This is a genomic window from Peribacillus folii (assembly GCF_030271255.1).
In the GTDB taxonomy this organism is placed as follows: domain Bacteria; phylum Bacillota; class Bacilli; order Bacillales; family DSM-1321; genus Peribacillus.
Window position 1 is genome coordinate 346,029 of record NZ_JASJOM010000003.1, and the last position, 108,121, is coordinate 454,149.

A 108,121-nucleotide genomic window follows, 5' to 3' on the forward strand; every position below is an offset into this window, starting at 1 on the left:
TGGCTGGAGCGATGGAGGGTCTGGGTACTTTTGGTTATGCAGCGATTAAAGGTGGATTTACGGGAATCGGGTTTGATGGGATTGCCGTTGCCTTGTTGGGAGCCAACTCGGCAATCGGGGTTGTCCTGGCAGCTTTCTTGTTCGGCGGCCTTAAAGCAGGCGCGATCAATATGCCATTACAGACAGGCATTCCAAGTGAAATTGTTGATATCGTCATTGCATTGATTATATTTTTTGTTGCCTCCAGCTATTTTATCCGCTGGATTGTGCAACGCTTTAAGAAGGGGGCGAAATAAGTGGACTTTTATCAGGTGCTACAAATCATCATTCCGTCCATGATTGCTTACGCTGCCCCGCTGATTTTCACTGCGCTTGGTGGTGTATTTTCTGAACGATCTGGTGTTATCAATATCGGGCTGGAAGGGCTAATGGTGATTGGGGCCTTCACCGGAATCGTCTTTAACTTAATGTATGCAGATGTATTGGGAGCCTGGACGCCATGGCTTTCCGTTTTAGTCGCCATGATTGCCGCTTTGCTATTTTCAACGCTTCATGCCGTCGCTTCCATAACATTCCGCGCCGATCAAACCGTTAGCGGGGTGGCTATAAACTTATTGGCGGTAGGGCTTACATTATTTCTTGTTAAGAAGATTTATGATAAAGGGCAAACGGATATCATTGCCGAAACTTTCCCGAGGATAGATATTCCATTGCTGAGCGATATCCCTTTCATAGGGCCAATCTTGTTTTCAAACGGCTACTATATTGCTTATCTGGCCATCATTGTGGCAATCATCGTTTGGTATATCATTTTTAAAACACCATTTGGGCTTCGCCTCCGTTCGGTGGGAGAGCACCCGATGGCTGCTGATACAATGGGTGTGAATGTGACTAAGATCCGATATCAAGCTGTGCTTCTATCTGGAGCATTTGCGGGAATCGGGGGAGCAATCCATGCGACTTTATTTGCGAATGACTTTAGTCATACGACCATCAATGGACAAGGTTTCATGGCCATTGCCGCGATGATTTTCGGTAAGTGGAACCCACTTGGAGCAATGGGTGCTGCGTTATTCTTTGGTTTGGCGCAAAGCTTAAGCATCGTGGGTTCCAGCCTTCCGTTCATTAAAGACATTCCGTCCGTATTTTTATTGATCATGCCATATATCTTGACAATCATTGCCCTAACAGGATTCATTGGCCGTGCAGATGCTCCAAAAGCATCGGGACAGCCGTATATCAAAGGGAAAAGATAATGATTGCTCCGGTCAGTCAACTGTGCTGACCGGTTTTTTCGTAGGATAAAGGCAAAGGGTTGGCGGGTGGATGAAAGCAAGGGTGAAAACCTAAAAAAAGTGCCTGTTACTTGCATGATTTTTCCTTTCACATGTATATTTTAAGTAGATGTTTAAAAGGGTTCCTAAATACAAACAATAAGCTACTAAAGGTGATTCATATAATGAGGAGGATTATTCATGTCTATCGCTTCCGATATAATAAAGGAAAAAAGCGGCTACAAACTTCATGTGGTCCGTACGGATAAATATAAAACGAATACACTCGTGCTGAAGCTGAAAGCTCCCTTGACGAAGGAAAAGGTTACATATCGCGCATTGGTGCCGTATGTGCTGCAGAGCAATACGAGTAAATATCCTACAACGCCTGAGCTTCGATCATATCTTGATGAATTATACGGGGCGAGTTTCTATGTGGATGTCGCAAAAAAGGGAGAATATCAAATCGTTAGTTTCACCATTGATATCGTCAATGAAAAATTTCTTAGTGATTCCGCACCGCTTCTTGAAAAAGCTTTCGATTTATTATCGGAGGTGATCTTTCACCCGAAAAAGAATGGCGAAGCATTTGATCCTAAAACGGTTTCCAATGAAATCCGTTCCTTGAAACAGCGCCTTCAATCCATTTCCGATGATAAGATGCGCTATTCAGCGACCAGGCTTGTCGAAGAAATGTGCAAAGCCGAACCTTATGCCCTTGAAGCGAGTGGCAATCTAGAGGACTTGGAAACGATAACGCCAGAATCCCTTTTCTCTTATTATCAAAAAATGCTGGCTGAAGATGAAATCGACTTATATGTAATAGGTGACATCGTTGAATCAGAGGTGGAGGCTTTAGCTGAGAAGTATGTATCATTGAAGGATCGGGAACCGGTACGTTTGCCAAGGAATACCGGCAAGGAAGTAGGGAAAGAAAAGGAAGTCATCGAAAACTCGGATGTCAAACAAGGTAAATTGAATATCGGCTACCGGACCCATGTTGCCTATGGCGACCCTGATTATTATGCATTGCAGCTTTTCAATGGAATTTTTGGCGGTTTTTCACATTCAAAACTATTCATCAATGTCAGGGAAAAAGCCAGTCTAGCGTATTATGCCGCTTCAAGGCTCGAAAGCCATAAAGGGCTATTGATGGTCATGGCGGGAATTGAAAATGTGAATTACAAGCAAGCACTCGAAATCATTCATGCGCAAATGAATGAAATGAAGCAGGGGAATTTCTCCGAGGCTGAACTGGAACAGACGAAGGCGGTCGTAAAGAATCAGCTTCTTGAAACGATCGACGTTTCCAGGGGTCTGGTGGAAATTTTGTACCATAATGTGATATCCGGGCAAAACATTTCACTCGACGATTGGTTTGCCGAAACGGAACGGACGACGAAGGAAGAAATCGTTGCCGTAGGCAAGAAAATTCAGCTCGATACAATTTATTTCCTAACAGAAGCGGGGGTGCAAGAGTAATGGAGAAAATAGCATTCACTCAATTGAAGGAAGAACTTTTTCATGAAAAAATGGACAATGGCCTTGAGGTCTATATCCTTCCGAAAGCAGGATTCAATAAATCATTTGCGACGTTCACGACGAATTATGGCTCCGTGGACAATCATTTCAAGCCTTTGAAAGAAACGGAATTTTCTAAGGTTCCTGATGGAATTGCCCATTTTCTTGAGCATAAGCTTTTTGAAAAGGAAGATGGCGATGTTTTTCAGCAATTCTCAAAGCAGGGCGCCTCGGCAAATGCTTTCACTTCTTTTACCCGTACGGCCTACCTGTTTTCAAGCACGTCCGATTTCAATAAGAATTTAACGACCTTAATCGATTTTGTCCAAGATCCCTACTTCTCGGAAAAGACGGTAGAGAAGGAAAAGGGAATCATTGGGCAGGAAATCAAAATGTATGATGATAATGCTGACTGGCGGCTATATTTCGGGACGATTGCCAACATGTTTCATCATCATCCCGTAAAAATCGATATTGCCGGTACTGTGGAATCGATTGCCGATATTACGAAAGATATGCTGTATGAATGCTATAACACGTTTTACCATCCGAGTAACATGCTTCTGTTCGTTGTAGGACCTGTTGATGTGGAGAGTACCATGAAGTTAATCCGCGATAATCAAACTAACAAAGGCTATAATGAACAGCCTGATGTGGAGCGTAAATTTGAAGATGAGCCAAACACCGTTGCTAAGAAAAAGGAAATCTTGAAAATGAATGTCCAGACTCCGAAGGTCATGATTGGAATCAAGGCCACAGATGTTCATCTATCAGGTGTACAGCTTTTGAAAAGGGAACTGGCGACCAATATTTATTTGGAAATGCTGTTTGGCAAGAGCTCGCCTTTGCATGAGGAACTTTACGGGGAGGGGCTGATCGATCAAAGCTTTTCATATGACTATACACAAGAGCGGGGCTTTGGATTTGCATTGGTAGGCGGCGACAGTGCCAAGCCGGAAGAACTGACTAAGTCCATATTTTCGATTTTGGAAAAATCGAAAGCGGGAACGGGTCTAAATGAAGAAAGCCTGCATAGGACGATCAAGAAAAAAATCGGTTCATTCCTCCGTTCGTTGAATTCACCGGAATATATCGCCAATCAGTTCACCCGATATGCATTCAATGATATGAACTTGTTTGATGTGGTATCGGTGCTTGAAAAACTTACGATAGAAGATATCAGGAAGGTCGCGGCAGATTTAATCGCAGAGGAACGGATGACCGTCTGCGAGGTACTTCCTAAATAATAGTAGAGGGGGCTGGAATGTGGGGAAACGTTTTGCCCTTATAACTGGTGCCAGTGGAGGAATCGGCAGGGAAATTGCCATCAAGCTTGCAGAAGAGAATTATTCACTTTATTTACATTATAATAGTAATGAAGAGGCGATCATCGACTTGATAGAAGAACTGAAGCCTCACCAAGTAGAACTCATTCCCATACAAGCGGATTTGTCTACACCGGATGGGTACAAAATATTGGCGGAAAATATTTTCTCCCTTCATGCCATTGTCCTCAATAGCGGCAATAGCTATTATGGGCTCATATCAGACATGGATGACAGGGTTGTCAATGAAATGGTCCAATTGCATGTAACAAGTCCTTTCCAATTAACGAAAGCACTGCTTCCCAAGTTGATGTACCAGGAACGGGCTGCCATTGTGGCCGTCACATCCATATGGGGCCAAACAGGGGCTTCTTGTGAGGTATTATATTCAATGGTCAAGGGTGGGCAAAATGCTTTCATTAAAGCATTGAGCAAGGAAGTCTCACTCAATGGAATCCGGGTGAATGCAGTTGCTCCCGGTGCAATTTCAACATCCATGCTTGAATCTTTCAGTGCTGACGATCTGGAAATCATCAAGGGGGATATTCCAATGGGCAGGATGGGGAACGCAAATGAAGTCGCCGAGGCTGTTTTCTATTTACTTTCCGACAAGGCATCTTATATTACAGGACAAATTTTAGGTGTCAATGGTGGATGGTACACATGATTTTTTTGTATGGCATGTATAATTTTCTCCGTTCCTTCACAAAATATCTTTGTACCATTTTGAAGGAAAGGGTGACCATTCATGTCTGTATTAGACAATTGGGATCAATGGAAAAATTTCTTAGGCGACAGATTAAATCAAGGTGAGCAACAGGGATTATCCGAAGGTGCTGTCAACAACTTGGCTTTCGAAATCGGTGATTATTTGGCTAAGCAGGTTGAGCCTCAAAATGATCAAGAAAAAGTCCTTGCTGATCTTTGGTCAGTCGCCAGCGAACAAGAAAAACATGCCATGGCAAGCGTTATGGTAAAGTTAGTCGAGAACAACGGAACTAAGTAAATACCTCAAGCCAAAAGGCCCTGTTATTTATTAACAGGGCCTTTGGCTTGAGGATATGCCGATAATTATCCTCGAATATAAAAATGAAGCTTTTATGGGGTTTTTCCTTTTAACTTCTCACGAAATGCTATATTATAGAAGCTAGACAATAATTAATGCGTACAAACCTTGAAATTTACGATGGATAAGTTTTGCTCGGATGTATGGGTAAAAGCTGTTAGGCTTAAGGAGTGTTATCGTGGAGAATAAAGAATGGTATTTTGAATATGAAATCCAAGTCAACCGCCCTGGTTTATTAGGGGATATTTCATCCTTGCTGGGCATGCTGTCCATCAACATCATTACGATAAACGGTGTAGATGAAGGCAGGCGCGGTTTACTTTTAAAAGCGGAAGATAGCCGTAATATAGAAAGATTTGAATCAATCCTCCATACGATGGATACGATAAAGGTCATTAAGCTTAGGGAGCCAAAATTACGCGACCGGCTGGCAGTCAGGCATGGCCGTTATATCCAGCGCGATGCGGATGAGAAGAACACCTTTAGGTTCGTTCGTGATGAGCTAGGCTTGCTTGTCGATTTCCTGGCCGAGCTATTCAAGCAGGAAGGGCATAAATTAATCGGGATACGAGGTATGCCGCGTGTCGGCAAAACCGAATCGATCGTAGCCTCGAGCGTATGTGCAAACAAAAGATGGTTATTTGTGTCGTCCACCCTTTTAAAGCAGACCATTCGCAGCCAGCTTATCGAGGATGAATACAATAATGATAATTTGTTCATTTTAGACGGAATTGTTTCCACTCGCCGAGCAAATGAGCGGCATTGGCAGTTGATTCGTGAAATCATGAGGCTTGATGCGGTCAAGGTCATTGAACATCCTGATGTATTTGTCCAAAATACGGAATATACTCTCGAAGACTTTGATTATATTATAGAGCTGCGAAACAATCCAGACGAAGAAATAACATATGAAGTTGTCGACCAAAAAGACCAGTTTTCGGGGTCCGATTTTGGTTCCTTTGACTTTTAAAATGGCAGGTGTTTTGATTTGACTGAGTTAGGTAATCGATTAAAGGAAGCTAGGGAAGCCAAGGGCCTTAGCTTAGAAGATTTACAGGAGTTAACGAAGATCCAAAAACGTTACCTTGTTGGCATTGAAGAAGGAAATTATAGCATGATGCCTGGAAAGTTTTATGTACGGGCATTCATCAAGCAATACTGTGAAGCGGTCGGCCTTGATTCGGAAGAGATTTTTGAACAATATAAGAGCGAGGTCCCTTCCGTATACAGCGAGGAAATACCGGAACAGCTTTCAAGGGTCCAATCTCGTAAAACACTGCCTGCAGGAGATTCCAAGGTTGTTGAAATGCTACCGAAGATTTTGGCCGTCGTTTTGGTCATTGGTGCCGCCATCTTAATATATGTGCTGGTATCGAGCTACATGAGTAAACCGGATACCGCTGATAAAAAGGACGAGAAACAAAGTGAGTCCGTGGACTACGGCAAGAGTGAAGAGTTTGACAAGGAAGAAAAGAATGCAAGCAAGAAACAGGACGAAGAAAAGCAGCCAGCTTCTTCCGATGAAAAGGATAAAGTTGACCCTGATGCTAAAAAAGATGATGAAAAGAAAGAACAAAAGCTCGCGGTCATCAGTTCTAGCGGTAAAAATAGCACCTATGAATTGAAAGACACGGATACGTTCAAATTAAAAGTGACATCCACTGGCTCACCTTGGGTTGGCATTAAAAATGGTGAAGGCAAATTGCTTTACCAGGGCACCATCGACAAGGGAAAGAGTGAGGAAATTGATTTCACCAATGAAAAGGAAGCTGTCATCAATATAGGCAGGGCCTATGAAACTGATATTTATGTGAATGATGAGAAGCTGGAGTATTCCATTTCACCAACTGAAGTGAATACGCAATTGGTCACGATACAATTTACGAAAGCCGAATAGTCATCTTATAGATGACTATTTTTTCTCTAAAGATATAAAGCACGGTTTAGGCACAGCCGGCATATAAGGCTGGGTTTTGAGTTAAAGTATACATATATGCATCAAGATGGCCCATCGCCATATTTTTAGATATATAACGCATTGACCTGCCCCGAGGGGCAGGCGTGAATTTTGGAGGTAAATGTTTTGAATCTGCCTAATAAGATTACAGTAGCAAGAATTTGCTTAATACCGGTTTTTTTAATCATCATGCTCGTACCTTTCTCATGGGGGACGCTGACATGGGGGGGGCATAGCTTGCCAATTGCACATTTGGCTGGAGCACTTCTCTTCATAATCGCTTCCACGACGGATTGGATCGATGGACATTTTGCAAGGAAATATAATCTGATTACCGACTTAGGGAAGTTCCTGGATCCTTTGGCCGATAAGCTTCTTGTTTCGGCTGCCCTGATTGTTTTGGTCGACTTGGATTTGATGTACGGACAATCTTGGATTGCCATCGTCATCATAAGCCGTGAGTTCGCTGTGACGGGACTGCGTCTGGTACTTGCCGGCACGGGAGAAGTCGTAGCGGCGAACCAGCTTGGAAAAATTAAAACGTGGGCGCAAATTGTTGCGATTTCAGCATTATTGCTGCATAACCTTCCATTTGCCCTCCTTTCACTTCCGTTTGCCAATCTTGCATTATGGATTGCATTAATCTTCACGATATGGTCCGGCTTGGATTATTTCGTCAAGAACAAACAAGTATTTGTTAATTCTAAGTAAAACGGATGGGTGGTCATGTAAAGATGGATGCAGAAATCATTGCAGTAGGTTCCGAGCTACTTTTAGGACAAATCAATAACACTAATGGGAGGTTTCTATCACAGCAGTTTGCCCAAATGGGAATCAATGTTTTTTACCATACGGTGGTAGGTGATAATGACCGTCGTTTGCAGCAAGCAATCGAGATTGCGGAATCAAGGGCGAATCTGATTGTCTTTACTGGTGGGCTGGGACCCACCAAGGATGATTTAACGAAGGAAACGATTGCTCGGCATATTGGCAAGAAGCTCGTTTTTAACGATGATGCCCTTAAATCCATCGAAGCTTACTTTCAAAAACGGGAGCGGCCAATGACGGAAAATAACAAAAAGCAGGCCCTCGTTTTAGAAGGCAGTGAGGTGTTGGCAAACGATCATGGCATGGCACCGGGAATGGTCTTGTCCAAATCCGGGATTACATATATGCTTCTCCCCGGACCTCCTAGTGAAATGGAACCGATGTTTTTAAGTTATGGCTATGAATCGATCATGAATAAATTGGATAAGCATGAACGAATCGATTCGAAAGTACTCCGGTTTTTTGGCATCGGTGAAGCGGAATTGGAAACGGTGATAGAGGATCTTCTTGTCAATCAAACGAATCCGACGATTGCACCGCTTGCTGCCGAAGGTGAAGTGACGTTAAGGATTACTGCGAAGGACTCGTCCAAACAAAAATGCGAAGAGCTCATTTTAGCCGCGGAAAAAGAAATCCTGGACAGGGTCGGACGGTTTCATTACGGAAATGACAATACTTCGCTCATCAAGGAACTTGTAAAAGAATTAACGGTCCGCAAACTTTCGATCGCGGCTGCAGAAAGCCTGACCGGCGGGATGTTTCAGGAACAGCTGACAACCATTCCGGGTGCCGGTAAAGTCTTTAAGGGCGGCATCGTCAGTTATACGAATGAGGCGAAGTCGACTGTACTTGGCGTCAGCGAAGCGCTCATTTCCGAGCATGGTGTTGTCAGCGGTGAATGTTCAAAGGAGATGGCTTCCAATGTCCGGAAAATGCATGATGCGGACATAGGCATAAGCTTTACGGGTGTTGCAGGTCCTGATGAACAAGAAGGAAAGCCTGTTGGCACCGTATTCATTGGCATCTCATATCGGGATGGAAAAACTGATTGCAAAGAGCTGAATCTCTCAGGCAGCAGGGAGCAGAATCGCATTAGAAGTGTGAAATACGGCTGCCATTACTTGCTGAAGGATTTGTGAATGAGGAACCAGGGCTATAAAATCCCTGCTCATTTTGAGACAAAGGGGGTCCGGAATATTCCGGACCCCCTTTGAAATTCAACTTTTTGCCTAACTTCCTATCAAGGATGTGATGAGGCGTCGCTCATTGGGCGTCCTGTCTTTGAATACCCAGTTCAAGGTGTTTGCTTCATGAAAAAATGGGGAAAAAGAAAATAGTTAATTCCATGATTTAGCATTACTATGCCCGAACAGGAATGAAAAAGAATTTTCCCCTAAGGGAAAATGCATGTTTACGAAGAATATTGGAAAAGAAAAAAACGAATGAATGTTCGACTTTTTGCTTGGCAAAATAGAAAAAAGAGTATATAGTAAAGATAGGTTTTGAGACAAGATACAAACATCGGTCTCAAAGAAATTTGCTATCGTAAGAGCATCATTAATCGGATCAGCCGATTATTTGAATATAGAGGAGGAAACAGAGTGAGTGATCGTCAAGCGGCTTTAGATATGGCTTTAAAACAAATTGAAAAACAGTTTGGTAAAGGTTCCATCATGAAACTTGGAGAACAGTCTGATCGAAGGATTTCAACGGTTTCAAGCGGTTCATTGGCATTGGATGTTGCGTTGGGAGTGGGCGGATATCCAAGGGGACGGGTCATTGAGATATACGGACCTGAAAGTTCAGGTAAAACGACTGTTGCATTGCATGCCATCGCAGAAGTACAAAAGACCGGGGGTACTGCTGCATTCATCGATGCCGAGCATGCATTGGATCCAGCATATTCAGAGAAACTTGGTGTGAACATCGATGAGTTACTGCTTTCACAGCCTGATACAGGTGAACAAGCCTTGGAAATCGCTGAAGCGTTAGTTCGCAGTGGAGCGGTTGACATCCTTGTCATTGACTCAGTTGCAGCTCTTGTTCCGAAAGCTGAAATCGAAGGTGAAATGGGGGATTCCCATATGGGTCTGCAAGCCCGTATGATGTCCCAGGCATTAAGGAAACTATCCGGTGCCATTAATAAATCAAATACCATCGCCATTTTCATTAACCAGGTCCGTGAAAAAATCGGGGTTATGTTCGGGAATCCGGAAACGACTCCTGGAGGCCGGGCATTGAAGTTCTATTCGACTGTACGTCTGGAAGTGCGCCGTGCGGAACAATTAAAACAAGGCAATGAGATCGTCGGTAACAAAACCAAAATCAAAGTTGTGAAAAACAAAGTTGCACCGCCATTCCGTCAAGCGGAAGTTGATATCATGTATGGCCAAGGCATTTCGCAGGAAGGTGAAATCATTGATATGGGTGCAGAACTTGACATCGTCCTTAAAAGCGGTTCATGGTATTCTTACAATGATGAACGCGTTGGCCAAGGGCGGGAAAATGCGAAATTGTTCTTGAAGGAAAATCAAGACATAGCTCAGGAGATTTCCCAGAAAATCAGGGATCATTATAATCTTGATGGAGAGCATGAGCTGCCAGCAGAGGATGCGGACGAGGAACAGTTTGAACTACTTGATTGATGCTAGGAAAAGGCCTGAGCTTATATGCTTGGGCCTTTTCTATAAAATCCTGAATTGGAAGGTGCGGAATTTTCAGCGAATTCAGTGTCTATAAAGTGCATTTCCGTCTCCTTCCATAAAGGATGCTGCGCTTTCCTGGGGTGTATATTTAAGAAAACTTGAATAATCATTGATACATAAGGGACAAACGCTTGACAATAAAAATTCTCAACTATACAATTAATATGTATATTTTACAATTTTTCAAACTAAAATTTTGAAAATTAAGTGCTGTATATTGAATTTATGTGCAATGTACTTGCCGACAGTTCAACATTTTATGTAAAAAGTTCATAGCAAGGGGAGGTGAAACGATGGAACCCATGACAATCATCTTCACTTTGCTTGGCCTAATCGTCGGTGCAGTTGTTGGTTATTTTATTCACAAATCAAAATTTGAGAGTAAAATAGCAGGGGCAAAGGGCTCTGCAGAACACATCCTTGAGGATGCAAAACGTGAAGCGGAAGCACTTAAGAAAGAAGCTCTATTGGAAGCAAAAGATGAAATTCATAAGGTTCGTTCAGAATCTGATCGGGAATCCCGTGAAAGAAGGAATGAATTACAAAAACAAGAAAATCGGTTATTGCAAAGAGAAGAGAATCTTGACCGTAAGGATGATACGTTGAATAAACGTGAAAGCCTTTTGGAGAAAAAGGAAGATTCTCTAAACCAAAGACAACAGCATATTGAAGAGATGGAAAGCAAAGTGGACGAGACGGTTCGTAAGCAGCAAACAGAGCTTGAACGTGTTTCAGGTTTAACTCGTGAAGAAGCTAAAGCAATCATTATAGACCGAATGGAAAACGAGCTGGCTCATGATGTAGCGCTTATGATCAAAGAAAGTGATACCCGTGCCAAAGAAGAAGCTGATAAAAAAGCAAAAGAAGTTCTTTCTCTTGCGATTCAGCGTTGTGCGGCTGATCATGTTGCAGAGACCACCGTTTCTGTAGTGAATCTTCCAAACGATGAAATGAAAGGACGGATAATCGGACGTGAAGGACGCAATATCCGGACGCTAGAAACGCTAACAGGTATTGACCTTATTATTGATGATACTCCTGAAGCTGTCATTTTATCTGGATTTGATCCAATTAGACGTGAGACGGCACGCTTGGCTCTTGAAAAACTGGTTCAGGATGGACGGATCCATCCGGCTCGAATTGAAGAAATGGTTGACAAAGCAAGACGTGAGGTGGATGAACATATCCGTGAAATTGGTGAACAAACAACTTTCGAAGTTGGCGTTCACGGTCTCCATCCAGACCTTATCAAGATACTTGGACGTTTGAAGTTCCGTACCAGTTACGGGCAAAATGTGCTCAAGCACTCCATCGAAGTGGCACAGCTATCAGGATTGCTGGCTGCTGAGCTTGGAGAGGATGAAGTTCTTGCCCGCCGTGCCGGTTTATTGCATGATATTGGTAAAGCGATCGATCACGAGGTGGAAGGCAGTCACGTTGAAATCGGCGTGGAATTGGCAACTAAGTATAAAGAGCATCCTACTGTCATTAACAGCATCGCTTCACATCATGGCGATACGGAGCCAACCTCCATTATTTCCGTGCTTGTTGCAGCCGCTGATGCATTATCAGCTGCAAGGCCTGGCGCCAGAAGTGAAACGCTTGAGAATTACATTAGAAGACTTGAAAAGCTTGAGGAGATTTCCGAATCATATGATGGAGTGGAAAAATCATTTGCGATTCAAGCCGGACGTGAAGTGCGGATTCTAGTGAAGCCGGAGCAAATAGATGATCTCTCGGCCCATCGACTCGCACGTGATATCCGGAAACGGATTGAAGAAGAGCTCGATTATCCAGGACATATAAAAGTAACGGTCATCCGTGAAACAAGAGCGGTCGAATACGCTAAATAAATGTATCGAAGAAAAAGCGAAGAGGTGCAAACCACTTCGCTTTTTTTTAGTTTCTATAGGATGCAGGTCCGGTAATCACGTGATGGTATGTTACAATACATACGTGAATATTGTAATCATGAGAAATGTGAATTCAGAAAGGGTTTTACAATGAAACTGCTATTTATTGGAGATGTCGTAGGGTCTCCAGGTCGTGAAATGGTCCAAGAATACCTTCCAAAACTGAAGGAAAAGCATCGGCCGCATATTACGGTCATCAATGGGGAAAATGCGGCAAGTGGCCGAGGGATTACGGAAAAGATTTACCGGAATTTTTTGGAGTGGGGAGCACAGGCAGTGACAATGGGCAACCATACTTGGGATAATCGCGATATATTCAATTTCATTGATGATGCGAAATACCTCGTCCGTCCTGCAAACTTTCCAGAAGGTGTACCAGGAGAAGGAATTAAATTTTTAAGATTTAACCAGCAAGAAATAGCGGTCATCAATTTACAAGCAAGAACGTTCATGCCGGATTTGGATTGTCCGTTCAAAAAAGCGGAAGAACTCGTTTCGATGGCCCTCAAAAGGACATCGATCATCTTTGTCGATTTTCATGGTGAAGCCACAAGCGAAAAACAGGCCATGGGTTGGTTCCTTGACGGCAAGGTAACAGCCGTTGTAGGGACGCATACACATGTTCAAACAGCCGATAACCGCATATTGCCCGCCGGCACAGCATACATATCGGATGTGGGTATGACAGGGCCGTATGATGGCATCCTTGGCATGGAAAGAAGCGCAGTCATCCACCGGTTCCTTACAAGCCTGCCGGTTCGTTTTGAAGTGCCTAAGGAAGGCAGGGCCCTTTTAAGCGCGGTCCTCCTGGATATTGACGATAAGACAGGAAAGGCAAAAAAAATAGATAGGATCCTCATTAATGAAGATCATCCCTATAATTAATAATTAACTGAAATGGATGGACAGCAAATGCTGTCCATCCATTTTTTTAATCAAAATGAATCTTGATGGACAATCCCGGTTTTCTTTGTCATACAAGTTTTACTTAATGAATATAGTAGCAGTGGAAAGTGTTCTAACTATTGAGCCATAAATCATAATCGGCAGGGAAGACAAGGAGGACTAGGAATGGAAATATTAAAGGTTTCAGCAAAATCTAATCCTAATTCTGTAGCAGGCGCACTAGCGGGAGTGCTCAGGGAAAGAGGAGCAGCCGAAATTCAAGCTATCGGTGCAGGTGCGTTAAATCAAGCCGTCAAGGCAGTAGCAATCGCAAGAGGATTCGTCGCACCTAGTGGAGTCGACTTGATTTGTATTCCTGCCTTTACAGATATACTTATTGATGGCGAAGAACGAACGGCTATAAAATTGATCATTGAACCAAGATAACTTCATGAAGAGGTGTCCTGTTTGTCCATTGGCGAGCAGGCTCTTTTTTGTCCTTAATGACGGGAAGCACGGTTGGTTATATAATGGGGAATATAGGAAATGTAAGAATGAAGGGGGATTACGTTGGCAATTTTTGACGCACATTGTGATGTATTGATGAAGATGTTCATCGATCCAGATCTATCTTTTTTAGATAGTGACAAATTGCATATAACCAAGCGGGGATTATTGGATGAAGGGGGGAAGGTCCAATGCTTTGCGATCTATATTCCTGAAAAGGTCCATCCTGATATGAGATTTCAGGCAGCGTTGGCGATGGTTGATATTTTTCATGAAAAGATAATAACTGAGCCGGAAATGAAATTCATAAAGACGAAGTCAGACATTGAATCTCTTGGAGAAACGGAAATCGGTGCAATGCTGACGCTGGAGGGATGCGATTGCATCGGTAATGATTTACTGAAATTGAAGACCCTTCTTCACCTGGGGGTTTCCTCTGTAGGGCTTACTTGGAATCATGCAAACCTGGTAGCTGATGGGGCATTGGAAACAAGAAGGGCGGGCTTGACTGATTTTGGAGCAGAGGTAGTGACCCTGTTGAATGAGAAAGCCATTTGGTGTGATGTATCTCATCTATCGGAAGCTGGATTTTGGGACACAATAAAGAGAGCGGAATTTCCCATTGCCTCCCATTCGAATGCACATTCTCTTTGCGCCCATCCGCGAAATTTAAAAGACAGCCAAATAAAAGCCCTTTTACAAAAAAATGGAGTGATGGGGGTAACCTTTGTCCCGCAATTTTTATCCAATGGCGACTCCGCTTCAATTAAGGATATTGTTGGGCATATAGATCACATATGCAGTTTAGGCGGAGAGCGGCAAATTGGATTGGGATCGGACTTCGATGGCATCGATCATATGGTAGAAAATTTAACCTCATACAGAGATTATCATAATTTGATCGATGAATTGTACAGGCTTTACTCAAGCGAGTTTGTTGAAGGGCTCCTTTTTGGGAATTTCGCACGTCATTTTCCTGCTAAGAAGGGCAGCCATTAGAAGATTTTTAATTCATACTATATAGATATGAATAAATATTCTGAAAATATAAAAAATAGAATCAAAAAGGTTGCAATTTAATGATTTAACCGATAGAATTGAAAGCGTTTAGTACACCTTTCCTAAATTAGAACGATTTAATATACATAAACGAATGTTCTGAAGAGAGGTGCATTTAAATGCATTTATATACGAACGTTCTAAAGGAGTGTAAGACATGATCAATCAACTTTCATGGAAAGTTGGCGGACAACAAGGTGAAGGTATTGAAAGTACAGGAGAGATTTTCTGTATTGCCCTCAATCGCTTAGGATATTACTTGTATGGCTACCGTCATTTCTCATCCCGAATCAAGGGTGGACACACGAATAATAAAATTCGTGTAAGTACCACGGAAACTCGTGCTATCTCTGATGATTTAGACATCTTAGTTGCTTTTGACCAAGAAACGATTGACGTCAATTATAAAGAATTACATGAGGGTGGCATCATAATCGCGGATGCAAAATTCAAACCTGTCTGCCCGGAAGATACGGAGGCAGAATTATATATTGTTCCATTTACGGAAATTGCAACAGAACTAGGCACGTCCTTGATGAAAAACATGGTTGCCATCGGTGCGACATGTGCCGTTCTTGGAATGGAAATTTCCGTTTTCAACGATGTCGTTGATGAAATTTTTGGCCGTAAAGGTGAAGAAATTGTCAAGAAGAACATGGACGCCATTACTGCTGGCTACAAGGCAATGGAAGTCCTGCTAGGAGAAAAACTCGGTGCAATGGAGCTGGAAAAGGCAGATGGCCAAAAACGATTGTTCATGATCGGTAACGATGCCATCGCTTTGGGTGCAGTTGCTGGCGGTTGCCGCTTCATGGCAGCCTACCCAATTACACCGGCTTCGGAAATCATGGAATACCTGATTAAAAAACTTCCGCAATTGGGAGGTACGGTCATCCAGACTGAAGATGAAATTGCGGCAGCCACAATGGCCATAGGGGCAAACTATGGCGGTGTTCGTGCCATCACGGCTTCAGCTGGCCCTGGTCTATCCTTGAAAATGGAAGCGATAGGGTTGGCGGGCATTACCGAAACGCCGATCGTCATTGTCGATACACAACGTGGCGGTCCGTCCACCGGGCTTCCGACAAAGCAGGAGCAATCCGATTTAATGGCCATGATTTATGGAACACACGGCGAAATCCCTAAAATTGTCATGGCTCCAAGTACAGTCGAGGAAGCTTTCTATGATACGGCGGAAGCGTTCAATCTCGCCGAGGAATATCAGTGTCCAGTCATCGTATTATCGGACTTGCAGCTTTCTTTAGGTAAACAGACGGTTCAGCCGCTTGATTACAGCAAAGTGGAGATAAGACGCGGCAAATTGGTGGACTTTGAAATTGAAGAGTCTGAAAACAAGTCGTACTTCAAGCGTTATGAAGTTACGGAAGATGGTGTTTCACCTCGGGTCGTGCCTGGCATGAAAAACGGTATCCACCATGTCACAGGTGTAGAGCATGATGAAACCGGAAGACCTTCCGAAACCGCTTTGAATCGTAAGGCGCAAATGGATAAACGGATGCGTAAGCTGGATAATTTAACAAATACATTCAATACACCGGTATACAAAAAAACTCCGCATGAAGAGGCGGATTTATTAATACTTGGTTTTAATTCAACACGCGGGACGATCGATGAAGCGATTGGCCGATTAGAAACGGATGGCATGAAAGTGAATCATGCACAAATCCGCTTGATTCACCCATTCCCTGCTGATGAAGTCCTTGCTTTAGTGCAAGCGGCGAAGAAGGTAGTGGTTATCGAAAATAATGCGACTGGACAATTGGCTAATATCATCAAGATGAATGTCGGACATGTTAATAAAATCAAAAGCATCCTAAAATATGATGGCAATCCTTTCCTCCCGCATGAAATTCACACACAATGCAAGGAGATGTTCGAATATGGCAACGTTTAAAGAGTTTCGGAATGATGTAAAACCTAACTGGTGTCCTGGATGCGGGGATTTCTCCGTCCAGGCTGCCATGCAGCGCGCGGCGGCTAATGTAGGGTTGGAGCCAGAGAATTTGGCTGTCGTTTCCGGTATTGGCTGTTCAGGCCGCATATCAGGTTACATCAAGTCATATGGTTTCCATGGCATCCATGGCCGATCGCTTCCAATCGCACAAGGGGTGAAAATGGCCAACCGTGAGTTGACCGTCATAGCTTCTGGAGGTGACGGAGATGGCTTTGCAATCGGGATGGGCCATACCATTCATGCGATCCGCCGTAATATTGACATTACGTATATCGTCATGGATAACCAAATTTATGGACTGACAAAAGGCCAGACTTCTCCCCGTTCAGCTGCTGGGTTCAAAACGAAGTCCACACCGGAAGGGTCGATTGAGCAGGCTGTTTCGCCAATGGAATTGGCATTATCAGCTGGTGCCACCTTTGTTGCCCAAAGCTTTTCCACTGACCTGAAGGACTTGACGGCGATCATTGAAGCGGGGATTAATCACAAAGGTTTCTCCTTCATCAATGTGTTCTCTCCTTGTGTGACCTATAATAAAATCAATACGTATGATTGGTTTAAACAGAACTTAACCAAGTTGAACACGATCGAAGGGTATGATTCTTCAAATAAAGAACAGGCCATGCAGACGTTGATGAAGCATGACAGCCTTGTGACAGGAATCATTTATCAAGACTCTTCACGCCCTTCATACCAGGATTTAGTGCCAGGGTATGCTGAAGAAGCTCTGAATAAATCAGACCTGACCCTAGATCAAGCACATTTTGATAAGCTTGTTGCAGAATTTATGTAAAAAATGAAAAGGTTCACCCCTTAAGATGGGGTGAACCCTTTTTGTATCTTATTGAAAAGCTGTTACAAGAGGAATTTTTCATCCTCTCGGTTGGAGCTTACCAAAAGTTACGATTGCATCCGCAGCCGAATGAGAAGAAATTGCAACAACGATTCCTTCTGCAACAACAGTGGTGATGGTTGTTGTTGTTGTTGTTGTTGTTGTTGTTGTTGTTGTTATTGCGGTCACAATCCCGATCCCGATCACGATCGTTGTCGCGTCTTTGACAACCTTTTACAGCACGGCAAAAATCGTCTGCGATCCTATCGTTAATATTGTTGTTATTGTTGTTATTATGATGGTGATTATTGTTACATGACATATAAGTCACTCCTTGGTTTTTTTTTGTTGTACAAGATATCTTATTCAGGAGCGGACAAGATGCTATAGGAACATGTCCGGTTTTTCAAAAATGTACGAATCCCCAAAAAGTACAATCATGCGAATCGGCTGTCCCGAAACCGATTAAGGCATTTTTGGGATTGGTCTATCATATCTTTACATATTAAGGTGAATGAAATGATCAGCCCTATTCCAGGGGGAATGCATATGTTGAATGGGAAGATGAAAGCAATCGTCAAACATCACCGTGGCTATGGGGCACAAATGCAGGTTGTCGATATCCCGGAGTTTCGTGAGGACGAGGTTTTGATAAAAGTGAACATGGCTTCAATCTGCGGTACAGATATTCATATTTATACTTGGGATAAGTGGTCGCAAGGTAGAGTGAATCCGCCATATGTATTTGGACATGAATTTTCTGGAGAAGTAGTGGCAAAGGGGGCAAATGTAGTCAATGTTTCAGTGGGGGATTTTGTATCTGCAGAAACTCATATCGTTTGCGGTAGTTGCCGGCAATGTTTAACGGGACAGTTTCATGTTTGCAAACATACAAGCATCATCGGTCTTGATACACAGGGATGCTTTGCGGAATTTATAGCCCTGCCCGCCAAGAACCTTTGGAAAAATTCAAGCGTTATGACACCTGACATTGCTACGATCCAAGAACCGATGGGGAATGCCGTCCATTCCGTGCTTGCTGGCGATGTGCTTGGCAAAACCGTAGCCATCATTGGTTGTGGACCGATTGGGCTGATGGCCGTGGCCGTGGCAATGGCAGCGGGGGCCGACAAAGTGATCGCACTCGATATAAATGATTATCGCCTGCAGCTTGCAAAAAAGCTGGGAGCCACGCACTTCATTCAATCAAATAAGGAAGATCCCTTGGAAATCATCCAACGCCTTACAAATGCGGATGGAGTGGATGTCGTATGCGAAATGAGCGGCAATCCAGCAGCAATCGATCAAGGGTTCAAGATGGCAGCGAATGGAGGTAGGATATCGATCCTAAGTTTGCCAGCGCAGCCCGTCATGCTTAATATAACCGAGGATATTGTATTCAAGGGCCTGACTGTGCAAGGAATCACCGGCAGGAAAATGTTTTCAACCTGGCAGCAGGTATCAAGTTTACTAGGAAGCGGAAAGGTCGATTTAAGACCGATGATTACACACCGCTTCTCATTAAGCGACTTCGAGAAGGGCTTTGATCTAATGATAAAAGGTCAATGTGGCAAGGTGCTTCTCATACCTTGAAGAATTAGAAAGCACGAGAAAAGTCGGGATTTCACGAGTGAAGTAAAGCGCAAACTGGCGAGTAAAGTGCTCGAGCGAGCCGCCACTCATGAGTACAATGCTGGAGATGTCGGTGTGGAAATACCGTGATCGTCTTGTTTAATAAGAGTGGCTTTGGTTCGCAGCATATTCTACGGACCAGGCCTCTTTTTAATTTCCTTAATTGTGAAATATTTCATACAATTGCTTATGACATGACAGAATGATTGTTTCTTATTCTTAAAAGCTTTATACTAAGTTAATGTGGGTATATCACACTAAAAAAAGAACCATTACTGGTCATTATAAAAATGAAAGCGGCATAAAAGCAATTAGAACAAGATAGGTCTTGAAATAGTTGGTGATGGAAATAGACTAACTATTTTGAAAGGGGATTAACTATGAACGAGAAACAACGATTAGAATCACAGCAAGTGAAGGCTGATAATTCAGCGGACAAAAAATCCGAAAAGGATTACAGCAAATACTTTCAATCCGTTTATATTCCGCCTTCCTTAAAAGATGCGAAAAAGCGAGGCAAAGAGGAAGTGGAATATCATGATGATTTTGCAATTCCGGAAGTTTTCCGCGGAATGGGTGAAGGCAAGAAATTCTACATCCGTACATACGGCTGTCAAATGAATGAACATGACACAGAGGTCATGGCGGGCATTTTCACTGCTCTTGGCTATCAGCCGACAAACACGGTAGATGACGCTAATGTCATTTTACTTAACACTTGTGCTATCAGGGAAAATGCAGAGAATAAGGTGTTTGGTGAATTGGGTCATTTAAAATCATTGAAGTTGGAAAAACCGGATTTATTGCTGGGTGTATGCGGATGTATGTCGCAGGAAGAATCCGTCGTAAAACGAATTCTTGAGAAGCACCATTTTGTGGATATGATCTTTGGTACGCATAATATCCACCGCCTGCCGCAAATTCTTAATGAAGCGTATCTTTCCAAGGAAATGGTCATCGAGGTTTGGTCCAAAGAAGGAGATGTAATCGAAAACCTTCCAAAGGTGCGTAAAGGCAAGACGAAGGCATGGGTCAATATCATGTATGGCTGTGACAAATTTTGTACATACTGCATCGTGCCTTATACGAGAGGGAAGGAAAGAAGCCGCCGGCCGGAAGATATCATCCAGGAAGTGCGTCATCTGGCCGCTCAGGGTTACAAAGAAATAACCTTGCTCGGACAGAATGTTAATGCATATGGCAAAGATTTCACGGATATCGAATATCGTTTCGGCGATCTGATGGATGAGATCCGTAAAATCGATATACCGCGAATTCGTTTCACGACAAGTCATCCCCGTGACTTTGATGATCACTTGATTGAAGTTCTCGCTAAAGGCGGCAATCTTGTTGATCATATTCACCTTCCTGTCCAATCGGGAAGTTCCGATACATTAAAAATCATGGCTCGCAAATATACACGCGAACAGTATTTGGAGCTGGTACGGAAGATCAAGAGAGCCATTCCAAGTGCGTCGTTAACGACTGATATCATTGTAGGTTACCCGAATGAAACGGAAGAGCATTTTGAAGAGACGATGTCTTTATACCGTGAAGTCGGTTTTGATGCAGCATATACGTACATTTACTCGCCACGTGAAGGCACACCGGCTGCCAAAATGCAGGATAATGTACCGATGGAAGTGAAAAAGGAACGCCTGCAGCGTTTGAACGCCCTCGTTAATGAAACGTGCGCCTTGAAAATGAAAGAATATGGCGGGCAGGTCGTTGAAGTGCTAGTAGAGGGTGAAAGCAAGAAAAATTCGGAAGTATTAGCAGGTTATACAACGAAAAATAAGCTCGTGAACTTCAAAGGACCAAAATCAGCCATCGGTCAAATCGTGAAGGTGAAAATCACTGGAACGAAAACATGGTCATTAAATGGCGATATGGTTGAAGAAGCAGCGGCGATCGAGGTGGAGTAATATGACGAAGTATACGAAGGAAGACATTCTGACAAAAGCGGCGGAGCTTGCTGAAATGATTGCCAGCACGGAAGAAGTCGATTTCTTTAAACGGGCAGAAGCTCACATCAATGAAAACCAAAAAATCCGCGAAATGATCGCCAGTATCAAAAGTTTGCAAAAACAGGCGGTCAATTTCCAACATTATGGAAAAGATAAGGCGTATAACCAAGTTCAGGACAAAATCGAAGCACTGGAAAAACAACTGGATGAGCTTCCGATCGTTCAACAGTTCAAACAATCTCAAGTTGACGTGAATGATCTATTGCAGATGGTTTCGTCACAAGTATCGAATAAGGTGACGGACCTGATCATCGAAGCAACCGAAGGTGACATCCTTCGCGGCGAAACAGGTTCGCAGGTACAAGCTGGCGGCGGAAGCTGTTCATGAATATCAAGCAGCCCTTCTGATAAATAGAAGGGCTTTTTTAATACCCGCAAATCCTTATACAGCGCCCATTCGTGACACATATCCCAAAACATGCGCATAAAATAACCTAGGTTTAAAACATTACAGCAGTTTTCAAACAAAAAAAATTCTACGCACACTAGACTTTTACCACGCATAGGATGAATGGAAACTGTATGAGGAGGGTTCGCTAGCATGTCACAATATAGAGAGATAATTACAAAAGCGGTGGTGGCAAAGGGACGTAAGTTCACAAAGTCCTCTCACACCATTTGCCCGGCTCATCATCCTTCTAGCATTCTAGGTTGTTGGATCATCAACCATAAATACGATGCCAAGAAAGTCGGCAAAAAGGTAGAAATTCACGGCAGCTACGAAATCAACGTTTGGTATTCCTATAACCACAATTCAAAAACGGAAGTTGTCACTGAAAAGGTGCAATATACCGACGTGATTTCGCTTAAATACCGTGATCCCGATTGCCTTGATGACCATGAAATCGTTGCAAAAGCTGTCCAACAGCCGAATTGCTTAGAAGCTTGCATCTCGCCATGCGGACAAAAGATAATTGTCCATGTGGAAAGGGAATTCTTTGTGGAGGTCGTCGGCGAAACGAAAATTTGTGTCGCCGTTAGTCCAGATGGCCGCTGTGAGGATGACTGGGGCTGTGATTTCGATGATGATGAATTCGAAGATTTAGATCCGGATTTCCTAGATGAATTCGAAGACGAATAGAATATAGACAATAACTACCGGATGACAGGTTATCATCCGGTTTTATTTATTTCTGATGTGGACGAGTCACTGCGGGTTTTTGCAGGCAGGCACCAATTTTTGACTGCGTATTGATTTTCCATGCAATTTTGAATACAGGCAATGTTGCTTTCTCGTATGTTATAATGGGGGATATGACTGAGAAAATAGATTATAGTTTGGAAAGGTTTTGAAGGAATGGCTGGATATACTCCGATGATACAGCAATATTTAAAAATTAAGGCAGAGTATCAAGATGCCTTTTTATTTTTTCGTTTAGGCGATTTTTATGAGATGTTCTTTGACGATGCATTGAATGCCTCCCAGGAGCTTGAAATAACTTTGACGAGTCGGGAAGGTGGAAGTGAAGAGCGAATTCCGATGTGCGGCATTCCATATCACTCGGCTGCTAATTATATTGATATATTGATAGAAAAAGGGTTTAAGGTAGCTATCTGTGAACAGACGGAAGACCCTAAACAAGCAAAAGGTGTCGTGCGCAGGGAAGTGGTCCAGCTGATTACACCGGGAACGAAAATGGATAGCAAAGGCCTCCGTGAAAAGGAAAATAACTATATCGCCACCATCACGGCTTTTCCCGATGGTCAATTCGGCTTCGGATACAATGATCTTTCGACTGGGGAAAATAAAGTCACGTTAATTGAGAGTTTCGATGAGGTTGTCAATGAATTTGCGATACTTGGTGCGAGCGAAGTGGTCATTGCAGATGATTTCGCTGAAGATTGGAAAAAAAAGCTCCAGGAACGGGGAGCTGCTGCCCTATCAATCGAGAATAATTTGATTGAAAGCGAGTCGTTCCTGTCCTTGCTGCAGCAATTGAAGGATGCAAAACAAGCTACAACCACCTCTCGTTTATTGAATTATCTATACCGTACACAAAAGCGCAGCCTCGATCATTTACAGCCAGTGCTGGCATATGAAACGTCACACTATATGAAAATCGATTATTATAGTAAACGGAATCTGGAATTGACGGAAACGATCCGTTCCAAAGGAAAGAAAGGGTCGTTATTATGGCTGCTTGATGAGACGAAAACAGCGATGGGCGCTAGGATGCTGAAACAATGGATTGATAGGCCGCTCATTAACAAAAAACAGATCGAGCGGAGACAAAGCCTTGTTGAAACTTTGAAAAATCAATACTTTGAACGGCAGGACTTACGTGAACGCCTGAAGGAAGTATATGATTTGGAGCGGCTTGCTGGAAGGGTGGCCTTCGGAAATGTGAACGCAAGGGACCTGATTCAGTTGAAACGCTCCTTGCAACAAGTGCCGATCATCCGTGAAATCGTCAAGTCGATGGATTCCAATCAGGACATCACCATTCTTGCCGATAAATTGGATCCATGTGAAGAAGTGACGGACCTGCTCGAAACGGCTCTGGTGGAAAATCCCCCGTTGTCCGTCAAGGAAGGGAATATCATTCAGGACGGTTTCCATAAGGAGCTGGATACTTACAGGGATGCCAGCCGAAACGGGAAAACGTGGATTGCCCAGCTGGAACGGCAAGAGCGTGAACGCACAGGCATCAAATCCTTGAAAATCGGTTATAACCGTGTGTTTGGCTATTATATTGAAGTCACTAGGGCCAATTTACATTTGCTTGAAGAAGGGCGCTATGAACGCAAGCAAACCTTGACGAATGCTGAACGCTATATTACGCCCGAATTAAAAGAAAAAGAAGCTTTGATACTGCAAGCGGAAGAAAAAAGCATCGGTTTGGAATACGACTTATTCCTTAATCTGCGTGAAGAAGTCAAAAGTTATATCCCACGTTTGCAGGATTTAGCCAAAGGTGTCAGTGAATTGGATGTCCTGCAATGCTTTGCGACGATCAGTGAGGAACGTCATTACGTGAAGCCCATTTTTTCGGATAACCGGAGAATCGTTTTGAAGGAAGGCCGACATCCAGTTGTGGAGAAAGTCCTCCAATCACAGGAGTATGTCCCAAATGACTGCTTGATGGATGTTGAGCGGGAGCTGCTTCTGATAACAGGACCCAATATGTCAGGGAAAAGCACCTATATGCGCCAGGTGGCACTGACATCGATATTGGCGCAAATTGGCTGCTTCGTGTCGGCAAGCACTGCCGAATTACCGATTTTCGATAAAGTATTTACCCGGATTGGCGCGGCAGATGACTTGATTTCAGGTCAGAGCACATTCATGGTCGAGATGCTTGAAGCCAGGAATGCGATCATGAATGCTACCGAAAATAGCTTGATATTATTTGATGAAATCGGACGGGGAACATCCACTTATGATGGAATGGCTCTTGCTCAAGCCATCATTGAATATATACATGGGGAAATAGGGGCGAAGACCTTATTTTCAACGCATTATCATGAATTGACGGTGTTGGCATCGGATTTGCCTAAGTTAAGCAATATCCATGTCAGTGCCATCGAACAAAATGGAAATGTCGTTTTCCTTCATAAAATCAAAGAAGGCCCGGCGGATAAAAGCTACGGAATCCATGTCGCCAAGCTAGCTGACTTACCAAAGCCGTTAATTGAACGGGCGGCGGCGATATTAACCCATTTAGAGAAAGAAAATGGACAAGCAAAGGCCATGCCTGAACAACCGGTCGATCTGGTAAAAGCTCCTCTTGCCGAAGCAGTTCCGGAATCCTCCAATGAGGCCCAGCTTTCCTTCTTTGGCGAAGAGGCTCCAAAAGGGAAGACGACTTCCTCACCTAAGGAAAAAAAGGTGCTCGATGATATTAAATCTCTTGATATTCTGGAAATGACGCCGCTTGAGGCGATGAATATCCTCTACAAACTACAGAAGAAGCTGAAATGAGAAAATAAAGCGAGGCGATACAAATGGGAAAAATCATCCAGCTGGACGAGTCTTTATCAAATAAAATCGCAGCCGGCGAAGTTGTAGAACGCCCTGCCTCAGTCGTAAAGGAACTTGTTGAAAACGCCATTGACGCAAACAGCTCCGTCATTGAAATCGAATTGGTCGAAGCAGGGCTCGGCTCGATTCGGATTGTTGATAATGGCGATGGGATATTGGCTGATGATGTAGAGGCGGCGTTCAAGCGTCACGCCACAAGTAAAATAAAAGATGAAAATGACTTGTTCCGAATCCGGACGCTAGGTTTCCGCGGTGAAGCGATGCCAAGTATCGCTTCCGTTTCCCGCTTCGAGATGAAAACGAGCACAGGTGATGGGGCAGGGACCCGTATCCTTCTTGAAGGCGGAATGGTTAGGGAACTTGAGGCTTCGTCGAGCCGTAAAGGGACGGATATCCTGGTTTCCGATTTATTTTACAATACACCCGCAAGGTTGAAATATATGAAGACCATTCATACCGAGCTTGGAAATATTACGGATGTTGCCAATAGGCTCGCCCTTTCGCACCCGGATGTTTCGATACGCTTATCGCACAATGAGAAGCGCATCCTGCATACGAACGGTAACGGTGATGTCAGGCAGGTGCTGGCTGCCATCTATGGTACGAATATCGCCAAAAAGATGATCCCGGTACATGCAAGCTCCCTGGACTTCACCATCTCTGGCTATATCGTGATGCCTGAGATTACCCGGGCTTCACGGAATTATATTTCAACCATGATAAACGGCCGTTTCATCAAAAACTATGCACTTGTGAAGGCAATTCTCGATGGATATCATACGCTGCTGCCGATTGGCCGCTTTCCAATTGCTTTGCTGAATATTGAAATGGATCCGATACTTGTCGATGTCAACGTCCATCCATCAAAAATGGAGGTAAGGCTCAGCAAGGAGCAGGAATTGTTCAGCCTAGTATCGGAAACGATCAAATCTGAGTTTAAAAAGCTGTCACTCATTCCAAGCGGGTATGCGCCGCCTGCACCTAAGCCGGAACAGGCGAAGAGTGAGCAAACAACGCTGGATTTGGACCATGTCGTGGAGAGCGGAAAGCGTGTCCTTGAAGAAGCGAAGAAAGAAGCGTCACTTTTGAAGGATACATTGATCCGTGAAAAGCAGGAACAAAAGAATCATGAGGATTTCATTTCTGATTTCAATCTCGAACCAATCAAGGAACTGATTTACAGCAATGAAGATCAGCAGCGTATGGCGGACGTCTATATTCCGGTATTGCCGGAGGAAGAAAGTAAACCATATTACGAATCGGCTGAAAGGTATACCACCTACACAGTAGAGCAAGAGGAAGAAGTCGAGGAGGCTGAATCGGCAAGCCGAGTCCCGCCTATGTATCCAATCGGGCAAATGCATGGAACGTATATTTTCGCCCAAAACGAAAATGGCTTATATATCATCGACCAACATGCCGCCCAGGAACGGATCAAATACGAATATTTTAAAGAAAAAGTCGGACAAGTCGAAAATGAGCTGCAAGATATGCTCGTCCCGATCACGCTTGAATTTTCGACAGACCAGTGCATCAGGATCAATGAATATCAGCATGAGCTGGAAAAAGTCGGCGTCTACTTAGAGGAGTTTGGCTACAACGCCTATATTGTCCGGTCCCATCCGCAATGGTTCCCAAAAGGGATCGAGCAGGAAATCCTGGAAGAAATGATCGAACAATTGCTATCGATGAAAAAGGTGGACATCAAGAAACTGCGTGAAGAAGCAGCCATCATGATGAGCTGCAAAGCCTCCATCAAGGCAAACCGTCATTTGCGCAATGACGAAATACAAGCACTGCTCGATGAACTAAGGAGGACGACCGACCCCTTCACATGCCCGCACGGAAGGCCCATCATCATCTCCTATTCCATTTATGAAATGGAGAAAATGTTCAAACGGGTCATGTAATTAAAAGCAATGGAAAACCCTGATGAAAAGGGGTTTTTCATTGCTTTTTTCCGGTAAATGACCACAAAATGGCTTATGTCTATATTCTTTAATTTTAACCCCAGTAATTCTCCTCGCCACATTCCTGTATAAATAGCCAAATAATATAAGATGAAAATATGATCCTCTTGCTCTCACATTCCGGTAAGGAATATATTGCATTCTTCATGAACCAAGTCTCACCATTACCAATTATTTTTCTATCACCTTATGTCAGTAGGCAGCGAGAAGCTATGGTTTCTTGTAAGGAGCCGTGATAAAAAGGGTTGAGTGATGAGGAAGGGTTCAATAGCAAAAATCACTCATTCACACATTGAACGTAAAGAGTAGAAGGTTAGAAGCTTAACTTAGCTAGATAATCGAGAACGTCTCTTCTTTCATTCTTTTTTATAGCCTCTTTTAAACCAAGTATGGGTGAGTTATATGCTGTTGCTTTCCCATAGGCGGCTAAATACAACACTAGTTTTTGATCAGCAATGGCTTCTGGGGAGTCTCCATAAACAACTGTGGATTTCATTACATTCATAGCAAATTCGTTTGCATTGATTTTTTGATAGGCATTTGTCATTTTTTTCACCTCCTTTATAGGATAATTATACCAAATTAAAGCAGGTAAGTTGTGAATAAATATGAAAATTTAGTTAGCAATAACTAGGTTAGGCTGTAACATGAAAATTTATCGTGCTTATGTGTGAAGTCTAAATAATGGGAGGTGAATACATTGCCATTCGTCATTCGTGGAAGTTTCGGGAAGCAGCAGAAAAAGAAATGACAGACCATCAAGCATTCTACTTAAATGAAACGTTATCTGTTATGGAAGTTAAGAGTGTGGCTGACATTTGAAGGAGGCAAGTTAGACCTAAAAAGATGTTGCTTTAGTCAAGACGATAAGTTCGACGTGATTGAAGCAAAACATGGTGTAACAAGATTCGGGGTTACGCTGAAACTCCTCTTGAAAATTTACAAAGAGGGAAACTACTCTTTTCAAGCCGAATAAATGTCAACATAAACATAAATAGTTTTGACGTCAAAAAAGGGTTCAAACGCGTTATTTACATGACCCGGAAAAGCCGAATCATATCACCTCATAATATCTAACAATAGTGGCGAGTCTTATTTATTTGAATTTACCCATCCCCTGAATTCGTGATATTTTGTTTCTTGTGTCATTTTGGCGGACAATCCAATAGTTTATTAAGCGACCATTGAGAAATTGGCATGACGATGATTTAAATAAGAAAAGAACTTGAAGCAAAATTGATATCCTTTCACTTATACCACTACTTTTACAGGGGTATCTTTATATAAGGCAAGCAAAATGTTATTGCAAGGTTGTTTTTTCTTACATAAAGGCCAGAGAGTAGGAGAAGCCACTATTAAAAAACTCGTGTTGTTTGAATTTAGGCGTGGTAAATTTATATAACAAGCAATTAATAAAAACCAATGAGGTAAATTTAGATATGAATATATTTCAAACCCATACAGAATTAAATAGAGAAGAATGGGCTGAATTACGTAATAAAACACCGCTGTTGTTATCAAAAAAAGAATGAGAGGATGTTAAAGGAACAAATGATGTAATTTCTCTTCAAGAAGTGGAGAAGATTTACCTACCCTTATCACGTTTAATGAACCTAAAAGCGGAAGCAGCTAGACAATGGAAGGGAGTTATCTGCTCATTTTTAAGTAAAAACCCTAAAAGAGTACCTTTTATTATTGGAGTGGCGGGAAGTGTTGCAGTTGGGAAAAGTACGACTGCTAGAGTGTTGAGAACCCTTTTATCAAAATGGGAAAGCCATAGAAAAGTGGATCTGGTTACAACAGACGGTTTCTTATACTCTACGGATACCTTGGAAAAAAAAGGACTGTTGAGCAGGAAGGATTTTCCAGAAAGCTATGACACCCAAAAATTAATTGATTTTATGGTTAGAGTAAAATCCGGAGTGGATAAAGCGGAAGCACCAGTACACTCCCATCTAACCTACGACATAGTACCCGAGTAACAAAAATTATAAGAAATCCAGATATCCTTATTGTAGAGGGAATTAATGTTCTTCAAGTCAAAAATTCCAATCCTTTATTTGCAAGTGACTTTTTTGACTTTTCTATCTATCTTGACGCTGAAGAAAGTGATATAAAGCAATGGTATATTGAAAGGTTCTTTCTCCTTCAAAAGACAGCTTTCGAGGATAAACAATCTTACTTTCATCGGTATAAGGATATTTCCCAGAAAGAAGCAATGGAAAAAGCTAGTGAAATTTGGGTAGACATTAATGGTGAAAATTTAAAAGAAAATATACTTCCTACGATGAGAAGGGCTGATCTAATACTTAGAAAAATCACGATCATCAAATTGAAAAAGTATATTGAAAGAAATTTTAGCTGCCAGATGGCGGCTTCTTTTTGGTTTATTTTTTAATCCCGATTGGAGGTAGGGTTATCCTAAGTATTCAAGCGAATATTTTTCAGCCATGGCACCGGGTAAGTGCCTATACTGTTTAAAAAATTCAAAAAAACCTTGACTATATATATTAAAGTTATCCGGAAAGAACGCCATGTATTTTACCTGCTTTGTAAGCTGCATATGAGTTGTTTTAGGGCGGGATGTTACGACAGAAACGCTTAGAAACCCTTATCTGTGCACACAGCCGGGGGGTATAATGGAAAAGTGATAACAAAAATATCAAGCAGTAGAAGGGAACAAAATAATGAAATACGAATGGAGAAAAAAAGAGAAGGAATTATATATTCCAAAGCGAAAACCTGAACTTGTCACGATCCCAGAGCAAAAATTTTTTATGATAAAGGGAAAAGGGAATCCAAATGAGCAGGAATTTGCTGAAAAGATAGGCGTTCTTTATTCATTAGCGTATGCGGTGAGAATGATGCCGAAGCAGGGGTACACTCCCGATGGATATTTCGAATATACGGTATTTCCATTAGAAGGTGTATGGGATTTAACAGAAGCGGGCAGGCAATTAACTACATTGGTTAAAGAAGAATTATTATATACGATCATGATTAGACAACCAGATTTCGTCACAAAAGAAGTAGTAGAGAGAGCATTTGATCATGTAGAGAAAAAGAAACCTCATCCATTTCTAAAGGAAGTAAAGTTCGGTACAGTTGAAGATGGTTTATCTGTCCAGATGCTTCATGTCGGACCATATGATGACGAACCTCAAAGTTTCCAACTCATGAAAGAATTCACCGAACATAATAATCTTGAAAGAACTTCATTACAACATAGAGAAATATATCTTTCGGATTTCAGGAAAGTCGAACCTGCAAAATTAAAAACTGTGTTGCGATATAGGGTTAAGATGATCGACTGATTTTTTAACGGCCCATTAAATAGAATGCAAGTAAGGAGACCAGATCAACCTGGTCTTTTTTGTTTGTTTAGATACACATTTATTACGTTATTCTTTGGTGAGTAAAATACTATTTCAATATATCCAGTTGTTTCAACTTATGTAAATATAATGGATTAAAACCCTTTGGTAAAGCACTTACATTTCCTGTTTTCTGTGTATAATTACCTGAATATAAAGAATTAACTTTTAATTTATATAATTCAGTGATATTATTTTATGAGAATTTTCAAACTATTATACAGAAGGTGAGGCACTCAAATGTCACAGATGTTGGCTTTGGTAATTGTAATTTTGATTTTATTTGTAGGGGACATAGTGGCGGTTCGAACGAAAGCCTGGGTACCTTCCGTTTTTATTTCAGCGATTTTGTTTCTAGCTGGTTATTGGACGTTTTTCCCGCAGGATATCGTTTCAATTGCAGGTGTTCCGCCCGTAGTGGCAACCATGATGATGTACCTTTTGATCACGAATATGGGAACGCTGCTTTCGATACGGGAATTGATGAATCAATGGAAAACGATTGTCATCTCCCTGGCAGGCATCCTTGGTATAGTGGCATTATTATTTGGAATTGGCATATTTATCTTTGATTTGCAAACGGTGCTTGTCGCGATTCCTCCTCTAGTCGGCGGCATGGTATCTTCGATAATCATGTCGGAAGGAGCGGCAGATGCAGGTCTTACGAGCTTATCCGTCTTTGCCATCGTAATTTATGTGATGCAAGGCTTCGCTGGCTATCCTTTGACATCCATTGTGTTGAAGAAAGAAGGCAAGAAGCTTCTTGGGCAATATCGAAATGGACAATTGGCTGTCAAAAAGAGTGCTTCGGCATCTGATGCGGGAGGCATGGCGGAACTTAAGCTGTTTAAAAAGCTTCCGGAAAAATATAATACGGAATATTTTAAATTTTTCAGGCTCGCGGTTGTTGCTTTTCTCGCTTATCTAGTTTCAACTGGTTTGGCTCCGATTATTTCCATCAATGCTTTTGTTCTTTGCTTGCTTTTTGGGGTCATTGCAAAAAGTATCGGTTTCCTGGAAAGACAGGCTTTGCAAAAAGCGAATGGGTTTGGTTTTGCGATCATGGCCCTCATGCTTTTCGTTTTTGACGGATTAAAAAGTGCAACACCAAGCATGATGATGGAAATCCTTTATCCTCTTGTCGTTTGCATTATCTTGGCTGTGCTGGGGATGTATATATTCTCGTTCATAGCAGGGAAGTTATTAAAAGTCAGCAAGGAAATGGCCTTTGCTGTATCCTTGACGGCATTATACGGTTTTCCAGCCGATTACATCATCACCAATGAAGTGGTCAATTCCTTGACAAAGGATGAAAAAGAAAAAGAAGCATTGCTAAGTCATATGCTGCCGCCGATGCTTGTTGGCGGATTCATATCAGTAACGATCGTTTCGGTCATTTTAGCAGGAATATTCGTGCAATTTTTGTAAGATGGGAGGAATTATAGGTGAGTCTTGTTGAACGTATAGAAAAACAAATAAATGATTTGAGCAGATATACAGCAACACCAGGAAAAGGGACTACCCGGCTAACGTATAGCAAGGAAGACTTGCTTACTCGGAATTATATGAAAGATAAAATGATGGAGTATGGATTAACGGTTCGGGAAGATGGCTTGGGGAATATTTTTGGAAAGCTTGACGGCACTATAAAGGATGGACCGAGTGTGCTGCTCGGTTCACATTTTGATTCCGTCCCGAATGGCGGTGCGTATGACGGGCCAGCTGGCGTGATTGTCGCTCTTGAGGTGGCAGGCCTTTTTACCGAAAATCGATTGAGACCTAAATATCCATTGGAAATCGTTGCGCTCATTGAAGAAGAAGGTTCTCGTTTTGGCGGGGGACTAATGGGGTCGAGAGGGATGATCGGCTCGCTTAGTGAGGAAGGTTTTAAAAACCTGAAGGATAAGGAAGGAATCACAACAATAGAAGCGATGGCAAAAATCGGACTCGATAGTTCCCTTCCGAAAAAGCGAGAATCGGACACCATCAAGTCCTTCCTCGAATTGCATATAGAACAAGGGCCCATTCTTGAAGAGAAGAATATCCCCATTGGGGTTGTAGAAGCCATCGTTGGGATAACCCAACTGGAAGTAACGGTGGAAGGGAAGGCGGGACATGCAGGTACAACTCCAATGGATCGCCGTACCGATGCATTGGTTACGGCTGCCCAAATCATTTCCCGCTTACCGGACTTAGCAGTCAAGGAGGGAGAAGGTACGGTCATTACCACGGGCCGCCTTCATGTTTTTCCAAATGGGGCAAACGTCATTCCCGATAAAGTGGTATTTTCGGTGGACATTCGATCTGGCAAGGAAGAACATATTACCCGTATCATCAGCAAAATACATGAACTAATTGATTCCTTTCATGAACAGGGCTTCCACACAACTGCTGAACAGCTGTTATATATGCCGCCTAAAATCTTGAATGAAGGGATTAGCGTTTTATTAAAAGAGAAATGTGCCGATTTAGGGATTCCATACTGCTCGATTAACAGCGGAGCAGGCCACGATGCGATGGTTTTTTCCGATGTGACTGATGTCGGCATGCTGTTTGTTCCTAGTAAAGCAGGATTAAGTCATTGTCCAGAGGAATGGTCTGATGCACGTCATTTGGCGAATGGTGTGCAAATATTTTATGAAGTGGCCAAACGATTAACGGAGGTAGAATGAAGATGATCAATCAAACGATAAAAGCAGCTATTCAAGACCACGGTGCTGAATTGACGGAAATACGCAGAAAACTTCATAGCGAACCTGAGTTATCTTGGGAGGAAGTAAATACGACTGCATATGTTTGCGAATACCTTGAAAAATTAGGAATCACTTACCGGAAAGCGGAACCAACAGGCGTTATTGCGGAAATTAAAGGAGGCAGGCCTGGAAAAACGGTAGCATTACGAGCGGATATGGATGCACTTTCTGTTGAGCAATTAAATAAAGATTTGCCATATGCTTCAAAAGAAGCGGGGAAAATGCATGCATGCGGTCATGATGCACACACAGCCATGTTATTGATTGCAGCAAAGGCCTTGAATGCCGTTAAAGAGGATGTACCAGGGAATGTTCGTTTGATCTTTCAGCCAGCTGAAGAAGTGGCAGCAGGTGCAAAGGAAATGGTCAAGCAAGGGGCAGTCGAAGGAGTCGATAATGTTTTTGGCATACATATTTGGTCGCAAATGCCAACAAGCAAGGTCGCTTGCACGCAAGGTCCTTCCTTCGCTTCAGCAGATATCTTTACCGTAAAGTTTAAAGGAAGAGGGGGGCATGGTGCAATGCCACAGGATTGTATTGATGCAACCATCGTTGCTTCTTCCTTCGTCATGAATGTTCAAACTGTCGTATCAAGGACGGTCGACCCGCAACTTCCAGCTGTTTTGACTGTTGGGAAAATGGACGTTGGCACCCGATTCAATGTCATTGCAGAAAATGCCGTCATTGAAGGGACCGTCCGCTGTTTTGATCCCAAAACACGTGACCATATTGAACAGCAGCTCCAGGTTTATGCTGAAAATGTTGCCAATATCTATGGGGCCACTGCTGAGGTTGCGTATAAACGCGGCACACAGGCTGTCATCAATGATGCCTCCAGTGCAAAGCTAGTGCAAAAAACGGCAGTGGCTGCGTTTGGAGAAGCCGTCTTATATAATGAAAAGCCCACAATGGGCGGGGAAGACTTTAGCTTCTTTTTAGATGAAGTACCTGGAAGCTTCGCATTGGTTGGTGCTGGGAACGCTGAAAAAGATACGCAATGGGCCCACCATCACGGGAATTTCAATATCGATGAGGATGCGCTTGCTACAGGTGCAGAGCTTTATGCTCAATATGCATGGACATATTTGACCGAAGGAACTGAAAATATAGGCTAACGTGATGAATATCATAAAAGAAAGAGGGGCAGCTGATTGGCTGCCTTCTTTCTTTGTAGACAATCCCGATGAAAATTGAGTTTGTCTACAATTTTTTTGTTTATGTGTTTTGGTTCTTAAAGATAGTGAAAGCGGCTCGACTGTAAAATCCCTCGATGCTTCAGTAAGAGAGGAAGAACACGTGGGATATCTTACACGGTAAAAAAACATACAGAAAAGATTAATCAACCCCTAACACAAAGCCCAAAAACTAGAAAAATAATAAAGGTGAAATATGTATTTAAAATTACACCTCGATAGAATATATTTAACATTGGTTTTCCTGAATATAGCTAAAAATTTGATTTTTAAATTTAAATTTCGCTATACTGATTTATAGTAGTTTTTTCATCATCATAAATTGAACGCTAAATGCTTTGCTTATTACGGGAATACTAGCTGTATGTTATTATTGGTAAATATAAACTTAATATAGGAAAAAATTTAATTGTAAGTGTAATTGTAACGGCCTTTTATAAAGTACCGCTCGATTACCCTTTTGTGTTTCCGGTTACTAGAGCAATTGGCATCACTTTTCAATAAGAATGGAAACCAATGTGGAATTGAGGTAGTAAACGTATAACGAAGGAGGAAAATTGAACAGAAATGGCAAAAGGATCATTAAAGGATGACGTAAGGCATGTATTGAGAGAAGACATAATTTCCAATAAACTCAAGCCAGGTCAAAGAATAGTAGAAACGGAAATAGCAAAGAACATGGGTATCAGTCAAGTTCCCGTCCGAGAAGCTTTAAGAGGTTTAGAGGAAGAAGGTCTTGTTAAGTCAATAAAATACAGAGGACCATTCGTAACCGAGATTAATGTGTCGGAGATGTATCATATATTTTTGCTGCGTTCAGAAGTTGAAGAAAATGCTTTATCGCATATATTACCGAACATAACCAAACGAAATATAGGCGAACTATACGATATTATAGATAAAATGGCATTAATAAATAAAATGGATAACTACTCTGCCCAGTCGGCTTTAGATTTAGAATTTCATTATACAATTATTAAATGGTCAAATATCGATATTTATAGGAGAATATGGAAAACTCTTGATGGACATATCCGGAGATTTATTATGTTCATGCATCCCATGATTGAAAATAAACAGAAAGAAGTTTACAATGATCACCTTAATCTTGTAAAAGTTTTAGAGTCTAAAAACATAGAGAAGGCAAGAACAGCCTTTAAAAATCATATCATGGAATATTTTCTTGAAAACAAGGAACTGATAGAACAAATATCCAATGATAAATGAAGGGGTGTCCCAAAGTAATCTTTGAGGACACCCCTTTTAATATTGCGCATAATAAATATTTTATTTCGGCAGAAGCGTACCTTCCCTTTAGGACTATAAAAATGGTAAATAAGTGAAATGAAGCCAGAGTTGTAAACCGATATTTAGTAAAATAGGCTTTTCTTTCGTCAAGGTTGACTGAAGCAACGCCCCCTCCCCAGGGAACATGAGTATTTCAATAACTAATTAAACAATATAAGTACGTACCTTAAAATTATATATAATTTTAAATATTATATATAATTCGTTGACGAAAGTGTCCTTATTAAATATAATACTGTTAATAAAGTATAATATTGTTAATTATATATAACTTTATTGTCCTTCAAATATTGAAAAAGTGGAAGGGGGTATCCTTGAAGCTTCCATACGAGTAAAAAGCCCATCAACAAATGCCATCTGCTTATATTACCAATTTTCACGAATGAGTGTAGTTAAAAAGGAGAGATATGATGAAGATTATTGATGTTCGTACAGCTGTAGTAGAAGCTAACTTTGATTGGACTTATGTACGCGTTTACACTGATAAAGGTACATTTGGTACTGGCGAGTGTTTTTTTGCTCCTGGACTAACCAATATCATTGAAGATCTTAAACAAGTTATTATCGGGAAAGACCCACGCAATATCGAGCGCTTGTTCGTAGAGTTACAACATGCTACTTCTGGAGCAGGATCTATTGCCGGATTTGCCATTAATGCTATCACTGGTATTGAATCCGCGTTATGGGATTTGAAAGGAAAAGAGTTAGGTGTACCTATTTATCAATTATTAGGCGGAAAATACCGTGATAAAATCCGGATCTATTGCGACGCTCATGGTGGAGATGACCTTGAATCTTTGAATAATGTGTTACGACCGAGACAAACAAAATGGATGACAGAACTAGGAGTTCGAATGGAACATGAAAACCCTGATAACGCTATTCGTTTCTTTGGAAGTGATAATTTGGACAACTATACCCCGGAAGCCTATGCGAAACAAGCTCGTGAAACCGTTGCTAAAGGATTTAATGTAATGAAATTCGACGTTGATGTCCCATCAAAATTTACAATGGATGATTACAACCGTGCACTTCATAATATGGAGATTAAACAAATGGTTGGCTTTGTAGAAGCAATCCGCAAAGAAGTAGGTTGGGACATTGATATTGCAATCGATTGCCATTGGCGTTATAACCCAAATGATGCGTTGCGTTTAGCATGGGAATTAGAACCATACGGCTTATTGTGGCTAGAAGATCCAACTCCTCCAGAAAATTTAAAGGCACTGTGTCAAGTTACTAAAAATACGAAAACGCCTATAGCTAGTGGTGAAAACCTGTATTTACGCCATGCTTTCCGTGAAGTGCTGGAATCCGGGGCAATGAACATCATAGCTCCTGATTTTCAAAAAGTCGGTGGAATTTGGGAAGCCAAAAGAATTTCAGATATGGCAGAAAATCACTTTGTCGGTGTTGTGCCACATAACATTGCCAGTCCCATCGGTACATTGGCCTCTGTTCACGTAGCTGCTGCAAGTTTAGGATTCATCGCCTTGGAGTATCATGCTGATAGTGTGCCATTCTGGAACGATTTACTTATGCATGAAGGAGAACCCCTTATTCAAAATGGTTATATCAAGGTTCCGGAAGGTCCGGGGCTTGGGTACGAATTAAATGAAATCGTTGCAAAGAAATACGCAAAAGAAGGAGAACTTTTCTTTGGCGAGGTCTTAGAGAAAGTTAAGAACAAATAAAAGAAAGGGGCTCAGAGTGAGTGGTTAAAAATACAAATTAGGTATTTTATCAGGAACTCCAATTTGTATCTACTTATGGAGGAAGAAGCATGTTTACATCAGATTGGCTGTGCGTATAAGTGATGTTTTATCTCATTTGGGCTATTCTTTATCCATGTAACCAGCTAATACCGTGCTGCAGGTGGATAGGCACATGTTCTTAAAAGGTGAATTTACACTTATCAGAAGTGCTCACAAGGCAATACCTGCATGACGTTGAGAAATTCAAATGTTTTTTTTAGTATTTTTCTTTTTTCTGTTTCAGAAGCTTTTAACTGGATTCATGGTCATTTTATTTACTGCTGATGGAGTTTGGCTTGGGAACTGAGTTTACTTGAAGACGTTTCTGAAAGGGTGAGTTTGTTATGAATCGAGTGAATGGTAAAACGATATGGGAAATTAACTGTAAGTCAGATCAAAGGGTGAGATCATGATGGAGCCATTAAAAGATCCGAATCCAGATCAAAGTCAAAAGCCTACTAGATTTAGATTTTTTATCCTGATATTACTTTTCTTGGCGACAGCCATCAACTATATGGATAGAGCTAATTTGTCAGTAGCAGGCTCAAGCCTTCAAGAGGAACTTGGACTTACTTCATCACAATTGGGCTTTTTATTTTCTGCTTTCACCTGGGCATATGTATTTGCTCAAATCCCTGTCGGATGGTTGCTGGATCGTATAGGTCCACGGCGTCTTTATGGATGGGCAATCATTTTATGGAGCTTTTTCACATTGATGATGGGATTCAGTACCCATCAAATATTCACAACCACCACTGCTTCCTTCATGATGCTACTAATCTGTAGAATGCTGATTGGAATTGCGGAAGCACCTGGATATCCAAGTAACGCAAAAATAGCTACGCTATGGTTCCCTAATAATGAACGTGCACGAGCAACCAGTATATATTCTTCTGGACAATATATCGGATTGGCAATTTTCACACCTTTACTTAGTCTGATGGTAGCAAAAATAAACTGGGAATCTGTATTTTTTGTAACGGGTGCTGTAGGAATTATGTTCGGAGTTATTTGGCTCATGTTTTATAGAAACCCCCAAGAAAGCAAGCTTGTGAACAAAAGCGAACTAGACTATATTAAGGCGAATGGGGGGTACGACTCTGGGCATCAGCTAAATATTAGCCGAAAAATCACATTACAAGAGGTCATTTATGTTGTCAAGCAGAGAAGAGTATGGGGAATCTTCTTTGCTCAGTTTGCTGCTGCCTCCACGCTATATTTCTTTTTGACATGGTTTATTGTTTATCTAGAACAAGGGCTCCATCTACCGATAGCTAAAGCAGGATTCATTGCTTCATTGCCTTATTTAATGGCGATGGCGGGGGTATTATTTGGTGGTTTCCTAAGCGATAGCCTATTAAAAAAAGGGGTTTCTCTTACTGCTGCCCGTAAAATACCAATTGTTTCAGGTTTAATCATATCATCGACCATTTGCTTGGCAAACTTTTTTGAAGGGTCACCCATAATAGCGGTTATCATTCTGTCGATTGCCTTCTTTGCAAACGCTTACGCTAATATGGGCTGGGTCGCATTGGGGGATGTATTACCCAAAAAAATGGTGGGTACGGTGGGAGGGATTCTTAATGTCGCAGGAAATCTAGCGGGTATCATCAGTCCTATCATTTTTGGTACTTTACTAGATAAAACTCAAAGTTTTCATTGGGCAATGTATTACACTAGTGCAGTCGCGTTATTAGGCGGAATAAGCTTCCTTCTCATTATTGATAAACTAGAAGTGATTGATTTAAGTAAGGTGGAGCAAATTCGTAAATAAACAATGATAAATTTTTATGGAATCACTCCTACCGCTAACCAATATCTTGCGTTTTGTTTGTAATGCAGCAAAAAAGATAATTAAAGGAGAGGTTGAATGAAAATGAACATTCAAGCGTATTTAAATGAACTACAGGAAAATCTATATACAGCAGTCATATCGGATATTTTAGATAGCCTTGGTTGGAAAAACCAAGCGCTTCCCCTCCATATTCGTCCTCTAGATCCGGATATGGTTATCTGCGGTTATGCTAAAACGGTTCAAGTGGCAGATGTATCACGTGAACCTGAAAAACCATATAAAAAACAAATCGAAGTACTTGACAGTATTCGACCAGGGGAAGTTTTCGTTGGTGATGTTGGCGGTTCAGAGCGTTCAGCATTTTTTGGTGAACTAATGTCGACAGCTACTAAAGTCGCTGGTGGTCGTGGAGCTGTCATTGATGGATTATGTCGTGATATAAAAAAAATTAAAGAGCTAGGATTTCCTGTATTCGCAAAAGGTATGAGACCAACGGATTCATATGCTCGTAATGAAGTAATCGATTATGACGTAACAATTAAAGTGGGAAATGTCATGATTGAGCCTGGAGATTTAATTTTTGGTGATATCGATGGCATTGTAGTAGTACCAAAGGCAATTGAAGAAGAGGTTGTTAATAAAGCTTTTGAAAAAGTTAAGGGCGAGAATATGGTTCGCGATCATATCTTGAAAGGTATGAAAGTATCTGAAGCTTTCGCAAAATTCGGTATTTTGTAAGTGGATCCTTTATAAACATTGAACAAGAATTATGAATTGAAGATTGTGGCGAACCAAACCTTCATTTGGGAAATAAGCGACTTCTAAATATGGTAAAGATTACTTGCTAGCTTTAAAGGCGTTTGCTCTTAAGTTCAAGTAAGCTTACATCTGTATCATCCGTTCATCTTGTTTAACCTACTGATCTTTACTAAAGATATTTAAATTAAACAGAGTAGCCAAGCGCTTTTTTTAAAGCCTTGGCTTTTTCTTTAGATAAGGACTACTTTTCCCTGATTGATACACAACAGAATTGAAGCATTTAGATTAATATAGATTAAGAGAGTGAGAAAACTCTGTAGGAACCGTCGTGCCATTAGTTAAATAAGGAAATGCCCAGTTAATTAATGTTGACATTTCCCTTCTTTTCATAGTAATTCTTATTTAGTAGCCAATCTTGAAGCCGCTTCTTCAGCTTCTTTGTATGTTTCATTCAGTACTTCATTGGGCTCCAGAAAGGCAGTGCCTTGTGCCCGGATCATTTGATAATCTTCGATGCCAAGGAAATTGAACATGGACTTCAAATATTTATGGGAATATTCAATTTCTGTATACCAATCATCATTAGTATAAATGGAGCCGCTTGCTTGGATAACAAGCATCCTTCTGCCGTCTTTAAGCAGGCCGACTGAGCCGTTTTCCGTGTATTTAAACGTTTCACGTGCAATTAATATATTATCCATATAATCTTTTAGCTTTGATGGAATGTTAAAATTATGCAATGGTAAAACGATGACATACGTATTTGCACGTTTAAATTGTTGCAGGATGCCGGACATCCGCTCCATAACTTTTCGTTCTTGGCTTGTTAGCTCTTGTTCTTTTTGTTGTTTTTCCCATGCACTTAAAACCGTTTGATCGATCATTGGCACCGCATCACGGTATAGATTGATCTGTTCGATTGTTTCGCTATCAGGAATTAATTGTTTATATGCCTTCAAAAAATGATTAAAAACTTGTACGCTATATGAAGAAGGGGCATCTACTTTTGGATGTGCATTTATAATAAGGGTCGTGTTCATTTGTATTTCTCCTTTGAGTTATTTTCCCATTCTATTACAGATAAATATAATCGACGATCGAGACTGTCCTTAATATAATCACAATAAGGATATTTGTCAAATTCAATAATTCATCGACTGTCTAGCATTTTGCCTTTGTGACAAACACCCTGCATCCTCCTAAGATACTAGCGATAATCATTAAAACCAAAGCTGTTGAGCATTTAGGAAATATAGTGTCGGGGCTGAATATGCTTTACATGGCCTTGTTTATTTGAGCGATATGGACTCAAAGGATAGTGTCGGCATTAAAGATTAGCGAAATTCCAAGCACTTCGGAGACGTTTCTTTCAGAGGTTTTCGGTAAGGTAACCATAGCTGGAATCGTTAGTTCCGTCTCAGTCGTAAAGGGAGGATATAGGCTAGTTAAGTCACTCGAAGAACATTCCTTGTGGGATGTGATAGAAACTGGAAGGAGTAAAACCAAACTGCCGATGTAAAAATATAGTGAAGGTAGAACTGCTATATGAAGAAAAGGGTCCTTCAATTCTTCTGATACAAATAACTTGGTGATGCCTTGGGGCAGAAGAAAACATGCGTGTTTTTCTCCGTTATAAAAACATTGCCTGGTTGGATAAGGAGCTCATCCTCGTTTTACCTAAGAAAATAAGAACAGGTACTTTTGAGTATTTCAAAAATTAAGTTCTAACTAAATTGCCTTGAATGGTTAGTTAGGGATTTTTTGTTTTTCTAGAACTTATAATTTCTTCGGAAGCTCTCCTATAATGAATATGTTATATAATAATAATTGAATTCCGCTTCCATCATGCATCAGGTAATATGTGAGACGTTCATCCAGGTTGCTTTTGCAGTAGAAGCGAAGAAAAATAATGTGCCTAAGCTGATGGCGGAGCAATACTCGTTGATATGAATTCGGATGACGGAATATTTCGTTTAATTAAAGGGAGTTTTATGGAAATCTGTGAATAAACTTACTTTTATCATGGGGGAAAAATAATGAGCCACTTAAAAGGGAAAATTGCGATCATTACTGGTGTAAGCCGACTGAAAGGGATTGGAGCTGCCATTTGTCAGGAGTTAGCTGAATCGGGTTACCATATATTTTTCACTTATTGGACCGAATATGATTATAAAATGCCTTGGGGTATTGAATCCGGTGAGCCCATGAAATTACAAGAAGCGTTATTGAAAAAAGGTATAAAGGTATCATCCATGGAGCTGGATTTAACTCAGACTCATGCGCCTGAGCTGCTTTTAAACGAAGTCTCCCATCAACTCGGTCATCCGGATATCTTGATTAATAACGCAGCATACTCGACCAACAACGATTATTCCAATATTACCGCCGAAGAATTGGATCGACATTATATGGTGAATGTTCGTGCAACAGCATTATTAAGCAGTAAATTCGCTCAAAGGTTTGAGAAGAAATCGGGCGGAAGGATAGTCAATCTCACTTCTGGACAATTTAAAGGCCCGATGCCAGGAGAATTGGCCTATGCAACGACAAAAGGAGCAGTCGATGCTTTGACCATTACATTGTCAGCTGAACTAGCCCCCTTAGGAATTACGGTTAATGCAGTAAATCCTGGTCCAACTGATACAGGGTGGATGACAGAGGAAATAAAAAATGCACTTAAACCGATGTTTCCCTTCGGAAGAATAGGAAAGCCAAGAGATATTGCAAACACGATTAAATTTCTCGTAAGCGAGGAAGCAGACTGGATCACGGGTCAGATCATTCATTCAGAGGGCGGTTTCAGAAGGTGAGTAAAACCGTTTTTTTGTGTTAGGCAGACAAAAACAGCCTCGTGTGGTGGAAACCCTAAACATAGAGGGATAAGCCACGAACAAGTATGTGTTCTTGTTGCAAGAGACATTACCAAAACAACAGTTTCCCAGGTTGCTTGTATGGGGCGGGTTGTGAAAACAAAGGTCGATAATATGATTGGTTCTAAACTGACAGCCGATAATGTACTTGTTACAGATGCTTGGAGCCTTTAAAACATATGGGAAAGGTAAGGAATAGATCATTATCGCATTAAATTAAACGATGGAAAACACGTTATCAAGGGTTTGTATCACATTCAAAATGTAAATGGTCTCCATTTTCAAATGAAAGAGTGGTTAGACCGTTATAAAGGATTGACAACAAAGTATCTTGATAATTATCTTGCGTGGTACCTGTTTGTAGATAGACGTAGCAACGAAAGAACTAATCACAATATTAAAGAGTCCCATTATCATCATTTGTATTTGAAATGACGGATACTGCTTGTCCAAGTTCAATATAATGTCCAACAAATAATACAATGCAATTGTAAAAGGGGTGGAGATATGGCTGCATTTATATTTTTAGCGTCATCCAAATCTTTTATAATACCTGATGAAATACAAAAATATAATAATTGTACTGTCTTTGGACAATGGAAGATTTTACAGGTTTGTGGGTGAGAATAGTCGATGCCGATGGATGGGGAAAATTGGTCAAATGGCTTTTTATCTTGCCTTACATTTATGAAATCTCCGGTGCTGATAATCAATTATTTTTATTGTATCTTGAAAAAAATTACAATTTCCAAATCAACACGCCTTTGAGAATTATCAAAGAAGATGAATGGATGACCCTGAACCAATTGTGATTAATGCTGGGAGTTTAACGTATCAAAATAAATATGGAACTTATCAGGTGAATCCCCAAAAATGGGTAGAAGAGTTAAGTCATAAGTATTTTTTACAGAATAAGGTATTTCAACAATCGTAAAGTATTAATAACCATTTTTAATGTATGAAAAATAAAAATTGAACTTTAACTGAGCCTATAGATATGGAGGATGTATGGATAAGGAAGCAATTGTTAAACAAATAAAAACAGGTCAAATCTTTGAAATTTTTCTCGATGATATACAAAAGTATACATATGGTGCGGTTATCAGAGGGGACTTAGTCCTTAATAAATATGATAATATTAGCATTGGATATTTAGATGTTTTCTCAGACAACCCTTTAGAGGTAGAAGAAATATATTCATGTATTAGGGAGCATAAATTTTTAATGATAGCTAATTCTGGATAGGCATCAATAATGAGTTATGATTGGAAGTTGACTAGTCAGTATACTGAGGATATATTTTCTGATGAAGAATTACAAAACATTGATTATGTGGCTTGTATGGAAGGAAAATATTACAGAAGCAAAGGAAGTAGTGACAGGGAAATATTTGATTGTGAAATAATAGAGGAGAAAGAGGCTAAAAAAATACCAAACCCATTGGGGATAGTTGGGGATATGGCCATTATAGAGATCTTAATAGAGAGATTTCAGGAAAAGCATATTTAATTTATCATATAGTTGAGAGACTTCCGGTTTTCCGAAGTCTCTCTATTTATGAAAATTTTTATACTAATGCATTTCCTAGCTATTTCTAAATATTTGTAAACCTTCATGATTGGATGGACACTGTATATGCGCCCCATAATTAACCCCTATGTAATAGTAACAAGATTTTAATTTCTCTCCTATCCTAATCTATTAGTAATATAGGATATAAGGATAAAGGAATCTTTGTCGTACGCCATTTATAATTTTTATGAATATATTCTATAAAAAATATATATTTTTATTATATTTATTCTATCAATATAATAAAGCAGGTAACAAATTATAAAGTTAAATGCTTTAAATGAGAAAAATATAATGGAAGCTGTTTCGTTTATTTAGGTATGTCTTATGGGGAAAGCTACGATGGAACCATGGGGCAAGCTTACTTTTATGTAGGTGACAAAGTGAATGGGAAGCAGTCTACAGCTATATCATTTAAAGAGGCAACGATCATTCATTTAAATCATCTATCAGAGAATAAGGGGAATGATAGGGGTATGATTCCGCTTATTTTATCATTAAATTCATCCAGGTATAGCTTTTGTTGAATTGAATCAATGTAGTACTTAATGTGCGTTGATATATAAAGGCCAAAGCCTGTTTGAAGGGTTAATGTTGAGGGGAGAACATTATGGAAATTATTCAAGTGGTAGGTATAGTATTAGCGATTGCATTTATTATATATGCGGCAATGAAAGGGTTTAGCATATTGATTGTCGCTCCTGTTGCTAGTGTTATCGTCATTTTAACGAATCAGATGGATTTGTTTCCTGCCTTGATAGGAAAAGAGAATTCGTATATGACGGGTCTTACAAGTTTCGTGATTAATTTTTTTGCCATATTCATCTTAGGTTCCATTTTGGCGAAGTATATCGATGTGAGTGGGGCGGCGCAATCAATCGCCGAAAAGGTTTTAGAAAAAACAGGCACGGAAAAGCCGTTTCCAGTATTGGTAGCCATTTTCTTTATTAGCGCCCTTTTAACATATGGCGGAATTAGTTTATTTGTGGTGATCTTTGTACTCATTCCGCTTGCAAAACCATTATTCAAGCAATTAAATATTGCATGGAACCTAGTTTTGATTCCGGTTACACTCGGATTTGGTTCATTTACGATGACGATGCTGCCTGGTACTCCATCCATACAAAATGTTGTTCCTACTGCCTATCTGGGTACTTCATTAACGGCAGCACCGCTTTTAGGCATTATCGGAACGGTAGTGGCCATTGCGTTTACACTGTGGTATATGAATTCCATGTTAAAGAAAAGCATGGCTAAGGGAGAAACGTTTGCTGATTTTGATGTTTCCGGTTCGGAGGAAGATGTGAAAAAAGAGCTTCCCAGCGTTTTCATCAGTATCCTTCCTATATTATTATTGATTGCCATCATTTTGGTGGGCAGTACATTAAAAGTGGGCAATATTCTTATAATAGGATTAGTCGTTGCGATCATCGTTTCAGCATTTGTCTTTAACAAATTCATTCCAAGTCAAAAAGCGTTGATAAATGAAGGAGCAAGCGGTTCCATCATGCCCGTTTTCTTAACTTCATCAGCTGTGGCTTTTGGTGTAATCATAACGCTCGCACCTGGATTTAAATATATTTCCGATACGATCTTGGGGATTCCAGGTAATCCGCTAATCAGTTTATCGGTCGCTTCGGCAGTTTTTGGTGCCATAACAGGTTCTTCTTCAGGCGCATTAGGGATTGTCATGCAAGCCTTTGGCCAAAGTTATTTGGATATGGGAATCAACGCCGATGTGATCCATAGGGTCTCAGCGATTGCATCCTCTGTCTTGACAATCATGCCGCACACTGGGGTTGTGCTGACATTATTCGCATTAACGGGACTTAATCACAAAAACGGCTTTACGTATCAATTCATAGGAATGACCTGTGCGAATTTACTTGCACTAGTTGCGGTAATTTTAGCAGCAATCATCATTTATTGACTTCGATGAGAACGTAACTGAAAGGTTCAAGCAACACAAACGGAAATGAACATCTTACGTTACGAAAGATGGACTGCTGGCGGGAACGTCGTAAAACCTTTGGTGAAGGATGCCAAAGGTTTTTATGTATAATTCTCAAGAAAGGCATGGATGCAGGAAGATTTTACTTGAGCCGAGCCAATTTTGTGAACGATTACATTAAAAAACGGAAATCTTAGGAGACCAACATTATATACCATTTAGATCGCCATTCCTTATTTTTTTTGCAATATGCCATTGAGGGCCACGTCGGCCAAGAAGCTTGGTGTTTGTTCTAACGGGATGATTTCAGCTATTTGTTTGACCATTTGCGGATTTATCATATTTTGGAGAATGATTTCATATAACCTTGGGTCTCCCTCCCTAAAGATGTTTTCTTTTTGCCCATTTGTGATAACCTCAGCATAAAGTTTCTTTAAGCCTAATAAAAAAGATTCTTTAAGGTTCTCCTCTCCTTTCTCCGAGACTAATAAATCAACGATCATTTGATGGATTTCTCCATATTTTATAGTGATTTTTGCATAGCAAGCAAACACATTCCTAACCTTTTCGATCGTGGATAGATTCGATTGCAGAATGCCTGCCTGTTCTTCGTATATTTCTGCTATAACCTCATAGGCGACTGCATTCGCTAATTGGTTTTTATTAGTGAATCGTCTATATATTGTACCTACCCCAACCTTGGCTTCTAACGCTACTTCTTCGATCGTTGTTTCGTGACCCTTCTGGGCAAATACTTTCTTAGCCGCTTCAAGGATTTTGGCAGCATTTTTATTGGCATCTTTTCTCTTGGAAGCGGTGATAAATTCAAGATCCATAATTTTGATTTAGTTCCTTTCTTCAATGAATAGTAAGCAGACCTTACGACTTATTATAGAGTATTTTAAGGAAAAATGGATCGACGATGAAAAATAGTGATTGACTATCTTCCAGATAATCAATAAACTGGTAGTAATCAAAACGGAATGTATATTCCGTTTTGGGGATTTGTAGGAATACTAACAAGAGCAATAACTTTATAAGGGATAAGGAGGTAAATACGGCAGTATAAAATACCTTTTTTTAAAAAAAGAGAACGCTTACATCAAGATGACTTGAAAAGGGGAATTCATCAAAAAAATACTTTGCAAAATATGTTGATTGGAACACTTTAACATCCTCCCAGGTAAACGAATTAAGAAGGCCTTTGATGGGGAAATTCGGAGTCTTGATTCTGAATATTCATAATAATTAAAGCTCCAGCATCTTTCTAAATGGCTTGCAATACAAGATGTCGAGAAACAAGGTTCATGAAATTGATTTCATTAGATATGTTTACCCTTAGCAAATTTTAATTAAAACGCTTGAATAAAGGAAATCAAGGGGGAAAATCAATGGCTAAGAATTTGCAATTTGTAGATACAACTCTTAGGGATGGAACGCAAAGTCTTTGGGCAGCTGAATCCAGAACGGGCATGGTTGAAGCCGTTGCGGAAGATCTTGATCGATCGGGATTTCAAGTGGTAGAGGTTCCATTAATGCCTTACAATTTCAAAAAAATTATCCGTGAATTAAAAGAAGATCCATGGTCGTTAGCAGAAATGGTTGGGAAAAAAATGCCGAATGCGAAAAAAGCATTTATGGGTGAACCGGGACTAGTTCTTTTTGAACTATTAGAAACTCCTCCATCCGTTGCCAAGTTATTTTACGATTTATTAATTGAACGGGGTGCCATTAATCGAGTACAAACAATGGCAAATATTTTTGGTAATTTAAAAACGGATTTTCCATGGTTCATACCTTATTTACGTAGTAAAGGAATGGAAATTGCCCATGCCATTGCTTATAGTATCTCTCCTAGACATACAGATGAGTACTTTCTGAAGAAAACGCAAGAAGTGGTGAAAAATGAGCCCGATATCATTTATTTTAAGGACGCAGCTGGTTTGTTGACGGTTGAGCGGCTTCGGACCCTATTACCGATTATTATTGAAAATGCAAATGGGATTCCTGTAGAGTTCCATACTCATTGTACGACAGGGCTGGCAGATGAGCTTTATGTTGAAGCGATGAAAATGGGAATCCGGACGCTGCATACAGGGATTCCGCCATTGGCGAATGGATCAGGTCAACCGTCGGTGTTTACAACTGTTGCCAATGCACGCTATTTTCATTTATCGCATGACTTGGATTTAGAGCGGATAAAAAGAATTTCAGATCGTTTGATGAAGATTGCTAAGCAAGAAAATTTACCAATTGGTGAGCCTCTTGAGTATGATTACTCGCAATATATCCATCAAGTGCCTGGCGGGGTTATTTCTAATTTGCGTCACCAGTTACAATCTTTGAATCTTCAAAATCGAGTCGATGAGGTTATTGAAGAATCGATACGAGTTCGTGAAGAACTAGGTTATCCAGTAATGATTACCCCATATTCCCAATTCATGGTGACACAAGCAGCCATCAATATTGCGACTGGTGAACGTTACAACGTTGTAATTGACGAATTGATTCAATTAGCAGCAGGTGTATATAGCGAAGATTCAGGTTATTTAATGATGGATCAAAATTTAAAGGATAAATTCCTGAACCTTCCCCGTGCAAAAGAATTGCGCTATAAGCCAGTTGAAGATGTTCCAATCAAGAAATTAAAAGAGCAATTTGGCGGGCCAACCCTTTCAGATGAAGAGTTTATGCTTCGATATATCATGAAGGGGACAAATGATATTGAAGAGATGCGGAAAGCGGGACCGCATAAAAAATATTTCTCAGCTTCAACTCCTTTAGTCGATCTAATAGATCGTTTCAGCAAGCAATCTGATATTACCCATGTTCAAGTGCAAGGCCTAAAGGGATCGCTACTTTTAACAAATAAATAGAATATGTCCATTCCATAATGAATAGAGGAGGAAGGAAAATGAGCAAAAACGGATTAGGGGTTATTAATAATGAGGATGTGGAGAGCTTATCTATTCTTATCGAGAAATTAGAGGAATCTCCCTTCAATTATTTAAAGCTGGAGAATCAAGATTTTAAAATTGTGATCGGAAAAAATGGTGTAACAGAAACGGCTGAAGAAAGTACAAAAAATAAGGAAGTTTCAGTAATAAAGCCCGAAAAGCCTGAATCATTACAAAAAAACCAGAATGAAGCAGCGGCAGCAGCTGAACCATTGACTCAAAAACTGGTGCCTGAACAACTGAATTCAGAAAAAGAAGAACAGGAAGCGGGAATTGTTGCCATTAAGGCAACGACAGCAGGTATATTCTATGCCCAGCCTGAACCAGGTGCAGAGCCTTATGTAAAAGTAGGCAACCGTGTTGAGGAAAACCATACGGTTGGCTTAATCGAGATTATGAAAGTGTACAGTGCTATATCCGCAGGTGTAGCAGGGGAGATCGTTAAAATACATGTTAAAGATACTCAACTTGTTGAATATGGTCAGCCTTTATACTCTGTAAAAGTGGAATGAAAATCAATTCATTACTTATTGATCTTCAACCATTAAAGGCAGAGTGGAAACGAGGAGGAAATCAAGATGAGTATTTCAAGAATATTTATTATTAACCGTGGCGAAATCGCAGTCCGAATAATACGGACATGCAAGGTGATGGGAATCGAAACGATCCTTGCGGTTTCAGAGGCAGATCAAGATAGCTTAGGGGCCCAATTGGCGGATAGAACAGTTGTTATCGGTCCGGCACATGCTGCGAAAAGTTATTTGAACATTCCGATCATTGTTACGACCGCTTTAGCAGTTGGAGCGGATGCCATCCATCCAGGATACGGATTTCTGTCAGAAGTACCGGAATTGGCTGAAGCATGTGCTGAAAATAATCTTCTATATGTGGGACCAAAGCCAGACCATATCTTTAAGATGGGGAATAAATTAGTGGCTCGATCTATTGCTCAAGAAAGTGGTGTCCCAGTACTCCCTGGTTCAGAGAAAGTGTCCGATTATGAAGAAGTGATCCGAATGACAGAAAAAATAGGATTACCGGTCATGTTAAAAGCTGCAGCCGGAGGCGGTGGCCGCGGAATGAAAATCGTTACCGATAAACAAGAGGTGAAAACGGCTTTTGAGTCCGCATCCGCCGAAGCAAAGGCCGCTTTTGGGGATAGCACAATGTATATTGAAAAATATATTGCTAATGCACGGCATATTGAAGTACAAGTCCTTGGAGATGAATATGGAAATGTGATCCATCTAGGGGAGCGGGATTGTTCCACGCAGCGCCGTCATCAAAAACTGGTGGAAGAGGCGATGGCACCGGAAATTCCGGAAAAGCTTCGTCAGGATATTCGCACTGCGGCAGTCAAACTTGCTGAAAATATTTCCTATCAAAATGCAGGTACGGTTGAGTTTATCGTCGATCAAGACGAAGCAAAGTTTTATTTTCTTGAAATGAATACTCGTATTCAAGTGGAACACCCCGTTACTGAAGCCGTCACCGGAGTGGATTTAATTCAAGAACAAATAAACGTGGCCAACGGTGAAAGATTACGATTTTCCCAATCCGACATTGCCTTCTCAGGACATGCGATCGAATGTCGGATAAATGCTGAAGCGCCGATGGAAGGGTTCCGTCCAACTCCAGGACGCATTACAAAATGGCACATGCCTCAAGGACCGGGTATACGAGTGGATACCCATTGTTATCAGGGGTATGCCGTACCAGTTTTTTATGACTCGATGATTGCAAAGGTTATTGTTCATGGCAGTGATAGAACGCATGCCATTCGAAGGATGTTAGTTGCCTTGGATGAGTTTTCAGTTGAGGGGATCAGTACGACCATTCCATTTTTAAAACAAGTTCTGCAGGATGAAGAATTTGTAAATGGGCAGGTAAATACGAGATTATTGGAACAAATCATGGCGAATCGCCTAGAACATGTATAAAGGTCATTGTGGCAATCAATCTGAGTGCAGGAAGATTAACTTATTATTGGTATATCCTGTAATAAAATGCGGGCAGGGAGACATCCTCCTTCCTTACGTAATAAAAAGCAGCACTGATGATCTTTTTTGAGTTGAATTCACTCATTGCCCTGGTTGATAACAGGGGATTATTAACAAATGAAAAGGTGGAGATTATATGGAAAAACTGATTATTACAGTAGCTACAACAGGGGATTTCGCAACTAAGGATCATACGCCATACTTACCGACAACACCACAGGAAATAGCTGATTCAATATATGATTCATGGCAGGCTGGTGCCGCCATTGCTCATGTTCATGTTAGGGATGATGAAGGAAAGCCAACCCTGGACACAGCAAAATATCTTCAAGTAGTGAAACTTCTTGAGGAGAGAAATTGTGATATCATCATCAACTTCACCACCGCTGGGGGAGAACTGAAAGATGTTACAAAACGTTTTCCGGTTGTTGAATTGAAGCCTGAAGTTGCTTCTTTTGATGCAGGCTCTTTTAATATCGGACCTAATGTATTCATTCACACGCCTGCTATGTTGGAGCAATTGGCGGAAAAGATGCTGGAAAACAACGTGAAACCGGAACTGGAAGTATTCGATGTTGGAATGATTCATAATGCCCTGCGCGTTGCCCAAAAGGGGCTAATCAAACCACCATTCTTCTTCCAATTCGTATTGGGTGCACAGGGAGGTATACCAGCTTCGCCAGAAAATCTGATGTTCATGAGAAATAGCATTCCCGAAGGTGCAATCTGGTCAGCTATCGGGGCGAGTAAGGATCAGTTAATGATCAATACAATGACGATCCTGCTTGGCGGGCATGTTCGCGTCGGCATGGAAGACGCGGTTTACTTCCGCAAGGGAGAACTTGCCAAGACGAATGCTCAATTCGTGGAAAGAATTGTGGAATTGGCAAAAACATTAGGCAGAGAAGTGGCAACACCAGATGAAGCAAGAGCGATAATAGGATTAAAAGTAAAGAATACTGCCCATGCATAAAAGAGAAAAACTACACCAGAAATATGGTGATTCATAAAAGAGGAGGTTGTTAGAAAATGATCGCAGAATACCCGTTCCGAGTAAGGTGGGGAGATACGGATGCAGCAGGAATTGTATTTTATCCCAACTTTTATAAATGGATGGATGAATCAACACATGAGTTTCTATCTGCGATAGGGTATCCAACTTCAACTTTGTACGCTGAACAACAAGTCAATGTTCCGCTGCTCGAAGCGAGTTGCCAGTTTAAGAGTCCGCTATTTTTTGAAGATCGTGTGACCGTTCGCAGTACAGTCGTGGAATTACACCAAAAAGTTTTTAAAATAAATCATAAATTCTTCAAGGATGAAAAACTGGTAGCGGAAGGATTCGAGATTCGAGCATGGACATCATTTAAAGAAAAGCCAAAGGCTTACCCAATTCCGTGTGAGGTAAGGGGAAAAATGATGCAAGCAAATCCCAAGGCGGTAAAAGGATGAAGTATCCGGCGGATTTTTTGATTGATTATATATAGAAAAGGGTGAAATAAAAGGATGTCCAACATGACCTATGGACATCCTTTTATTTTGGTGTAACAAAAAGAAGGATAAAAGAAAAAGCGGTTTCCTTTACCTGCTTTTTCTATGCTCCGGAATATCCAAAGACTTTCGAGATTTCCAAACAACTCTTTCTTAAATAATGAGTCAAAGGATCTTCGTAATGATCAGGAATGCTTTCAGTGAATCCAACGGCAGTGATTGCGCCCAATAATTCTGCATTGTAATTGAAAACCGGAATGGATATGGAGGAAACGGAGGGTACAAGAGGCTCCTTGGCAAATGCGATTTTGTTTTTGTGAATTTCATGATACTCCTCCGTTTCTCTAAGAAAATCCCCAGTAACATTGCGATCTTTTTCAATCCAATCCGCTGTCAAGGAAGGATCCTGGAATACAGTGAATACTTTCCCGGACGAAGAGGAAGGAGGTAAACGCGTACCTAGCTGGGCACCGATATTCAGATTTTGATTGGAATTCCATATTTTGGCCGTTGTAGGTCCATCGTAAGTCCAAACAGAGAAAAGGACTGTGCAGGAGGTATGGTGACTGATTTCCTGTAAATATGGAGTTATTCGGCTTGTGATGTCCTCATTCCCTATGGCTGCCATGCCATATTGAATCAGTTTGCTGCCAAGGTGATACATACCTGTTGCCTTATCACGATATAGCAGCTCGAGTTGCGTCAACGTATTTAAATACTTATAGAGGTTACTTTTCGTTATTTCCGTCGATTCCTGAATATCCGAGAATCTTAGAGGTTTTCTTTGGGAAGCAAGCAAGTCTATAATGCTCATTCCTATTTGCAATGATTGAATCGTCGAACCAGATTTTACGATTTCCATGAGTTAATCTCCTGCCCAGTTTTGATTTTAAGACTAGTATATCAGAATCCTAAAATATTTAATGATTGTAGCCAGCAAAAGCTATAAAGGCATCGCATTCCGTAAATTCCCCAGTTGGAACAAAAAGACCCATTATGGGGTAGATGATACCATTTTATTAAAATGTTGGCGATAATTCTTGACAGTTTTCTGAAAAATAAGTTATTATTTATATAAATAGTGAACTAAGTTATCTATTTGTATAATAAATGAAAATTAAAGACGCAAAGGAGAAGGCAAAATGAAATTAGTAACTTTCAGCAATGAGGGATTTAAACGTATTGGAGCCCTTTATCCGAATAACGAAATAGTTGATTTGAACTACGCCTATCAAGCCCTGCTCGAGAGCGAAGGAAAACTTCGGAGTGAACAAATTGCCGAAGCTTATGTTCCTGCAACAATGGAAGCGTTTTTACAGGGCGGGAATGAAAGTCTTTCCATCGCCGAAAAGGCTGCGGATTATGCAATCCATAATCGTGGCTCTTTCAGGCATAAGTTGATCCATGCGGTTGAAAAGATCAAACTTGAGGCTCCTGTCCAAAATCCAGGGAAGATCATTTGCGTCGGTCATAACTACCGTGAACACATCGCTGAGATGGGACGTGAAATGCCGCCATACCCAGTGGTTTTTGCAAAGTTCGCCAATACGGTGATCGGTCCCCAGGATGACATTCCGTTCTTCCCCATTTCTGAACAGCTGGATTATGAAGCGGAATTCGCTTTTGTCGTCGGACAAAGGGCACGAAATGTTACGCAAGAGGAAGCACTTGATTATGTAGCGGGTTATACGATTGCCAATGATGTTACCTATCGTGATATCCAACGCCGCACGCTTGAATGGCTTCAAGGAAAAACCGTTGAAGGAAGTGCTCCGATGGGGCCTTGGTTAGTCACTTCCGGTGAACTGCCCGATCCATCGGGTTTAAATGTTCGATTGACAGTCAATGGTGAAGAACGACAAAAAACGAACACAGCCAACTTCGTATTCGACGTGAAATATTTAGTCGAATTCCTATCAAACTTGATGACTCTTGAACCTGGAGATATTGTTCTAACAGGAACACCGGGCGGGGTAGGGGTTGCCCGTGATCCTCAAGCATTCTTAAAAGATGGTGATGTAGTCAAAATTGAAATCGACAAAATAGGCTATCTTGAAAACCGTGTGAGTCGTGCCGGGGAGGGGGATTGATCATGGCTTTTCAAGACATTGAAAAATCGATTGAATCAATTCAGCTATCATTAGATCATATTCTGGAGACAACCGAAAACCTACCGGAAGAAACGGTCCGTTTTAACCCGACAGAAGATGAATGGTCAATTATGCAGATACTTTCCCATTTAACGGAAGCCATTCCTTATTGGTTAGGTGAAGTGCAAGCGGTAGTGGCGATGCCAGGTTCCAAATGGGGCCGCGGAATGCAGGATCCCGTCCGATTGGCAGCCGTCACCGATACGGAACGGCTTTCTGTGGACAAGGTTATAACTCAAGTGAAGGAACTTAAAGATAAAGTGGAGAACGTGCTCGGGAAATTAGATGAAGAAACGCTATCTAAAGAATCTCCACACCGGAACTTTGCTAAATTCGGAAATAAACCCGTTTCTTATATCATTGATCACTTCATCGATGAACACATTTCAGGGCACTATGGACAGATCAAGCGAAATCTTTCAAAAATTAAATGAGGATAGATAATAATAGAAGGTAGGGATTAGTGTGGCTGAAAAACTAGAATACATGAATAGTGCAATCGTAAAAGATTTTACTAAGGATATCCAGCAGTACAATCTAGGCCCTCTGTGGGAAGCCATTCCCGCTCTGATGGACCATGAGCCCAAACCTCATGCCGAGGCTTATTTATGGAAAGAGGAGTTATTGACAAAAAAATTGTTGGAAGCCGCTGAAATCTTTACACCCGATCGCGGCGGGGAGCGAAGGGCCATCTATTTCCAAAACCCAGGCTTAACTTATCGCAAGCCATGGGGATGGGCTTCAACCACACAAACGCTTTATGCAGCAGTTCAATTATTACTGCCTGGTGAAGTGGCTCCTTCCCACCGACATTCCCAAAGTGCCCTCCGTTTCATAACGAACGGGGAGGGTGCCTACACCATCGTCCAGGGGGAAAGGATCTTCATGGAAGAGGGAGATTTCTTGATTACACCTAAAAATTTATGGCATGGTCATGGACATATTGGAGATAAACCGATGATTTGGATGGATGCCCTTGATATCCCGACCATTTATTCCATAGGCGGCACTTTTTTTGAACCATATCCTGATCGAATTGAAACACCTATACGTCCGGATAATTTTTCAGAACTGCGTTATCATGGCGGAATGGTCCGCCCTGTATCCGATCGTTATTCACAAGTGGCTCCACTTGCCAATTACAAGTGGGAAGGCACCAATTCTGCGATTGAAGGATTGATGAATTTCGATCCAGACCCATATGAAGGTTTTGCCGTTGAATATATCAACCCTTCAAATGGGCAAACCGCCAACCCTACAATGGGGGCCTGGATGCAAAAGCTACCGCAGGGCTTTCATACGAAAGCCCATCGCCATACTCATTCCACTATCTATCAAGTACATCAAGGTACTGGATATACAGTCATTAATGGCGTCCGTTTCGATTGGTCTAAGGGAGATTATTTCGTCGTTCCGAATTGGGCTTGGCATGAGCACGTTGCAGAAGTGGATTCCTACCTATTCTCGGTCAATGATCTTCCAATCATGGAGAGATTCGACTTGGAACAGCAACAGGCATTTGAAAGTAATAATGGGTACCAAAAGGTTGAACGTGAATTTAAACCTGTGCTGGTATAAAACCAGTCTAGAGGAAGGGAATCCAGTCCTTGGGCAAGAGGTCGAATGAAAGCGTTTACCGTTAAGCGGTGCAGCATCTTATGTTAATTCAGCTAATTAAGGGGGAATGAATGATGAACAGAGAAAACAAACCATTCATCGTTATCGGCGGTGGAATCGGCGGGCTGGCAACGGCTCTAGGTATTGCAGAAACGAAACAATATGTAAAAGTTTTGGAACAGGCGCCTGAATTTGGAGAAATCGGTGCAGGAATTCAACTGGCTTCGAACGCAACCAATGTGTTGCAGCGGCTGGGAGTGATGGATAAAATTAACGAAATTGCAGTATTTCCGAAAAGGTTGGTTCTGATGGATGCTTTCTCGGGCAAGGAGCTTTCTGCCTTGGATTTAGGTGATGTTTATAAAGAAAGATATGGAGCGCCATATGTTGTTTTGCATCGTTCCGATCTGCATAAAGTACTGGCAGAAGCCTGTGAAAGCAATCCATTCATCGAGTTGGTAACCAACCAAACCATCATTGAAGCAGTGGAAAGCGAGGGTGAAGTTGCCGTTATTGCATCAGATGGCTCCCAACATTCAGGAACGGCCGTAATCGGTGCTGATGGTTTATGGTCGAATGCGCGCAAGCTTTTTGTGGAAGATCAACCGGTCTGCTCGCAATATGTGGCGTATAGAGGAGCGATTCCGATGGATGAGGTAACAAGCCATGGAGATTTGGATGATGTGTATATGTGGATCGGGCCAAATCTTCATCTTGTTCAATATCCGGTTAGAAGGGGAGAACTGTACAATCAAGTAGTGGTCTTCAAAAGCTCTCAATACACAAAAGAAAATGAACAAACCAATCACTGGGGAACACCGGATGAAATGGATCGTGTTTTTGCAGGTACTTGCGAGCTTGTCCAAAATGCAATTTCATTCATTCAACGTCAACGACGCTGGCCGATGTATGACCGCCTGCCCATTGATAATTGGACAAATGGCAGGATTACGCTTATGGGGGATGCTGCTCATCCGATGCTTCAATACTTGGCGCAAGGGGCCTGCCAGGCTTTAGAGGATGCCGCTTATTTGACGGATATGCTTCACAAGCATGGTCAGGACATTGAACAAGCATTCATGGAATATCAAGAAGAACGCATTCCTCGCACGGCAAATGTTCAGAACAGTGCAAGAATGTGGGGGGAAATCATCCACAATACGACCGACGCGGGCATTCTTCTCCGGGATACCCTCTTAACAAGTCGTACGGATAAGGATTTCAAATTCATTGATGAATTCCACGGATATAATAAACAGGCTCGTGAACGCATTATTTGATTTGTCTCTTTTGAGATTGGGAAGTTAGACATTTTACAAAGAATTTTGCCTTTTTTCCTTTTGGAAAAAAGGCTTTTTTGCTGGTTATCAAATCATACTTCCTATTTGGTACGACTGAAAAAGGGATATAAGCCGACCTTTTCTTGAAAGTAGAAAGAAGATTAAATTAATATAATGAAATAGTAAGTGGTATGAAAATATTACGCTGACCAATATTCAAATGAAACATTATGGACAAAGGCGTTCTCCCCGTTTGATGTATATCTCATTCTCCCTAAATGAATTTTTTTACAATAGTATTTTATTTTAATCACCTATAACCGTCATTTTATAGTTTTATTCTTTTTATTCAGAAAATTAAGATTGTTGTTTGACTTTGGTATAACAATATTATAATATGATATTAAGAAGTTGAGAGATGTTTTTATTTTATGGGAAAGAAAGCGGTTCCATTTGGGTTTCCAGAGAAAAGGAAGCATTGATTTCCATTATTGTTGTAAATGAAAGTCTTTGTTTCTATGAATCTTTAGAACGGAAAGAATCTGGATTTTTTACAAAATGGTCTTCTCCAGTTACACAGCACCTTTTATGAAATAAAGGAGGTTTAACAATGGTAGAACATGTAGAACATCGTTCGGGCTTGGTTCGGACGGTACTGGGATTGGTGCCAGCTCAAGAACTAGGCGTTGTGCTTATTCATGAATCACTTCTTTCTGTTATGCCCGGAGCGGAATATGCTCCGGAAATTGATATGGACAAGAGTAAGATTTTTGATATCTTACATCGTAAATTAACGGGATTCCGTCGGAGTGGCGGAAATACGATTGTAGATCATCGCGGGATGTTCCATGGCCGTGACGTCAAGCTTTATGAAACGCTTTCCAAGACGACAGGGGTACATATCATAGCTTCAACAGGCTTAGGGCCAGAACGGATGCTAAGTGGATATTTCACTACCCCGCAAACTCATCCGCCAACACCTTGGCCAGCTGAACAATTTGCTGGTTTGTTCATAAAAGAGGTGATGGAAGGAATTGTCGTTCCGCGTGTGGAACGATCAGGTCCGGCAGGGATCGTGACATCAATTGCAACTCAAAGTGGGATTGTCCAAATTGAAGAGAATCTTTTCCGCGGCTGTGCACAAACTGGTATGGCAACAGGAGTGCCGGTATCCTTGCAATATGGTGCAAATGCCCTGAAAGATTTGGAAATGGTATTAAGCGAAGGCATTGAACCGCACCGCGTCATCATCGGGGGACTTGACCGTTTGGATGCAGTTAAACGTAAAGAAGCGTTTGCTGTGGCGGAACGTGGTGCGTATGTTGCTTTAGACCATGTTGGCTGGTCTACACGAGAAGGCTATATAGATGATAGGGAGCGTGCTCGGTTAATTGCAGAACTATTCGAAAAAGGCCTAGGTGAACGTGTCTTGATTTCAACGAATGCCGTTGGCTGTGCAAAAGGTCATGAAACAAAGGATATTGACTTCAATTACCTACTAGTACAATTCGTTCCGATCCTGCTTCAAGCAGGAGTATTGAATGAAGAAATCCGTATATTGTTAGAAGAAAATCCGCAGCGTGTACTGGCTGTTGATGCCCCCGCAACTGTCAAAAGGGAAACTGCCGCGGGATCAAAGCAAAAATAAATGCGAGGAGGGAATCTGTTATGGGGAAGGTAAATACGGTTTTAGGTCCGATCGCGTCAGAAGATCTAGGAATCACTGCAATGCATGAACATATTGGTTTTGGTCTTCCTGGATGTGACTTGGATACTCAGTGGTGGAAAAAGCCTGAAGAAGCATTTGACGTTACCATTCAAAAGTTGCGGCGCTTTCGTGAACATGACGGTAAAACATTCGTTGATTGTACAGGCATCGGAAATGGGCGTGACATCGAATATTTCCAGGTGCTTTCTCGCAGAACTGGCGTCAATATCGTGGCCGTTACAGGTTTTGTAGCAGGGGATTCAGCGTTGCCCTATTTCCGTAACAAAACAGTTGAGTATTTGACAAACTTATTCATACATGAAATCACGGTGGGGATCGATGGTACAAGCGCAAAAGCTGGCGCTGTTAAAGTAGGCGTCAGCCGAGAAGGCTTAAGTGAACTGGATCAACGCATCTATCGGGCAGCTGCACGTGCTGCAGTGAAAACAGGTGTCCCAATCATTACACACTTATCAACAGAACCGGAACTGGCGATTGACATTTTTGAATCCGAAGGGTTGCCTCTAAATCGTGTACTAATGGGCCATGCAGATGTTGGTCAAGATGCCGATGAAGAGCGTGATAAAATGATCGCAAGCCGAGGCGGATATGTAGGTTTCGACACGATTGGTTACGACAAGGAGATGGAAAATGCGCCATATTGGTCACGTCCCCGTCAAGACCGTGTTAAGCATTTTCTTTCTTTCCTCGAAAAAGGCTTTCTTGAACGGGCTGTGATTTCAGCCGATGCTAACTGCTGTGCACTAGGCTGGCCAGGGTTAAAGGGACACTCTGTAAACTACTTGTTTGAAGAATTCATCCCCGACCTTCGGAAAGCCGGTGTCGCTGAAGATGTATTTGAACAATTATTAGTACGTACTCCTGCAAATTTCCTTACCATGCAAGAACCTAGTTTGAAAGCAAATCCGTTATCAAATAACGATATTGGATGTGTTCCTATTATCAAAAGCTGACGCGATTATTATTGAGAGCTGAACATGTGATTTAACTAGACTAACAGGGGGGGAGCAAAGATGACTATAAAAGGAAGGGCCTATATCGCGGGAGCATTCGAACATCCAATGCGTAAAGCCCCTGATAAGTCGGTTTCAGCCATACATGCTGAATGTGCCAAAGGCGCATTGGCTGACGCTGGACTCTCATTTGCAGATGTCGATGGCTATTTCTGTGCGGGTGACGCACCTGGAGGCGTCCACTCCATGGTCGATTACCTAGGCCTTGATGTCCGGCATGCAGATGGGACAGATACAGGGGGTTCTTCATATATTGCGCACGTTTCACATGCCGCCCAGGCGATAATATCTGGAAAATGCAATGTTGCCTTGATCACGATGGGGGGCCGTCCCCGCTCAGAAGGAAGAAGCGGTGTAAAACAAAAGATTGTCGGAGCAAATGTCCCTGAAGCACCTTTTGAACTAACTTATGGTCCGACAGCTGTAAATGAGTATGCAATGGCTACCATGCGTCATATGCACGAATATGGTACAACAAGTGAACAGCTTGCATGGGTAAAAGTTGCAGCTTCCCATCATGCCAAGCATAACCCAAATGCGATGCTGCGTGATGTAGTAACCGTAGAAGATGTGCTCTCTTCCCCCATGATTGCCGATCCATTGCATCGTTTGGATTGCTGTGTGGTCAGTGATGGCGGCGGTGCTATTATTGTCGTAAGCCCTGAAATTGCCAAAAGCCTCAATCGTCCCCTTATCAGGGTGTTAGGTGCAGGAGAATCATCCAAGGGGCTTTTGGGAGGCAAGGCTGATCTTACTTATAGTGGTGCAGTACGGTCGGGGGCATCAGCTTTTGCCGAAGCCGGGGTAAATTCACAAGATATTAAGTATGCATCAATCTATGATAGCTTTACAATCACGGTGTTGATGCAGCTTGAGGATTTAGGTTTCTGCAAAAAGGGCGAAGGCGGAAAATTCGTTGCCGATGGAAACCTGATTTCTGGTGTTGGCAAACTTCCCATCAATACAGATGGCGGCGGGCTGAATAACAACCATCCTTCGGGCCGAGGCGGCATGATTAAACTGATAGAGGCTGTGCGGCAACTCCGTGGAGAGTCACATCCAAAGGTCCAGGTGAACAATTGTGATCTTGCACTGGTTCATGGTACTGGTGGCGGCCTCGCAAGTCGACATGGCAGTGCAACATTGATCTTGGAAAGGGTGTAGCTTATGGCAGCCAATGAATCCAGAATAATGGCAATACCTGAAACCCATCCAGAACATGAAGAATATTGGAAGGCAGCTGCAGAAGGTAAATTAATCATTAAACACTGTGAATCTTGTGGTGAATATCATCATTATCCACGTGTGCTATGCCCGTTTTGCAAAAGTGAAAAAACGACATGGAAAGAAGCGAAAGGAACGGGGACAATATACACATATAGTGTTATGCGAAAAGGGAGCCCATATGTGATCGCCTTCGTCACGCTAGATGAAGGTCCTAGGATGATGACGAATATTATCGACTGTGATTGGGACGAACTTCACATTGATCAACGAGTGAAAGTGGCATTCATGCAAAGTGGCAATCAAAATAACCCTGGTCCGTGTGTACCGTGCTTCACTCCCTCTATGACTGAAAATAGCTAGTAGACTTTCATACTTAGGTTATTCAGCAATGATTTTCATATCAAGATTCATAACATATTCGGAAGGATTCAGGAGAGGAGTGAATTAAGATGATCATCACTAAGGATGCACGCATTCTTATGCGTGACGGCTTGCATATCGCCGCAGATATATACCGTCCTGAAGGAACGGGTAAAGTACCAGCATTGCTTGCGCTTAGTCCATACGGCAAAGAATTGCAAGCACAAGCTTTAACTTTGCCTCCACAAGCTCGCCCAAGTCATCTTTGGAACGGAGCGATTGAAGCGGGTGATATTCGTGAAGTGGTATCACGAGGGTATGCCCATATCATTGCCGACGTACGTGGTACAGGTGCCTCGGAAGGTCAGATGTGCGGGAACTATAACTCTGGCGGTCATGGCGATGGCAAAGACATTTACGACCTCGTTGAATGGTTGGCAGAGCAAGACTGGTGCGACGGCAACATCGGTATGATCGGTATTTCGTACTTTGCATCGGTGCAAATATTAGGTGCAGCCGAACACCCTCCGCACTTAAAGGCAATCTTTGCGAATGGAGGGCACTTCGACCTTTATGAACTTTGCTATCACGGAGGGATTATGTGGTTAATGCCGCGTGCCTCTCGTGAAGGGCGCGGTGGTGATAGCGGTAATGCATTCACCAATGTAGCGAGCAAGAGCTCAAAAATATTCACTAAGGAAGAGCTTAAACAAAAAACGCAAGATCGTTTACGTGATCCTGATATCGCACATTGGTCTGATTTTGTTCACCTGCTTCATTATCAAGATCGTCATGAACTATGGATGGATTATTTATTAAATCCACTTGATGGCGAGTTCTGGAAAGCGGATTCTGCTATAGAAGTCGCCCATAAAATAACGATTCCCACTTACTTTCAAGCGAAATGGGGCCGGGGCTGGAACGTCGAAGGTACAATCGAATGCTTCGAACAAGTATCTGGCATAAAAAAGCTCGATATTCAGGCACTGCCCCCAATGCTGGAGCGGCCCTTCCACGAATGCCACGACGAAATGTTCCGGTGGTATGATTACTGGTTAAAAGGAATCGATACAGGTATTATGGAGGAGCCGGCAGTTCAGTTTTCAGTAGAAGGCTCTAATAAATGGCGCGGTGAAGACCACTGGCCATTGCCATTTGAAGAGAAGAAAGAGTTCTTCTTACGTCCACGTCACAAAATTAGTGATAATCCTGAGCCATTGGATTCTGAATATGCCCATCCGGATGGGTTCTATCAAGCGCCATTAACGGTAACGACAACATCTGAGAAAATTAAATGGACAAGTGATAGATTCCTCGAACCTGTTGAAATGACAGGAACAGGTGCCTTATATGTACATGTTGAAATCGATACGGATGATACGAACCTTATCGCAAAGCTTTATGATGTAAACCCAAGCGGAACACGTACCTTGATGACTTCTGGCTATTTGAAAGCATCCCATCGGGAATTGGATGTTGAAAAAACGAAATTTGGCGAGCCATGGCACCCGCATGACCGGGCGGTACAAGTAACGCCAGGTGAAATCATCGAGTACGCGATCCGTTTATATCCATTCTCCTTCTTGATTAAATCTGGTCATCGAATTGAATTGGAACTTGCATGTAACGAACGGCTGGATGGAGAGGATGCCAAGATGTTGCCCCCGGATAGCTATCATTTACCTAGTGGCCGTGCAACAATGCATAAAATCTATCGAGATAAAGATCATCATTCCCGTTTAGTGTTGCCAGTCATTCCAAAGGAGTTCAATGTTTTGAACAACCCTACTGATGTTGTATATGGGAAAGCAAAAAAGTGAATCCTTCGGCTGCGACCCGTTCTTAGCATGAAAGGGACGTGATTATAAATTCAATAGAGGAGTGATCAACATGGATTTGGTACGCATCATTCCGATCGAATGTAAATTTGGACCGACCTCTGCTTATGTCTATTATCTCGACGCACCCGAGCCAGCACTTATCGATACCGGCATTGCCTCTTCGGCTTCCTGTGAAATCGAAACAGTCCTTGCTGAGCATGGCTTTAGAATCGACGATATCCGCTGGATACTCCTAACCCACGGCCATGTTGACCATTTAGGAGGTGCTAGCAAGGTATGGGAGAAAACTGGTGGCCGTGCAAAAGTTGTCATTTCAAAAAAGGAAGCCTATTTACTGCGAGATCGGACAAAACATATCACTGATTATAATCGTCTTCAAGGAAAATACCTGGACCCTGAAATCCAGGAGAAGCATGCGGCGATTCTAATGAATGATATCGGCGGGAATTTGGAACCAACGGTAGAGGTAGTTGATGCCGATATGATTTCACTTGGCGGAGACGTATCGATCACGGTAGTGGAAACACCAGGACACTCAATCGGATCTGTGACTTACGTGCTTGATGGCTTGGGATGGGCATTTGCAGCTGATGCTGTGCAAATATATGGAGGGGCACAGAGTGGGATTCCTACGATTGAACACCCCGCTTTATATCGACAAAGCATACGGCATCTTCTTGAGGAGGTCCGCCCGAAACGACTTTACTTAGGTCATCACTTCCTTGACGGTAAGGGAAAGGTTCTCAGTCAGCAAATTGTCGGAGACGAGGTTACCGCGGTTCTTAAAGAGAGTCTTGAGATGGACGCGAAGTTAGCTCATGCTGTCCGTCGGCATGTGAACGGAAGTGCCCCAACCAATAACGATATTGGGATGTATGGGCCCTTCCGATCAATTGCAGCTGAATTGAATTATACAGGCAATCCAAGTCACCTGCCTTGTGCTTTCTTTGTTACACTGAATGGATATGAAGAAGAACTGATTGGTACCCATAATACATGAAAGGAGGAAAACGGGGATGATCCAAAAGAAATATGAAAGCGCAGCAAAAGCTATTGCTGATTTGCAAGATGGAGCAACCCTGCTTGTGGGCGGATTTGGCGGAAGTGGGCTGCCATCACACCTTGTTGGAGCCCTTACAAAGCAAGGGGCAAAGGATTTGACTGTCGTATCCAATAATATTGGCGCAGTTCGTGATGGCGTTGCGGCCCTTATCAGCAATGACCAAGTCCGCAAGATCATTTGCTCTTTCCCTGTCGGCCCCCACGCCAACGAATTGATTCAGCGAATCAAGAATGGAAGCATCAAACTGGAAATAGTTCCTCAAGGTACATTGGCGGAGCGTATCCGTGCTGGCGGAGCAGGCGTCCCTGCTTTTTATACCCCGACGGCAGCGCACACCGAACTAGGGGAAGGCAAGGAAACGCGTATGTTCAAAGAGGGGCTGCATCTCTTGGAACATGCAATAAAAGGTGACTACGCTTTTATAAAGGCACAACGGGCAGATCGCTGGGGAAATCTTGTTTACCATAAAACACAGCGCAACTTCAATCCGGTAATGGCGACGGCTGCACAAATTACAATCGCTGAGGTAGATGAAATCGTGGAAGTTGGGGAAATCGATCCAGAGACAATCGTAACTCCAAGCGTATACGTGCATCGATTAGTTAAACTGGAAGCAAAATGCGATAGGAGGGTTTTAGTGAATGAGTGAAGACAAGCACAAGCGGGAGATTGGTTGGACCAAGCTCGAACTGGCATCCCGAGTAGCATTGGACTTGGAAGATGGATGGTTCGTAAACCTTGGCATCGGGCTGCCGACCCTTGTGGCTGATGTGATCCCGGAAGGTCGTGAAATCATCCTCCATAGCGAGAATGGACTTCTGGGGCTGGGTCCAAAGCCAGAACCAGGTGAAGAAGACATGGATTTAGTGAATGCCGGCAAGGAACCAATTACATTAAAACCTGGCGGCAGCTTTTTCTCACAATCAGAATCTTTTGCCATGATACGCGGAGGACACCTTGATGCAGCCGTGCTTGGGGCATTCCAAGTGTCGATGCATGGTGATCTTGCCAGTTGGAAATTACCTGACGCACCCTTGGGGCGTGTTGGCGGTGCGATGGATTTGACTGTTGGCAGTAAGCGTGTCTTCCTTTGTATGCAGCATATGAGTAAGGGCGTGCCAAAAATCGTTGAGGAATGTTCGTATCCACTGACGGCTCCGCGCTGTGTAAACCGCATTTATACAAACCTGGCGGTGATCGACGTGACGAAGGATGGTCTTTTCGTTCATGAACTCGCCCCAGGCGTTACGTTCGATTATGTCCAGGACTGTACGGCCGCTCCCCTCAAGATCCGTGCATCAAGTCATGTAAAAGCAGAGACTTTGGAGGTAAAGAAATGATAAAAAAATATACGATTGATCGTAGTTCATCTGTGCCCATTTATAAACAAATCAAGGAAATCCTCATTAAAGAGCTTCAGGCTGCAGAAGGAGTGACAGGGCGTCCGTTCAGCACCGAGCAAGAGCTTGTCCAACGTTTTCATGTGAGCCGGGCTCCTGTACGCCAAGCACTGAAGGAATTGGCCAATGAGGGTTACGTGTACCGGGAGCGGGCGAAAGGCACCTTCCCTGTTCAGGCACTTCCTGTTCGTCCTCAAGGACTGGAGTTAGGGGGATTGGTTAGTTTCCTTCGCGATCAAGGATTGGAATGCACTTCAAAAATATTAAGTGTGGATCGTGTGTTGCCTACTGAGAAACTGTGCGCAATCCTTGGACTCGAGCCGAGTGATAATGTTTTGAGAACATCTCGATTAATCTTGCTTAAAGGGAAGCCGCTAGTATGGACTCAAACCTACCTTGCCGTCTCGGAGGACTTCCTGCCAAATGCACAGGAACTTGAGGAAGCTGAAAGTGTTTTCGTGCTTCTTGAGAGAGAACAGGGGATTTTCATTTCCCGTGGTGACCACCTGATCTGCGCGTCAGGTGCGAATGCTATGGAGGCGGAGATTCTCGGCATCAACAGCGGCGACCCAGCTCTCATTATAGAGACGAAGCTGTATTCCAGAAATGATCGCCTCATCGGGTGGAGAAGGGCAGTTCATATAGCGGACGATTATAAGTTTTCTTTCACCGTAAACCGTTAAGCGACACAATAGTTTGCTGAAAAGTCAGGAAGGTATCCAACATCATACGGCCCATGATGTTGGAAAACATCTTTAAAGGCAAATTGCCATCATGGCTGAGGACAAGCTCCATGATTTCAATGGGGAGTTTTGGAGTTTGTCACTGTTTCATAATAGGATAAACATGATGTCAAATCATTAGCCTGTACTTTTTACGACAGGGGGATCTGGGGTGTCTCGAATGAACATTACCGACATTGTGAATGAAGCGGAATTTAACCGTTTTCATTTTAGGATATTGATAGGCTGCTGCTTGATCATTACTTTTGATATGTTCGATCTAGTTATATATAGCTCCGTCTTGCCTGTCCTGATGGAGGAATGGAAGCTATCGCCTGTACAAGCAGGAGCCATTGGCAGTTACGGATTCCTTGGGATGATGCTGGGAGCTATCATCTTCGGCATTTTGGCTGATAATTTTGGAAGGAAAAATATCCTTATCTTATGTGTGTTCCTATTTAGCATCTTTACGGTTTTCTGTGCATTTGCAAACGGCCCAACTGTGTTTTCTGTTTTCAGGTTTGTTGCCGGAGTGGGCATAGGCGGTGTCTTGCCGAATGTGATCGCCTTATTGACGGAATATACACCGAAAAACAAGCATAACATGTTGGTCTCGATCGTGATGTGCTGCTTTTCAATAGGCGGTATTTTTGCCGCCCTGATTGGAATATACGTTATGCCTCTAATAGGGTGGAAAAGTGTATTTTTGGTAGCGGCAATTCCCCTTATACTTATTCCGTTCATGGTCAAGCATTTTCATGATTCACCAGCAATACTCCTGATGAAAGGGCGAGTGGACGAGCTCCGTTCAGTTCTTTCAAAGGTGAATAACAAGTCCTTACTTATCGCCGATTTCCAATTTGAAGTCACAAGCAATCGAAAAGGTTCCGGCTCCCCGGTCATTGGGTTGTTTAAAGATGGTCGGGCATTAGGGACGGTGATGATCTGGATTGCATTCTTCATGTGTTTGTTAATGATTAATGGATTAACTATTTGGCTGCCTAATTTGATGTTCAGTGCCGGTTATGCTCTAACTTCCTCTTTAAGCTTTATGATTGTATTGAATATCGGGGCCATCATCGGAACGCTAATCCTTGGTAGTCTAGCAGATAAATATGGAGTTAGAAAAGTAATCGTTCCGATGTTTGTAATGGCTTCCATTTGCTTGATGCTTCTCGGTTTTAAAAATAACATGTTTATATTATATGTGCTGGTGGCGATTACTGGCGCATGTACAATGGGGGCTCAAAACATATCATACTCCTTTGTTTCTCACTATTATCCTCCATTAATGCGATCAACAGCCGTGGGCCTTGCTTCTGGAATTGGTAGGATCGGGGGAATCATTGGCCCAACATTTGGGGGTATCCTTTTATCTCTTGATTTATCAGTTCAAATGAATTTCATTTCATTTGCGATTCCAGGCATTATTGCGGCTATTGCATTTTCATTTGTTCCTATAAATTATGCTTCTTACAAAAAAAAGAATAAAAGAAATGGCTTGGGAGGGGAATATTTATGAAAACTAAATCAGAATTGAGGATTGCCATAATCGGAGGCGGCATTGGTGGTTCTTCAGCTGCCGTAGCATTAAAAGCTAAGGGAATTCGGGCGGATGTATATGAGCAGGCACCAGCTCTGGGAGAGGTTGGTGCGGGGATTGGTATCCGTCCGCCGACCGTGAATTGCTTCAAAAAATGGGGTTTATATGAGGACATAGAACAATTAACTTCACGAAGTGACTTCATGGAAATCATAGCCGGAGATGACCAAGTATTCATTAAAGAAGCATGGCCGGTTTTAACGGATGATAAATCAGAGGCATATGCCCGGTTGATTCATCGTGCAGATTTATTGGATACGTTAATTGCTCATATTCCAGCGAATCAACTTCATTTAAACCACCGTTTAACGGAAGTGATTGATCACGGTGAATATGCGGAAGTGAAATTTGCCAATGGCAAAACAATTGAAGCGGATATCGTCGTCGCGGCGGATGGGATCCGTTCCCCCATTCGTGCACAAGTATTGGGCCAACATGATCCAATATTTTCTGGATATCTAGCACACCGTGCCTTGATTTCTAATGATGCAGTACTTGGCATGTCTTCGGAAGAAAACATCTTGCGTATTTATGTTGATGGTAAGAATTCAGTTTATTTATTGCCACTAGAGCGCCGAAAGCAAGTCTCTGTTGATATTACAGTTCCGGGTAAGTTCGCATGGCGTCCGGAAATGACGAAGGAACTAATCATGGAGAGTGTTAAAGGCTTTGGCCCTACCATTCAAAAAATCATTGAAAATATTAAATTGGAAGATATCGTAACTCGTCCGTTATGTGACATTGAACCAATGGATAAGTGGAGCACCAAATGTGTAACATTGATAGGTGATGCTGCTCACGCCATGCTGCACAATCAGGGACAAGGGGCGAACATGGCCATCCAAGACGCGGATGCATTAGCAGAAGCGATTGCTAAAGCTGAAACAGCTGAAGAAGCATTACAAAATTACGAAGAGCAACGTAAACCAATTACGAAGCTATACCAGAATTTATCCCGTCTGTTTCCAACTGATGAAGCGGAGACAGCATTCCCGGAAAAAGCGCATTTCTAAAAGTCAAGGTATTGTCCATCCTAATTCGAAGCGAATGTCTGTGATGAACAGCTAGAATAAATATAGATGATGAACTTAATTAACTGAATATTCAAACATTACTTAAAGGGGGTCTCAGATTTGCCTGTACATCCCGAAATAAAAAAAATATTGGATATGATTCCGGAATCCGATGCCAACCATAAGATCAATCCGGAAGAACATAGAAAAGCGTTCAATACACCCATTCTACCTGTTGAAAAACGTGAGCAAGTCTATTCTGTTGAAGAGGTGTCGATTCCTACTTCGGTAACCACTATTCCGATAAGAATTTACACGCCGTATAAAAGCGAATCTTATTCATTGTTAATCTACTTTCATGGAGGAGCATTTTTCTCAGGGAATTTAGAAAGCCATGATGAAATCGTTCGATCGATATGTATGGAGTCCGGCTATAAAGTCATATCCGTGGATTATCGACTGGCCCCAGAATATCCCTTTCCTGCTGCTTTAGAGGATTGTTATCATGTCACAAAATGGGCAACGGAACACATGGATGAATTGAAATGGGACAGTCAGAACCTGGCTCTTGCGGGGGATAGCTCTGGCGGGAATTTGGTTGCTGCGGTTTCTCTGAAGGCCCGTGACAAGAAGGATTTCACCGTTACTAAGCAAGTGTTGTATTATCCATCTTTAGATCTTGACTTCAGTGAATTCCGGTATCCCTCCCTAGTTGAAAATGGTCAAGGGTATTTCGTGGAAAGTGAGCGACTAGCAGAACTCAATTCCTTTTATCTGATGGGGAATGCAGATGTTAATCATCCGTATGTATCACCCATACGAGCAGATAATTTAGATGATCTTCCGAATGCACTGGTCATCACTGCAGAATATGATCCATTCCGCGATGAAGGGGAGCTATTTGCCGAGAAATTAAAAAAATGTGGTGTACATGTAGAAACGAAAAGGTATGAAGGTGCCACTCATGGTTTTTTAGGCAGATTCACGCACTTAGATGAATATAAAGACGTGTATAAACGGACAGCTCAATTTTTAAATTCCAAGTAAGAATTTTGAAAAATATCGCAACTTGAAACCGAAGGTACCAACGATCGTTAAACAGACTTTACCAAAGAAGTGCTTTCGCATCATAAACTTTCATTGTTGTGAAAGCCCTTCCTTTATATTGAATCTACTGGAATATTCTCTGGGCTTTATAGCAGGAATTAAAAATGACGGCTGTGCACCCTAACGGATTAGTAATTCAGCTCAATTCCCTAATAACTTATCGCTTTAATAATAGATGTTTGTCAGGAAGGGTGTGTTTATTAATGGAAAAAAGAAAGTTTTGGAGCTATGAGAATAAATTAACCGCAATCTTTTTCTTCTCTATCGGGTTTGTATTTTTTGATCGATTGGCTATTAATTATCTTATTCCATTCATGCAAGAAGATTTTAGCCTGACAAATACTCAAATCGGAATGCTCTCTTCAGCATTAGCGATTACATGGGCCCTTTCGGGTCCAATCTTGGGGTATATTTCCGACAGGGTCAAAAGTAAAGTAGCTGTCTTGGTCTCAATGGTCCTGTTGTTTTCCTTCTTATCATTGGCACATGGACTAGCGGCGTCTTTTGCCATCCTGATTGTTTTACGTTTGATTATGGGTATTGCTGAAGGACCAATAATCCCAATTTCTTCATCTATATTATCAGTGGAATCTACCCCTGAGCGCAGAGGGTTCAACCTAGGCTTTACGGCTGGGACTTCATATGGTGTTTTTGGGGGATTCTTGGCACCTCTGGTCATTGTTGCATTGGCAAATGCAACTGATTGGCGGACCGCATTTTATTTAACGATCCTACCGGGTCTGGTTATTGCCCTTTTCATTTTGAAGGTCGTGAAAAATCCTAAGAAAAATTATGATACATCCAATTCTCCCGCAATTCCGAAAGAAAAAGTAAGCATTAAACAAATAATCAAAGATCGGAATATTTGGCTATGTGTCATCGTTTCTTGTAGTTTTTGGGTATTCCTTCTACCCTTCTCCATTTATGCACCTCTATATCTGATTCAAGTGAAACAATTGTCTCTAAGTACTATGAGTATGGTAATGGCAGCCTTTGGTGCCGGAAATGCAGTCTGGGGATTTATCGTTCCAGCCATTTCAGATCGTGTGGGACGAAAACCGACATCTCTAATATTTGGGGTCCTAACCTTATTCGTACCGCTTACACTAATGTACGTTGACAACGTAGTAGCACTATCCGTGCTGATTTTCGTTTTTGTTTCTGGGATTGGAAATTTAACCATGTTTACGACTACAATTCCGGCAGAAACGGTTCCAATCCAATATGCCGCTGCTACGATTGGGTTTATACTTGCAGCAACGGAAATTGTCGGAGGCGTCCTTAGCCCTTTGTATAGTGGGATGGCCGCCGATGCTTGGGGCCTTACAGCACCGCTTTGGATCAGTGCTGGAGGCGGGCTTCTTGCTTTTGTTTTCTCACTATTTCTTAAAGAATCGGCGCCAGTAAAGGTTCGGAGCAACAAGGAGATGGAAAGTGCCATATAAAATCAATGGTGAACGTTGATTGTCGTTTCAAGATTTCATCCGAGTGAAAAATTCCTAATTATTTATATAAAGTGAAAGTGTTGAACATCGGAGGCGGAAGATCCAGCTTAAGACATTCTTCTTGCCTTCCTTTCGTATGATTTGTGATTGGGATTTCCGCAAAGCTTGCGTTTGATTAAAAAGGCTGGTATTTGGAAGCGCTTTAAGGATAACGGTATCCTGGAGGGAGAAGTATTGTATAAAAAAACCACTATGGAAGTATTTCCGATAATTGTTCCATTTTGTAATAAGCTGAAGAGTATCAACTTTTACTTAGTAAGATATAAGGATTCCTTGATATTGATTGATGCTGGGATGGACACCGAAGACTGCTGGCGGTCCCTGCAAAAAATTCTAGAGGAAAATCATTATAAATTGATTGATATTTCAGCGATATTACTAACCCATCATCACACAGACCATATTGGCCTGGTTAACAGAATTGTGTGTGCCAATCCCATTCCCGTATACGCACATCCTCGTGCCATCCCTATACTGAAAAGAGACAGCGAATACATGAAACGGAGGAAAGAATTTTTCAGAAATCTGTACCGACAAATGGGGTGCGGAAAATTCGGTGATCGACAAGTAGTCGATTTACATAATCCAATTCTTCTAACAGAAGATAAAAAAATCGAATGTGATATTAAAGTGGCTCAAGACCTGTTTTTTGACTTTGATATTTTGGATATTCCTGGACATGCTCCCGACCAGATCGCCTTCTATAATAGGAATTGTAAATGGTTATTTTCAGGGGATTTATTAATTGCACATATGGCCAGCAATGCCTTCATAGAACCAAATCTAGATGGGGTGCGTACAAATTCCTTGATTCAGCAAAAGCGTTCATTGGAAAAGTGCTTATCATTGGATGTAGAGGTCATCTTTTCAGGTCACGGTGATATCTTGCAAAATCCTGTAGATATTATAAAAGAAAGAATAATAGAGTTGGATAAGAAAGCCAATATTTACTTGGACATCATCAAATCAGGGATTTCAACTGGACATGACATTGCCCGATTCCGTTTTAATGAAAGATACGAAAAGCAGTTTTTCAATATCATCTCTGAAATTATTGGTTACCTTGATTATCTGGAATTACAAGGGGAAATTCATAAAGAAATGGAAAATGGAATTTGGCAGTATTATTAATGAGGCACAAATCCGTGTTGGTAATGCGCTGCTTCTGATAACAGCGATTATCTGAATGATATCTATATTCTTCTGTTTTATTGGAAGCATACTAGCTAGTTACTTCATTTTCATAAGGATAATTATTCGAATAATAATCGAGAATGGATAAAAAGGTGATGGTTTGTTTCATTATGGAATAAGCTGTCGTCTTTTTTTGTTGTTTAAAAGCAAAGGACTTGAAAGGTTAAAAAATCATTTGTAAAGGGGATATAATTTTGCAAGTGAAGGTTCATGATCACAGACCTCCCATGCAGTTCGTTCAATGCGGCACCCTGATATGCACAGTTCCATCATTTCTCCCGTTGACTTTATGAATCTTTATCAGCTGTGTTCGAGTTCTTTTTGCGCTGCATGAAGACGAATAAACTCTATTCCAGATGGTCACATTAACTATACATGAATAGCCGAGCATTGGAGTGCGAATAAGTGCTAATTAACAAGAACATAATCAAGTGGTTTGCCTAAGCAATCGTAAAACCATCAAAGATATATTTAGGAGTAAATGTAATCCGGTCGATAATCGAGTGAATCATTCCAAGAATCAAAGAACAAAGCTAATTACTCCTTTTGCTGGATTCAGGTGAAATGAATTACTGAAAAAGAGGTTGTGCTAATGAATGTGAAAAGTAATAAACAAGCGAGAATTGGTATGGGCCTAGGGGCAACTTCTGCTGTTGCTTGGGGTGTAGATACGGTGATCATCGGCATTATAATCGCAAGTACACCTTTTAAACAGTCGATATTGCTTGCACCAATTATAGCAGCATTCATGCATGATCTTTTCTCGGCGTTATGGGTTACCTTACTTATGATCATAAAAGGTGAGTTTATTAGTGTATTGAAGTTACTTAAAACGAAAAGCGGTGCAATTTTAGTTATAGGAGCTTTATCTGGCGGACCTTTGGCAATGACCTTTTATTTTTTGGGCATTCAATATGTGGGAGTAACTTATGCCGCGAGCATTTCTTCTATATTTCCTGGCATAGGCGCGGTGCTTGCTTTTACTTTTTTGAAGGAAAAAATGAACGGGAGAACTTGGCTTGGGATAATAATGAGTATCTCCGGAGTAATCATATTGGCCTATATGCCATCAAGATTGGACATGGATAGTCACTTTTTCATTGGAATATTATTTTCATTAGGAGCCGCTGTATTTTGGGGACTCGAAGGGGTGATAGGTGCTTGGGGAATGAAAGGGGACGATGTCGTTCCGTTGTATGCGATTAATATAAGGCAGATGACCTCTGCTTTATGTTATGGGCTATTTATTGTGTCATTTATCCATGGCTATCCTCTCGTTCTTGAAGCGGTGTCCTCTAAGATCGTATGGGTAATAGCCGTGGCAGGTTTATTGGGATCTGCTAATTATTCTTTATACTACATGTCAATCAATTTAATAGGTGCTGCCAGAGGACAATCGCTCAACAATACCTATGTTTTTTGGGCGATCGTTACCGAAATCCTCTTTATAGGCACCCCTGTCAGCTTACAATTCGTTATAGGCGCAGCAATAGTATTGATAGGTTCCATTCTCGTTTCTGGCAGTGCAAAAGAATAGATGTTAAATACAACTAGCTGCCTGCGGACGGATGAGAAATACCGGAAACAATTACTACTTGATATTAAAAACTGCCGATGGAGGACCTCCATACACCTAAAATGGCAGCAATTGTACCCTTATTTTGCGAGGGGGCAATTGATAATACATAGTTTTAATAAAGTGCTCGACCAATGGAAGCCGGGTTTTTTTGCATGGTTTCCATCTGATTGCCTTCCCCACACAACTATAGGTTCAGCATTTCAAGTTTTATGAATCATGCCTGGGCCATTTCTGCTCTTATGCTTTGATTATTAGGTATCACCTTCGCTAATTAAATAGGTGGAAAGCCTGCCATTAACTTTGGGAGATTCACAAGGGAGGGAAGTGAAGGTAAAAAGAGGACATGGAAGTTAATTCCGTAATAGCGGTTTGTAAAATCTTCGATTCAAAGATGTCATCTGCTTGTAACTGGAAATTATTAGCTTGTATAACCGTAAATTCTTCAACAAGAAGATGGCAATAATAGTAAACGATATGGGCTATTGAAATCCAGGAGGTTCTAGTTATGGAATCAAGTTATAAAGGTACAGATAAAATGATTACAGGTATCGTGTTTGGGGTTATTACATTCTGGTTATTTGCACAAGCAATGGTCAATGTGGTTCCCGCTGTTCAAAAGGATTTGAGTATTTCACTTGGAACGGTGAACATTGCCATTAGTTTAACGGCTTTGTTCTCAGGACTGTTCATCGTTGCTGCTGGCGGGCTTGCCGATAAAATTGGCCGTAAAAAAATTGCCATCATAGGGTTCATTTTAAGTATAGTGGGTTCACTTTGCCTCGTTTTAACTCAAGGATCCTTATTGCTTATTATAGGACGTATCATTCAAGGGCTCTCAGCTGCATGTATTATGCCCTCAACCATTGCATTAATGAAAGCTTATTTCGAAGGGAAGGCTCGTCAGCGCGCCCTTAGCTTTTGGTCAATCGGTTCCTGGGGCGAATCCGGGGTTGCCTCTTTCGCCGGCGGTGCAATTGCGGCATATTTAGGTTGGAGATGGATTTTCATTTTTTCTATCTTCTTTGCCCTTATTGGTATGTTTTTACTGAAAGACACGCCAGAAAGCAAACAGGAATCTTCAGATTCTTTTACATTCGATTACACTGGTTTGGTTATCTTCATCATTACTATGATTTCTTTAAACGTATTTATTAATTACGGTGCAGATTTAGGATGGACAAGTCCGCTTACCATTGGATTACTGGTTGTCACAATCATAGGTCTGATTGTTTTCATTAAAATCGAAAAGGGTAAAGATATCGTATTGATTGATTTTGCCGTATTTAGCAATAAGCCTTATACTGGTGCTGCTATTTCCAATTTCTTGCTGAATGCAATTGCTGGTACACTAGTTGTAGCCAATACGTATGTTCAAGTAGGTCGTGGATTCAATTCCTTCCAATCAGGTATGTTGTCACTTGGTTATTTAGTGGCCGTCCTTGCGATGATTCGTGTCGGAGAGAAAATATTACAAAAGGTAGGAGCCAAGTCACCAATGATTTGGGGTGCCTTGATCACGACTATCGGGGTGGCCATGATGGGTTTAACCTTCTTACCAGATCTTACTTATACAATCATGGTTTTCATTGGTTTTGCACTATTTGGACTTGGACTTGGATTATATGCAACCCCATCGACAGATACCTCTGTATCAAATGCACCGGTGGGTAAAATTGGTGAAGCGGCTGGAGTTTATAAAATGGCAAGCTCACTTGGCAGTGCATTCGGTGTAGCGATTTCTGCAATTGTTTATGGAGCAATATCAGCGAATGGGAATCTTGAAACAGCGGCATCGCTCGGTATTATCGTAAACGTAATATTCGGGATACTTTCCATACTATCTATTATCTTTATGGTGCCTAAAGATACCGGTAAAACATCTAATGCCTCTATCAAATCCCCAGATGTCCCCAAACGGCAGCCAATTACAGAATGATTTGCCACATTAGTGGCGTTTCGAAAACGAATGAAGGGAAGATGAAATGAGAATGAGAAATACATTAATGGAAATGCTGGAATCCCGTAAGGATGAAATGATTGAAATCCGTAGACACCTGCATGAAAACCCAGAGCTTTCTTTTAAAGAAGAAAAGACAGCTCAATATATTATTGATTTTTATAAAGGAAAAGAAGTGGATGTTCAATCAAATGTAGGGAATGGGTATGGAATAATCGTCACGATTAAAGGGGGGAAGCCAGGAAAAAACATCGGGCTCCGAGCCGATTTTGATGCACTTCCGATTGTCGAGGAAACGGATGTACCCTTTAAATCAAAAAATGAGGGTGTTATGCATGCGTGCGGCCATGATGGACATACTGCCTATATGTTAATTTTGGCGGATTGCCTCATCCAATTAAAAGCGGAAATTCCAGGTACGATAAAAATCATTCATCAACATGCAGAAGAAGTCCCTCCAGGCGGTGCAAAGAGTATCGTAGAATCGGGCATGATTGATGATCTCGATAATATATTTGGAATTCATCTGCTGCCAATGGATGCAGCAGGAGTCGTTGGTTATCACTCGGGATATTCTTTTAACGGAAGAGCTTATATGAAATTGAACGTGCAAGGCAGAGGCGGACATGGGTCGTCTCCACATCTAGCAAATGATGCCATTGTCGCTGGTGCTCATTTCGTGACAGCTGCCCAAACGATCATTAGCCGCCGATTGAGTCCTTTTGATATCGGTGTGATTACGATCGGCTCTTTTGATGGAAAAGGGACATTCAATGTCATTAAAGACAGCGTAGAACTTGAAGGCGATATCCGTTATATGACTGTAGAAACTAAAGCAACCATTGAAAAAGAAGTGAAGCGTCTTGTAAAGGGACTGGAAGAAGAATTCGGTGTAACATGTGAGCTGACGTATACGAATGATTATCCGCCTCTATATAATGATCCCGCAATTACGGATAAGGTTGCTAAGTTACTTAACTCTGCAAATGATAAAGATATTAAAGAAGTGAAGGAATTTCCCGCGCTTCCACCTTCTGAAGACTTTGCTTATTATGCGGAAAAATTCCCATCCTGCTTCTTTTACATAGGTTGTACGCCTAAAGGAGTTACGAAACCTTATTTTAATCATCATCCTAAATTTGATATTGATGAAGATGCCCTTCTGGTGGCAGCCAAAGCAGTAGGATATGTCGTTTGCGGTTATTATGAGTTGGATTAGGAGCACTCGGCAAAATGAATGAAGCAAGAAGTAGGGGGTTGAAACGGATAGTTCGGCCCCTTTCACTGTTAATAAAGTTTATCCTCATTTGATTCCACGGCATTCACTGTGGTTTTTGCGAGCGAGATGGCATGGGGAGAGGGGGAGTAACATTGACATGGGACATTCTTAATATCATAGGTACGATAGCTTTTGCAATAAGCGGTGCCTTCATTGCCAGGGAAGTGAATTATGATTTATTAGGAGGGTACGTTTTAGGGTTTACGACAGCCTTCGGGGGCGGCCTTGTTCGCAATCTATTAATTGAAATACCCATTGATCTTATTTGGTCGCAAGGCTTTTTGTTTGGAATTGCCTTTTTAGGCATTACCATCGCATTTTTCTTGCCGGATAACTGGATTGGCCATTTGAAAAAGTGGGTGATATTTTTCGATGCCATCGGTTTAGCGGCATTCGCCATTCAGGGTGCAAACTATGCCGTTTCGATTCAGGCTCCATTGATAGCCGTTATTGTAGCAGCTGTCATGACAGGAGCAGGTGGCGGGATGATACGAGATGTATTTGCAGGGCGAAAACCAATGATCTTTCACTCGGAGATATATGCCTTGTGGGCTGCATTTGCAGGTTTTACAATTGGTTTGGATGTAATACGCGGGCCATATGCAACCTCATTTCTTTTAATCTTAATCGTTGTTTTTAGAATGATATCAGTCCACCTTAAATGGAATCTGCCCCACAAAGAATGATAATCAACTATTCAAAAATACAACGCTTGAATATATGAACCTCTATAAAATTTCTTTCTTAAAAACGGGTTTATACCATGTACTCGGATTTTATCCCCTCGATTTCTTTTTTCCGCAATAACGTACTATAGGCTTTGACAGTTAGAAGATACAATGGATGAGGATAGCTTGAAAGGAGCATACCTCATGAATATGACATCTTTTATCTTTTACTGTTTTATCGTTACGTTTACACCAGGACCGACCAATATCGTCATATTGACCACCGTGCATAACTCCGGCACTAAAAAGGCGATGGAATATACGTATGGAGCGACGATTGCTTTTGGTATCTTGCTCGCCATTTCTGCTATATTGAACACCTTTCTTGTAGCGGTGTTACCAAAGGTTTTGTTTGTCATGCAGATAATCGGTAGTTTTTATATGTTGTATCTTGCTTATCAAGTATATAATATGGATACAACCAAACCGAATGTAAACCAAATAGGAAGTTTCATGTCTGGATTTTTTACACAGTTTTTAAACCCAAAGGTACTGCTATTTACAATGACCGTAATTCCCACCTATATTATGCCCTATTATGTCTCAATGGCTCCAGTTACAATAAGCGTCGTCGCGATCACGATAATTGGGTTCCTCGCATTCATGGCGTGGGTGCTTTTCGGAGCTGTTTTCAAGGGGTTTTTACAGAAGTATAAAAGGATCGTAAATATATTGATGGCTTTATTTTTAGTTTACGCTGCAATCATGATCTGGATATAGGCAGGCTGCTTAAGAGGTGAGATATATGGAAAAGTTCATCTATAAAAAATCGGCAGGCATAACGGCCTTGTCAGCAAGCATCACTGATTTTACGTATAAAAAGCACGCCCATCAAGAATATGCCATAGGAGTCACCTTGCGCGGGATTCAGCACTATAACCTGGATGGTCATTTACACTTGTCCTACGAAAATGGCATCATGTTCTTTAATCCGGAACAGGCACATGACGGAATGGCCCATGATGAGACAGGTCTTGACTATGTGATGCTGTATATCGATCCACAAATGCTTCTGGAGGTTATGGAGAAAAAGGATATCATCCTCTTTTCCAAACCCAATGTGTATGATGATAAGCTTAAACAAGGAATATTACGGCTTTCCCATGCCATATTAAATGAAAAAGATGAGACATTGTGCAATGAATTACTTATAGCCCTTACCGATAGCCTAATCGAAACGGATCTTAAAACGTATAAGAAAGACCATAAGCTAATTAAAACAGCAAAAGATATGCTTCACTCCAACTTACAAAGCGTGCTTAAACTTGATCAGTTGTGTAAAGAGCTAGATTTATCTAAGTTTCAGTTCATTAGATTATTCAAGGCCCATACTGGAATCACACCGTATCAATACTTCCTCAACTGCAGGTTAGAGCATGCAAAGCAGCTATTAGAAAAAAAACGAGATATTTATTCAGCAGTAGCCGAGTGTGGTTTTGTTGATTTAACCCACTTAAACAGACACTTTAAAAGCGTATACGGAACAACCGCCTATGAATATATGTCATCTATGAATTGAAAAGAAGCATCAAGCAGCTATTTGGAATTCCGAAAATGCATGCCAACCTTGCTGGATGAAACAAAGCAGTGAGAAGACAACCCATCTGGATCGGCAAATCCCGTATGTTGGAACTTTCAGGGAGGGAGTAATCACCATGCCATTAAAAGCAGGAGATATCATTATGTTTGCGCGGACTTTTACGCTAAGGGATGTTGAATTATTTACAGCTATTTCGGGTGATGAAGGGATTCACCATATCTCCCCGGACGAACAAGGAAGACTTGTCGTACAAGGGTTATTAACGGCAACGCTGCCAACAAAAATTGGCGGGGAGCATAACGTATTGGCCCGAACCATGAACTTTGAATTTTTGAGACCTGTATTTACAGGGGATACAATCAATTGTGTAGTTAAAATCGAGGAATTCGAAAAGCAAGAAAATGATAGGAGTGCTATCCATGCATCCTTCCTATGTAAAAACCAGAATGAAAAAGAAGTACTAAAAGGCAATTTCAAAGGAATAATTCTTTAAAACCTCCCATATACCTCATGTGTGCTTCAGTGAAATTGTTGAATGCCGCTAATCGTACATATACAAGCCTTGGGCAGCTGTATACAATATAAATTTCATTTATATGTTCATGTACTTGTTTTAAAGACTAGGCCAATTTCTTCCGTATAACCTGAAGCGATTTTTTAAAGATAAACTTATAATTTGAGCGACTATGCGCGAATTTTGTACTAATCCTTATGAACAGGCCTGTTAACTCGCGATTTGACATGCTTACTCGTCCATTTGCTCCTTAATATCTTATCCAAAAGCATCTATCATATCGGATAGGTGCTTTTTGCCATTCTTCAGCTTTTCATTAACATATTTAGCTAAGGAATTCTATCATGAATCATTGAAGAGTTTCTTACATATTCCTTCATTAATTAATCATCCTACACACCCTTTGCGATATTCGCTCTCCCTGCTGGAGGGAATTCTTTTTTGAACAAAATGCAAAATGCATACCAATATAAGAAAAGTTGCCAAAACAAGATTGACAATGATAATCATTATCATATAAAATGATAAATGAAATTGATAATCATTTTCATTTATTCCTCTGACAAATTCTTTTGGCTGTTAGTAAAAAGAACTTTGAAAAACTGAAGGGGAGACATGTGATAAACAGAAATGAATCAAGATAGATAAATTATGAAAATAACCTAAACAGAAAAAGAACGGCAATTGTAGAAAAAAATAAATATATGCGGGGGATTAAACCAATGGATAAAAATCATGTAATTTTAGAGCCATTTCAACATCAAGTAAGCTGTTGCTGTCCGGGGCAAAAGCATCTACATATGATCGACTTCTTTCCAGGGGATGTATGGACGATTACCGATGAGCGGAAATATGTCGATTGTCTAGGATGGCACTTTTTGATTGTGGTCAACGAAGAGTATCAGTTTTTTATGCAAGTGGCAGACATTGAGGAGCTGTATTCCAATGGCAGCATCTGCTCCATATTAGATTTGGATCTAAAATTAAACCATTTGAGCTTTAAAATCAACGAAGCCCTCGATGCACATGATCGGGAGTCATTTCTTTCATTTGCTGATCAATTGAGCAACGTACAGGAAATAAAGAATAAAATGAACACGGAAGATGTGCATGCTTATTAAGAAAACAGGCCGCACTTGCTAAGCTGAAGTGTAGGCTGTGATGCCGTTTTTTCTCCTGAAGCTACGAATGAAAGGATAAGCGGACACATAATAAGGGATTGTTGGAAGGGGAAAATAGCATGTCTAAAATCATTTTGATTTTTGCCAGTATGAGCGGTAATACAGAAGAAATGGCGGACGCCATTGCAGCAGGAATCAAGGAGAACGATGTGGATATAGAAATGATAGATATAATGGATAGTCCAGAAGCAACCATGCTTGCAGAATATGATGGTATCATATTAGGTGCATACACGTGGGGAGATGGAGATCTGCCGGATGATTTTTTAGATTTTTATGATGAAATGGATGATGTGGATTTAACCGGAAAGAAAGCTGCCGTGTTTGGATCCGGTGATACTTACTATACACACTATTGTGCAGCTGTAGATATTTTGAGTGAAAAATTAAAGGAACGGGGTGCTGATATCGTCATGGAAGGGTTAAAAGTCGAGTTGACCCCAGAAGATGAGGATATCGAAAATTGCCAGGAGTTTGGTAGGGAGTTCATTAAGAAAAGTGTTGTTTCTTCCATGTAAAACAAGACAGCATATGAGCAAAGAGGAGTGAAGGTGATTGATGGGGAAGGAATATCGGGTTTCGATTGCCACATTGACTGATTACCATTTACAAGATTTCATAAGATGTCCTTATCAATTTTACTTTCATCACATTGAAGGAAAAAGCGCTGCCCACCAAAATTGGCGAAAAATGATTCAATTTGTGATCAATCAAGTTGTAAGTCGGTATTATAAGCTTCCTCCTGAGAGCCAGACGAACGAAAAAGTAAAGGAGCTCATAGACGAGTATTGGAGAGTCATTGATGTACGACAGTTCGAGTCAAAGATTCAGTATTATATGACCCTTGCCAATATCACGGAACATTTAAGTCAATTTCTAACCGCTGGTAAAAATGAATATCCTCCTCTGTTTTTATATGAAAAGCTCAACATGAATATTGATGAGCTTGGGACCGACCTTTCTTTAACTCTTGAAGTGGCAGAATGGTCAAGCAACTCATTCATCATCAAGAAATATTTGGTCGATACTACGGAAGATATGAACGTTTTATTTATTCATTTGATTTCAGTATTTTGTCAAATGGCATTTGGTCAATTACCGGATCGAATCGAAATCATCTCGCTTATGGACGGTAACCTGAAAACGCACATTCCAACCGAGAAAGACGTTTCCAACGGCTTGAAGTACCTTAACATCATTAAAAATCTTTTGAAAGAACCTAAAAATTACATAAAAACGGATTGCGCAACGGTTTGCAATAGTTGTTCTTATCAAAAAAGGTGCTTTGAAGGCATTCATATGAATCATGAAAGTATTATAATGCAATGATATGTTCGCGGTTGCGTCCATGTTAGTATTATATGGGCACCAGCTGATGAAGGAAGAGAAAAATGACTTGAAAACGGGTAATTACATAATTTTTAAAGGCGGATCATTCCATAACGGGATAATCCGCCTTATGGTTTATATTACGTAAAACATCACCTGATATCCTCTAACCCTCAACTAAGAACATGGAAAAGGCGCTTATCGGTTCTTTCTCAAAATTGCTGATCATTCATACCCGGTTACTATTACTCCATCGATATTGTTGCCCGAAATCTCGTAATGGTTATTTTGTGGTACTTTAATTGTCATGCGCTCAGAAACAAGGTAATAAGAAATCGTATATTGCACCCCGTTAACATTTGCAGAAGCGGACTTTTCTTTTTTGAGGAATTCTAAATATTCCTCCAAGACGAAATTTTTTTTATGCATGATCGCGCTGTGTGGCAAACCTACAAATCGGATATGCCAAGGTTCATATTGAATGCCTGTAACATCAATTTTATCCTTTGGATAGCGTAAAATAAAGCCGTATTTCCAAGCATTTCTTTCTATCCATTTTCCTTCCGCCGCTTCACTCATTTTCATCTGTGAAGAACCTACATCAAGGGATAAACCCAAATTGTGTTCACTATAGCCGGCAGGCAAGGCATAGTCGGGTCCCATTTCCCGGTAAAGTTCACGTTGCTTATTCATACCCCGGTATCCACTATTTATCAAGAAATGATGAACCCCTTCTTTTTTGGCAGCCGTTATCATCTTCGAAAATGCAAGTGCGACATCCCTTGATAACTCAATATTGCCATCAAGCAATCCGTAGCCCTCTGTCAATTCCTTGTTTGCAAATAAATTTACGATATCCGACTTTTCACTCTCTGGATGAACAGGGAAGTCACTGTTGACCAAGAGCAGATTTCCTTGGTATACCTGTTCTTTGGAAATCTCTTTCCGCTGAATGTTTTTAGGAATGCCTATATCGGCTAATTTAACTTTTTCATATTGATCATATGTTTGAATCTTCACTTTCTCTTGAAAAGCCGGTGCTATATAAATGAAACCAAAACCGATACTCAATCCAAAAAACAATAAATACCCCAACTTTTTCAATGTAAGCTTCCTCCTTGATCTTATCTTCTTATAAGATAGGACAAACTTTTTAAAAAAAGAGTGGGGTAATTCTTAAATTTTTCTTAAATCATTCTTTGGGAATTTAAGCTTCATCATTTTATCCAATTTCTTGGGGTAATCGAACTTCAAAAACGGTATGCCTAAAACTACTTTCGGCATGGATTGTCCCGTTATGCTGCTCCACGATATTTTTGGCAATGAACAGGCCGAGCCCTGTGCTGTCTCCTTGATGAGTTCGAGCTTTGTCACCGGTATAGAACATATCAAAAAGATGCGGCAGTTCATGTTGAGGAATGGGATCACCATAATTCACGACTTGGACAACCAATTCTCCGGAATGCATAAAGCCGTTAATGTCTACAAACTGACCATCTCTTCCATAACGATTTGCATTGGTTAAAAGGTTTTCAAAAACACGGGCCAAGAGGGCTCCATCAGCAACAATGGGTAATTGGGGAGGAATATTCATTCGCGTGATTATTTGGTTTTTTTCAAAAACAGGATATAATTCCTCGATTAATTGATTGAGCAAGTCAGCTGCATTAATTTGCTTTTTATACACTGGCAGCATGCCATAGTTCATTTTTGTGATTTCGAATAATTCATCGATAAGCCGTTCCAAACGCTGAGATTTGGTAAATGCAATCGTTAGGAAATGTGTGACCTGCTCCTTAGTCAATTTTTCATCTTTAAGAATTAAATCGATATAACCTAAAACAGACGTAAGTGGCGTACGCAAATCGTGTGCCAAATTGACAATTAACTGATCCTTGCTGCTTTCCGAAAAATCGCCTCTCTCGATAGCTTCTTTCAACTTCTCGCTTGCCAAATTGATATCTTGGGCAATTTCCCTGAATTCATCATTTGATTTGATATGTACCTCATATGAGAAGTCTCCCCGGGCTAGATGGTGGATTCCTGTTGAAATCCTCTTGAAATAGGCCGAATAGGGCTTGGTCAGTACATAAAAAAACAATATCGAAAGCGGGATGAATAGTAGCAAAAAGAAGTTAATGTCACCAATTTCATTCATCATTTGACGATAAAAAGTCAGTCTGTCCCCAAACTGGACATAGTTATGATAATAGATTTGAAGTCCCTTAAAGATTGAATAAGTGATGATTCCAGCCATAAGCATGCTTAAACCGAACAATAGCACCATCTTCGAACGAAAGCCTCGCACAGCCCTAGCCATTGAATGCATACCCGACACCCCAGACGGTTTTAATCCATACATTCTTCCGTGCATCTTTTTCGAGCTTTTTTCGCAATGTGCGAATATGTACCATAACAGTATTTCCACTTTCAAAATAAGCTTCATCCCAGACGTGCTGGAAAATATTTTCGACACTATACACCTTCTTTGGGTGACTGGCCAATAAATGCAAGATATCAAACTCTTTTGGGGTTAGTTCGATGTTATCACCATATAAAGTAACGGTGCGCTGTTCAGGAGCAATAATGAGCCCGCCAAATTCCAAGGTCATTTTCTCATTTGTTATGGGGTGATTAAGCTTCGTGAAGCGTCGCAGCTGAGCATTTACACGAGCAACCAATTCCATGGGGATGAATGGTTTGGTCATATAATCGTCCGCTCCGATCACAAGTCCATGTACCTTATCGAAGTCGGAGGTTTTCGCGCTCAAAAAAATGACAGGCATATTATGCCGTTCGCGAATGTGACGAATCACTTCATAACCATCCATTTTCGGCATCATTATATCCAAAATGAGCAAATCGATCGTTTGTGTCTCGGTCACCTCCAGGGCTTCTTGTCCATTCGACACTTTCATTACATGGTACCCCTCTTTTTCCAAAAGGATGGAAATAAGATCTGCGATTTCCTTTTCGTCATCCGCTATTAAAATTGATATACGTTTCATTCTTTTCCACTCCTATAGAAATTCCAATCAAATTGATTCAACGCTCATCGCTGCGGATCTCATTAGCAAGATCTTTCCAGCATGATCTTTCTTCCTTATTCTTTTCCATTATATCTTTATCTACTTCAAGGATCTGCCCGTTTTATCTCCATTCCAATACTATTAATAATCAGCTGCATAAGCAACCTTCCATTACGCCTAGAGAAATGATACGGATGGAGGGACAGAAGAAGTCAGTAATAAAGATAGAAAAGGAAGGCCGTATATTTGCCTTTATTTTGATTTGTAATGTGGAAAGACACAAATTCCGGACCAAAAAATGGTGGGAAAACGTCGTTGATTATTCAAACATAATCCTACAAAAAGAGAGATGCAATAATAAAGCGATGGAATAGTGGGAATCCATCGCTATTAGTTTTTCAATAATAATAATATTGGGGATTTGCTGGTATTTGATAGTTATATGCCGGAGCAGGGTACACTTGGTTATCATATTGATTGATATATTGCGGATAATGCTGATGCGGAAGCTGTGCTTGCTGCTCAGGTTGTTTTTCTTCTTCAGAACCGCGGTGGCAGTTGGATGTAGGACCGATGAATGTCGCTGGCTGTACGGGGGCAACTGCTTTTTTCCATTGGTTTTCATCCATGCAATACGTGTGCGCCATGATATTTGCTGGCGTCAATTTGAGGATATCTGAACCAAGTACAACTTCGGGGGTTGGTGCATCGAAAATGGCCAGCAGGTGAGTATTATCAGATGCTGCGACTTCATAGTGCCACCAGCCTTGTGGGACGTTGGCCACTTGACCTGGCTTAAGGGGATAATTCTGGATTTGTTTCGTGAAAGGATTTAGCAATGAAACGGTTGCGGCACCGGAAATGCAGTAAACCAGTTCAGCGGCATTTTGGTGATAATGTGGTTCCACGACATTGTTTGAGCTCAGGTAGATATCTAGCAATGAAATATTTTCAAGTGTGTTCAATTGTTTGATACCTACTACATTGATATAGTTTTGATTATCTTTTTTAAAGAGATTGCTATTATTAACATCAAAGAAAAATTGTGTGGATGGGGATGTATAGTCCATATAAGAAACCATGAAATCATCATTCCTTTTCTAAGTACTTGATTCTGCAGGATATGTTAGTGGTTATTTTAATGTGCAAATGCCTAGGTCATTTTTTTGTTAATGTATTTGCTGCCATCCATAATCAATCCGAAAGTGAAGACATGGCTCGTATACACGTGATTGCGGCAGCAGGGCATTAAAAAAGAATAGGGGAAAGTTTAGCTTGATTTTTTGCAACCTGTAAGAGTTAATCCGAATGTTTTGTATAATCGGAAATTTAATAAGCAGAATTTTTCCCATTGCGTGTAATTAAATTACAGTGATATAATGTTCGCTGTGATTTTAAAGTTTAACATAGGAAGTGGCTAAATTGTCGAACAATTCAAAAGAGAGTAAATTCGTCCCGTACGTTTCTGCATCTAAATCTTTACCGGAATTAACTGTAACGGCAATAATTCTAGGGATTATACTTGCAATCGTCTTCGGGGCAGCTAACGCGTACTTAGGCCTACTTATTGGTTTGACTGTCTCTGCATCAATACCCGCGGCGGTCATTTCAATGGCCATTTTAAGAGGGGTTTTTCGCAGGGATTCAATATTAGAAAACAATATTGTGCAAACGATGACCACGGCAGGTGAGGCTATTGGTGCCGGTGCTGTGTTTACCATCCCGGCATTATTCATGTGGGATATAGACGTGAGTCAAGCATTCATCATTTTCGTTGTTTTAACTGGTGGATTTTTAGGGGTCTTCATGATGGTTCCCCTGCGTCAGCTCCTTATTGTAAGGGAACATGAAACGTTACCTTATCCTGAAGGTACGGCATGTGCCGAAGTATTGAAGTCAGGAGAAAAAGGCGGGACTAGCGCCAAGCTGATCGGTGCCGGTTTAGTCATCGGCGGTGTAGTGAAAGGTCTTGGTGATGGGTTTAAGCTTTTCAAAACGGAAGTTGAAACAGGAATCACGAATTTTAAAAATGCCGTTGTTGGTCTGGACGCTTTTCCTTCGCTTTTGGGTGTAGGTTATATCATTGGTCCGCGTGTTGCAGGTCAAATGCTAGGTGGGGGATTGTTGGCCTGGGTCGTTCTGATCCCTGCAATCAGCTTCTTTGGCAGCAGCAATGGAACAGCCATATTCCCTTCCGAGGTACCGATTGGTGAATTGGATGCATGGGGAATTTGGGATAATTATATCCGCTATATTGGAGCTGGTGCGGTAGCGACTGGCGGATTGATCACTTTAATTAAAACTTTACCGATTCTTTTCAGTTCGGTTTTTGATACCTTAAAAGGTGTAAAGGCAAATAAAGGGCAGCTTAAGGCTGGTTCGATCCGGACTGAAAAAGACATTCCAGGAAAATACGTTTGGCTGGGAATATTCATTGTTATTTTAATTATCGCTTTCACGCCTATAACGGATGTAGGAATCATCGGTGCGATCGCGATTGCAATTTTTGGCTTCTTATTCGTGACCGTCGCTTCAAGGGTTGTTGGAATCGTTGGAAGTTCTTCTTCCCCTGTTTCCGGAATGACCATAGCCACCCTTTTGATAGTGGCAATCGTCTATAAAGCTACTGGTTTTACCGGAACGACTGGAATGGTGGCAGCTTTGACCGTGGCTGCAATCATTTGTACAGCCCTTGCTGTTTCAGGTGATGTTTCCCAGGATTTAAAAACAGGGTACATCGTGGGGGGAACACCTTGGAAACAACAAGTAGCGATGATGATCGGTGTCGTCGCGTCCGCGTCTGTCATCGGCTTTATCCTGGTGCTGATGGATAACGCTTATACAATGGGATCTGCAGAACTGCCTGCTCCTAAAGCGGCGCTGATGAAAATCCTTGCTGAAGGAGTTCTAGGAGGAGACTTGCCTTGGACCCTCATCTTCATCGGTGCAGCCATTGCCATCACATTGGAGTTTTTCGGTTTGAATTCACTCGTAGTGGCAGTCGGCATATACTTACCGGTCCATACTAGTATGCCAATCATGATTGGCGGATTTATCCGCTTCTTCGTGGAGTTCTTCTCGAAAACGAAAGAAGCGCTAAAAGCACGCGTCGATAGAGGGGTATTGTTTGCCTCCGGATTGATCGCAGGTGAATCGTTGATCGGGGTGCTTATTGCGATCCTGATCGCAGCAGGCGTTCAAGTTCCAGCAGCAGCCAAATTGGCCAGCAATTTGCTTCCTTTCTTACTATTCCTCGCATTGGCTGGATTGCTTTGGTTCGTTTCCAGCAAAGGGAAAAAAGAAGATGCTTCGTAAACGTCAATCAAAAAAGAGGAACCTGTTAACCATGGTTCCTCTTTTGGAAAGACGCGTCACCTTGGAGCAAGGATCTGCGGACACGACTTTTTTAGTCATCCAACGAACCAATTTTGTGGAACGAATGACGATTCGTTATTTAAAGCAGCCTTCTGTACGTAAAATCAAGCTTGATAAATTTGGTGCATTTGCCATAAAGAAAATGGAGAGCAAATGCAATGTAAATCAGATTTCCGAAGCGATGAGTGAACACTTTGGTGAGGAAGCTGAACCGTCCTTGCCAAGGCTGATGAAATTCCTCGAAATCCTGGAGGTGCATGAATGGATCGTCTGGGATGAGGAAAAAAATGAAAAAAGCTGAAGTGCTTTTTTCATGCTTGTTACTATCTCCTTAAGGCTGACAATGTAAAAATACGAAAATTGACCGTAGATGATGCATTCGTACTTTAAGGGTATTTTTTATGAGAGCGGAATGTCATGGAAGCAGACTCAAAATATTGAGTCTGCTTTTTCCACTCTAAGTAAGGAGTCTAAATAGTCCTTACCGGTTTCCGTTATTCTTGTTCCGCTCCGCCCTTTACGTTTGATGATCAGTCCTTTTTGTTCCAGGTCTTCAAGTCTTCTTCTAACCTGTTGCGGAGACAAGGAGAGACTTGCATGCTGTTCCTTCGATTTTGCTGATATGAATTCCCTGCTGGCAGCTTTTCCAGCTTCATGGCATTGCATAATGATTTTTAAAATCATTCGATGCTCAGCTTGCTCCAGGGGATTTTGTGGCGGGGGTTGATTATTTTCCAATAGTTGCGCTGTCTGGTACTGGGGCAAATCATCTTTGGTTAATATCGTTCCATTACACACTGTCAGCATATAATCGAGTGTATTTTTAAGCTCGCGAATATTGCCGTTCCACTCCGCCCGTTTTAGCCAGTCCATCAGGGATTGCTCCATCTTTATCCAATTTCCGTTTTTTGTTATGTAATGTTGGATTAAAAGGGGAATATCTTCCCTTCGCTGCCTAAGCGGCGGAATGGAAAGGTTAAGAACATTTAAGCGATAAAATAAATCATTTCTGAACGTTTGTACTTTCATTTGTTCTTCAATTTTTTTATTCGTTGCCGAAATGATGCGAATATTAATTGGTATAATCTTCGAGCCGCCGATCCTTCTTATTTCCTTTTCCTGGATAACCCTTAGTAATCGGGACTGCATCGATAAACTGATATCTCCTATTTCATCCAAGAAGATGGTGCCGTTATCGGCAAGCTCAAACAGCCCTTTTTTACCTCCGCGCTGACCTCCAGTAAATGATCCGTCTTCATACCCGAATAATTCGCTTTCTAGCAGGCTTTCGGATAGGGCGCTGCAGTTTACGGGCAGAAAAGGCCCGTTTTTTCTCAAGGAGTGCTTATGAATGGCATGGGCAAACAATTCCTTGCCCGTTCCTGATTCACCCTGTATAAGGATGGGGTGTTCAGCTAATGCAAGCTTTTTTGCGATTTGTTTCAGTGCTTTCATTTTAGGATCTTCGCAGATTATATCATCAAAGCCGTACTTCGCGTAAAACCCTTTTTCGCGATATTTACGCTGGGCCGTTTTCTCGATTTCGGAGGCCTGGTGGACACTTTTAAATACAGCAACGATAGCTTGCTCCTCAATCATTGAATGCCGGTACACGACAACCTCGACACCATGAATGCTGAAAAATTGACTTTCCTCCACGCCATCCAGGATAAATTGAACCACTTCGTTTGGGAGACTTACCATATTAACCGGACGTTGTATGATTAAATCCGCTTGTATTTGAAATAGCGCTTCAAGCTTCTGATTGAATACGGTTACATCTTTCATTTCATTGATGACTAGTATTCCATCATCGATCGTATCAACAACGTTTTGGATGTGATGATAGACTTTCTTTGTCTCCTGTTGGGATAAAAGCAATTTTTGCTGCAATTCAATAATGCTTCTGATGTATCTTTCTGAAATTTGCAGGGCCACATTTCCCTCCAACCTGCAATATTCAACAATCCTCAAAATGGTGGTCATATCCAAAAGCCTGACGCCGATATCCAAAATCATCGGTAAATAGCTAGGGGCAAGTTCGACTTCACCTGGTGATACAGCCACATCAATTCCATCATAATATGGATGGTTTTTTTGGTAAGCAAAAAAACGAACATGATTGATTCCAAGTTGGTAAAGAGATTTGATCAGCTCCAATGTCACATTGTATTCATCATTGATAACAAGGACGTTGGCTCCCGCCGGAATTGTGAGAAGTTTATCCAAATGTTCATGGTGGATGGTACGTTGTCCTGTTATAAACATACCGGCATTCATAGATTTTACATGAGCAATTTCTTCTTTAAGGGATTCGGAAGAGAAGAGGATTACATCTGCTTCAAGTTCAGCGGGAAGGCCGTCATCTACCGCATAGCTATCAATATGCAGATAATCGCCTAATAGCTGGTGAAGTTGCTGATGTAAAGTGTGCCTTGTCTTCATTCCGCCTGTCAAAAGGATAAGCGATGGTTTCATTAAGGGTCTGTACCTTCCTTTGGTTAAATTGGTTTTTATTATAGCATGAAAAAAGAACCAATTAGGACCATTAAACATATTTTTTTAGTTTTTTGGATTGATTCTTCTTAATTTATCTTATTTTTATATCTTGGTTTATCAAATTTCCCCAAGTATATAGACAAGCCTATTCCTGTATATCTCCATCTCCCGGTCCCGTGCCACTTAATACCTCATTCAGTTCCCATCCAGCATTCGCCTAATTAGTTGGCATATATTTTGCATGATTATTTTTACAAATGTTACCTTCTCAAAAAAAGAAAAGGAGAACCGTTGAAGCCAGGGAAATAACATTTATTTACGAATGGATCAAAAGGGGAGAAGATGGATGGCTCAAGTCGAAACAGCGTATCAACCAGAAGGAAATAGGAAAAAAGAACGTAAAATGAATGTATTTGCATTGCTGCTGGGGGTTTTGGTCATTGCAACAATCCTAACTTATGTGTTGCCTGCAGGAGATTATGGACGCGTGGAGGTTGACGGACGAACCGAAATCGACCCGGATACTTACAAAACTGTCGAACAAATCCCGGTAAGCCCGTTTGGAGCGGTAAAAGCACTTCATACTGGAATGGTCGAAGCAGCCAATATTATCTTCTTTGTTCTGATCATTGGGGGATTCTTTGGTGTATTGACCGCCACCGGGACGATAAATCTATTGATTACGACGCTTGCCAAAAGACTAGCCACCCGGGAGAAACTGCTAATTCCCATCATGATGTTATTTTTTGCGATAGGCGGATCACTTATGGGGATGGCCGAGGAAACACTGGCATATATCCCGTTACTGATTCCGTTGGCGCTTGCACTTGGTTTTGACGTTCTAACAGGAACGGCCATTGTCATTCTTGGGGCTTCGGCAGGCTTTACGACCGCCGTTATGAATCCGTTTACAGTCGGAATCGCTCAAGGCATCTCCGAATTGCCGATGTTCTCAGGCATGTCATACCGTCTAGTGCTTTTCGTCATCGTTTATGCGGTTTCGGTTACCTTCGTCTACCGTCATGCAATGAAAGTGAAAAAAGACCCTTCAAGAGGATTTTATGGAAAGTACAGCAAAAACGAAGCAGATGTGCTTCTTAAGTCTAAAGAGAAACTTGAAACAAAACACAAGTTCATTCTTGGTGCTTTTTTACTGAATTATGTGGTCCTTGCATTCGGAGTGATTAAATATCAATGGTATATTACTGAAATTGCAGCGCTTTTTATAGTGTTGACGATTGTCATCGGGATCATCGGCAGATTATCTGCGGATAAGATTGCGAAATCGTTTGTAGACGGATCGTCCTTACTGATCGGCGGAGCCTTGATTATTGGTGTTTCCCGGGCGACCCTTGTTGTGTTAAACGAAGGCCATATTATTGATCCGATGCTTCATGGCGTTTCCGATACGTTAAAGCACATCCCGGCCTTCTGGAGTGTAATTGGGATGTATAACTTCCAGGCTATCATCCATTTTATCCTTGCCTCGGGAAGCGGACATGCCATGCTGACGATGCCAATCATGACTCCGCTTGCGGACTTGCTCGATATAACCCGGCAGACGGCAGTTCTTTCGTTCTCTTTTGCTGATGGAATAGGGAATATTATTTTTCCGACTGCAGGCACGCTTATGGCAGGGCTCGCAATTGCAGGCATTCCATGGACAAAATGGGCCAAGTGGGTGCTGCCGCTCGTATTCATTCAATATCTCATTGGTTTAGCCGCCGTTATCATCGCCCATTTAATGAATTATGGCCCATTTTAATCGTTTTTAGAACCAGCTTAGAGAAATAGGGGGAGAGAATTTGCTTACATTAATTAAAAATGCAGAAGTGTATGAACCTCATTATCTTGGACGGAAGGATGTGCTGCTTGCTGGCGGAAAGATAGGCTATATCCAAGACGAAATTGAACTGGGTAACTCATCTATCGATGTGAAAATAATCGATGGAACGGGAAAAATTCTCGTGCCTGGTTTTATTGATACCCATGTACATTTGATTGGTGGCGGCGGGGAAGGAGGCTTTAGGACCCGCACTCCGGAATTGAATTTGACGGATGCAACAATGGCAGGCATTACAACAGTGGTTGGGGTGCTGGGAACGGATGGAACGACAAGACGGCTCGAGAGCCTGCTTGCAAAGGCCCATGCATTAGAAGAAGAAGGGATCACGGCGTACATCCACTCTGGATCTTATCAGATTCCCGTGAAAACCTTGACTGGAAAAATTGAAGATGATCTGATTTTCATTGAAAAAATGATCGGTGTTGGAGAAATCGCCATATCCGACCATCGCTCTTCTGAGCCGACACTCGATGAGCTTGCGAAGATAGCCGCTTCAGCACGTAATGGAAGTTTAATTACCGGAAAGGCAGGGATATTGGAAATTCATGTTGGCGATGGCGATCGCAGGCTCCAGCTCCTTTTTGAAATCGCCGAAAAGACGGATATACCAATCCATCACTTTCACCCGACTCATATAAACAGAAATCGGGATTTATTCGAGGAGGGGATACGCTATGCAGAGAAAGGGGGATATGTAGACTTAACGACAAGTACCACCCCAAAATTCCTTGAGGAGGGGGAAGTGAAATGCAGCACTGGTCTGCGGCAGATGCTTGAAAGCGGGGTGCCGATTGCTCAGATTACTTTTTCCTCGGATGGACAGGCAAGTCTTCCTTATTTTAATCAAGACGGTGAGTTCGCCGGTCTGCAAGTCGGCAATGTTTCTTCTCTTTACCAGGAGGTCCGTGATTCTGTATTGGAGGAAGGCGTCCCGCTTGAAAAAGCACTTCAGGTCATTACAGCTAATCCGGCACGTATATTAAAGCTGAAAAGCAAAGGGGAAATCAGGGTGGAGATGGATGCGGATGTCGTATTGCTTAATAAAGATACGTTAGCTATCGATACGGTCATTGCTAGGGGAAAAGTGATGGTGGAACGGGGTGTCCCGATCATTAAAGGGACATTTGAAAAATAAAAGAATGATAGGGAGCTGAAGGAATGAGCCAATTATTCAAGGTTTGCATGATGTTAGGGTTGTTTGCTTTTTGTTGGCAAGGGAATTTTGCACAGGCTGCAAGTGGTGATTATCAGTATAGCAGCTATGGAAACACGGGAAATGTAACGTCTGTCACATCTTATGGCATTAACCTAATGGGAGGAGGCACGGACGTTGATGAAGCGATGCTGTGGATGGCCAAAAAAGCTAACCAAGGTGATTTTGTCATTCTTCGTACTTCAGGATCGGATGGATATAACCAATATCTATACGACTTGGCCCAGAGTAATAACGCCAAGCTTGATTCAGTCGAAACGATTGTGCTGAACAACAAATATGCATCCAGTGACTCGTTTGTGCTAGATAAGGTGCGTAACGCGGAAGCAGTCTTTTTTGCCGGTGGAGATCAATTCAATTATGTCGATTATATAAAAAACACGGCTCTTGAGGATGTACTTAATCAGCATATACAAAATAATGTTCCAATTGGAGGAACAAGTGCAGGGCTGGCGATCATGGGGCAATTTGTCTATGATGCTAAAAATGGTTCCGTCTATTCTGATGAAGCACTTGTAAATCCGAATAACCGCTATATGACATTTACAAAAGATTTTTTGAATAATACGTATTTAGCAAGTGTGATTACAGATACTCATTTTGAACAGCGGGACCGAATGGGAAGGTTCATAGGGTTCATGGCGAGAAATGTATCGGATGGATGGACAAACCAATCTAAAGGCATTGCTGTCAATGAACAAACGGCCTTGCTTGTCGAACAGGACGGAACGGCGAAGGTTGTTGCCCAACCAGGCGGCAGCAAGCAATCCGTATATATGGCGAAAACAACGGCCTCTCCTACAAGCAGCATAGGCAAGCCGTTGACTATTAAAAATGTAGAAGTCGTCAAGTTAAGACCCGGAAATACGTTCAATCTTCAGACATGGAATAGCAGCAATGGATATTTCTATAAACTATCTGCCCAAAATGGGACTTTAAGTTCTACAAGTGGTTCAATATATGGAAATTAAAATAGGAGGAGTAAAAGTGAAAAGGGTCATTAATACGGCAATTACGGCCTTTTTACTAGCATCGGTTTGCTTTTTGCCTACAGGACAGGCTAGCGCTCACTCTATGGATGAAATTAAAGGTAGTCTCGTTATAACAGGAGGTTCATTAGGCAGCAGTAACAAGGATATCTATGAATCTTTTATTAAACTCGCCGGCGGAGTCGAAAAAGCGAAAATCGGTATTATTCCCGCTGCGAGCGGAAGTTTGAAATCCTCCAAGGAATTTAGGGCAGATCTTGTGAAGTATGGAGTCAAAGAGGCGGATATCGAGATCCTGCCGATATCGAACCATGATTTCAGTGATACTGATTTGGATGAGAAATCGTGGAAGAACAATGTCCACGACAATGCAGTTGTGAGTCAGATCGAGGATCTTTCAGCCATCTGGTTCGTTGGAGGCGATCAACTTCGGATAACAGAAACATTATATGATGCCAAGGGAAAGAGTACGTTAGCGCTTGAGGCGATTTGGAACGTGTATCGAAAAGGAGCTGTCATTGGCGGTACAAGTGCAGGCGCAGCAATCATGAGTGATGTCATGATTACGGGCGGTGATAGCTTAGGGGGGCTAAAAGGTAAATTCACAGGGAAATCAGCGTCTTCCAAAGACAAAGAGTATGAGCCTGTCCGTATTGATAGGGGGCTTGGGTTCTTTAAATATGGGATCATCGACCAGCATTTCGATGAAAGAGGGAGACTCGGGCGTTTGGTAGCAACGGCCGTTAAATACGAAAAGCAAAAAAAGAAATATAATTCTTATGGAATTGACGAAGATACAGCGTTGATTGTCAACAATCAAGAAAAAACAACTGAAATTGCAGGCAGGGGCGGAGTGACGGTTGTTGATTCAAGTAAAGCAAAAGAACATAAGGGGAAGATCGATAATGTCTCCATCAGCTTCTTATCTCCTGGCGACAAGATCGATTTGACCACTAAATCATTTACGATCCATTCAAAAAAGGGTGCCACCCAAGGAAATGAGTACTATCGATTTAAACCTTTGGATGCAACAGGAGTCCTGACTTCATATGGCAAGCTTAAACCATATTTGTCATATTCTCTTGTTGATAATTCTTCCACTGACTCGGTTAAAAGCTATTTATATGATAGCAAGGGAACAGGCTTTGCCTTAACCTTCAGTAAAACGAAACAGACAAATGGATTTTGGGGCTATAAGGATGGACAGAAAGATGACTATTCCATCACGAATGTGAACATGGATGTTGCCCCAGTTTCGCTCCAATTCAAAACGGATAAGCATGCTTTTAAAGACTATCAAGAATCCAATTTTGAACTTCCTGAAAAAACAGGGCGCGGCGCCATCAAAGGAAATTTGCTCATTGCGGGTGGAGCACTTGGGTCCAGCAACGAAGCTGTGTATAACACGTTTATTGAGTTGGCCAAGGAAGGTTCTGATGCTAAAGTAGGCATCATCTCTGCTGCAAGCGGAAGCTTAAGCTCCTCAGACTCCTTCAAAAACGATCTATTGGAGTATGGCTTGAAAGAAGAAAATATTAAGATCCTACCAATTTCCGCACATGATTTTAAAGGAACATCGGAAGATGAATCAAGATGGAAGGAAAACAAAAATAGTGATGGTGTCGCTGCAGAAATAAAAAAACTCGATGCCATTTGGTTTGTGGGCGGAGATCAAACGTATATCACCGAAGCACTATTCAATCCTGATCAAACGGAGTCAAAAGCATTGCAAGCCATTTGGGATATTTATAAAGAAGGTGCCGTTTTGGGCGGGACAAGTGCAGGAGCTGCGGTCATGAGCGATGTTATGCTTGCCGGCGGCGGCAGCTTGGAAACACTTACAAAAGGATTTACAGACACGTATAACGGAATGGAGCAGCAAGAAGGCGGGCCGGCTTATCTTGAAAGGGGATTGGGCTTTTTCCAAGATGGATTGATTGACCAGCATTTCGATAACAAAGCAAGGCTCGGCAGACTGATTGCAGCTGCACATGAAGTAGGCGATCGTAATCAGCTTTCATATGGAATTGACGAAGACACAGCAATCGTTGTCAATAATCACAAGCGAAAGGTGGAAGTGATCGGCCGCGGAGGGTTAACCGTTATTGACTTAATGAAAGTTAAAACCAATCCTAACATAAAAAGCCAATACAAAAACATTTTACTTTCTACAATCGCACCAGGGGATAGGGTGGATTTACAAACGAATGAGATTCAAATCAGTCAACATAAAGTCCGTACAAAAGGCAATGAGTATGGTGATTTTAACGCAGCTCCTCATTCTGGTGTATTAACAGAGCATGGAACATTAAGTAAATTCCTTTCTTACCAGCTTGTTGATAACAGCGGAGAAAAAGAAGTGAAAGCCTATTCTTTCGATAAAGGAAAAGGAGTGGAGCTTACATTCAGAAAGACAAAAGTGACTGATGGCTACTGGGGATACAAAGACGGAAGTAAAGATGATTATTCAGTTGTGCATGCTGTTCTGGATATTACACCGATTGCCGTAAAGGAAAAATAAAATTTCATGAACTGAAACCAACCTGCAGAAAAATGATCCATAAAAACATCCCGTAAATGTTAGTTTTGTGTCTAACCTTTAAGTTCAAGTTTGCCTGCAGGCTTTGTTCTGGTTCATTAATAAATGGATTGCAAAGATACCTCATCGCTTAATGCTCATCGGCGGTGAAGTATCATTTTTTTTTCGAATGATTTATCTTTGTCTGTGACATTATTCAGTCCAGCAATCGGTTCTGGATACTTTTTCAAGGTTCAATGGTTTGCCGTACCACGGTGAAGCGGATGATATGGGCTCTGCCGCTTTATTCGTTGCATCTGATGAGTCCAAATTCATCACTGGGCAGACGATCCAGGTGGAAGTCTGTCACTATATGTGCTAATCCAGGCAACTCGGATTTCAATGAATATGTACCGAAACAGCTGAAATGATCAGCTGGAAATTTTCATGCCCAACCCTGGAAAATTTTTTGCTTGGCAGCGGAATACGATTTTGATTCAAGGGAAGATCCCATCAAATCGAACTGATTTTTTAGGATGCTTCACAGAATTATTTATGTTTCCTGGAAACACACCTCCTTCGAGTGGAAATAAGAAGTGTGACTACCAAGCAAGACAGGAACAAATCCTTGTGAGACAGTATAAAAAAAGACCCGAGCAAATGATATGCTTGGGTGCAAAAAATGGTAACATGATACTCGTTGAGTGACTGCTTAATTTATAGCATATTGTAATATCCTTTGTGGTTGAAGCTCTTCTTGTTTTTCCACGTATATTTGATGCCATATCATGAAAGTTAAAATGGTCCATAGTTTTCGACTGTTATCCATTTTATCATTGACATGGTTTTCAAGTAATTGCATGATTTGTTGTTTGTTAAAAAGGTAGTCAGTTTGGCTCTCATGGATCAGCTTCACTGCCCAATCGTATAATTCATCCTTTAGCCAATGCCGGATGGGAACTGGGAAGCCAAGCTTCTTTCTGCTCCAAACATGTTCTGGTACGATTCCTCGGGCAGCTTTTCGGAGCATATATTTCGTCGTTCCATTTCTGACTTTTTGATCCATGCTCAATTTTGAGGCCGTGTTGAAAACGCATGTATCCAGGAATGGAACTCTTACCTCTAAAGAATTCGCCATCGACATTTTATCGGCTTTCAATAAAATATCACCTTTGAGCCATGTCTGAATGTCAATGTTTTGCATTTGTGTAATCGGATCATAGTCTAATGAGCTTGAATAAATGGGGCTGGTCACTTTTCCGTTTTCTAAACCAGTTAGATAATTCACCAGTAATTCCTTCTTCTCTTGCTCATTAAAAATATTTGCATTACCGATATATCGATCTTCTAATGCTGTAACCCCGCGCTCTATGAAGCTCTTTCCTTTAACCCCTTCAGGTAAAACGGAAGAAATGGTTTTTAACACAGAGTTAAGCGGAGTTGGAAGATAGGAAAACATCCGCAGGGAATGCGGCTCCCGGTATATATTGTATCCGCCGAATAGCTCATCTGCTCCTTCGCCGGACAAGGCGACTTTGACGTGCTTTTTAGCTTCCCGCGCGACGAAATATAGCGGGACGGCAGCAGGGTCCGCTAAAGGGTCATCCATATGCCAAATGATCTTGGGAAGTTCGGCCAGGAATTCTTCAGGGCTTATGATATAACTTATATTCTCTAAATTCAATGCGGCTGCCGTTTCCTGTGCAACATCTATTTCACTGTAGCCATCTCTTGCAAACCCAACGGAAAAAGTTTTGATTTTAGGGTTAATCTGTTTGGCGACGGAGCAAATGAAAGATGAATCAATGCCTCCTGAGAGGAATGAGCCAACTGGTACATCACTTCTCATGTGTACATTCACGGAATCTATTAAAGTCTCCTGGATTTCTTTCGCGACTTTTGAATCTTCCATATTGGAAGGATGGAATGTGGGCTGCCAAAACTGGGTGATATCCATTTTCTTTCCTGGTTCTTTAGTGAAATAATGCCCAGGCAGCAGCTTTTTAATGTTTTTTGATAAGGTGGATGGTTCGGGAACATATTGAAAACTCAGATAATGCTGTAATGAATCTACATCAAGTTCCTCATTCATTGTCGTCAAGATGCTTTTTTTCTCAGAAGCAAAATAGGTAACCTCATCTTGTTCACAGTAGAAAAATGGTTTGATTCCGAAATGATCCCGTGCGCCGAACAGTTTTTCATCAATTTTATCCCAAATGACAAAAGCGAACATGCCGCGCAAGCTTTGAACGGCATGCTCTTTTAGGCTACTGTAAAGTGCCAGGATCACTTCCGTATCAGAATGCGTCGTAAACTCATATCCGCTATCCATAAGTTCTTTTCTCAATTCAATATGATTATATATTTCGCCATTAAAAATGATCCAATATCTTTCATTTTCATATGAAAGAGGTTGGTTACCATTTTCAATATCGATGATACTTAATCTTCTAAATCCAAAATTCACATAATCATCAAAAAAATACCCTTCATCATCCGGACCTCTATGGGTGATGATTGTGTTCATATTCTTGATTGTGTTTTTCATTTTTGAATTTATGGCTTTTGGATATGTTTGTATGTATCCAACAAAACCGCACATAAAATCCACCTGCCTAGTTATTTTTGTAATAATTTAGGTTTCCTTCTGACTGTTAATAGTCAGGAAATAGGAAAAAAGAATGAGTAAAATAGAATAAAATAGATAAATTGTATCTAGTTTACTAGAATAGTTTATTATTGGTTATTTGTCAATTTAATCAAAAAAATGAGTCGGATTGTAAGTAATGAGATTTTTGGGTAACCAACGATGGAATACAGAAAAGAAAAAGGTAGAGAGTTCTCTATTCTTGAAAAATAGAGTTGCTACAAATGATCAAAAGGCTCATGACAATTAGGAAAGGCATTTTTTACTGAAGACAAAATGTACGTATAAGAAGTCAATCAGGACAATGATAGGGGAGTAAAGCGCATGAAATGATTTATGCTGAGGGGGATTTGTGCACAATACGACTTTATTGTGAAGAAAATCCCTAAATATCGGACGATATTATGATTAGGATTTTTACGTTTATAGATCGAAGAGTAGGAAAGGGAATGTTACAGAGTCTTGGAGGACCCATTCAAACTGTTTCAGGGGACTGGGATTGTTTCGATAAAGAGCAAAATGAAGCCTTGAACAAGGAAAATAGGTAAATCAGCAAAAAGCAGACATTCAATCGATTGTCTGCTCATATTTTCTAGATCAATAGTTCCGTTCAATGACAAAGTGTGCACGATCGCCCCTAAAGAATGTCTTGGAGAATTCGATGATGGAGCCATCACTTTCATATGTGTAGGTTTCCAAGGAAAAACAAGGTGAACCGTTGGGAACTTCCAATTTAGCGGAGATGGAGTCGTCGGCCAGTGAAAATTCCAAATGTTCCACCGTTTTTTTCACTTTTAAATTGAATTGTGTTTCAAGAACTTCAAAGAGCGATTTCTCACATGCCTCAATATTTAGCCCAGGTGTTTTATACCAGGGAAGGTAGGCGATTTCATATTGAAGAGGAACATCGTTTACGTAGCGTATACGCTCCAGCTTATTCACGGGATCTCCAATATTTTGCTTGAAAAGCTTGGCAAGGGTAGCGTTTGCTTCTATGACCTTCAAGCTGATAACCTTTGTGGAAGGATTTTTTCCTTGCATCGTGATTTGCTCGGAGAACTTTTCGACTGTACTTGTCAGGAATTGCTTCACTTTATTTTCAGAAACGAAGGTTCCTTTCCCCTGGACCCGATAGATGTAGCCCTCGACGGTCAATTGCTGTAAGGCCGTACGCACTGTCGTCCTGCTAACTCCGTATATTTTACAAAACTCTGCTTCTGTCGGTAATTTAGTATTCGTTTCATATTCGCCATTTTTTATGAGATCGATGATCGATTCCTTTACTATGGAATGCAATGCCGCTTCTTTATTCATGGTCTCCACAGTGATTCCCCCCAAACTCATTCCAATATATACATATAGATTATCTCGGATAAGTTCAATAAGCAACTGAAAATGAAAATTTGTAATAACAAATAAAAAATTGTGTTGATATTTTTTAAATTTGTAACTACAATATATGTATGGAGGTAATAATACCCATTTCTATCATACCGGTAGAGGGAGGATGGAAACGTAATAACAATATCGTTAATTGTAAATGTAGTAGTTTCATCCATGATTAAAAAACTGAATAATCAATTATTATAAGGGGGGTAATGTCAATGAATATCTTATTATGCTGTTCTGCGGGAATGTCCACTAGTTTATTAGTTACAAAGATGGAGGAAAGTGCGAAAAAGCAAGGAGTCAATTGTCACATATGGGCGGTCGGCTCGACGGAAGTGAACAATGAAATGGATAAAGCCGATGTGATCCTATTAGGGCCACAAGTTAGATATCTCCTTTCCAAGTTACAGGAAGCGGGAAAAGAAAAGGGAATTCCGGTTGCAACCATCAATCCGATGTTCTATGGACTGTGTAATGGTGAAGAAGTGCTCAAACAAGCCACTACTTTAATTAAGGGAGAATAAGGATATGATGACTTTTATCGATAAGTATATTATGCCTGGAGCAGTAAAGGTAGGCAATAACCGGCATCTGCTCGCGATTCGTGACGCATTGATTGGAATGATAGCGATTACAATGATTGGATCATTTGCGGTTCTGTTTAACAATCTAGGGCAAGTCATCAAGCCATATGGAAGAATGATGGAAGCCATTTTCGGTCCAGCGTGGAATACGCTTGGCGGTGATATTTGGTTTGGCACCTTTGCATTCATGACGGTATTTGCTGTCTTTGGCATTTCTTATAAACTGGCAAGGTCCTACGGCGATGATGGATTTGAGGCGATGCTGGTATCGGCGGCCTGTTTCTTCCTATTACTGCCGCAAATCGGCAATGTCACACTGACCATCGATGATGAGGCAGTTACAGGCGGGGCTTGGGGTTTCGTCAGTGTGAACTATTTTAATGCCACTGCACTATTCACAGGGATCGTCGTTGCCTTGATTGCGACCGAAATATTCGTGAGGCTATCAAGGGTGAAATATTTAGTCATTAAACTGCCGGATGGAGTGCCTCCCGCAGTAGCCAGGTCGTTTGCCAAGTTAGTTCCTGGGATGGCCACAATCTTTGCCGCTGGCTTGTTCGGTTTGCTATTCCGGAAGGCTACCGATGGTCAGGTGTTGAATGATTGGCTGGGCAAAGTGATCGTATCTCCCTTACAAAGTGCTGTAGATTCATTGCCATTCGCAATTTTATTAGTTTTTCTTGTTCATTTATTATGGATGATTGGTTTGCACGGACCAAATATCCTCGGCGGGATTACAACACCGCTTTTTGAAAGTTCGGGAGTGAAGAATATCGATTTATATGCAAAAGGTGTCAAAGATATGGACCAATATGGGGTATTGGCAGGTTCTTTCCTTGATGCATTCGTTTATTTGGGAGGATCTGGTGCAACATTGGGCCTTATCATCGCCATGATCATTGCAGGCCGGAAGCGTTATAAACAGATGATTGCACTCGGAGGGGCACCAGGCGTGTTCCAGATTAACGAACCGATTCTTTTCGGATTGCCGATCGTCCTGAATCCAATGTGGTTCATTCCTTTTGTTCTTGGTCCGGTAATCACGACAGTGATCTCCTATATAGCGGTAAGCAGCGGACTGGTCTTTCCGATTGTAGCCAAGATTCCTTGGGTTACGCCTCCAATCGTAGGAGGATTCCTTGCAACTGGCGGGCACGTTTCTGGCGCAGTGTTGGCGGCCATCAATCTTGTCATTTCAACAGCGATTTATTTACCGTTCGTTTATGCACAGGTAAAGATAGATTCAAAAAATAAAGCAGAGCTAACGAAAGATTCAGAAACGTTAAGCGTATGAGAAAGCAGTGATGAAAATGGAAAAAGAAGAATTATACCAATTATCCTTTCAGTTGATTTTATATAGCGGCAATGCGAGAAGCTTTGCTATGGAAGCTATGCAGGAAGCAAAGAAAAGAAATTTCGAGTCTGCACGTGCAAAAATTGCCGAATCGGAATCCGAACTGCTGCAGGCCCACAAATATCAAACGCAATTAATTCATGCAGAAGCAGGCGGGGATCATTTCGAACTTCCCATTTTGCTGGTCCATGCGCAAGATCATCTCATGACAGCGATGACAGTTAAAGATCTTGCAATTGAAATGATCGATGTACGCGAAGAATTCTTACATGCAACTGTTGTGAAGGAGGGAACTGCCGAATGAAGAAGGGGTTGAAGATTGTTACGATTGGCGGGGGATCGAGCTATACACCTGAGCTGATCGAAGGTTTCATTAAATATCATGAAAAGCTTCCTGTAAGGGAAATTTGGCTGGTGGATATCGAAGCGGGTGAGGAAAAGCTTGCAATCGTCGGGGATTTGGCAAGACGGATGATTGAAAAGGCTGGAGTGAATATAGAGGTCCACTTGACGTTGGACAGAAAGAAAGCGCTTCAAAATGCGGATTACGTCACGACACAGCTACGGGTCGGACAGCTTGCTGCCAGGGCTCTTGATGAAAAGATTCCATTGAAGCATGGAGTCATCGGGCAGGAGACAAACGGACCTGGCGGGCTTTTCAAGGCTTTTAGAACGATTCCAGTCATACTTGATATTGCTCGTGAGATGGAAGAGGTTTGCCCGGATGCTTGGCTGATCAATTTCACCAACCCAGCCGGAATGGTAACGGAAGCCGTCCTGCGTCACAGTAACATTACAAAGGTCATCGGGCTTTGCAATGTTCCGATTGGAATGGAGCGCGGTGTGGCGGATTTAATGAATGTTGAGCCCTCAAGAGTCCGAATTGACTTTGCTGGTTTGAACCATATGGTATATGGTTTGGATGTGTTCGTTGATGGGGAAAGTGTCAAAGAACAAATCATCAAGCTGATTACGGATCCTGCAAAAGCCGTCACGATGAAAAATATCCATGCAATGGGTTGGGAGCCGGGATTCATCAGGGCGTTGAATCTGTTTCCATGTCCGTACCATAACTACTATTATAAAACGGGAGACGTGCTTGCCCAAGAACTGAAGGATGCAAAAAATGGGGAGACACGAGCCGAGGTCGTCCAAAGACTCGAAGCAGGATTATTCGAGCTATATAAAGACAAGGATTTGGCCATCAAGCCGCCGCAGTTGGAAGAGCGAGGCGGAGCATACTACAGTGATGCTGCAGTGAGATTGATTTGCTCGATGTATACGGATAAATGCGATATTCAAGCTGTCAATACCATCAACCATGGTGCCATTGAAGACATTCCGTATGAATCGGCGATTGAAGCCAGCTGCGTCATAACGAAGGACGGTCCAAAGCCAATCAATGTCGGAAGACTTCCTGTGGCTGTCAGGGGACTGATTCAGCAAATTAAATCGTTCGAAAGAGTGGCAATCGAAGCCGCAGTCACCGGGGATTATGACACTGCACTGCTTGCTTTGACAATTAATCCGTTAGTTCCGAGTGATCGGGTTGCGAAACTTATCCTAGACGAAATGCTTGAGGCGCACAAAGGCTACCTGCCTCAGTTTTTCGAGAAAAAGGAGTTGCAGGATAACTTATCATGATTGAAGTACTGATAAATGCAGATGATTTTGGGTTAACTAAAGCGGTGAATTATGGAATATTGGATAGCCACAAATACGGGCTTGTCAATTCGACAACGCTCATGATGAATGCGAAAGCTACGGAGCATGCGATAGAAATTGCCAAGAAAACACCTTCGTTGAAAGTGGGCATACATTTAGTGCTGACATGGGGAAAACCTTTGTTGAGCGATGTACCGAGCTTAGTTGATGAAAATGGCTACTTCAAGAAGCAAGCAATGGTATATGCAAATCCAGATGATATTTCTTTGGATGAATTGGAGCGCGAATGGTCAGCGCAAATTGATAGGTTCTTGGAATTCGGACTGTCCCCCACTCATTTTGACAGTCATCACCATGTACATGGGCTAAAAGCCTTCCTGCCGGTCATTCAAAGACTGTCGGATAAATACCGCTTGCCTGTGCGTAATGCGGGTGAGCACTTTGCCGGTATGCAAACCGTCACGGATATATTCCTTGATGACTTTTATGGAGATATGGTTGCAGAAGATTACTTTGAGAATTTAACGGGAAGGGGAATCGATGGAGCAAGCGTGGAAATAATGACTCATCCGGCATATCTTGATGAAGAATTGTTAACAGTTTCCTCCTATAACGAAAAACGGCTAAAAGAAACAAGGATTTTGACTAATGCAAAATTACCGGAAGGGTTTTTCCTTAGGTTCAGCATCAACCAAGTTAAGAGCAGAATATAAGCGCTGATCCACTATAAAAAGGACCATTCATGTTGATGAATGGTCCTAAATATTATTAATAGGCTAAACTATATAGCGCTTTGATGTGTGATAGGTAGCGGATATTGCTCGCTTCCTTCATCAATGTGGCCGGG

General features: G+C 41.5%; 92 protein-coding genes and 3 pseudogenes (1 of these 95 running past the window's edge). 83 read left to right on the top strand and 12 right to left on the bottom strand.

From position 1 onward, the window contains the following. The 23 genes from QNI08_RS06750 to mutL all read left to right on the top strand — a co-directional run. On the top strand, window positions 1-296 hold the end of the coding sequence (locus tag QNI08_RS06750) for an ABC transporter permease (RefSeq protein ID WP_285766650.1). Its footprint begins 748 nt before the window's first position; the window shows 296 of its 1,044 coding nt (coding positions 749-1,044); the start codon falls outside the window, past its left edge; the stop codon is at window positions 294-296. Next, complete coding sequence (locus QNI08_RS06755; RefSeq protein ID WP_285766651.1) at window positions 297-1,256, top strand: ABC transporter permease; 960 nt, start codon at window positions 297-299, stop codon at window positions 1,254-1,256. It begins immediately after the preceding gene. A gap of 219 nt (window positions 1,257-1,475) precedes the next feature. Next, window positions 1,476-2,756, top strand: a complete 1,281-nt coding sequence (gene yfmF / locus QNI08_RS06760) for an EF-P 5-aminopentanol modification-associated protein YfmF (RefSeq protein ID WP_285766652.1) — start codon at window positions 1,476-1,478, stop codon at window positions 2,754-2,756. Continuing rightward, window positions 2,756-4,042, top strand: a complete 1,287-nt coding sequence (yfmH, locus tag QNI08_RS06765; protein WP_285766653.1) for an EF-P 5-aminopentanol modification-associated protein YfmH — start codon at window positions 2,756-2,758, stop codon at window positions 4,040-4,042. The genes yfmF and yfmH overlap by 1 nt, the downstream gene beginning before the upstream one ends. 19 nt (window positions 4,043-4,061) lie before the next feature. Then, entirely contained in the window at window positions 4,062-4,787 is a 726-nt protein-coding gene (gene ymfI / locus QNI08_RS06770; protein ID WP_285766654.1) for an elongation factor P 5-aminopentanone reductase, read from the top strand. An 81-nt stretch (window positions 4,788-4,868) separates the two neighbouring features. Beyond that, the gene (locus QNI08_RS06775; protein ID WP_285766655.1) at window positions 4,869-5,126 is read left to right on the top strand and encodes a DUF3243 domain-containing protein; all 258 of its coding nucleotides are present in this window, start codon (window positions 4,869-4,871) and stop codon (window positions 5,124-5,126) included. Window positions 5,127-5,364: 238 nt separating this feature from the next. Then, complete coding sequence (locus QNI08_RS06780; RefSeq protein ID WP_285766656.1) at window positions 5,365-6,156, top strand: DUF3388 domain-containing protein; 792 nt, start codon at window positions 5,365-5,367, stop codon at window positions 6,154-6,156. Window positions 6,157-6,174: 18 nt separating this feature from the next. Beyond that, window positions 6,175-7,083 carry a helix-turn-helix domain-containing protein gene (locus QNI08_RS06785; RefSeq protein WP_285766657.1) on the top strand — a complete coding sequence of 303 codons (909 nt, stop codon included), beginning with the start codon at window positions 6,175-6,177 and terminating at the stop codon, window positions 7,081-7,083. 186 nt (window positions 7,084-7,269) lie between these two features. Next, window positions 7,270-7,854, top strand: coding sequence for a CDP-diacylglycerol--glycerol-3-phosphate 3-phosphatidyltransferase (gene pgsA, locus QNI08_RS06790; protein ID WP_285766658.1), 585 nt, complete (start codon window positions 7,270-7,272; stop codon window positions 7,852-7,854). Window positions 7,855-7,877: 23 nt separating this feature from the next. Continuing rightward, window positions 7,878-9,110 carry a competence/damage-inducible protein A gene (locus QNI08_RS06795; protein WP_285766659.1) on the top strand — a complete coding sequence of 411 codons (1,233 nt, stop codon included), beginning with the start codon at window positions 7,878-7,880 and terminating at the stop codon, window positions 9,108-9,110. Window positions 9,111-9,572: 462 nt separating this feature from the next. Continuing rightward, window positions 9,573-10,616 (top strand): recombinase RecA, encoded by a 1,044-nt coding sequence (gene recA / locus QNI08_RS06800; protein WP_285766660.1) that lies wholly within the window; start codon window positions 9,573-9,575, stop codon window positions 10,614-10,616. Between the two features lie 353 nt (window positions 10,617-10,969). Beyond that, window positions 10,970-12,529, top strand: a complete 1,560-nt coding sequence (gene rny / locus QNI08_RS06805; protein WP_285766661.1) for a ribonuclease Y — start codon at window positions 10,970-10,972, stop codon at window positions 12,527-12,529. 150 nt (window positions 12,530-12,679) lie between these two features. Then, a complete protein-coding gene (locus QNI08_RS06810) occupies window positions 12,680-13,474 on the top strand; it encodes a TIGR00282 family metallophosphoesterase (RefSeq protein WP_285766662.1) in 795 nt (264 codons plus the stop codon). 186 nt (window positions 13,475-13,660) lie between these two features. Beyond that, a complete protein-coding gene (gene spoVS / locus QNI08_RS06815; protein WP_029281188.1) occupies window positions 13,661-13,921 on the top strand; it encodes a stage V sporulation protein SpoVS in 261 nt (86 codons plus the stop codon). A 123-nt stretch (window positions 13,922-14,044) separates the two neighbouring features. Beyond that, on the top strand, window positions 14,045-14,980 hold the full coding sequence (locus QNI08_RS06820) for a dipeptidase (RefSeq protein ID WP_285766663.1): 936 nt from the start codon (window positions 14,045-14,047) through the stop codon (window positions 14,978-14,980). Window positions 14,981-15,197: 217 nt separating this feature from the next. Beyond that, on the top strand, window positions 15,198-16,955 hold the full coding sequence (locus tag QNI08_RS06825; RefSeq protein ID WP_285766664.1) for a 2-oxoacid:acceptor oxidoreductase subunit alpha: 1,758 nt from the start codon (window positions 15,198-15,200) through the stop codon (window positions 16,953-16,955). Then, a complete protein-coding gene (locus QNI08_RS06830; protein WP_285766665.1) occupies window positions 16,942-17,808 on the top strand; it encodes a 2-oxoacid:ferredoxin oxidoreductase subunit beta in 867 nt (288 codons plus the stop codon). The genes QNI08_RS06825 and QNI08_RS06830 overlap by 14 nt, the downstream gene beginning before the upstream one ends. A gap of 588 nt (window positions 17,809-18,396) precedes the next feature. Next, window positions 18,397-19,440, top strand: coding sequence for an L-threonine 3-dehydrogenase (gene tdh / locus QNI08_RS06835; protein ID WP_285766666.1), 1,044 nt, complete (start codon window positions 18,397-18,399; stop codon window positions 19,438-19,440). A gap of 419 nt (window positions 19,441-19,859) precedes the next feature. Continuing rightward, window positions 19,860-21,404, top strand: a complete 1,545-nt coding sequence (gene miaB / locus QNI08_RS06840) for a tRNA (N6-isopentenyl adenosine(37)-C2)-methylthiotransferase MiaB (RefSeq protein WP_285766667.1) — start codon at window positions 19,860-19,862, stop codon at window positions 21,402-21,404. Between the two features lies 1 nt (window position 21,405). Beyond that, the gene (locus QNI08_RS06845; RefSeq protein WP_285766668.1) at window positions 21,406-21,834 is read left to right on the top strand and encodes a YlbF/YmcA family competence regulator; all 429 of its coding nucleotides are present in this window, start codon (window positions 21,406-21,408) and stop codon (window positions 21,832-21,834) included. 213 nt (window positions 21,835-22,047) lie between these two features. Continuing rightward, a complete protein-coding gene (locus tag QNI08_RS06850; RefSeq protein WP_285766669.1) occupies window positions 22,048-22,587 on the top strand; it encodes an outer spore coat protein CotE in 540 nt (179 codons plus the stop codon). 216 nt (window positions 22,588-22,803) lie between these two features. Then, on the top strand, window positions 22,804-25,428 hold the full coding sequence (gene mutS, locus QNI08_RS06855; protein WP_285766670.1) for a DNA mismatch repair protein MutS: 2,625 nt from the start codon (window positions 22,804-22,806) through the stop codon (window positions 25,426-25,428). A gap of 23 nt (window positions 25,429-25,451) precedes the next feature. Beyond that, on the top strand, window positions 25,452-27,398 hold the full coding sequence (gene mutL, locus QNI08_RS06860) for a DNA mismatch repair endonuclease MutL (protein ID WP_285766671.1): 1,947 nt from the start codon (window positions 25,452-25,454) through the stop codon (window positions 27,396-27,398). A gap of 373 nt (window positions 27,399-27,771) precedes the next feature. Here the strand turns inward: mutL and QNI08_RS06865 are convergent, their stop codons facing one another. Next, window positions 27,772-28,005 carry a hypothetical protein gene (locus QNI08_RS06865; RefSeq protein WP_285766672.1) on the bottom strand — a complete coding sequence of 78 codons (234 nt, stop codon included), beginning with the start codon at window positions 28,003-28,005 and terminating at the stop codon, window positions 27,772-27,774. A gap of 892 nt (window positions 28,006-28,897) precedes the next feature. On the opposite strand from QNI08_RS06865, the pseudogene coaA reads away from it, so the two are divergent. From coaA to QNI08_RS06910, 9 genes and pseudogenes are all read left to right on the top strand, one after another. Then, window positions 28,898-29,856, top strand: a pseudogene (gene coaA / locus QNI08_RS22570) (type I pantothenate kinase). 289 nt (window positions 29,857-30,145) lie between these two features. Next, window positions 30,146-30,772: a GyrI-like domain-containing protein gene (locus tag QNI08_RS06875; RefSeq protein ID WP_285766673.1), complete on the top strand. Its 627-nt coding sequence runs from the start codon at window positions 30,146-30,148 to the stop codon at window positions 30,770-30,772. 300 nt (window positions 30,773-31,072) lie between these two features. Then, a complete protein-coding gene (locus QNI08_RS06880; protein WP_285766674.1) occupies window positions 31,073-32,260 on the top strand; it encodes a hypothetical protein in 1,188 nt (395 codons plus the stop codon). A 17-nt stretch (window positions 32,261-32,277) separates the two neighbouring features. Continuing rightward, a complete protein-coding gene (locus QNI08_RS06885) occupies window positions 32,278-33,504 on the top strand; it encodes a Zn-dependent hydrolase (RefSeq protein WP_285766675.1) in 1,227 nt (408 codons plus the stop codon). A gap of 2 nt (window positions 33,505-33,506) precedes the next feature. Continuing rightward, window positions 33,507-34,700 carry an amidohydrolase gene (locus QNI08_RS06890; RefSeq protein ID WP_285766749.1) on the top strand — a complete coding sequence of 398 codons (1,194 nt, stop codon included), beginning with the start codon at window positions 33,507-33,509 and terminating at the stop codon, window positions 34,698-34,700. A 645-nt stretch (window positions 34,701-35,345) separates the two neighbouring features. Further along, a complete protein-coding gene (locus QNI08_RS06895; protein ID WP_064461936.1) occupies window positions 35,346-36,005 on the top strand; it encodes a GntR family transcriptional regulator in 660 nt (219 codons plus the stop codon). 488 nt (window positions 36,006-36,493) lie between these two features. Beyond that, window positions 36,494-37,780 (top strand): mandelate racemase/muconate lactonizing enzyme family protein, encoded by a 1,287-nt coding sequence (locus QNI08_RS06900; RefSeq protein ID WP_285766676.1) that lies wholly within the window; start codon window positions 36,494-36,496, stop codon window positions 37,778-37,780. A 469-nt stretch (window positions 37,781-38,249) separates the two neighbouring features. Next, window positions 38,250-39,614 carry an MFS transporter gene (locus tag QNI08_RS06905; RefSeq protein ID WP_285766677.1) on the top strand — a complete coding sequence of 455 codons (1,365 nt, stop codon included), beginning with the start codon at window positions 38,250-38,252 and terminating at the stop codon, window positions 39,612-39,614. 96 nt (window positions 39,615-39,710) lie between these two features. Beyond that, window positions 39,711-40,373, top strand: coding sequence for an RraA family protein (locus tag QNI08_RS06910; protein ID WP_285766678.1), 663 nt, complete (start codon window positions 39,711-39,713; stop codon window positions 40,371-40,373). Window positions 40,374-40,792: 419 nt separating this feature from the next. Here QNI08_RS06910 and QNI08_RS06915 read toward each other — a convergent pair whose 3' ends face one another. Next, the gene (locus tag QNI08_RS06915; protein WP_285766679.1) at window positions 40,793-41,434 is read right to left on the bottom strand and encodes an FMN-dependent NADH-azoreductase; all 642 of its coding nucleotides are present in this window, start codon (window positions 41,432-41,434) and stop codon (window positions 40,793-40,795) included. Between the two features lie 262 nt (window positions 41,435-41,696). Here QNI08_RS06915 and QNI08_RS06920 point away from each other — a divergent pair. From QNI08_RS06920 to QNI08_RS06950, 7 genes and pseudogenes are all read left to right on the top strand, one after another. Continuing rightward, a pseudogene (locus QNI08_RS06920) lies at window positions 41,697-42,115 on the top strand (Rrf2 family transcriptional regulator). A gap of 315 nt (window positions 42,116-42,430) precedes the next feature. Further along, window positions 42,431-43,204, top strand: a complete 774-nt coding sequence (locus QNI08_RS06925) for an SDR family oxidoreductase (RefSeq protein WP_285766680.1) — start codon at window positions 42,431-42,433, stop codon at window positions 43,202-43,204. Window positions 43,205-43,249: 45 nt separating this feature from the next. Then, a pseudogene (locus QNI08_RS06930) lies at window positions 43,250-43,728 on the top strand (IS1595 family transposase); the annotation flags it as partial. A 132-nt stretch (window positions 43,729-43,860) separates the two neighbouring features. Further along, the gene (locus QNI08_RS06935) at window positions 43,861-44,076 is read left to right on the top strand and encodes a hypothetical protein (RefSeq protein WP_285766681.1); all 216 of its coding nucleotides are present in this window, start codon (window positions 43,861-43,863) and stop codon (window positions 44,074-44,076) included. 196 nt (window positions 44,077-44,272) lie between these two features. Continuing rightward, window positions 44,273-44,509, top strand: coding sequence for a hypothetical protein (locus QNI08_RS06940; protein ID WP_285766682.1), 237 nt, complete (start codon window positions 44,273-44,275; stop codon window positions 44,507-44,509). Window positions 44,510-44,518: 9 nt separating this feature from the next. After that, on the top strand, window positions 44,519-44,773 hold the full coding sequence (locus tag QNI08_RS06945) for a hypothetical protein (protein WP_285766683.1): 255 nt from the start codon (window positions 44,519-44,521) through the stop codon (window positions 44,771-44,773). Between the two features lie 673 nt (window positions 44,774-45,446). Further along, window positions 45,447-46,766 (top strand): GntP family permease, encoded by a 1,320-nt coding sequence (locus QNI08_RS06950; RefSeq protein ID WP_285766684.1) that lies wholly within the window; start codon window positions 45,447-45,449, stop codon window positions 46,764-46,766. A gap of 254 nt (window positions 46,767-47,020) precedes the next feature. On the opposite strand, the gene QNI08_RS06955 is transcribed toward QNI08_RS06950, so the two are convergent. Further along, a complete protein-coding gene (locus QNI08_RS06955; RefSeq protein WP_285766685.1) occupies window positions 47,021-47,623 on the bottom strand; it encodes a TetR/AcrR family transcriptional regulator in 603 nt (200 codons plus the stop codon). A 555-nt stretch (window positions 47,624-48,178) separates the two neighbouring features. Here QNI08_RS06955 and QNI08_RS06960 point away from each other — a divergent pair. The 5 genes from QNI08_RS06960 to QNI08_RS06980 all read left to right on the top strand — a co-directional run bounded on the left by QNI08_RS06960 (window position 48,179) and on the right by QNI08_RS06980 (window position 53,196). Further along, window positions 48,179-49,663: a hypothetical protein gene (locus QNI08_RS06960; RefSeq protein WP_285766686.1), complete on the top strand. Its 1,485-nt coding sequence runs from the start codon at window positions 48,179-48,181 to the stop codon at window positions 49,661-49,663. A 38-nt stretch (window positions 49,664-49,701) separates the two neighbouring features. Then, window positions 49,702-50,256 carry an acetyl-CoA carboxylase biotin carboxyl carrier protein gene (locus QNI08_RS06965; RefSeq protein ID WP_285766687.1) on the top strand — a complete coding sequence of 185 codons (555 nt, stop codon included), beginning with the start codon at window positions 49,702-49,704 and terminating at the stop codon, window positions 50,254-50,256. 66 nt (window positions 50,257-50,322) lie between these two features. Continuing rightward, window positions 50,323-51,684 carry an acetyl-CoA carboxylase biotin carboxylase subunit gene (gene accC / locus QNI08_RS06970; protein ID WP_285766688.1) on the top strand — a complete coding sequence of 454 codons (1,362 nt, stop codon included), beginning with the start codon at window positions 50,323-50,325 and terminating at the stop codon, window positions 51,682-51,684. A 196-nt stretch (window positions 51,685-51,880) separates the two neighbouring features. Beyond that, on the top strand, window positions 51,881-52,717 hold the full coding sequence (locus QNI08_RS06975) for a beta-keto acid cleavage family enzyme (RefSeq protein ID WP_285766689.1): 837 nt from the start codon (window positions 51,881-51,883) through the stop codon (window positions 52,715-52,717). A gap of 59 nt (window positions 52,718-52,776) precedes the next feature. Continuing rightward, on the top strand, window positions 52,777-53,196 hold the full coding sequence (locus tag QNI08_RS06980) for an acyl-CoA thioesterase (RefSeq protein ID WP_285766750.1): 420 nt from the start codon (window positions 52,777-52,779) through the stop codon (window positions 53,194-53,196). A 142-nt stretch (window positions 53,197-53,338) separates the two neighbouring features. Here QNI08_RS06980 and QNI08_RS06985 read toward each other — a convergent pair whose 3' ends face one another. After that, window positions 53,339-54,097 carry an IclR family transcriptional regulator gene (locus QNI08_RS06985; RefSeq protein ID WP_285766690.1) on the bottom strand — a complete coding sequence of 253 codons (759 nt, stop codon included), beginning with the start codon at window positions 54,095-54,097 and terminating at the stop codon, window positions 53,339-53,341. A gap of 280 nt (window positions 54,098-54,377) precedes the next feature. Here QNI08_RS06985 and QNI08_RS06990 point away from each other — a divergent pair, with 280 nt between their 5' ends. The 28 genes from QNI08_RS06990 to QNI08_RS07125 all read left to right on the top strand — a co-directional run bounded on the left by QNI08_RS06990 (window position 54,378) and on the right by QNI08_RS07125 (window position 84,166). Then, window positions 54,378-55,325, top strand: a complete 948-nt coding sequence (locus QNI08_RS06990) for a fumarylacetoacetate hydrolase family protein (RefSeq protein ID WP_285766691.1) — start codon at window positions 54,378-54,380, stop codon at window positions 55,323-55,325. 2 nt (window positions 55,326-55,327) lie between these two features. Then, complete coding sequence (locus tag QNI08_RS06995; protein WP_285766692.1) at window positions 55,328-55,819, top strand: DinB family protein; 492 nt, start codon at window positions 55,328-55,330, stop codon at window positions 55,817-55,819. Window positions 55,820-55,850: 31 nt separating this feature from the next. Then, entirely contained in the window at window positions 55,851-56,963 is a 1,113-nt protein-coding gene (locus QNI08_RS07000; protein ID WP_285766693.1) for a cupin domain-containing protein, read from the top strand. Between the two features lie 110 nt (window positions 56,964-57,073). Continuing rightward, window positions 57,074-58,282 (top strand): FAD-dependent monooxygenase, encoded by a 1,209-nt coding sequence (locus QNI08_RS07005; protein ID WP_285766694.1) that lies wholly within the window; start codon window positions 57,074-57,076, stop codon window positions 58,280-58,282. Between the two features lie 610 nt (window positions 58,283-58,892). Then, window positions 58,893-59,930 (top strand): phosphotriesterase family protein, encoded by a 1,038-nt coding sequence (locus QNI08_RS07010; RefSeq protein WP_285766695.1) that lies wholly within the window; start codon window positions 58,893-58,895, stop codon window positions 59,928-59,930. Between the two features lie 20 nt (window positions 59,931-59,950). Next, window positions 59,951-60,964, top strand: a complete 1,014-nt coding sequence (locus QNI08_RS07015; RefSeq protein ID WP_285766696.1) for a phosphotriesterase family protein — start codon at window positions 59,951-59,953, stop codon at window positions 60,962-60,964. 60 nt (window positions 60,965-61,024) lie between these two features. Then, entirely contained in the window at window positions 61,025-62,188 is a 1,164-nt protein-coding gene (locus tag QNI08_RS07020; protein WP_285766697.1) for a thiolase domain-containing protein, read from the top strand. A gap of 3 nt (window positions 62,189-62,191) precedes the next feature. Then, window positions 62,192-62,611, top strand: coding sequence for a Zn-ribbon domain-containing OB-fold protein (locus QNI08_RS07025; protein WP_285766698.1), 420 nt, complete (start codon window positions 62,192-62,194; stop codon window positions 62,609-62,611). An 89-nt stretch (window positions 62,612-62,700) separates the two neighbouring features. Next, on the top strand, window positions 62,701-64,431 hold the full coding sequence (locus QNI08_RS07030) for a CocE/NonD family hydrolase (protein WP_285766699.1): 1,731 nt from the start codon (window positions 62,701-62,703) through the stop codon (window positions 64,429-64,431). Window positions 64,432-64,501: 70 nt separating this feature from the next. Continuing rightward, window positions 64,502-65,452: an MBL fold metallo-hydrolase gene (locus QNI08_RS07035; RefSeq protein ID WP_285766700.1), complete on the top strand. Its 951-nt coding sequence runs from the start codon at window positions 64,502-64,504 to the stop codon at window positions 65,450-65,452. A 16-nt stretch (window positions 65,453-65,468) separates the two neighbouring features. After that, complete coding sequence (locus tag QNI08_RS07040; protein ID WP_285766701.1) at window positions 65,469-66,164, top strand: 3-oxoacid CoA-transferase subunit A; 696 nt, start codon at window positions 65,469-65,471, stop codon at window positions 66,162-66,164. Next, complete coding sequence (locus QNI08_RS07045) at window positions 66,157-66,855, top strand: 3-oxoacid CoA-transferase subunit B (RefSeq protein WP_285766702.1); 699 nt, start codon at window positions 66,157-66,159, stop codon at window positions 66,853-66,855. The genes QNI08_RS07040 and QNI08_RS07045 overlap by 8 nt, the downstream gene beginning before the upstream one ends. Next, the gene (locus tag QNI08_RS07050; protein ID WP_285766703.1) at window positions 66,852-67,598 is read left to right on the top strand and encodes a GntR family transcriptional regulator; all 747 of its coding nucleotides are present in this window, start codon (window positions 66,852-66,854) and stop codon (window positions 67,596-67,598) included. Before QNI08_RS07045 ends, QNI08_RS07050 begins: the two co-directional genes overlap by 4 nt. 220 nt (window positions 67,599-67,818) lie before the next feature. Beyond that, a complete protein-coding gene (locus QNI08_RS07055) occupies window positions 67,819-69,159 on the top strand; it encodes an MFS transporter (protein WP_285766751.1) in 1,341 nt (446 codons plus the stop codon). After that, window positions 69,156-70,253: an FAD-dependent oxidoreductase gene (locus QNI08_RS07060; protein WP_285766704.1), complete on the top strand. Its 1,098-nt coding sequence runs from the start codon at window positions 69,156-69,158 to the stop codon at window positions 70,251-70,253. The genes QNI08_RS07055 and QNI08_RS07060 overlap by 4 nt, the downstream gene beginning before the upstream one ends. Before the next feature lie 120 nt (window positions 70,254-70,373). Beyond that, on the top strand, window positions 70,374-71,300 hold the full coding sequence (locus QNI08_RS07065) for an alpha/beta hydrolase (RefSeq protein WP_285766705.1): 927 nt from the start codon (window positions 70,374-70,376) through the stop codon (window positions 71,298-71,300). A gap of 164 nt (window positions 71,301-71,464) precedes the next feature. Continuing rightward, entirely contained in the window at window positions 71,465-72,805 is a 1,341-nt protein-coding gene (locus tag QNI08_RS07070; RefSeq protein WP_285766706.1) for an MFS transporter, read from the top strand. Between the two features lie 165 nt (window positions 72,806-72,970). Then, a complete protein-coding gene (locus QNI08_RS07075; RefSeq protein WP_285766707.1) occupies window positions 72,971-73,996 on the top strand; it encodes an MBL fold metallo-hydrolase in 1,026 nt (341 codons plus the stop codon). Between the two features lie 655 nt (window positions 73,997-74,651). Further along, on the top strand, window positions 74,652-75,596 hold the full coding sequence (locus QNI08_RS07080) for a DMT family transporter (protein WP_285766708.1): 945 nt from the start codon (window positions 74,652-74,654) through the stop codon (window positions 75,594-75,596). A gap of 547 nt (window positions 75,597-76,143) precedes the next feature. After that, window positions 76,144-77,574 carry an MFS transporter gene (locus QNI08_RS07085; protein ID WP_285766709.1) on the top strand — a complete coding sequence of 477 codons (1,431 nt, stop codon included), beginning with the start codon at window positions 76,144-76,146 and terminating at the stop codon, window positions 77,572-77,574. Between the two features lie 52 nt (window positions 77,575-77,626). Then, window positions 77,627-78,814 carry an amidohydrolase gene (locus QNI08_RS07090; RefSeq protein WP_285766752.1) on the top strand — a complete coding sequence of 396 codons (1,188 nt, stop codon included), beginning with the start codon at window positions 77,627-77,629 and terminating at the stop codon, window positions 78,812-78,814. 152 nt (window positions 78,815-78,966) lie between these two features. Further along, complete coding sequence (locus tag QNI08_RS07095) at window positions 78,967-79,560, top strand: trimeric intracellular cation channel family protein (protein ID WP_285766710.1); 594 nt, start codon at window positions 78,967-78,969, stop codon at window positions 79,558-79,560. A 186-nt stretch (window positions 79,561-79,746) separates the two neighbouring features. Further along, entirely contained in the window at window positions 79,747-80,322 is a 576-nt protein-coding gene (locus QNI08_RS07100) for a LysE family translocator (RefSeq protein WP_285766711.1), read from the top strand. A gap of 25 nt (window positions 80,323-80,347) precedes the next feature. Further along, entirely contained in the window at window positions 80,348-81,121 is a 774-nt protein-coding gene (locus tag QNI08_RS07105) for an AraC family transcriptional regulator (protein WP_285766712.1), read from the top strand. Window positions 81,122-81,257: 136 nt separating this feature from the next. After that, on the top strand, window positions 81,258-81,635 hold the full coding sequence (locus QNI08_RS07110) for a hotdog family protein (RefSeq protein WP_285766713.1): 378 nt from the start codon (window positions 81,258-81,260) through the stop codon (window positions 81,633-81,635). 743 nt (window positions 81,636-82,378) lie between these two features. Next, window positions 82,379-82,777: a hypothetical protein gene (locus QNI08_RS07115; protein ID WP_285766714.1), complete on the top strand. Its 399-nt coding sequence runs from the start codon at window positions 82,379-82,381 to the stop codon at window positions 82,775-82,777. Window positions 82,778-82,896: 119 nt separating this feature from the next. Continuing rightward, window positions 82,897-83,355 carry a flavodoxin gene (locus QNI08_RS07120; RefSeq protein WP_285766715.1) on the top strand — a complete coding sequence of 153 codons (459 nt, stop codon included), beginning with the start codon at window positions 82,897-82,899 and terminating at the stop codon, window positions 83,353-83,355. Between the two features lie 40 nt (window positions 83,356-83,395). Next, window positions 83,396-84,166 (top strand): PD-(D/E)XK nuclease family protein, encoded by a 771-nt coding sequence (locus QNI08_RS07125; protein WP_285766716.1) that lies wholly within the window; start codon window positions 83,396-83,398, stop codon window positions 84,164-84,166. Window positions 84,167-84,391: 225 nt separating this feature from the next. Here QNI08_RS07125 and vanY read toward each other — a convergent pair whose 3' ends face one another. The 4 genes from vanY to QNI08_RS07145 all read right to left on the bottom strand — a co-directional run bounded on the left by vanY (window position 84,392) and on the right by QNI08_RS07145 (window position 88,277). Continuing rightward, window positions 84,392-85,270: a VanY-A/VanY-F/VanY-M family D-Ala-D-Ala carboxypeptidase gene (gene vanY, locus QNI08_RS07130; RefSeq protein WP_352231199.1), complete on the bottom strand. Its 879-nt coding sequence runs from the start codon at window positions 85,268-85,270 to the stop codon at window positions 84,392-84,394. Window positions 85,271-85,388: 118 nt separating this feature from the next. After that, window positions 85,389-86,486, bottom strand: coding sequence for a HAMP domain-containing sensor histidine kinase (locus QNI08_RS07135; protein WP_285766754.1), 1,098 nt, complete (start codon window positions 86,484-86,486; stop codon window positions 85,389-85,391). Beyond that, on the bottom strand, window positions 86,479-87,174 hold the full coding sequence (locus QNI08_RS07140) for a response regulator transcription factor (RefSeq protein WP_285766717.1): 696 nt from the start codon (window positions 87,172-87,174) through the stop codon (window positions 86,479-86,481). Before QNI08_RS07140 ends, QNI08_RS07135 begins: the two co-directional genes overlap by 8 nt. 419 nt (window positions 87,175-87,593) lie before the next feature. Further along, complete coding sequence (locus QNI08_RS07145; RefSeq protein ID WP_285766718.1) at window positions 87,594-88,277, bottom strand: cupin domain-containing protein; 684 nt, start codon at window positions 88,275-88,277, stop codon at window positions 87,594-87,596. A 340-nt stretch (window positions 88,278-88,617) separates the two neighbouring features. Between QNI08_RS07145 and QNI08_RS07150 the strand changes: the two genes are divergently transcribed. Then, on the top strand, window positions 88,618-90,510 hold the full coding sequence (locus tag QNI08_RS07150; RefSeq protein WP_285766719.1) for an OPT family oligopeptide transporter: 1,893 nt from the start codon (window positions 88,618-88,620) through the stop codon (window positions 90,508-90,510). Then, a complete protein-coding gene (locus QNI08_RS07155) occupies window positions 90,500-90,871 on the top strand; it encodes a PqqD family protein (protein WP_285766720.1) in 372 nt (123 codons plus the stop codon). The genes QNI08_RS07150 and QNI08_RS07155 overlap by 11 nt, the downstream gene beginning before the upstream one ends. 128 nt (window positions 90,872-90,999) lie before the next feature. On the opposite strand, the gene QNI08_RS07160 is transcribed toward QNI08_RS07155, so the two are convergent. Further along, window positions 91,000-93,048, bottom strand: coding sequence for a sigma 54-interacting transcriptional regulator (locus QNI08_RS07160; RefSeq protein ID WP_285766721.1), 2,049 nt, complete (start codon window positions 93,046-93,048; stop codon window positions 91,000-91,002). A gap of 367 nt (window positions 93,049-93,415) precedes the next feature. On the opposite strand from QNI08_RS07160, the gene QNI08_RS07165 reads away from it, so the two are divergent. The 4 genes from QNI08_RS07165 to QNI08_RS07180 are packed head-to-tail and all read left to right on the top strand — an operon-like array spanning window position 93,416 to window position 99,638. After that, window positions 93,416-94,834, top strand: coding sequence for a YfcC family protein (locus tag QNI08_RS07165; RefSeq protein ID WP_285766722.1), 1,419 nt, complete (start codon window positions 93,416-93,418; stop codon window positions 94,832-94,834). 40 nt (window positions 94,835-94,874) lie between these two features. Continuing rightward, window positions 94,875-96,050 carry a beta-aspartyl-peptidase gene (iadA, locus tag QNI08_RS07170; protein ID WP_285766723.1) on the top strand — a complete coding sequence of 392 codons (1,176 nt, stop codon included), beginning with the start codon at window positions 94,875-94,877 and terminating at the stop codon, window positions 96,048-96,050. 23 nt (window positions 96,051-96,073) lie between these two features. Further along, the gene (locus QNI08_RS07175; protein WP_285766724.1) at window positions 96,074-97,099 is read left to right on the top strand and encodes a cyanophycinase; all 1,026 of its coding nucleotides are present in this window, start codon (window positions 96,074-96,076) and stop codon (window positions 97,097-97,099) included. 16 nt (window positions 97,100-97,115) lie between these two features. Then, window positions 97,116-99,638, top strand: coding sequence for a cyanophycinase (locus tag QNI08_RS07180; protein WP_285766725.1), 2,523 nt, complete (start codon window positions 97,116-97,118; stop codon window positions 99,636-99,638). 709 nt (window positions 99,639-100,347) lie between these two features. Here the strand turns inward: QNI08_RS07180 and asnB are convergent. Further along, window positions 100,348-102,237 (bottom strand): asparagine synthase (glutamine-hydrolyzing), encoded by a 1,890-nt coding sequence (gene asnB / locus QNI08_RS07190; RefSeq protein ID WP_285766726.1) that lies wholly within the window; start codon window positions 102,235-102,237, stop codon window positions 100,348-100,350. A 642-nt stretch (window positions 102,238-102,879) separates the two neighbouring features. Beyond that, window positions 102,880-103,596: a GntR family transcriptional regulator gene (locus tag QNI08_RS07195; RefSeq protein ID WP_285766756.1), complete on the bottom strand. Its 717-nt coding sequence runs from the start codon at window positions 103,594-103,596 to the stop codon at window positions 102,880-102,882. A 290-nt stretch (window positions 103,597-103,886) separates the two neighbouring features. Between QNI08_RS07195 and QNI08_RS07200 the strand changes: the two genes are divergently transcribed. From QNI08_RS07200 to chbG, 5 genes are read left to right on the top strand one after another with little or no spacing between them, the layout of a single operon-like run. Further along, a complete protein-coding gene (locus QNI08_RS07200; protein ID WP_285766727.1) occupies window positions 103,887-104,195 on the top strand; it encodes a PTS sugar transporter subunit IIB in 309 nt (102 codons plus the stop codon). Between the two features lie 4 nt (window positions 104,196-104,199). After that, entirely contained in the window at window positions 104,200-105,549 is a 1,350-nt protein-coding gene (locus tag QNI08_RS07205) for a PTS sugar transporter subunit IIC (RefSeq protein ID WP_285766728.1), read from the top strand. A gap of 16 nt (window positions 105,550-105,565) precedes the next feature. After that, window positions 105,566-105,913 carry a PTS sugar transporter subunit IIA gene (locus QNI08_RS07210; protein WP_285766729.1) on the top strand — a complete coding sequence of 116 codons (348 nt, stop codon included), beginning with the start codon at window positions 105,566-105,568 and terminating at the stop codon, window positions 105,911-105,913. After that, complete coding sequence (locus tag QNI08_RS07215; protein WP_285766730.1) at window positions 105,910-107,253, top strand: 6-phospho-beta-glucosidase; 1,344 nt, start codon at window positions 105,910-105,912, stop codon at window positions 107,251-107,253. The genes QNI08_RS07210 and QNI08_RS07215 overlap by 4 nt, the downstream gene beginning before the upstream one ends. Beyond that, window positions 107,250-107,987, top strand: coding sequence for a chitin disaccharide deacetylase (gene chbG / locus QNI08_RS07220; protein WP_285766731.1), 738 nt, complete (start codon window positions 107,250-107,252; stop codon window positions 107,985-107,987). Before QNI08_RS07215 ends, chbG begins: the two co-directional genes overlap by 4 nt. Before the next feature lie 55 nt (window positions 107,988-108,042). Here the strand turns inward: chbG and QNI08_RS07225 are convergent. After that, on the bottom strand, window positions 108,043-108,121 hold a 79-nt coding region (locus QNI08_RS07225), incomplete at its 5' end, for a hypothetical protein (protein WP_285766757.1).

Excerpts from the sequence above, each read along its gene's own strand:
- QNI08_RS06935 (WP_285766681.1), top strand. The coding sequence starts at position 43,861 with ATGGAAGATTTTACAGGTTTGTGGGTGAGAATAGTCGATGCCGATGGA.
- miaB (WP_285766667.1), top strand. The coding sequence starts at position 19,860 with ATGAACGAGAAACAACGATTAGAATCACAGCAAGTGAAGGCTGATAAT.
- QNI08_RS07110 (WP_285766713.1), top strand. The coding sequence starts at position 81,258 with ATGCCATTAAAAGCAGGAGATATCATTATGTTTGCGCGGACTTTTACG.
- QNI08_RS07195 (WP_285766756.1), bottom strand. The coding sequence starts at position 103,596 with ATGAATAAAGAAGCGGCATTGCATTCCATAGTAAAGGAATCGATCATC.
- QNI08_RS07140 (WP_285766717.1), bottom strand. The coding sequence starts at position 87,174 with ATGAAACGTATATCAATTTTAATAGCGGATGACGAAAAGGAAATCGCA.
- QNI08_RS06955 (WP_285766685.1), bottom strand. The coding sequence starts at position 47,623 with ATGGATCTTGAATTTATCACCGCTTCCAAGAGAAAAGATGCCAATAAA.
- QNI08_RS06875 (WP_285766673.1), top strand. The coding sequence starts at position 30,146 with ATGAAATACGAATGGAGAAAAAAAGAGAAGGAATTATATATTCCAAAG.
- QNI08_RS06900 (WP_285766676.1), top strand. The coding sequence starts at position 36,494 with ATGATGAAGATTATTGATGTTCGTACAGCTGTAGTAGAAGCTAACTTT.
- QNI08_RS07040 (WP_285766701.1), top strand. The coding sequence starts at position 65,469 with ATGATCCAAAAGAAATATGAAAGCGCAGCAAAAGCTATTGCTGATTTG.
- accC (WP_285766688.1), top strand. The coding sequence starts at position 50,323 with ATGAGTATTTCAAGAATATTTATTATTAACCGTGGCGAAATCGCAGTC.
- QNI08_RS06940 (WP_285766682.1), top strand. The coding sequence starts at position 44,273 with ATGGATAAGGAAGCAATTGTTAAACAAATAAAAACAGGTCAAATCTTT.
- QNI08_RS06985 (WP_285766690.1), bottom strand. The coding sequence starts at position 54,097 with ATGGAAATCGTAAAATCTGGTTCGACGATTCAATCATTGCAAATAGGA.
- yfmF (WP_285766652.1), top strand. The coding sequence starts at position 1,476 with ATGTCTATCGCTTCCGATATAATAAAGGAAAAAAGCGGCTACAAACTT.
- QNI08_RS06945 (WP_285766683.1), top strand. The coding sequence starts at position 44,519 with ATGAGTTATGATTGGAAGTTGACTAGTCAGTATACTGAGGATATATTT.
- QNI08_RS07155 (WP_285766720.1), top strand. The coding sequence starts at position 90,500 with ATGCTTCGTAAACGTCAATCAAAAAAGAGGAACCTGTTAACCATGGTT.
- QNI08_RS07010 (WP_285766695.1), top strand. The coding sequence starts at position 58,893 with ATGGTAGAACATGTAGAACATCGTTCGGGCTTGGTTCGGACGGTACTG.
- QNI08_RS06965 (WP_285766687.1), top strand. The coding sequence starts at position 49,702 with ATGAGCAAAAACGGATTAGGGGTTATTAATAATGAGGATGTGGAGAGC.
- QNI08_RS06865 (WP_285766672.1), bottom strand. The coding sequence starts at position 28,005 with ATGACAAATGCCTATCAAAAAATCAATGCAAACGAATTTGCTATGAAT.
- asnB (WP_285766726.1), bottom strand. The coding sequence starts at position 102,237 with ATGTGCGGTTTTGTTGGATACATACAAACATATCCAAAAGCCATAAAT.
- QNI08_RS07210 (WP_285766729.1), top strand. The coding sequence starts at position 105,566 with ATGGAAAAAGAAGAATTATACCAATTATCCTTTCAGTTGATTTTATAT.
- QNI08_RS06990 (WP_285766691.1), top strand. The coding sequence starts at position 54,378 with ATGAAATTAGTAACTTTCAGCAATGAGGGATTTAAACGTATTGGAGCC.
- QNI08_RS06960 (WP_285766686.1), top strand. The coding sequence starts at position 48,179 with ATGGCTAAGAATTTGCAATTTGTAGATACAACTCTTAGGGATGGAACG.
- QNI08_RS07005 (WP_285766694.1), top strand. The coding sequence starts at position 57,074 with ATGATGAACAGAGAAAACAAACCATTCATCGTTATCGGCGGTGGAATC.
- QNI08_RS07090 (WP_285766752.1), top strand. The coding sequence starts at position 77,627 with ATGAGAAATACATTAATGGAAATGCTGGAATCCCGTAAGGATGAAATG.
- QNI08_RS07070 (WP_285766706.1), top strand. The coding sequence starts at position 71,465 with ATGACGGCTGTGCACCCTAACGGATTAGTAATTCAGCTCAATTCCCTA.
- QNI08_RS06830 (WP_285766665.1), top strand. The coding sequence starts at position 16,942 with ATGGCAACGTTTAAAGAGTTTCGGAATGATGTAAAACCTAACTGGTGT.
- QNI08_RS07175 (WP_285766724.1), top strand. The coding sequence starts at position 96,074 with ATGAGCCAATTATTCAAGGTTTGCATGATGTTAGGGTTGTTTGCTTTT.
- QNI08_RS07045 (WP_285766702.1), top strand. The coding sequence starts at position 66,157 with ATGAGTGAAGACAAGCACAAGCGGGAGATTGGTTGGACCAAGCTCGAA.
- QNI08_RS06905 (WP_285766677.1), top strand. The coding sequence starts at position 38,250 with ATGATGGAGCCATTAAAAGATCCGAATCCAGATCAAAGTCAAAAGCCT.
- yfmH (WP_285766653.1), top strand. The coding sequence starts at position 2,756 with ATGGAGAAAATAGCATTCACTCAATTGAAGGAAGAACTTTTTCATGAA.
- spoVS (WP_029281188.1), top strand. The coding sequence starts at position 13,661 with ATGGAAATATTAAAGGTTTCAGCAAAATCTAATCCTAATTCTGTAGCA.
- QNI08_RS07085 (WP_285766709.1), top strand. The coding sequence starts at position 76,144 with ATGGAATCAAGTTATAAAGGTACAGATAAAATGATTACAGGTATCGTG.
- QNI08_RS07020 (WP_285766697.1), top strand. The coding sequence starts at position 61,025 with ATGACTATAAAAGGAAGGGCCTATATCGCGGGAGCATTCGAACATCCA.
- chbG (WP_285766731.1), top strand. The coding sequence starts at position 107,250 with ATGATTGAAGTACTGATAAATGCAGATGATTTTGGGTTAACTAAAGCG.
- QNI08_RS06850 (WP_285766669.1), top strand. The coding sequence starts at position 22,048 with ATGTCACAATATAGAGAGATAATTACAAAAGCGGTGGTGGCAAAGGGA.
- QNI08_RS06845 (WP_285766668.1), top strand. The coding sequence starts at position 21,406 with ATGACGAAGTATACGAAGGAAGACATTCTGACAAAAGCGGCGGAGCTT.
- QNI08_RS07055 (WP_285766751.1), top strand. The coding sequence starts at position 67,819 with ATGAACATTACCGACATTGTGAATGAAGCGGAATTTAACCGTTTTCAT.
- QNI08_RS07215 (WP_285766730.1), top strand. The coding sequence starts at position 105,910 with ATGAAGAAGGGGTTGAAGATTGTTACGATTGGCGGGGGATCGAGCTAT.
- QNI08_RS07035 (WP_285766700.1), top strand. The coding sequence starts at position 64,502 with ATGGATTTGGTACGCATCATTCCGATCGAATGTAAATTTGGACCGACC.
- QNI08_RS07200 (WP_285766727.1), top strand. The coding sequence starts at position 103,887 with ATGAATATCTTATTATGCTGTTCTGCGGGAATGTCCACTAGTTTATTA.
- QNI08_RS06975 (WP_285766689.1), top strand. The coding sequence starts at position 51,881 with ATGGAAAAACTGATTATTACAGTAGCTACAACAGGGGATTTCGCAACT.
- QNI08_RS06880 (WP_285766674.1), top strand. The coding sequence starts at position 31,073 with ATGTCACAGATGTTGGCTTTGGTAATTGTAATTTTGATTTTATTTGTA.
- mutS (WP_285766670.1), top strand. The coding sequence starts at position 22,804 with ATGGCTGGATATACTCCGATGATACAGCAATATTTAAAAATTAAGGCA.
- QNI08_RS07165 (WP_285766722.1), top strand. The coding sequence starts at position 93,416 with ATGGCTCAAGTCGAAACAGCGTATCAACCAGAAGGAAATAGGAAAAAA.
- QNI08_RS07030 (WP_285766699.1), top strand. The coding sequence starts at position 62,701 with ATGATCATCACTAAGGATGCACGCATTCTTATGCGTGACGGCTTGCAT.
- tdh (WP_285766666.1), top strand. The coding sequence starts at position 18,397 with ATGTTGAATGGGAAGATGAAAGCAATCGTCAAACATCACCGTGGCTAT.
- QNI08_RS06810 (WP_285766662.1), top strand. The coding sequence starts at position 12,680 with ATGAAACTGCTATTTATTGGAGATGTCGTAGGGTCTCCAGGTCGTGAA.
- QNI08_RS07125 (WP_285766716.1), top strand. The coding sequence starts at position 83,396 with ATGGGGAAGGAATATCGGGTTTCGATTGCCACATTGACTGATTACCAT.
- QNI08_RS06950 (WP_285766684.1), top strand. The coding sequence starts at position 45,447 with ATGGAAATTATTCAAGTGGTAGGTATAGTATTAGCGATTGCATTTATT.
- QNI08_RS07120 (WP_285766715.1), top strand. The coding sequence starts at position 82,897 with ATGTCTAAAATCATTTTGATTTTTGCCAGTATGAGCGGTAATACAGAA.
- QNI08_RS06825 (WP_285766664.1), top strand. The coding sequence starts at position 15,198 with ATGATCAATCAACTTTCATGGAAAGTTGGCGGACAACAAGGTGAAGGT.
- QNI08_RS07135 (WP_285766754.1), bottom strand. The coding sequence starts at position 86,486 with ATGGCTAGGGCTGTGCGAGGCTTTCGTTCGAAGATGGTGCTATTGTTC.
- QNI08_RS07105 (WP_285766712.1), top strand. The coding sequence starts at position 80,348 with ATGGAAAAGTTCATCTATAAAAAATCGGCAGGCATAACGGCCTTGTCA.
- QNI08_RS06910 (WP_285766678.1), top strand. The coding sequence starts at position 39,711 with ATGAAAATGAACATTCAAGCGTATTTAAATGAACTACAGGAAAATCTA.
- QNI08_RS06995 (WP_285766692.1), top strand. The coding sequence starts at position 55,328 with ATGGCTTTTCAAGACATTGAAAAATCGATTGAATCAATTCAGCTATCA.
- QNI08_RS07160 (WP_285766721.1), bottom strand. The coding sequence starts at position 93,048 with ATGAAACCATCGCTTATCCTTTTGACAGGCGGAATGAAGACAAGGCAC.
- QNI08_RS07025 (WP_285766698.1), top strand. The coding sequence starts at position 62,192 with ATGGCAGCCAATGAATCCAGAATAATGGCAATACCTGAAACCCATCCA.
- mutL (WP_285766671.1), top strand. The coding sequence starts at position 25,452 with ATGGGAAAAATCATCCAGCTGGACGAGTCTTTATCAAATAAAATCGCA.
- QNI08_RS07205 (WP_285766728.1), top strand. The coding sequence starts at position 104,200 with ATGATGACTTTTATCGATAAGTATATTATGCCTGGAGCAGTAAAGGTA.
- QNI08_RS06915 (WP_285766679.1), bottom strand. The coding sequence starts at position 41,434 with ATGAACACGACCCTTATTATAAATGCACATCCAAAAGTAGATGCCCCT.
- QNI08_RS07060 (WP_285766704.1), top strand. The coding sequence starts at position 69,156 with ATGAAAACTAAATCAGAATTGAGGATTGCCATAATCGGAGGCGGCATT.
- QNI08_RS06890 (WP_285766749.1), top strand. The coding sequence starts at position 33,507 with ATGATCAATCAAACGATAAAAGCAGCTATTCAAGACCACGGTGCTGAA.
- QNI08_RS07145 (WP_285766718.1), bottom strand. The coding sequence starts at position 88,277 with ATGGTTTCTTATATGGACTATACATCCCCATCCACACAATTTTTCTTT.
- QNI08_RS06895 (WP_064461936.1), top strand. The coding sequence starts at position 35,346 with ATGGCAAAAGGATCATTAAAGGATGACGTAAGGCATGTATTGAGAGAA.
- QNI08_RS07100 (WP_285766711.1), top strand. The coding sequence starts at position 79,747 with ATGAATATGACATCTTTTATCTTTTACTGTTTTATCGTTACGTTTACA.
- QNI08_RS06775 (WP_285766655.1), top strand. The coding sequence starts at position 4,869 with ATGTCTGTATTAGACAATTGGGATCAATGGAAAAATTTCTTAGGCGAC.
- QNI08_RS07080 (WP_285766708.1), top strand. The coding sequence starts at position 74,652 with ATGAATGTGAAAAGTAATAAACAAGCGAGAATTGGTATGGGCCTAGGG.
- QNI08_RS07050 (WP_285766703.1), top strand. The coding sequence starts at position 66,852 with ATGATAAAAAAATATACGATTGATCGTAGTTCATCTGTGCCCATTTAT.
- rny (WP_285766661.1), top strand. The coding sequence starts at position 10,970 with ATGGAACCCATGACAATCATCTTCACTTTGCTTGGCCTAATCGTCGGT.
- QNI08_RS07115 (WP_285766714.1), top strand. The coding sequence starts at position 82,379 with ATGGATAAAAATCATGTAATTTTAGAGCCATTTCAACATCAAGTAAGC.
- QNI08_RS06925 (WP_285766680.1), top strand. The coding sequence starts at position 42,431 with ATGAGCCACTTAAAAGGGAAAATTGCGATCATTACTGGTGTAAGCCGA.
- QNI08_RS07015 (WP_285766696.1), top strand. The coding sequence starts at position 59,951 with ATGGGGAAGGTAAATACGGTTTTAGGTCCGATCGCGTCAGAAGATCTA.
- QNI08_RS06795 (WP_285766659.1), top strand. The coding sequence starts at position 7,878 with ATGGATGCAGAAATCATTGCAGTAGGTTCCGAGCTACTTTTAGGACAA.